Origin of the sequence: Stieleria marina, from assembly GCA_007741555.1 — a bacterium.
In the GTDB taxonomy this organism is placed as follows: domain Bacteria; phylum Planctomycetota; class Planctomycetia; order Pirellulales; family Pirellulaceae; genus K23-9.
The window spans coordinates 3229603-3344945 of record CP036526.1; the positions used below are offsets into that span (position 1 = coordinate 3229603).

76 protein-coding genes and 1 tRNA gene (2 of these 77 only partly in view) are annotated in these 115343 nt (G+C 55.2%); 31 read left to right on the forward strand and 46 right to left on the reverse strand.

All coding sequences use genetic code 11. The features are described 5' to 3' along the window. Positions 1-104, forward strand: partial view of a dihydrodipicolinate synthase family protein gene (locus K239x_RS11235; protein ID WP_145417963.1) — the final stretch only. 808 nt of this gene lie to the left of the window's left edge; only the last 104 of its 912 coding nucleotides appear in the window; the start codon falls outside the window, past its left edge; it ends in the stop codon at positions 102-104. Between the two features lie 66 nt (positions 105-170). Here K239x_RS11235 and K239x_RS11240 read toward each other — a convergent pair whose 3' ends face one another. Beyond that, positions 171-677, reverse strand: a complete 507-nt coding sequence (locus tag K239x_RS11240; RefSeq protein WP_145417964.1) for a hypothetical protein — start codon at positions 675-677, stop codon at positions 171-173. A 379-nt stretch (positions 678-1056) separates the two neighbouring features. Here K239x_RS11240 and K239x_RS11245 point away from each other — a divergent pair, with 379 nt between their 5' ends. Together K239x_RS11245 and aroA are read left to right on the forward strand one after the other, a co-directional pair. After that, positions 1057-1302: a hypothetical protein gene (locus K239x_RS11245; protein ID WP_419189938.1), complete on the forward strand. Its 246-nt coding sequence runs from the start codon at positions 1057-1059 to the stop codon at positions 1300-1302. Between the two features lie 27 nt (positions 1303-1329). Further along, positions 1330-2724, forward strand: a complete 1395-nt coding sequence (gene aroA / locus K239x_RS11250; RefSeq protein WP_419189939.1) for a 3-phosphoshikimate 1-carboxyvinyltransferase — start codon at positions 1330-1332, stop codon at positions 2722-2724. 32 nt (positions 2725-2756) lie between these two features. Here aroA and K239x_RS11255 read toward each other — a convergent pair whose 3' ends face one another. The 3 genes from K239x_RS11255 to K239x_RS11265 all read right to left on the reverse strand — a co-directional run bounded on the left by K239x_RS11255 (position 2757) and on the right by K239x_RS11265 (position 10023). After that, complete coding sequence (locus K239x_RS11255) at positions 2757-4043, reverse strand: hypothetical protein (protein WP_145417967.1); 1287 nt, start codon at positions 4041-4043, stop codon at positions 2757-2759. 468 nt (positions 4044-4511) lie between these two features. Then, positions 4512-5258, reverse strand: a complete 747-nt coding sequence (locus K239x_RS11260) for a hypothetical protein (protein ID WP_145417969.1) — start codon at positions 5256-5258, stop codon at positions 4512-4514. A gap of 217 nt (positions 5259-5475) precedes the next feature. Then, on the reverse strand, positions 5476-10023 hold the full coding sequence (locus tag K239x_RS11265; protein ID WP_145417971.1) for a VWA domain-containing protein: 4548 nt from the start codon (positions 10021-10023) through the stop codon (positions 5476-5478). 1003 nt (positions 10024-11026) lie between these two features. Here K239x_RS11265 and K239x_RS11270 point away from each other — a divergent pair. Continuing rightward, positions 11027-11863, forward strand: a complete 837-nt coding sequence (locus tag K239x_RS11270) for a PIG-L family deacetylase (protein WP_473163582.1) — start codon at positions 11027-11029, stop codon at positions 11861-11863. Positions 11864-11956: 93 nt separating this feature from the next. Here K239x_RS11270 and der read toward each other — a convergent pair whose 3' ends face one another. Continuing rightward, positions 11957-13312: a ribosome biogenesis GTPase Der gene (gene der, locus K239x_RS11275; RefSeq protein ID WP_145417973.1), complete on the reverse strand. Its 1356-nt coding sequence runs from the start codon at positions 13310-13312 to the stop codon at positions 11957-11959. Positions 13313-13557: 245 nt separating this feature from the next. On the opposite strand from der, the gene K239x_RS11280 reads away from it, so the two are divergent. Both K239x_RS11280 and K239x_RS11285 read left to right on the forward strand, forming a co-directional pair. Then, on the forward strand, positions 13558-14529 hold the full coding sequence (locus K239x_RS11280; protein ID WP_145417975.1) for a uracil-DNA glycosylase: 972 nt from the start codon (positions 13558-13560) through the stop codon (positions 14527-14529). A gap of 412 nt (positions 14530-14941) precedes the next feature. Further along, the gene (locus K239x_RS11285; RefSeq protein WP_145417977.1) at positions 14942-16591 is read left to right on the forward strand and encodes a Mur ligase family protein; all 1650 of its coding nucleotides are present in this window, start codon (positions 14942-14944) and stop codon (positions 16589-16591) included. A gap of 223 nt (positions 16592-16814) precedes the next feature. Here K239x_RS11285 and K239x_RS11290 read toward each other — a convergent pair whose 3' ends face one another. Then, positions 16815-19034, reverse strand: a complete 2220-nt coding sequence (locus K239x_RS11290) for a serine/threonine protein kinase (protein WP_145417979.1) — start codon at positions 19032-19034, stop codon at positions 16815-16817. A gap of 286 nt (positions 19035-19320) precedes the next feature. Between K239x_RS11290 and K239x_RS11295 the strand changes: the two genes are divergently transcribed. Together K239x_RS11295 and K239x_RS11300 are read left to right on the forward strand one after the other, a co-directional pair. Then, the gene (locus K239x_RS11295; RefSeq protein WP_419190079.1) at positions 19321-20478 is read left to right on the forward strand and encodes an amidohydrolase family protein; all 1158 of its coding nucleotides are present in this window, start codon (positions 19321-19323) and stop codon (positions 20476-20478) included. Further along, positions 20471-21511, forward strand: a complete 1041-nt coding sequence (locus K239x_RS11300) for an SAM-dependent methyltransferase (RefSeq protein WP_145417981.1) — start codon at positions 20471-20473, stop codon at positions 21509-21511. Before K239x_RS11295 ends, K239x_RS11300 begins: the two co-directional genes overlap by 8 nt. Positions 21512-21560: 49 nt before the next feature. Here K239x_RS11300 and ypfJ read toward each other — a convergent pair whose 3' ends face one another. Continuing rightward, the gene (gene ypfJ / locus K239x_RS11305) at positions 21561-22424 is read right to left on the reverse strand and encodes a KPN_02809 family neutral zinc metallopeptidase (protein WP_145417983.1); all 864 of its coding nucleotides are present in this window, start codon (positions 22422-22424) and stop codon (positions 21561-21563) included. A 309-nt stretch (positions 22425-22733) separates the two neighbouring features. Here ypfJ and K239x_RS11310 point away from each other — a divergent pair, with 309 nt between their 5' ends. Further along, entirely contained in the window at positions 22734-23603 is an 870-nt protein-coding gene (locus K239x_RS11310) for a YdcF family protein (protein ID WP_145417985.1), read from the forward strand. Here the strand turns inward: K239x_RS11310 and K239x_RS11315 are convergent. Then, positions 23592-23837, reverse strand: coding sequence for a hypothetical protein (locus K239x_RS11315; RefSeq protein ID WP_145417987.1), 246 nt, complete (start codon positions 23835-23837; stop codon positions 23592-23594). The genes K239x_RS11310 and K239x_RS11315 overlap by 12 nt on opposite strands. Before the next feature lie 13 nt (positions 23838-23850). Between K239x_RS11315 and K239x_RS11320 the strand changes: the two genes are divergently transcribed. From K239x_RS11320 to K239x_RS11335, 4 genes are all read left to right on the forward strand, one after another. Beyond that, the gene (locus K239x_RS11320; RefSeq protein ID WP_145417989.1) at positions 23851-27750 is read left to right on the forward strand and encodes a PQQ-dependent sugar dehydrogenase; all 3900 of its coding nucleotides are present in this window, start codon (positions 23851-23853) and stop codon (positions 27748-27750) included. A gap of 433 nt (positions 27751-28183) precedes the next feature. Further along, positions 28184-30691, forward strand: coding sequence for a membrane protein insertase YidC (gene yidC, locus K239x_RS11325; protein WP_145417991.1), 2508 nt, complete (start codon positions 28184-28186; stop codon positions 30689-30691). A gap of 201 nt (positions 30692-30892) precedes the next feature. Further along, positions 30893-31942 (forward strand): nucleoside monophosphate kinase, encoded by a 1050-nt coding sequence (locus K239x_RS11330; protein WP_145417993.1) that lies wholly within the window; start codon positions 30893-30895, stop codon positions 31940-31942. Between the two features lie 297 nt (positions 31943-32239). Then, on the forward strand, positions 32240-34282 hold the full coding sequence (locus K239x_RS11335; protein ID WP_419189940.1) for an agmatine deiminase family protein: 2043 nt from the start codon (positions 32240-32242) through the stop codon (positions 34280-34282). 85 nt (positions 34283-34367) lie between these two features. Here the strand turns inward: K239x_RS11335 and K239x_RS11340 are convergent, their stop codons facing one another. Continuing rightward, positions 34368-35717 (reverse strand): sigma-54-dependent transcriptional regulator, encoded by a 1350-nt coding sequence (locus K239x_RS11340; protein ID WP_145422317.1) that lies wholly within the window; start codon positions 35715-35717, stop codon positions 34368-34370. A 10-nt stretch (positions 35718-35727) separates the two neighbouring features. Next, a complete protein-coding gene (locus tag K239x_RS11345; RefSeq protein WP_145417997.1) occupies positions 35728-37395 on the reverse strand; it encodes a sensor histidine kinase in 1668 nt (555 codons plus the stop codon). Between the two features lie 168 nt (positions 37396-37563). On the opposite strand from K239x_RS11345, the gene K239x_RS11350 reads away from it, so the two are divergent. Continuing rightward, positions 37564-38031: a hypothetical protein gene (locus K239x_RS11350; RefSeq protein ID WP_145417999.1), complete on the forward strand. Its 468-nt coding sequence runs from the start codon at positions 37564-37566 to the stop codon at positions 38029-38031. On the opposite strand, the gene K239x_RS11355 is transcribed toward K239x_RS11350, so the two are convergent. From K239x_RS11355 to uvrA, 6 genes are all read right to left on the reverse strand, one after another. Further along, entirely contained in the window at positions 37943-41566 is a 3624-nt protein-coding gene (locus tag K239x_RS11355; RefSeq protein ID WP_145418000.1) for an amidohydrolase family protein, read from the reverse strand. The two genes, K239x_RS11350 and K239x_RS11355, sit on opposite strands and share 89 nt — an antisense overlap. 429 nt (positions 41567-41995) lie before the next feature. Then, a complete protein-coding gene (locus K239x_RS11360; protein ID WP_145418001.1) occupies positions 41996-43849 on the reverse strand; it encodes a hypothetical protein in 1854 nt (617 codons plus the stop codon). 126 nt (positions 43850-43975) lie between these two features. Continuing rightward, a complete protein-coding gene (locus K239x_RS11365) occupies positions 43976-44830 on the reverse strand; it encodes a hypothetical protein (RefSeq protein ID WP_145418003.1) in 855 nt (284 codons plus the stop codon). Positions 44831-44984: 154 nt separating this feature from the next. After that, the gene (locus K239x_RS28470; RefSeq protein ID WP_419190080.1) at positions 44985-45050 is read right to left on the reverse strand and encodes a hypothetical protein; all 66 of its coding nucleotides are present in this window, start codon (positions 45048-45050) and stop codon (positions 44985-44987) included. 189 nt (positions 45051-45239) lie between these two features. Then, complete coding sequence (gene ylqF, locus K239x_RS11375) at positions 45240-46199, reverse strand: ribosome biogenesis GTPase YlqF (protein ID WP_145418005.1); 960 nt, start codon at positions 46197-46199, stop codon at positions 45240-45242. 247 nt (positions 46200-46446) lie between these two features. Continuing rightward, positions 46447-49272 (reverse strand): excinuclease ABC subunit UvrA, encoded by a 2826-nt coding sequence (gene uvrA, locus K239x_RS11380; protein WP_145418007.1) that lies wholly within the window; start codon positions 49270-49272, stop codon positions 46447-46449. A gap of 221 nt (positions 49273-49493) precedes the next feature. Between uvrA and ligA the strand changes: the two genes are divergently transcribed. Then, positions 49494-51554, forward strand: coding sequence for an NAD-dependent DNA ligase LigA (ligA, locus tag K239x_RS11385; RefSeq protein WP_145418009.1), 2061 nt, complete (start codon positions 49494-49496; stop codon positions 51552-51554). Positions 51555-51807: 253 nt separating this feature from the next. Beyond that, on the forward strand, positions 51808-52965 hold the full coding sequence (dprA, locus tag K239x_RS11390; RefSeq protein WP_419189941.1) for a DNA-processing protein DprA: 1158 nt from the start codon (positions 51808-51810) through the stop codon (positions 52963-52965). A 9-nt stretch (positions 52966-52974) separates the two neighbouring features. Here dprA and lptB read toward each other — a convergent pair whose 3' ends face one another. Then, positions 52975-53904, reverse strand: a complete 930-nt coding sequence (lptB, locus tag K239x_RS11395; RefSeq protein WP_419189942.1) for an LPS export ABC transporter ATP-binding protein — start codon at positions 53902-53904, stop codon at positions 52975-52977. A 43-nt stretch (positions 53905-53947) separates the two neighbouring features. Continuing rightward, positions 53948-56020: a signal peptidase I gene (lepB, locus tag K239x_RS11400; protein ID WP_419189943.1), complete on the reverse strand. Its 2073-nt coding sequence runs from the start codon at positions 56018-56020 to the stop codon at positions 53948-53950. Positions 56021-56388: 368 nt separating this feature from the next. Between lepB and K239x_RS11405 the strand changes: the two genes are divergently transcribed. Together K239x_RS11405 and K239x_RS11410 are read left to right on the forward strand one after the other, a co-directional pair. Further along, on the forward strand, positions 56389-58317 hold the full coding sequence (locus tag K239x_RS11405; protein WP_145418013.1) for a tetratricopeptide repeat protein: 1929 nt from the start codon (positions 56389-56391) through the stop codon (positions 58315-58317). A gap of 61 nt (positions 58318-58378) precedes the next feature. Then, on the forward strand, positions 58379-59656 hold the full coding sequence (locus K239x_RS11410; RefSeq protein ID WP_145418015.1) for an outer membrane protein assembly factor BamB family protein: 1278 nt from the start codon (positions 58379-58381) through the stop codon (positions 59654-59656). Between the two features lie 56 nt (positions 59657-59712). On the opposite strand, the gene K239x_RS11415 is transcribed toward K239x_RS11410, so the two are convergent. The 6 genes from K239x_RS11415 to K239x_RS11440 all read right to left on the reverse strand — a co-directional run bounded on the left by K239x_RS11415 (position 59713) and on the right by K239x_RS11440 (position 68262). Then, positions 59713-60384: a class I SAM-dependent methyltransferase gene (locus tag K239x_RS11415; RefSeq protein ID WP_145418017.1), complete on the reverse strand. Its 672-nt coding sequence runs from the start codon at positions 60382-60384 to the stop codon at positions 59713-59715. A gap of 149 nt (positions 60385-60533) precedes the next feature. Next, positions 60534-61910 (reverse strand): sulfatase, encoded by a 1377-nt coding sequence (locus K239x_RS11420; RefSeq protein ID WP_145418019.1) that lies wholly within the window; start codon positions 61908-61910, stop codon positions 60534-60536. Between the two features lie 75 nt (positions 61911-61985). After that, positions 61986-63455, reverse strand: coding sequence for a sulfatase family protein (locus tag K239x_RS11425; protein ID WP_145418021.1), 1470 nt, complete (start codon positions 63453-63455; stop codon positions 61986-61988). A gap of 189 nt (positions 63456-63644) precedes the next feature. Next, positions 63645-65027, reverse strand: a complete 1383-nt coding sequence (locus K239x_RS11430) for a sulfatase family protein (protein WP_419190081.1) — start codon at positions 65025-65027, stop codon at positions 63645-63647. A 292-nt stretch (positions 65028-65319) separates the two neighbouring features. Continuing rightward, a complete protein-coding gene (locus K239x_RS11435) occupies positions 65320-66732 on the reverse strand; it encodes a sulfatase (RefSeq protein WP_145418025.1) in 1413 nt (470 codons plus the stop codon). 186 nt (positions 66733-66918) lie between these two features. After that, the gene (locus tag K239x_RS11440; protein WP_145418027.1) at positions 66919-68262 is read right to left on the reverse strand and encodes a CCA tRNA nucleotidyltransferase; all 1344 of its coding nucleotides are present in this window, start codon (positions 68260-68262) and stop codon (positions 66919-66921) included. A gap of 98 nt (positions 68263-68360) precedes the next feature. Here K239x_RS11440 and K239x_RS11445 point away from each other — a divergent pair, with 98 nt between their 5' ends. Next, positions 68361-68861 carry an NUDIX hydrolase gene (locus tag K239x_RS11445; RefSeq protein WP_145418029.1) on the forward strand — a complete coding sequence of 167 codons (501 nt, stop codon included), beginning with the start codon at positions 68361-68363 and terminating at the stop codon, positions 68859-68861. Positions 68862-68960: 99 nt separating this feature from the next. Here the strand turns inward: K239x_RS11445 and K239x_RS11450 are convergent, their stop codons facing one another. Then, complete coding sequence (locus tag K239x_RS11450; protein WP_145418031.1) at positions 68961-69515, reverse strand: hypothetical protein; 555 nt, start codon at positions 69513-69515, stop codon at positions 68961-68963. A gap of 357 nt (positions 69516-69872) precedes the next feature. On the opposite strand from K239x_RS11450, the gene K239x_RS11455 reads away from it, so the two are divergent. The 3 genes from K239x_RS11455 to K239x_RS11465 all read left to right on the forward strand — a co-directional run bounded on the left by K239x_RS11455 (position 69873) and on the right by K239x_RS11465 (position 76384). Continuing rightward, positions 69873-73244 (forward strand): PVC-type heme-binding CxxCH protein, encoded by a 3372-nt coding sequence (locus tag K239x_RS11455; protein WP_145418033.1) that lies wholly within the window; start codon positions 69873-69875, stop codon positions 73242-73244. 362 nt (positions 73245-73606) lie between these two features. Further along, positions 73607-73942 carry a hypothetical protein gene (locus K239x_RS11460; protein ID WP_145418035.1) on the forward strand — a complete coding sequence of 112 codons (336 nt, stop codon included), beginning with the start codon at positions 73607-73609 and terminating at the stop codon, positions 73940-73942. A 462-nt stretch (positions 73943-74404) separates the two neighbouring features. Beyond that, complete coding sequence (locus tag K239x_RS11465) at positions 74405-76384, forward strand: M13 family metallopeptidase (protein ID WP_419190082.1); 1980 nt, start codon at positions 74405-74407, stop codon at positions 76382-76384. Between the two features lie 66 nt (positions 76385-76450). On the opposite strand, the gene acpS is transcribed toward K239x_RS11465, so the two are convergent. Continuing rightward, entirely contained in the window at positions 76451-76837 is a 387-nt protein-coding gene (gene acpS, locus K239x_RS11470) for a holo-ACP synthase (RefSeq protein WP_145418039.1), read from the reverse strand. On the opposite strand from acpS, the gene K239x_RS28475 reads away from it, so the two are divergent. Then, positions 76836-76994 (forward strand): hypothetical protein, encoded by a 159-nt coding sequence (locus K239x_RS28475; RefSeq protein WP_419189944.1) that lies wholly within the window; start codon positions 76836-76838, stop codon positions 76992-76994. The two genes, acpS and K239x_RS28475, sit on opposite strands and share 2 nt — an antisense overlap. Here K239x_RS28475 and trpS read toward each other — a convergent pair. Both trpS and purM read right to left on the reverse strand, forming a co-directional pair. Further along, positions 76991-77953: a tryptophan--tRNA ligase gene (gene trpS, locus K239x_RS11475; protein WP_145418041.1), complete on the reverse strand. Its 963-nt coding sequence runs from the start codon at positions 77951-77953 to the stop codon at positions 76991-76993. The genes K239x_RS28475 and trpS overlap by 4 nt on opposite strands. A 177-nt stretch (positions 77954-78130) precedes the next feature. Continuing rightward, positions 78131-79189, reverse strand: a complete 1059-nt coding sequence (gene purM / locus K239x_RS11480) for a phosphoribosylformylglycinamidine cyclo-ligase (protein WP_145418043.1) — start codon at positions 79187-79189, stop codon at positions 78131-78133. 566 nt (positions 79190-79755) lie between these two features. On the opposite strand from purM, the gene glgX reads away from it, so the two are divergent. The 4 genes from glgX to K239x_RS28480 all read left to right on the forward strand — a co-directional run bounded on the left by glgX (position 79756) and on the right by K239x_RS28480 (position 84046). Continuing rightward, positions 79756-81867 (forward strand): glycogen debranching protein GlgX, encoded by a 2112-nt coding sequence (gene glgX, locus K239x_RS11485; protein WP_145418045.1) that lies wholly within the window; start codon positions 79756-79758, stop codon positions 81865-81867. A gap of 496 nt (positions 81868-82363) precedes the next feature. Continuing rightward, positions 82364-83020: a ClpP family protease gene (locus tag K239x_RS11490; protein WP_145422319.1), complete on the forward strand. Its 657-nt coding sequence runs from the start codon at positions 82364-82366 to the stop codon at positions 83018-83020. Between the two features lie 64 nt (positions 83021-83084). Beyond that, positions 83085-83678 carry an ATP-dependent Clp endopeptidase proteolytic subunit ClpP gene (gene clpP / locus K239x_RS11495; RefSeq protein ID WP_145418046.1) on the forward strand — a complete coding sequence of 198 codons (594 nt, stop codon included), beginning with the start codon at positions 83085-83087 and terminating at the stop codon, positions 83676-83678. 293 nt (positions 83679-83971) lie between these two features. Beyond that, positions 83972-84046 (forward strand) — tRNA-OTHER (locus tag K239x_RS28480). A 1257-nt stretch (positions 84047-85303) separates the two neighbouring features. Here K239x_RS28480 and K239x_RS11505 read toward each other — a convergent pair. From K239x_RS11505 to K239x_RS11520, 4 genes are all read right to left on the reverse strand, one after another. Then, complete coding sequence (locus K239x_RS11505) at positions 85304-86935, reverse strand: outer membrane protein assembly factor BamB family protein (RefSeq protein ID WP_145418050.1); 1632 nt, start codon at positions 86933-86935, stop codon at positions 85304-85306. A gap of 2 nt (positions 86936-86937) precedes the next feature. Then, positions 86938-88017, reverse strand: coding sequence for a DUF1559 family PulG-like putative transporter (locus tag K239x_RS11510; protein ID WP_145418052.1), 1080 nt, complete (start codon positions 88015-88017; stop codon positions 86938-86940). 507 nt (positions 88018-88524) lie between these two features. Further along, positions 88525-89061: a hypothetical protein gene (locus tag K239x_RS11515; RefSeq protein WP_419189945.1), complete on the reverse strand. Its 537-nt coding sequence runs from the start codon at positions 89059-89061 to the stop codon at positions 88525-88527. Positions 89062-89441: 380 nt separating this feature from the next. Next, positions 89442-90476: a TIGR03009 domain-containing protein gene (locus K239x_RS11520; RefSeq protein WP_145418054.1), complete on the reverse strand. Its 1035-nt coding sequence runs from the start codon at positions 90474-90476 to the stop codon at positions 89442-89444. A gap of 346 nt (positions 90477-90822) precedes the next feature. Here K239x_RS11520 and K239x_RS11525 point away from each other — a divergent pair, with 346 nt between their 5' ends. Continuing rightward, the gene (locus tag K239x_RS11525) at positions 90823-91959 is read left to right on the forward strand and encodes a WD40 repeat domain-containing protein (RefSeq protein WP_145418056.1); all 1137 of its coding nucleotides are present in this window, start codon (positions 90823-90825) and stop codon (positions 91957-91959) included. A 163-nt stretch (positions 91960-92122) separates the two neighbouring features. Beyond that, complete coding sequence (locus K239x_RS11530; RefSeq protein WP_145418058.1) at positions 92123-97210, forward strand: SdrD B-like domain-containing protein; 5088 nt, start codon at positions 92123-92125, stop codon at positions 97208-97210. Positions 97211-97283: 73 nt separating this feature from the next. Here K239x_RS11530 and K239x_RS11535 read toward each other — a convergent pair whose 3' ends face one another. From K239x_RS11535 to K239x_RS11580, 10 genes are all read right to left on the reverse strand, one after another. Then, positions 97284-98303, reverse strand: coding sequence for a hypothetical protein (locus K239x_RS11535; RefSeq protein WP_145418060.1), 1020 nt, complete (start codon positions 98301-98303; stop codon positions 97284-97286). 160 nt (positions 98304-98463) lie between these two features. Continuing rightward, positions 98464-98895, reverse strand: a complete 432-nt coding sequence (locus K239x_RS11540; RefSeq protein ID WP_145418062.1) for an HD domain-containing protein — start codon at positions 98893-98895, stop codon at positions 98464-98466. Between the two features lie 74 nt (positions 98896-98969). Continuing rightward, positions 98970-101207, reverse strand: coding sequence for a hypothetical protein (locus K239x_RS11545; RefSeq protein ID WP_145418064.1), 2238 nt, complete (start codon positions 101205-101207; stop codon positions 98970-98972). Between the two features lie 162 nt (positions 101208-101369). Continuing rightward, positions 101370-102899, reverse strand: coding sequence for a carboxypeptidase M32 (locus tag K239x_RS11550; RefSeq protein ID WP_145418066.1), 1530 nt, complete (start codon positions 102897-102899; stop codon positions 101370-101372). Between the two features lie 152 nt (positions 102900-103051). Further along, a complete protein-coding gene (locus tag K239x_RS11555) occupies positions 103052-104212 on the reverse strand; it encodes an aldose epimerase family protein (RefSeq protein ID WP_145418068.1) in 1161 nt (386 codons plus the stop codon). A gap of 221 nt (positions 104213-104433) precedes the next feature. Further along, the gene (locus K239x_RS11560; RefSeq protein ID WP_419189946.1) at positions 104434-105537 is read right to left on the reverse strand and encodes an ABC transporter permease; all 1104 of its coding nucleotides are present in this window, start codon (positions 105535-105537) and stop codon (positions 104434-104436) included. After that, positions 105515-107083: a sugar ABC transporter ATP-binding protein gene (locus K239x_RS11565; protein ID WP_419189947.1), complete on the reverse strand. Its 1569-nt coding sequence runs from the start codon at positions 107081-107083 to the stop codon at positions 105515-105517. The genes K239x_RS11560 and K239x_RS11565 overlap by 23 nt, the downstream gene beginning before the upstream one ends. Positions 107084-107089: 6 nt before the next feature. Beyond that, positions 107090-108088 (reverse strand): ABC transporter substrate-binding protein, encoded by a 999-nt coding sequence (locus K239x_RS11570; protein ID WP_419189948.1) that lies wholly within the window; start codon positions 108086-108088, stop codon positions 107090-107092. 194 nt (positions 108089-108282) lie between these two features. Beyond that, positions 108283-109158, reverse strand: a complete 876-nt coding sequence (locus K239x_RS11575; RefSeq protein WP_419189949.1) for an aminotransferase class IV — start codon at positions 109156-109158, stop codon at positions 108283-108285. After that, on the reverse strand, positions 109148-110431 hold the full coding sequence (locus tag K239x_RS11580; RefSeq protein ID WP_145418074.1) for an alpha/beta hydrolase: 1284 nt from the start codon (positions 110429-110431) through the stop codon (positions 109148-109150). Before K239x_RS11580 ends, K239x_RS11575 begins: the two co-directional genes overlap by 11 nt. 166 nt (positions 110432-110597) lie before the next feature. Here K239x_RS11580 and K239x_RS11585 point away from each other — a divergent pair, with 166 nt between their 5' ends. Both K239x_RS11585 and K239x_RS11590 read left to right on the forward strand, forming a co-directional pair. Further along, complete coding sequence (locus K239x_RS11585; protein ID WP_145418076.1) at positions 110598-111266, forward strand: hypothetical protein; 669 nt, start codon at positions 110598-110600, stop codon at positions 111264-111266. A 403-nt stretch (positions 111267-111669) separates the two neighbouring features. Next, complete coding sequence (locus K239x_RS11590; protein ID WP_145418078.1) at positions 111670-112677, forward strand: transglutaminase-like domain-containing protein; 1008 nt, start codon at positions 111670-111672, stop codon at positions 112675-112677. A 3-nt stretch (positions 112678-112680) separates the two neighbouring features. Here the strand turns inward: K239x_RS11590 and K239x_RS11595 are convergent, their stop codons facing one another. The 4 genes from K239x_RS11595 to K239x_RS11610 form a co-directional block, all read right to left on the reverse strand. Next, positions 112681-112992, reverse strand: coding sequence for a hypothetical protein (locus tag K239x_RS11595; protein WP_419189950.1), 312 nt, complete (start codon positions 112990-112992; stop codon positions 112681-112683). Between the two features lie 37 nt (positions 112993-113029). Continuing rightward, complete coding sequence (locus K239x_RS11600) at positions 113030-114466, reverse strand: ABC transporter permease (protein WP_145418080.1); 1437 nt, start codon at positions 114464-114466, stop codon at positions 113030-113032. Then, on the reverse strand, positions 114463-115185 hold the full coding sequence (locus K239x_RS11605; RefSeq protein ID WP_419189951.1) for an ABC transporter ATP-binding protein: 723 nt from the start codon (positions 115183-115185) through the stop codon (positions 114463-114465). Before K239x_RS11605 ends, K239x_RS11600 begins: the two co-directional genes overlap by 4 nt. A 148-nt stretch (positions 115186-115333) precedes the next feature. Continuing rightward, positions 115334-115343 carry the 3' end of a PIG-L family deacetylase gene (locus K239x_RS11610; RefSeq protein WP_419190083.1) on the reverse strand. Its footprint extends 629 nt past the window's final position, so only the last 10 of its 639 coding nucleotides appear in the window; its start codon lies off the right edge, out of view; its stop codon occupies positions 115334-115336.

Here is a 115343-nt window from a genome sequence, read left to right on the forward strand (position 1 = left end):
GAATCAGCAAAACGGGCCCACTCCTGCCTTTCTTGAGCGACTTAACGTCCGAACACGTGGCTCAGATCGCTTCGGCGGTTAACAAGCTCGGCTACCCGGCCTAGTGCTGGTTTTGCCTGGGCTGCAAATTCGCGGCCCAAACTCGACTGGCCAATGATTGGGCCGTTTCGCTATCTCAGCAGAGGCGGCAGTGCGTCACCGGGAACGATTTTGACGTCGTCCAGATCTTGCTCTCTCAGTTCGTCCATGCGACGTTTTTCTTCCGGATTCGGCTCGTCGTCTGTATCCAGTTCGGGATCGTCGTCGTCAGCACGTGGCCGATCCGCTTCGCCGTCAAAGTCGTCCCGTTCCATCGGTGATTCGTCGTCCTGGTCGAATTCAGAATCATCTAATTCGGCTTGTTCGGTTCGACGGTCGCGCTCAAGTTCATCCTGAGTGATGGCGGTATCGCGAGCCATCAAATCGGCTGCTCGCGCTCCTGCGGGATCAAAAAGACTTCCCACACGTCCGCTGTCACGAATAGTTCGTTGCCAAGCTCCGCCGTACGACGGATAGGCTAGGTCTTCATCGCTCGCACAGATTCGGCATCCCGCCAGCGGAATCATCAACATCACCAGGATGGAAGCGACCATCCATCGCGAATTGTCAGACGGAGCGGCGGTAGCAGAGTGGTGCATTTGAACTGCGACGATAGAGAATCAGGGTGACTGAATACGCATCAACGAAACGGGTGGAGGCCCATCGTGAAGTATCGGTTAGGAAGCCTGGTTGCTTGAGGAAAGATTTGACGATTACGCCGGCCTCAAGGATTGGCGGCGGATCGGTGGCGAATGCGTCTGTTTCACGAGTTGGTTTCGCGCTCGTGAAGTGGCTTCCCCGATCCGGCGGAACCGTGAAGGGCCGTTCTCGCGCTGAAATCGGCAAAATTTGGATGAATTCGCTCAAGTCAGACTTTCATCAAACCGGGGCAAGATGCGACATAATGTCTGCGGTCTCTAGTCTTATCTATCTCATGCGCGGTTCAAGTTTATGACGGATCTTCCCCAGTTGGTCGGAATGTTAGATGCTATTGCTCTTCCCGCTTTGGGAATCTGGGCTCTGGTGTGGAGCAAGATTTGCCAGGGGGAAGACGCACGTCGCGCAGAACGCCAGTTCCTACTTGTGCTGGTGGTGATTACCATCGTGACACTGCGCACCGTTATTAACTGCGACGACGTTTGGCTGGTCCACACGATGACTCTAGCGATGATGATCGTCGGAGCATTGGCGATTCCGAATCAGGATGCGTCCGTCGCACTCTAGCCGACTCGTTTCTTACGCCTCTCTCTTATGTCGCCCAAGCAATCCACTCCCGCAGACTCTCAGGGGATGACGGTCGTGGAAGTCCTCCCAGGTGGTCCGGTCTGCGGATCCATTCAACCTCCTGGAAGCAAGAGTTTGACCAATCGGGCGCTGTTGTGTGCCGCGTTTGCCGATGGGGTTTCCACGCTCAGCGGTGCACTTCGCAGCGAAGACACGGAAGTCATGATCGAAGCGATTGAATCGATCGGTGTGTCGGTGGTAGCCACCGATGGCGGTCGCAGCCTGGTCGTCGATGCAGTGAACCGTTCGCAATTGAAGGCGGCCGACCATCGGCTTGATCTTTTTATCGCTAACAGTGGGACCACCATCCGATTCTTGACGGCGGCTTTGTCCGCAGCCGGTGGTCATTTTTTGCTGCATGGTGTCGAACGAATGCATGAGCGGCCGATCGCCGATCTGATCGACGCGCTAGTCCCCGTGCAAGAAGGTTCCATTGCCACACAGTCGCCCAATGGATGCCCGCCAGTATTGATTCAATCGGACGGTTGGTCCGGCGAGACATTGTCGGTCGCCGGTGCGGTCAGCAGCCAATATCTAAGCGGCCTGATGATGGCAGCCCCCATCGCAGCGGGGCGATCTGGCGGCACGTCGCGGTCCACCTCCCTACGCGTTGAAGGCGAACTTGTCTCCGTCCCCTACGTTCAAATGACTGCGGAAGTCATGCGGTGCTTTAGTGCGGAAGTATCCCTCGACAAAACCGGCGATGAAGACAGCAGTCCGCTGCAAATCAATATCAAGGCAGGCGGTTATCACTCGCAAGACTATGCGATTGAGCCCGATGCTTCAGCCGCAAGCTACTTCTGGGCAGCAGCGGCGATCACAGGCGGCGATGTGACAGTCAACGGCTTAAGCCGCGACGCTTTGCAGGGCGATGTCGGTTTTTGCGACGTGCTGGAACAAATGGGCTGCGAAATCATTCATGGTGAGGACTCGATCCGCGTCATTGGTGCAACGCTGCATGGTGTCGATGTCGACATGAATGAGATCAGCGATACAGTTCAAACGCTATCGATTGTCGCTCTTTTTGCTGATGCTCCCACGCGTGTTCGCGGAGTGGCGCACAATCGTTTTAAAGAAACCGATCGCATCGGCGACTTGGCAATTGAACTACGCAAGCTGGGCGCTGTTGTTGACGAACACGACGACGGACTGACCATTCATCCTCTGACCGAAACCGATTCGTTTTCGGGAGCCACTTTGAAGACGTATCATGATCACCGTATGGCGATGAGTTTATCGCTGGCCGGACTGCGTTTGCCGGGGGTGAAGATTTTGGACCCTGCCTGTACCTCGAAAACCTATCCCGAGTATTTCGCCGACCTGGAACAGCTGATTGGTCGCGCCCACCATTGGTCTAATTAGAAGCATAGACAACCTTGACCGCCACGCTGACTCTACTCAGCCCGCAACGGATTGTATGGCGCGTTGGAATTTCGGTTGGTCAGTCGGAGCGGATTGACGGGAACTTTCTTTTGCCGATGGCTCAGTTTGTCAGGCGCGGCGGCAACTGGTGGAGCTAGGGGTTGCATGACCTGAGCAGGTGCTTCCTTGATCGGCGTTTTGGCTTCGACGTTGTTGGTTGCCATTGAATTGCGAAGGGACTCAAGTGTCGCGAGATCTTTCTGGCTGGGACCATTGTCCTGAGCCAGCATTTGCTGCGTGTTCTCCTGGAGCTCGGTCTGTGCGTCGTAGATTGTTTCGACCGAAGTTTGGATCGCTGCCATCATTGGCGGTGGCAGGAGTGCGACAGGCAAGACTTCTCCGTCGTTCATCAATTGTGAATAAGCAAAGCTCCGGCTGCCGTCGGAGCGAGCCAGCAAGTTTTTGCCTTCGACGGCGTTAAAACCAAACGCAGCGTAGCCGCCGCGTCCGGCAACCACCAATCCGTGAGTTCCCGGCTTGAGCGAATTGATTTGAAATTGTCCCAGCGCGTTTGCGGTCGTCTTACCGATGGGGATGCCGTCTTTGAAAATGACGATCAATGTTCCCGCAACGCCGCTGTACCTTGAGGTGGGGTTGATGACGGAGATGAGCCGGCCTCGAAGGGCACCGTCTTCGCCTAGTTGTATGGTCGATTCAAACGCGGCACTCGAAAGGCTGTTGCGGACCAACGCTTGATCCACGATTCTTAAACTGAGCTCTTGTTCGAGCAAAAAGTTGTTGGCAATGATCGGTCGCAGCGAGTCTTGGCCGACTCGCATCATCATTAAATTGATGGGTTCGATCTGTGGTTCGCGTTCGAAGTCCAAGTCAAAAGGATCCGCGTCGCCTTTGCCATCCGGATCCGCGACTTCTACTTTGCGGCATGCCACCATCATAGCGCCATGAGCGACGCCATTAGTCGCCACGACGGCGTAGACACCTTCTTGGACGTCGTGGATTTCAACGACACCGGATTCGTCTGCCGTTAGGGTTTGAATTGATTTTTCGGGGTCAATGACAGTAACCGACGTTCCCGCCAGCGTATCGTCCATTGAATCGGAAATCGATTTTAGCTGAACCGATACGACTGCATGATTGGCATCGAATAGGGCCACGTTGTCAGCTGGAATTCGCCGCGTTGCTGATTCGTTGTCGACGATGCCCAGCTCTTGGGCGATTGCAGTGGGCGATAAGAGTGATGAACTGCCCAGGGTGAATGCGACCAGACAAACAGCGCGTTGGATTCGGCGAAGGGTCATGTTGCAGATGCTCCGGTAGGATGACATTTCAACTGAAACCGGCGGTCAGGAGGTTTTCCTGAGGGAGCCAGTTGGCAGTGACTGATTCAACGAACCAGTGATTGCCGTGGGGCGGCCCGGTTGTCGATAAGACCGGTGCAGGCTGGAACGAATGAGGCCGCACCTAGTAAAAAGAACGGTCCCACAGAAGCGTAGGACGCAAGCAGCGCCAGCGCAAAAGAAACTACTCTGGGAAAACAAAGATTGTCTCAGAGCGACGCGATCCCAGGCTTTCTGAGGGTGGGGATAGCGCAGCGATTTTTTCTAAAGGCGGCGTGCAACGCTTACTGCGGATGGTGCTGGCAGCTAATCCGAGATGGCTTTTGGAAATCGCACAAACAGGCGAGCCGTCAATTACGCGTCAGCCAACTCTGCATTGGTGTTTGCGAAAAAGCGTTGCTTTAAGTAGCGATTGTCAGACGAAGTGAGTCAAGCCGCGATGCGAGGTCGAACGTCGTCGCGGGGCTCTTCGGTTTCGTCGTTGTCGCGTGCGATTGCTCTCGAATCGGATTCGACATCCGAATCCAAACGATGAGCCATTGCTAAGGCCTCGATACCAGCAAATGCCAAGATCGCGTATGCAAACAGTTCGGCGAATTCTTCGACCATCGCTTTGGTTTGAGTGCGTTCTTCCAGCGAACTGATCGAGGTCCACATGTCGGGACGATCAAGCACCTGGCAAAATGTACACAGGTAGATGCCGCCAAGTGCGAACAAAGTGATGGCAGGTTGTCGTACCAGCCACATTGCTTCACGGACCACTCGGCGCCGATCAATCAACAGCGCAGTGACGGCCACCAAGAACAAGGGGAGCCCGACTAGATACTTATAAGCGTCGTCAAATAGCAACGTTTCAAAGATCGAATCGGATTCACGAGCGGCGGCATAGCCGACCATGGCTGCACAAGTGATCAGACCGGCTCGACCGCGTCGGCAGCGATACGCTGCGTAGAACAAACACGCTGATGCGAAGAGTGCCAAATAGACTTGAGCCATTTCGACCGGGCCATTTTCGGCTCCGATAAAACTGGTGCCACGTGCCAACAACCCGATGAAAAGTACTTGCACCAATGCAAAAGCGATGACGGCGTAGCAGGCCAAACGAGCTGGAAACGAGACCAGAACGTCGGCAATGCTGGGTTGAACGCTTAATTCGAGTGCGCGTGATTCCGTCATGAAACTTCCCCTACATCCGTGTAGCAAGCTGCCAGCATCCGGCCAGCTTCGCAGCAATTTAACTCTATGACTATCGAATCATTACTCTGCCTGATAGACCGATCGGCTGAGTTTTTGTCGCTTCTGCATCTTTGCAGTATGAATAACGGAAAAAACTCATAAATCTCAAGCCGAAGCGATCGGGCGTCTCGTGTCAGTCAGGATCCCAGTGAACTCGCTAGTTGCCAATGCCTGCTCCACCTGCAGCGCCGCCCGCAGCACCGCCACCTGCAGCAGCTGCGCCACCGCCAGCTGCGCCACCCGTACCGTCGACGAAGTTAAATGTCGTCACATCGCCGACTTGGGAGAAGAACGGAGCGGGCGAGATCCGTACGTAACGACGGTCGGCCGAAATGATCGCCAAACCTGTCACGGACGCACCTTCTGGAAGCTGCGTGATTTGAGGTTGGAAACCTACCGCACCGCGGCGTTGGAACCCACCTACACCGAGTAGTCCGCCAGGAACAGCGCCGGTTCCGCCAGTCAAGTTTTGGACGTCTCGGTAAAGTTCTTGCAACACTTCGGCTTGGTTGGGCCGATCAAAACCACCAAAGTTGCCGCCGATCCCGCCAGCGACTTGACCCAGCAGGTCTTCGCGAACATTGGCTTGCACGTCTCGCAAGTGATCCAGTTGAGCGTGTGCGATCTCTTGTTTTCGCTGACCATCTTTCACTTCGAAAACCAGCAGTGCGTCGCGTTCGGTCAACGGAACTTGTTTTTGAATGAAACGCTCAGTTGGACGCCCCAGGTCAGTCAGGATTTCGACGGTCGCTTTACCGGTCGAGACATTGCCCCAGACGCGGCGTAGCAAAAGCCGGTAAGTCCCGGTGAAGCCTTTAGGGCAGATGTACGTTTCCGAAACGGCACCGGTTTCATCTTCGCCGCTTCCCGGGAAAGAGTCACCCAGCAGAGTTCCGCCGCTTTCGGTCAATGCATTTTCGAGCGAACAAACTGTACCCGAAGGTTCTTCGACTGCAACATCAATGTCGGCATCTCCTGCCCAACGAACTCGGATGATCACGTCGTGAGACGCGGCCAATTTCAATTCGCGATTGAATTTGTCGGCATCTTCTTTGCGACCGTCTTCGATCAGTTGTTGATACGTGGCTCGTGCGACCAGTTTTGCTTGGTCGACAATGACCTGGTACTTTTTTGGCCAAGCTTGTGATAGGACGCCTTTGCAGGCCCAGGTCAATCCATCAACGTCGTCGATTTCTTGTGCGATGCGAAGCCCCATCACGTACGGCTCGCGACGATAAGGTTCCATGTCGGCAACGTTGCGACACAAACGCAGGGCAGCGGCATAGGATTTTAAGTCTTCCAGGCGTGCCGCAACGTGCAGCACTTCTTCGGGCGTTTCGGCAAAGTCGACTGCCGACAGCAAAGCTCGTTCGACGTCCACTTTAGGAGCGTCGGTGGCGGACAATGCGATCGCGTAGGCTTGATACATCCAAGGCTGAACGTGGCCAGCTCGAATCGCGGCTGCGACAACATCGCGTGCGTCAGCAAAGTGCGCGACGGATTCTCCCGTGTTGCCAGCTTCTTGAGCATTAGCGGCTTTGATCGAAAATTCGCGAACCGTCGTTCGGACTCGCTGATCCAAAATCGTCAGCTCTTCGGCGGACGTGATTTTTTCATTCGCAAAGAACTCATTCCAAGCTTCTGATTTGCTTTGTCCAGCAGTTGGCTTGATGCGAATCGCTGCCACGTTGACGGCGGCTCGCATTGTCTTTGCCTTCTTGGGGCTTGCTGCACTAGTGGCAGTTGCGGAGTTTTGCTTTGCACGGGGCTTGTTGCGTAGCGAAATGTCGTCTGGCACAGCAAACGCTCCGCCGCCGCCCATGCCGCCGCCACCCATGCCGCCACCGCCCATGCCGCCGCCACCCATGCCGCCGCCGCCTCCACCCATGCCGCCGCCGCCCATGCCGCCGCCACCTCCGCCGCCGCCAAGCTGCAGGATGGGAACAACGAGGTCACCAACGGGATAGACTTTGTTAATCAAGTTGGCTTCGGCCGCTTCGGCAGTCGTGATCTGCATGACTTCGTCTTTGATCATGTAAGTCAAATCCAACTCACGCAGCATCAATCGCATGAACGATCGTAGCGAAACGTTCTTCAAGTCGACGTTGACGGGGGTGTCCGGGGTCAAGCCGATTTCTTCCAACGCCTTGCGGTCCACAACGATGGGGATGTCATGCATCCGGCTGATGGACGCGACAGCTTCTTCGAGTGGAGTTTCGACAAATGTCTGTGACGTTTCGTCACCCAGCGAAGCTTGAATGCGTCGTTCGGTTGCATTGTCACCGACCAGTTCGATCGAACCATATTCACGCAAACGACGACGGCTCAAACGTTGCCAAACATCAGCGTCGGGATAGTGGACAGGTGGCTCGTCGACAAACGGAATGTTCGCCTTCATCACCAACGAGAACGCGTCAACAAAGTTTCGTTCACGCATTTCGCGGTAGCGTCGATCGCGTGCATAGGTCTGCAATGACAGCGGGAAGTCCGTGAAGTGACGGCCTGCTACCGAGTCATTTGTGATCGTGTCACCGGCGATGCGTGCCAATTCCAAGGAAACTTGACCATCAGCTTCCGTGTAGCGACCTTCAGCGATCAAGGCATTCATCTGTTGCGACAAAGTCTTTAGCGTTGCTTCGCGACGGAATGTATCTGCCAGCAGACGGCTCGCAGCTTGCGATCCCGAGATTTGCTGTTGAAGATTGAATTGTTCTTCTTGGTATTCCGCTTCGCGACGGCCAGCAATCTGAATTGCGGTTCTCAACTGTGACTGCATCTCTTCGCGAAGTTGTGGATCGATATCGGGAGTCGTTTCGATCCGTGACAAAAGGGCTTTTAGTTTCTGGCCGACTCCGACTGGATTGGAGCCAAGCATTCGTTGTGCCCAGCGAATCTGCTGACGAACTTCACCGCGAAGTCGGCCTTCGACCAACGATCGCTGCTGAACGACGCGGTCCAATAGATCGCCTCCGCGTTCCAGGATTTCGTCGTCTCCAACAAGTGGTGTGACGGGCATCATGGATGGGGCAGGTGCAACTGGAGGGGCGGTGTTGAGTGGTGCCGCCGGAAAGTCCGCTTGAGGAGCAGCTGGCGGAGCACTGTCAAACACGTCCGGTGTGACAGGGGCTGTTGCGGGTGGAAAACCAGTCGCAGCAGCGTCGTCCATGCCAGCAGCATCATTTGCTGGGGCGCCAAAGACATCGTCGTTGGCAGCCGGAGCCGAAGGAGCCATCGCGTCGCCACCACCGCCGAATACATCATCAGCAGCGGGAGCAGGTGTTGCGTCGCCGGGGCCGCCGAAAGGACCGCCGCCCGCAGCTGGAGCGGGATCGGCTGCGGCACCACCGAATGGATCGGCACCGCCAGCGTCCATTGCCCCGCCAGCGTCGGCCGCAGGAGCGGATGCGCCGCCAAAGATATCGTCGAATGGCGAATCAGCAGGGTTCTGCATTACCAGACGATTGCCGCTGATCTTTTCCAGCGACTGAGCTTCGGGGTTGTTCGGATCGGCTTCCAAGGCCAATTGAGCAACGGCTCGGGCGCCTCGTTTGTTTCCTTCTTGCAGAGCCAATCGTCCGGCGCGGACCAAGTCTTCCGAAGCGACAGCACGCAGTCGGGCTGTTTCGCGAAGCAAGGTTGAGTTGGCAGTTGCCAAAGTCAAGCCGCGATTCTTGCTGGCGTCTTTGATCAGACCTGGCAGGAACGCAAAGTCCATGTGGCTAGGTTCAATGTTGGCATCGGCGACGATGCGAATTTTTGAAGAAGTCGTCTCGCCTGACAGGATGAACTGCCCGCTACGTTGTTTGGCATCGGCTGTTCCCAGCACGATCGAATCGCGATCCAAACGCAACGGTGGCATTTGTGATCCGTGAACCGTCGTCATTCCTGGCAGCAGTTTTGCACCGGTTAGCCAGATTGGTGACATCGTCGATGAAGTACCGACGCTTCGCGCGACCGCAGCGGCCGAACTATCGTCATCGTTTCCGACAACACCCAAAACGCCGCCAGTTTGGTTGGCCAAGATTGCCATCAGTTCGATGTTCGTCGATGGCCCAACCGCGATGCTGTGAACTGCAATGCGGTCGGATCGCAACGCTTCGACCAATCCACCAAAGCGGTCTTCGTTGCTAGTCGAATCGATCGACGAACCGTCGCCGATGTAGATGATCGAACGAGTGTGGTCTTCGCTCTGCGACACCAGAGCGGCTCGAACCGAATCGATCACCGTGACCATGTTTGTATTGCCCAGTGGCAACCGTTGTTTCAGCTGATTGATGGCCGCGTTGGTCAAATCACTCTTCGCTGAATCAAACGAATTGCCCAGAGGTGTGGCTTGAACATCCGCCGCAAAAACGCGAACACGATCTGTCGAACGCAGTCGATCCAGCACGCCTCGAATGGCGGCGACCGATTCGCGGCGATAATCACCGACTTGGCTGGCAGACGTATCCACCACGATCACGACATCTGCTGGCGCTTTGCGAGCCGCGTTCAGCAACGAATCATCCGCCGAAGGCTGAATCGATGACGCAAAGAACACGTCGCCCGAAGGCGTCTGGTAGCTGGCAATGCGAACATTGGCACCATCGCTTTGTCCGCTGTCAGCCGCAGGGGCAAACGAGCTGGAGAAAACCGCAATAGCACAGCAGGCAACAAGTTGCTTGCCGCGGCGCTGGATGAGAGAGAAAGTTGCGACTGGTCGCATTGGTGGATCTCCGCGTAGTTTGAAAACAAGATGTCGCTTGTTTTCGTGGATGTGCCTGAATCGACCAAGGCGAGAAGTTCGCTTTGACCAATCAAACTGCCAAACGGGTTTCCTGGGCAAACCATCGGTTCGCGGGGTTATTCAATAACGCCACGTTCTTGTCAGTTGCTCAAGAAGTTCGCTCGACAGCCATCAGGTGTGGTGGATGGGTGTCAGAAAAGCTCTTCGAAAAGAATCTCTACTCTACCGAGTCTATTTCCGCTCGAATCGCCTCGCTACGAAAAAAACCGTCTTTTGCGGCTCAAAACGACCTGGGCTTCAGATCGTGACTGATTTGATGTGTTGCAAAATGCGTCAGGTGGTGCATTCCACAACAACTGGCCACCGCAATAGGCCCGTTCCCCTCGTAGATCGACTTCTAATCGCTAGTTTCGTGCCAAAGCGGTGTCGAACGTGAGGACAATTCCGGGGGTGCGGATTGGGCAAAGTTAGGCATCGTGGTTGGAATCGTCAGCTCGATTGTCAACGGTCTGCAGCTGCCACCAGCCAAAAGCATCGCTTCGGGCTGTCAATCCGAAGCCGAAGCGTCCAAATCGAGCCAGAGCCGACGCTTCGAATCAGAGGGGCGTCGGTTCAGAGAAGAGCCGGTCCCGGAAAATCGAAATCGCAGCGTCGAAACTTTTTCGCTCTGCTCGTGTCAGCCTCGGACCCGTCGCGAGTGCCAGCGAACACGACTGCATGCCACGCAATGGTAGCAATTGCTGGTGCTGGTTAGGATTTCGGCGTAGGAAAATCGGCGCACGAAAAAAGGCGAAGCCGATCCCGAAAGACCGACTCCGCCTCGCACGGGGGGACGCTTAATATCTGGTGGTGAACCCGTGCTTGGCTCAGCGTTCCCCTCACACAACTAAAGCTAGTTCGACTATCGCCCCGCGCCCCAAATCCCCTGGCTTTTGAACGCAATTCGTGAACATCGATTCATAAAACGTACGGGTTATGCCGATTGTCCGAATTGATCACGCTTTGTGAGCCTGTTTGGCATCTCCTGGTGTTCACGCAGACGTCCAAACCACTCTCTCTTTACGACAACCAAACGTCTTCTCCCATGCAAAGTGAACGACTTGACGTCATCGCCGTTGGTGCTCATCCCGACGATGTCGAAATCGCTTGCGGCGGCACGCTGGCGAAACTGGTTCGCCAAGGTCACCGTGTCGGAATCGTTGACATGACCGACGGCGAACCCACCCCCAACTCACCCGGACCCGAAACTCGACTTGCCGAAGCAGATGCGGCCAGCGAGGCTCTTGGGGTTCACAAACGTATCCAGCTGAACCTTCCCAATCGCCGATTGTTTGACGGGTTCGATCACCGCGTTGCGTTGGCCAAAGTTTTCCGGCGTTACCGACCGCAATTGGTAATCGGGTTTGGCGACAAGACTCCGACCGCATCGCCTGATCACTACCAAGCGATGCTGATCACGGACGCGGCCGTTTTTTACAGTCGGTTGTCCAAATGGGATGAACAGTTCGACCACTTGCCCGTCTACACGGTTCCGCGGCAGCTGTATTTTCGACTGGCGGTCGAACCCAATCTGATTCCCGCCAACGCTTACCACACCATCGTCGACATCAGCGACACGCTAGAAACCAAGTTGCAATCGATCGCGTGTTACAAAACGCAGTTCGAACATAAACCGGCGATCATGGAGCGAGTCCGCGCGTCGGCAGTGGTTACCGGAGCGCTGGCAGCAGTCGCAGCGGGAGAATCCTTCGCTGCGGCACGCCCCTTTGCTGTCGATGACCTGCTCAAAACGGTCCTGTCGGAAAGGCCGTCGACTTGAAGAATCCAGGCGAAAGATCGCCCTGAAAAATCGGCTGCGTGAAAGATCAGTCGGGATCGATCCACCACAGATGCGGCTCGGTAGCAGAGAGTGCTACCGTTTGGCTTCGCTGGCACCCTCTACTGTCTCTGCATCGTTCTTGGACTTCTTTTGCAGATATAGCTTGATGGGAACTTCGCCAAAGCTCAGGTGATCGCGCATCACGCCCAGCAAGTAACGCTGGTAGTCGTTGGCAAACGATTTTGGCTCGCGGCACATCACGACGATCGTTGGCGGTTCGGTGGCGACTTGGGTGGCATAGAAAATCTTGGGCCGACGGTTTTGATACATCGGTGGCTGATGCGCTTGAACCGCCGCAGAGATCAATTTGTTGAGCGGTGCAGTTTGCACACGGTCACGAGCTTGTTTGAACAGCATCGATGCGTGATTCAACAGTGCTTTGACATTCTTGCCTGTCTCGCCAGTGGTAAACGCGATGGGGGCATACGCCAGCGTCGGAAAATTGCTTCGCAGATACTTGACCCAGCGATCCGTCGGCACCGTCCCGTGCAGCTTGTCCCATTTGTTGACGACAAAGATGACGGGTTTGTAGTTTTCCATCACGTAGCCCAGCAGTTGTTTGTCAACTTTGCTGATCGTTTCGGACGCATCAAAGAACATCAGCACAACATCGGCGCGGCGGATGCTGCGCTGAGCCCTGTGCAAGCCGTAGAACTCGATGTCCGTCCGTTGGCTTTTGCGTTTACGAAGCCCTGGCGTGTCCATCGCGATAAAAGTCTGGCCGTCCATTTCAAAACGAACGTCGACGCTATCACGCGTCGTTCCCGGCACTTCGCTGACGATCATTCGGTCCGCTTCGGACAGCGTATTGACGAACGTGCTCTTGCCGACATTGCGCCGACCCACGATCGCCAATTTCATTTCGGGCTCTGAGACGTCTTCTTCGCTTTTGTCTGGTAGTCGTTCGACAATCAATCGCAGCAGATCTTCGCGGTTGCGATTCTGAGTTGTGCTGACGGTCTGCAGGTGACCGCGACCCATCCGATGAAATTCGTCGGCGTGAATGTCTTGGTGATCTTGGTCCGCCTTGTTGGCAACCAGAATCACGGGCCGTTCGACTCCACGCAAACGTTCGGCAACCAATTCGTCCAGTGGCATCAGCCCGGTTTGGACATCGACGACCAACAAAATCACGTCGGCGCAGTTAATGGCCATTTCGATTTGTCGCTGCACGTCGGCTGTCAAATCGTCAGGGTCTTCGATTCCCATGCCGCCGGTGTCGATTAATTCAAAGAACCGTTCTTCAAATTCGATCATCGTCGTCATGCGATCGCGGGTCACGCCTTCAAAGTTGTCGACGATGGCAAGCCGTCGCCGTGCAATCCAATTGAACAGGCTACTTTTGCCAACATTAGGACGGCCAACAATGGCGACTTGGGGAACAGACATCAGACAGGACTCATTAAAGCTGAGCGATTCACGGCCGGCAAATTTGACTGCCGACACGGATCAAACCCGACGCATCGTAGAATGCGAATCGGAAAAGAAGGTAATCGCACAATCCTAAGCTCTCTTACCAAGGCAAAATAGGGACCACTTCGCAGTTTCCCCCCGAAAACGTCAACTTCCGCTGGATCCGCTCTGGCTCCAGCAGCACTACCCAGCCCAATATCCCAGCGGATATCATCTGGGCTATGAACCCGAATGACTCCGATCCGATCAAGCTCCATCCCGACGTGATCCTTGCGCAGTCGGCTGCCCTGGCTCGCCACCTGCAAGCAAGCGGGGTGGCTTTCTTGCCCCAAGCCGACGTTAACGTTGCGAAAGAGATGCAGCAGCACTTCGCTACGCCTGCAGCCGCGTCCGTCGAAGCCGACGCGATAGCACCGGTTCGGCCCTCAGCGCCGTCGCAATTGCCTGCCCAGCCAGCAAACCAACAAACCACGCAGCAACCCGCCCAGTCACCACCCACACAGTCACCACCCACACAGTCACCACCCGCCATCAAGACCGGGGCGTCCCCACCGAATCGTTCCGCATCGCCCCCCATCGTTGCGGACACCATCGAAGCCAATTATGACGGCCCGTCGCTTGGCGAAACCGACCGCATGGCCAAATTGAACGTACTGTCGGAGTCCGTTGCCGCGTGTACGAAGTGTGAGCAGTTGGCCCAGTGTCGTACGAAAACCGTTTTTGGCGAAGGCAGCGCGACGCCGCGATTTGCGTTTTTTGGCGAAGGGCCTGGCGCTGACGAGGATCGCACGGGGCGACCGTTTGTCGGCAAAGCGGGGCAGCTGCTGACCAAGATGATCGAAGCCTGCACGTTGCGCCGCGAGGACGTTTACATATTCAATACCGTCAAATGTCGCCCGCCGGGCAATCGAAATCCCGATCCCAGCGAGCTGACCAATTGTCGCGAGTACTTTGAAGCACAGTTGGCAATCTTGCGGCCCGAGTACATCGTTTGCATGGGCGCGATCAGTAGTCAGACGCTCTTGAACAGCAAACTTTCAGTGGGACGTCTGCGAGGCAAGTTCCATCGTTACTTTGACAGCAAAGTCCTGGTGACCTATCACCCGGCTTACTTGCTGCGAAATCCCGATGCGAAAAAAGCCGCTTGGCAGGATCTGCAGCTAATGCTTCGCGACTCGGGGATCAAAACGTAACGAGGGATCGAAACGTAACGAGAAATTCAGGCGTAACGAGGGCTCAAGACCCAAAGTGCCCAGCAACTCGGTTCGCCATTCTTCGCGGGCTTTTGAATCGGGTAATGACGGTTCGCCATCGGACACTCTTTTAACTGTTTGCTGACTACTTGCACAAATCGGTCGACAAAAGGCAAACTATTTCGATCCCGTTGCGATGACGCTTCTCCCGTCAATCGCCGCGTCAAATCAGCTCGGCGAAATGCCATCATTTAGCCCTGTGCTGCGAGCCAATCGCGGTGGTAACTTTTTCCTCTTGACCATTTCTTTTCGATGGGAACAATCTCCGCACGGTCGAGCGAGGAAGCACGACCAGCAGTGAATGAATCACTGTAAATCAATTCAATGAGTGTTAGGCAGGGAGGCCCAACCAATGCGTCACGCAATCGCCGCGTCAAAATTTGTTGCTTCAAAAACAGCCGCTTCGAAGCAAGCACCGTCGCTTCCAAACGCTTTGGATGCAGACTCACTGGCAGCCGACGCTCAATGGCTGAAATGTGCTCCGCCTCAGCTAGATCTTGCCACCGCTCAATCGTTGCAAGAAATCCTACCGAGCGCCGAATTCTTCTCTGGCAGCGATGTCAAATTTTCATCGATCGCCAGTGACGTCAATTCCGCTGAAGCCGGCCAACTGGTGGTGTACCGCATCGGCCAAGACGACCCAATGAAGTTGTTGTCCACCGCGATGGCTCGTGGAGCTGCTGGAATTTTGACCGAGCAAGTCCTGCCCTGTCCGTTACCGCAGTGCATCGTCAGTGACACCGAGCAAGCGATTGATCAAATCACGTCTGGTCTGCTTGGCAATCCGGATCAAAAACTACTGACAATCGGCGTCATCGGATCAGCTGGCAAAACAACCACGTCTCTGTTGATCTCCAGTCTGTTGCGATCAAACGGATCACGAACCGCCTACCAAACCGACTTGGGCGACTGTGACGGAATCGTTCAGTCGACTCCCGCGGCGAGCAACGTCGGCGGTTCGCACCTTATTCAGTGGTTGGCCGATGCCGTTGACGGTCAATGCCAGACAGCCGTGGTCGAATTGAATGATGATGCAGCGCGACTGGGCAAATACGACGCAACGCAGTTTGATGTGCTAGTGATTACTGGCACCGCATCGGTCGCTAGCGATTTTGGCCCCTCAGCGCTGCAGTGCATGCTTGAGCGTCTTAAGCCCGCTGGTGTTGTCATCGCACCAGCCGACGACACGAAAGCTTTGCAAGTTCTTCGTGATTCCAACTGCCGCGTCACTACGTACGCAATGCAGAAGCCGGCTGATTTGACAGCCAGCATTTTTGAACAGTCAGGTGGCATGACCACATTGATGATCACTCAAGGTGACACCAGCGCACTGTTGGAAACCGCCCTGTGTGGTGCGGCGAATGCAAAGAATCATTTGGCCGCCGCAGCTGTCGGGATTTTGCTTGACCAACCTCTCCAGCAAATCGTTCAGTCACTCTCCGCGTTGCGAGCCGTTCCTGGTCGAGGTCAGCGGTTCTGCGACATTCAGCACGCCACCGCAATCGTCGATGTGGCTGGAACACCCCAGCGTGCTTCGACGTCATTGCAAACCGCTCGCAGCATGCGAGCCGGTGGACAACTGTGGTGCGTTTTGGCGATCGACGAAAACGACACGCCAGAAACTCTCGCCCACTACGGACAGTTGCTGGAGCGATACGCAGGCAAGTGCATTGTCACGTCGAATCAATCATCCAAAAGCAGCTTTTTGGCAGCGAGCCATCATCTGCTAGATGGTGTCGAGCACTGTGCAGCAATGCGATTGGTCGCTGCTCCCAAGCGGGCGATCCAGTGGGCGATCAACGAAGCGGCTCCACGCGACACGATTCTTGTCCTGGGAGGTGTGGATACATCAACCGCTCACCAACAACGCACCGAGATTCAGCAGATCAAAAACTGGATCGAACAAGAGCGTCAGTCAAAGGAAGAGCGTTGGACAGCGGATGGCACGGATGCATCGGAAAACAATCCGAACATCATTCCGATCAACAGTTTCAAAAAGTAAGCCGGCTTCGGCTTGGCTTGGCTTGGCTTGTCGCCTGCGGGCAGGCGAGCCGAATGTTGCCGAACGTTTGCACCGGTTGGGTGACGTAGGCCTGCTCGAATGGGCAGGGAGCATTCTCGCGGCTGACCGTTCAACGACTAAGTCGCAAGCAAGTCACCAAGCCGCTCTCGCAAAACGGGTGATTCTAAAATCGCAACCCTGCGAAACGCACGGTTCGCGCGAGCTATTCAGCGACGGCGGTTTCAGTGACATCCCTTCGGACGGTGTCGACGTTCGGTTTGGGCTGGTTGGTCGGGCGATCGCTGATGCGTCGGACAAAATACCAAAGCGTCAGCATCACAAGCAGAACCAACGCGACCGTTTCGGCTCCTTTCCAAAGCAGCTGCGAACGCATTTCACCCACCGGCGCAAAGACCTTCGCCAGTCGGAATTGGACCAGCACTAGCAAATCGGCTTGGCCGGCGTCTTCGTCTACAGCGTCATCGGAATCGTCCACTGGCAGGCTGACCGGCTGCATCGCGGCGATCCAGTTTTCGTCTTCATCATCCGGTGCGTCTTCAGTCAGCGGATCGATGTAGTCGACGCCTTCGCCTTTCTCCAGTTCGTCCATCAGCCACGACGGCACCATGTAGTTTTCGCCCCGCTTCTTGTGCTTGGCGTTTTCCATCATGGGATGCTGCAGCACTGTGCCTCGCGCTGGTCCATCACGGGCTTCCACCAACACGGCCAAGTGATTGTCGCCGACATCGCCTTGCAGCAATTGGAAATCACCCAGGTTGATCGTCACCACAAACACGGCGTCCGGTTTGGAATGGTCTTCGGTGAAATAAATCGGCGTGCTGATCGCCACTTTCCAAAGGTCCGTCGCCGAACTTGGGAACGCCGATGATAAGTGCGTTTTGGTTAGTGGTTGAACTTCTTTGATCGGCGTCGATCGATCCAAGTCGTCGCGGCCGGCGTGATAGTACGTCCGGTACGCATAGTTGCGACCTGCACTGTTTCGATCACGCGCGACGGGTGGGTCGTAGACAATGCTGATGATTGTTCCGTGAGCATCGGTGACGAACATCGTTGCCAAGCGAGGTTTGCGCGATCCGATGGGAGCGGATCGGTATTTTTTAAGCCTTGCTTGGAGGACGTTGTCTAACGCGATGCGCTCGGGGTGATCGAGCAGTCGTTCGCGCACGTCCTTGCGTTTGGCTTCGACATTGAGCGACGTGCCCGCCGAAATCAGGTCGCTGCGCAGCTTTGTCAGCGACCGATCTTCCAGCACTTTGTTGAGTTGTTCGCGAAAGTCCGTTCGGTTGGCTTCTTCACGCGTCAGTTGAAAGTACCGTGCGATTTCGTTTTCAAGGTTTCGTGCCGCGAACTTGGCTGCCAGCAGGTTACTGTCAAACGCATCATCGCGGAGAGCTTGTTTCATGCTGTCACTTGCGCCGTCGATGGTGCGAGCGGCGAACAGGCCCGACGCAGCCAATAGCAGGGCCGGGCCCAGGATGCCCAGCAGGATCAACGGACGCCGCGACCGCGCATGGTCACGGTTTTCCAGGTCCTGAAGAATCTCTTGGACGTTGGCGTACCGCTGCTTGGGATCGACCGCCAAGCAACGGCTAATGATCCTTGCCAGTGGTCGATCGACCCCGGTGCCTTTCAGGTGTCCTGATGGCGGAGGACTTTCGGCAATCGCTTCACGGTAGCGTTCCAGACGTTTGGGGAGGGAGCCGGCGGTGTCGATTTGGTCGACAACCGATTCTTTCTTGTAAGGAGGAAGTCCGGTGAGCATTCGGTACATGATCGCACCGACTGCGTAGACGTCCCAACTGGAATCAGGTGTCGATTTTAAGTCGGCTTGCTCCGGCGCCATGTAAAACAAGGTGCCCAGCGTCGGTGTTTGGTCGTGCGTCATCCGGCTCTGACCAAAGTCGGCCAGACGCGGCACATCGTCATCGCCCAGCAAAACGTTGGCTGGTTTCAGATCGCAATGCAGCACGCCTTTGCTGTGGCAGTGATTCAGGCCGACACAGATGGTGCGAAACATCTCGACGGCTTCGGCAACCGGAATTGCACCGCGGTCTTGCAGGAATTCTTCCAGCGAACCACCAGGAACAAGCTCCATCACGTAGTAGGGTGGGTCCGATTCCCAGCCGACTTCCAGGACTTGCACCACGTGGCGGTCGGCCGACATCTGAACCAAGTTCTTCACTTCGCGGCTCAGCAACGACCAATTGACGCCGCTACGGTGCAGGAAGAATTTGACAGCGACGCTGCGACCCGTATTCAGGTCTTGGCCCGTCCACACCTGCCCAAACGCCCCGGCACCCAGAAATTTCTGGAGCCGGTATCCTGGGACATCCGCAGGCGGAGTGGTAGCCTGGATCGATAGCTTCTTGCTGGTCGATTGCCCGTCGGCTGTTTGGTACTGCGTTAGATCCTCGTCGTTCACTAAAGCCGTGACCCGATTATTCTTAGTTGAAATGAGACTCTCAGAGAGTATGACAGCTTACCGCTGCGTACGGATGATTGTAACGGACTGCTTGGCATTGTCAGACCGGCGTTTTGTACACGGCCGAGTCACGGTCTTATTGTGCAGCTTATTTTTGTCTGTCGTTGCTGCTCCCCACCTATCGTTGGCTCAATCACCCGCCGCGCAGCCTAAGAAAGCCGCGCAGCCTAAGAAAGACGCCGCGACGGCCAAGAAGGAAACTGGTGGCGAGGCTGCGACACTCCAGTTGCCTGCTGATGGCAAAGACGGTCGCGAATTGCTGCTACGGAACTTTCGGCCTCAGAGCAAACTGAAAGTGGCCGAGACGCTTTTGCAGCACGCGAAGTATTCGGTCGTGGATGTTCACACGCATTTTCACTACCGATTGCGAGGAAACGAACAGGCGTTGGCTGATTTTGTCGCTGTCATGGATCGCAATCAGATCGCTGTGTGCGCCTCGCTGGACGGCAAACTGGGGACGCAGTTGACCGATCATTGCAAGTTTCTGCGGGCTAAGTACCAAGATCGATTCGTCATTTTTGCCAACGTCGATTGGGTGGGCGATGGTGATACTGACGATCCGTCCACTTGGGCATGTCATCGATCCGGCTTTGGTCAGCGAACTGCGGATCAGTTAAGTGAGGCAGTGAAGACGGATGGCATCAGCGGTCTAAAGGTATTTAAACGCTTTGGGCTGAAGTATCGCAATCCTGATGGCAGTTTGATCGAGATCGACGACGTCCGCTGGGACCCGATTTGGAAGCGTTGCGGCGAACTGGGGATTCCTGTGATCATTCACACGGCCGATCCGGCGGCGTTCTTTGATCCGATCGATGCCACTAACGAGCGATGGGAAGAACTGAGCCGGCATCCGGATTGGAGTTTCTACGGCGATGATTTTCCGAGCCGACAAGAGTTGCTGGCGGCGCGCAATCGCGTCATCGCAAAGCACTCGGGGACTCAATTCATTGGTGCGCATATTGCCAATAGTTCAGAAGACTTGTCATCGGTCAGCAAGTGGCTGGACACTTATCCCAATCTTTGGATCGAGCCTGCATCGCGCATCGCCGAACTGGGCCGCCAGCCGTTTACGTCGCGAGAGTTTTTGATCAAGTACGCCGACCGACTTTTGTTTGGCACGGACGGACCGCAACCCGAAACGCGGTTGCGATTGTATTGGCGGTTCTTTGAAACTCATGACCAAAGCTTCCCCTACAGCGAAAAGGTTCCTCCGCCGCAGGGGTTCTGGCAAATTCACGGTGTGAAATTGCCCGACGCGGTGCTGAAGAAACTGTACTACGAGAACGCAGCCCGACTCATTCCTGGCGTCGCCCAGCGTGTTGCGATCTTTGAAAAACAACGCAGACTAACATCACCCACCCAGCAGAGCGCCAACAATGAGTGAACCAACCTTTGCGATGCTCTGTTGTGCCCATGGCGCAGAGACGTCCGTCAAATCAGAAATGGCAGCCGCGGGTTGGCGCTTGGCGTTTTCGCGCCCGGGTTTTGTGACCGCCAAGCATGATGATCAAGTCGAATTGCCTAGCGGCATCTTTGTGCGGACCGCGGCAAGATCGATTGGACAAGTACGCAGCACCGATGGAGCCGAGCAGGTCAAGTCGTTGGTCCAATCGCTAAAGGAGAAAACGCCAAACCAGCCATACGATCAATTGCACGTCTGGCCCAAGGATCGGGCTCCGATTGGTCGATTTGGGTTCGAGCCCGGCGCGGATGAAGTCTCGACGGCAGTCGCCGGTGCGATCTATCAGGGGCTGGGCAAAGATTGGCTTCGCTGTGATGCTCCGAATCGTATCGCGCAGCCGGAAGAGCGAGTGTTAGATGTGGTGTTGGTCGAACCGTCGCACTGGTTCTTTGGCACTCACGTTGCCAACACTTGGCCGACTCGTTGGCCGGGAGCAGTCCAGCCAATCCAGACCAAAGAAGAGCCCGTTTCGCGTGCGTATTACAAAGCCGCCGAAGCCATTGCGTGGAGCGGTTTTGATATTCAGTCCGGCGATTTGGCGGTCGAAGTCGGCAGCGCCCCGGGCGGCGCTTGCGGGCGGTTGCTGGAAATGGGTTGCCGCGTCATAGGAATCGATCCAGCCGAAATGGATCCGCGAATCGATGAGCATCCCAATTTCCGCCACATTCGTGCCCGGGCGGGAGATCTGCCGCGGAAAGAGTACCGCGGGGCGAAGTGGTTGCTGGTTGATTCCAACGTCAAGCCAAATCAAACGTTGACCACGGTGTCGAACATCGTGACGCATTCACACAGCAGCATCCAGGGATTACTGCTGACGCTAAAGCTGGGCAGCTACGAAGCGGTCGAGCGAATGGATGCGTGGATTGCCCGAATCCAAAAGTGGAATCCTAAATCAATCCAGGTCCGACAGCTCGCAAGAAACAAATGCGAAGTGTGTTGCGCAGTTGAGTTCTAAGCGAGCGGTTTTCTGATGCCCAATGAACTGAGCTAATTCGCTGTGCTTATTACAGTTCGCTGTATCGCATCTTAAACGTGTCGCTCTGACTCAGGTCGCCGGTCTTCAGGCCTTTCATGAACCAATCCAGTCGCTGTTCGCTAGAACCGTGAGTAAACGATTCGGGGACAACGTAACCTTGGCTGCGTTTTTGTAGTCGGTCATCGCCGATCGCGGTTGCGGCCCGTAGTGCTTCTTCGACATCGCCGGGTTCGATGATGTTTTTGGTCCGCTGCGCGTGATGCAGCATGCAGCCAGCAAAGAAATCGGCCTGCAGTTCAAGACGCACCGACGCTTCGTTGGCGGCCTCTTTGCTCTGCGTCCGCCGCACTTTTTCGACTTGGTCGGTGTATCCCAATTGGTTCTGAACGTGATGCCCGACTTCATGAGCAATCACGTAGGCCTGAGCGAAATCGCCGGGGGCCCCCAGTTGGCCGGACAGTTGGCGAAAGAAGCTGGTGTCCAGATAAACTTTTTCGTCAGCGGGGCAGTAAAACGGACCGGACGCTGCGCTCGCAAAACCGCACGCCGATTGCACTTTTCCCGAAAACAGAACCATCGTCGGATTTTTGTATCGCTTGCCAGCTTTTGCAAACAGATCCGTCCAAACGTCTTCTGTGTCCGCGAACACGACTTTGGCAAAGTCTCCTCGTTCTTTTTCTTCGGGCGATAGTTCTGCTGCTGGCCCGCCTGCCTGAGCCGGTGCGGCCTGTTTTTGCTTGGCTTGCTGGAGGAATTTCTGTGGGTTCCCTCCCAGCAACGCGATCACCAATGCGATGATCATCAATCCCATTCCGCCACCAACGACGGCCGGACCACTGACCCCACGTCGATCTTCTACATTTTCGCTTTGTCGTCGTCCGCGCCAGCGCATTTCACAAACTCCCAATTGAATCGAATTTCGGCAACAACCGCCGAAGTTATTATTATGCTCACTACCGCGAAAGTGCCAGCGGGTGTCAGCTTGCGGGAGCAAAAAAGCAAGACGTTTATCCTGCCCGCGCTTCTCTTCAGCTGCCGCAGAAGCGACCGCTATTCCACATTTCAACTCGTCCGCCAACTCACATCACCTCAGCAGTCACCCCAACGCGACCGTCCACAAAAGCCCTCAGACACGCTTTTTGTTTTCGTTGTCCGTCGTTTCTAAGCTGGAAACGGCTGCTCAGGAGCCCAGGCTAGACCCATGCAGAATCTGACGGTTCCCATTATTCAGCGGCGAAGCATTGCGATCGGAATCTTTGCGACGGGCCTGGTCATGGTGGCGCTTTTGGCGGCAACCCTGTTTTTCGATGGGCCCGACCAAGCAGGTCGCGCCGCGGTAGAGTTGGTGATGCCGGTCGGAATGCTGTGGCTATTGCTGATCTGTTTAGCAACGACCTATTGGTTTGCCGGACGTCGCATCGGTGCCGCGGTGTTTGGCCTGACTTGGTTGTTCGTATCGCTGACTTTCAATGGCCAAGTAGCACAGAAAATCTTTGGCAGTGTCGAGCGTCCTCCGTCGGCCGAGCTTGCTGCCGATCAATATCCACTTCGCGCGGTCGTTACTTTGGGTGGTGCTGCGGGCACAAATACTTACGGAGTCGACGAAGTTTATCGCGACGGGGAGCGAGTGGTTTCTGCGGCGCAAATGTGGCACGCAGGTCAGACGAAGATCATCATTTGCACCGGAAGTTCTAGCGATCCCAAGCGAATTCAGCCGGGTAAAGTCGGCCGGCGACTGTTGTTGTCGCTGGGAGTGCCTGATTCGGCGATCGTGTTGGTGGATGGCGAAGATACTCGCAGCGAGATGCGGGAGGTGCGCAAATTATTGGACGCTGCACCTGCGGCATTGCAGCATTCCGGAAAGATGGGGCTGATCACCAGCGCCTTTCACATGGACCGCGCCCTCCGAATGGCCGACCTTGAATCTCTGGAGTTTGTTCCTTTGCCGGTCGCGTATCGCCAAGGGATGAGCGAAGGGTTTTCGCCCAAGAGTTTAGTTCCGACCGCGGAAGCGGGATTGGATTTTCGCCAGGCTGCCAAGGAGCATCTGGCAAGGTTGCTAGGAAAGTGACTGTCGTCGCGGAGCCCGCGGGTACTCTGCAATGCTAGCGGAAGTCGCTTGGTGATTTCGGATCGAATCGTCGGCTAACCGCCCTGTGCGAGCGGTTAAATGCTCGCCAAAGCTTTGCATTGCCCGCACCCTTTGCAACTTATCAAACCGGACTTGCCAGCGAACCGGAAGGCTCGTACTCTCGCCGCGATCTAGATACAAATCGACTGATTCCAGACCCAGTAACGAAGCCATGGAAGGCCTAGCTATGGACGGACCCGCCCGCAATTTATCCGCACCTGCGGTAAAACTCGCTCAGCAAACTTTGCAACCTAAACCGTATGCAGCAAAAGTCATTGCTGCGACTTGGTTCATTGCGTCAGCGAGCCTGCTATTAGGCTTCGGCACACCGGTTCACGCGGACGAAGCGAACTGGATTTGGGCCGCAGGCAGTTCACTCGAACGCCCCGTCGCGCCAGGACAGACTTGCTGGTTTCGCAAGCCGGTCAATATCCGAGTCGCGTCCGAAGGCCGCATCGAGATCGCTGCCGACGACAACTATGAATTGTATTTGAACGGGAATCTGATCGGACGCGGCGGATCGCCCGAAGTCGTCGATGAATACGACGTTACAAAACACCTGCAAGTCGGGCGCAACGTGGTGGCTGTCAAAGTCGTCAATACGCACGGCAAAACGGCCGCATTGGCTGCCCGAGTTGCGGTTCGGCCTAACACAGGCGACAAGTGGTACACCTTTAGTTCTGACCCATCATGGCGAACCAGCACCGAAGAAAACTCGCAGTGGCAAACCGTGGTTTTCAATGATCGGCTTTGGGGTTCAGCAGCATCGTTCGGCAAGTTCGGCGAAACGGCTCCTTGGGATCATGATGCCGAAGAAGCGACCAGCGATGCGGTCGCCGCGACCCCGACTGACAATCAGCCAGCTGATAGCCAACGCGAACGATTCCAGATCCAACGAGGGTTCGGAGTTCAACGAGTGCTTAACGACGACAAAATTGGCTCGGCGATCGCGATGACATTCAACGAGTTTGGTCACATTCTTGTTTCGCAAGAAGATGGACCGCTGCTTTTGGTGTTTGATGCGGACAACGATGGTGTCCCGGAAAAAGTGCGCACCTATTGCGATAAAGTCAAAAACTGCCAAGGCATCTTGCCGCTCAACGGCGAAGTCTTTGTGACTGCCGACGGACCCGATGGTTCCGCTCTGTATCGCTTGTCCGATGAAGACCGCAACGGGTCGCTAGAGAAAATCAAAACGATCGTCAAATTCGATGGCAAATCGGGCGAACACGGTCCCCACGGACTGCGACTCGGTCCTGACGGCATGATCTACATTGCCGTTGGCAGCCATACACAAGCGGTCGGCAAACGCGGCAAGGGAGACACCTACCGTGACCCATACGAAGGCGACTTGCTGCCGCGATACGAAGATCCGACCGGACACGCTTTGGGCATCAAGGCTCCGGGCGGAACGATTGTTCGCACCAACGCCGACGGATCGATCGTCGAACGCGTTGCCGGCGGCGTTCGCAATGCTTACGACGTCATCTTCAATTCAGATGGTGGCATGTTCGTGCATGACGCTGACATGGAAGGCGATCTGAACACCGCATGGTATCGACCGACGGGTCTGTTCGACGTCACCGAAGGCGCCGAATTGGGTTGGCGAACCGGTTGGGCAAAATGGCCCGAGCACTACTTTGACCGAATCCCCACGTTGCTTAACACCGGCCGCGGTAGTCCGACTGGTGGCGTCGCGTATCAACACTACATGTTCCCAGTGCGTTACCAAAACACGATGTTTTTGGCTGACTGGTCCGAAGGACGTATTCTGAATGTTCGCCTGCGTCCGCGCGGAGCCGGCTACGTTGCCGACAGCGAAGTCTTTCTTCAAGGTCAGCCGCTCAATGTGACGGATGTCGAAGTTGGTCCCGATGGTGCGTTGTATTTCTGCACCGGCGGTCGCGGCACCGCCGGCGGTGTCTATCGTGTGGTCTACAAAGGCGACGTGCCTGATCGCATCAAAAAACTCGGCAGCGGAGTCGCTGCTGCGATCCGACAGCCGCAAATCGAATCTGCTTGGGCGCGTCAAGAGATTGCCAAAATCAAACGTGAGCTCGGCGACGAATGGGCTCAGTTGGTCGCTGGAGTCGCGTACAGCAAGGACAATCCGCCGGAATACCGTGTCCGAGCGATGGAGTTGATGCAGCTTTTCGGCCCTGTACCTAGCGAAGAGCTAATCCTTGAATTGGCACAATCTAGCAACGAAATCGTGCGTGCTCGTGCTGCCACAATGATGGGGCTGCATCCCGGCAAACTGACAAGCGAGCGGCTGGTCGAAATGCTGGGTGATAGCGACGCAAGAGTTCGCCGTGAAGTGTGCGAATCGATGTTGCGTAGCGAAACGTTCCCGAAATCAACCGAACAACTGATGCCGCTGCTGGCCAGCGATGATCGCACGTTGTCCTTTGTGGCTCGTCGTGTTTTGGAAAGAATGCCCCCCGATGTTTGGCGTGACGAAGTCGTCAACACTGCGGATGTTCGCATCGGGCTGAGCGGAATGTTGGCTTTGGTCAATGCCGATCCAACCGAAGCAACCGCGATGACGGTGTTGCAACGCGCCAGCGAGATGATGACAGGTTTCTTGAGCGATTCGGATTTCACCGACGCACTGCGTCTTTGTCAGGTTGCGATGCACCGCGGCAAAGTCGATCCTTCCAAAGTGGTTGCGCTGCGTGATCAAATTGCCGAAGAATTTCCTGCTAGCGACGGTCGAATGAATCACGAACTGATTCGTCTGGCTGCTTACTTGAAAGCCAATGACGTCGCTGACCGAGCATTGACGTACATTGAATCCGACGCACCCAAAGAAGATCGCGTATTAGTTGGAATGCACCTGCATTTCTTGGCTCCTAAATGGAATGCCAAGCAACGATTCCGCGTGCTGAAATTCTACGAAGAACTAGCCAGCGAAGATTCCGAAGGCGGTTTGCCGATGTACATCGCCGCAGTCACTCGTGACTTTGCAAAATCGCTTTCCATCGACGACGCACATGCATTGCTGGAGCAAGGCGACGTTTGGCGTAACGCAGCCTTGGCAGCGATCTACAAACTGGAACGCCCCGTCGATAGCGACACCGCTGAAAAACTTCGTGACTTGGATCGTCGTCTGATCGGTGATCCCCAGATTGGCGAAACCGAACGTCGTTTGCGGACCGGCATCATCGCGATGTTGGCAACCGCCGAAGACGACGAATCCGCAAATTACCTGCGCAAACTGTGGCGCAGCGAACCCGAACGCCGTAGCGTCATTGCGATGGCTTTGTCGGTCAAACCAGACGGTGAAAACTGGGACTACTTGGTTCGCAGCCTGAACGTCCTGGAGGACCAATCGGCAACCGAGGTGCTCAAGGCGCTCGCCGGTGTTCCAATTGCAACGGACGATCCCATGGCAATCCGCCAGCTGATTTTGCTAGGGGCTCGTGCCGAGACACAAAGCAACAGTTACGAATCGGTCGAACGACTGCTGGAGCATTGGACCGGTATGAAACGTCCCAAGGGCGCCGACAACACGATGCGACCTTGGCAAAAATGGTATGCCAAAATGTATCCCGATCGCGCCCCGGCTGAATTGCCCAAAGAAGAAGAGTCGCGTTGGGATTTCGATCAGCTTGTTGCGTATCTTGGCAGCGACAAAGGACGCTTTGGCGATCCGATGCACGGTCGCGAAGTTTATTCCAAAGCCAAGTGTGCTGATTGCCACCAGTTCGGCTCCAATGGAGAGTCGGTTGGGCCAAGTCTTTCGGGCATCGCGCGTCGGTTCTCCAAACGTGAGATCGTCGAATCAATTCTTTTCCCAGCTCATGTCGTCAGTAGCCAATACGCCAGTAAGAAGGTGTTGACGCTGGACGGCCGCATGTTGATTGGCATCGTCAGTCAAGAAACGGGCGGAGAGTTGGCGATCCGAGACTCCCAAAACAACATCACGCGGGTTCCTGAGAAAGAAATCGATCAGATTCTGCCCAGTACCAGCAGCAACATGCCCTCGGGCTTGGTGGACGGTTTGTCGCAGCAGGAAATCTCGGACTTGATGGCTTATTTGGGCGTGCTGCAGCCTTTGGAAATCGCCACACTTCCCGGAAAGTAGGCCGGGAGATCGCTTTTGACGATTCTCCGCTTTGCGGCGAACAGTGCGTCTTGAGCGGTTTGGGTCAGGACGGACTGCCGCAAGAGAGTCCGTCTGGATCGTGTTTTCGGGGCCACAAGCGACATTTCTTCTTTCCGCCGCTCGGTTCACCTTCCCAAGAAATGGCTCTGGGGGCAGAATACCGACTTGGCGTGCAAATCTGCGCGCGATCGATAGTTGGGTAACGGCTTTTCGTTTCTCTTACTTGGCTTCATTCCCTTCGTATTGCAGCGACGGGGCGGACGCATGGGCGGCCGGGGAGATCTTTTTGGGCACGAGCTCAAACTCTTCCGTAAAGCGTAAGTGAAACCGAGTTCGGTACCCACAGGTTCTCAGGCGGCCACCATGATGCGGTCCGCCGATATGCACATACCTCTAATCGCTTGGATCTACCGTGGAACGTCGTCTGCTCTCTTTTATCATCGCGTCGACGGCGTTTTTCTTCTTCTATATCAGCATGCGTGTCATGTTTGCGCCGCCGCCTGTTCCGGCCGGCGGTGATGGAGCGGGCCAGCAAGTCGCTGAGCTGGACGATCCGAATGTTCAAGACGCGGTGGGCGATCTCGACTTGGCAGCTGACGTCGGCAGTGACGCCGATGGAGACGTTGCTGACAAAGACGACGCAGCCAGCGAATCAAACGACGAAGACCAGCCAGCGATCCGAGCCGATCGGCCAAAGTGGTTAACACTCGGGTCGATGAATCCAAACTCGGGTTACCGAATGTTGGTCACGCTTAATAGTCGTGGCGGTGGGCTCGAACGCATCGAACTGACGACTCGCGATGACGAACAAAAATTAAAGTACCACCGCGTCGACGTGCGCTCGGGGTACCTCGGCTACTTTGCTGGCGAACCTGCTAGCCAAGCAACCGGTGTGCTGGTCAATGTAGTTGGCCCCGGAACTCCGGCAGCCTTAGCAAAGTCGGCCAGTGGCAGCATAGGAATCCAGCCTGGCGACGTCATACTCTCGGTGGGAAAATCACCGGTCTCGAATTCCGACGACATCGATGATGCACTCAGTAAAACGAAGCCCGGCGAAGATATCGTCGTCGAAGTGCTACGAGGCCAAGCGGCGGATTCCGACGAGATCGATGACAATGCAGCGGGCATCGTCACGACGCTGGAGTTTACCGCCCGGCTTACCGAACACCCCTTGGATTTGGTTCGATTGGCCAAATACGGCGGCGAAGATCAGGTGGCGGGAAACTTGTCCAAGCTTTCGTGTCTGCTGACGCTGGGGCAAGTCAATCGAAAGAGTATTGCGACTAACGGTACGTCGATTCGCGGTTTGGCGGATCCAGCCAAGTTGGTTTGGAATTCGCGAATGGACGAAGCTTCCAAAGAAGCAGTGTTTGACATTCAGCTTTCGGCAGCCGAAATGAAAGCGATCGGTGGAGAATCCGTTCGTCTGCGTCGCACCTATTCGCTCGCGCCCGAAAGCTACGCGTTGGACATGTCAGTCCAAGTCGAAAACTTGGGCAAGGAACCACAGAAGCTGGCGTACCGATTGGATGGCGTCAACGGTGTCACGATGGAAGGCTGGTGGTATAGCAATAAGATCAATCCTAACTGGAGCCGTGCTGCTGCTCGTGACGTCACTTACAAAACTGCCGCTGACGGCGACCAGTTGATGACGGGCTGCAACGTGCTGAAGCACGCTCGCAAGAATCCAAAAGATGTAGACGAAGTGATCTACGCCGAAGACGGCGATGAATCACAACGAGAATTGTCGTACATCGGCGTCGACGCGCAGTACTTTAACTGTGCGTATCTGCCTCCCAAAGACGAAACGTCGATGTCGTATTTTCGTCGCGCGACGGCAACGTTGGTCGCAAACGAATCCAAGATCGAAAAGTATCAAGAGCACGCGGTCAACACCTCGTTCTACTTGGACAGTGTCGTCCGTGAAGTTCCGCCCGGTGCGGCATTGGGGCACAGTTTTCGCCTGTTCGCAGGCCCCAAGCAGCCTGAGGTTGCTGAGGCTTATGGATTGAGTGACACGATCTATTACGGTTGGTTCTGGCCGTTCGCGATGATCCTGGTCAAAGTGCTGCACTTTTTGTACGGCATTGTTGGCAACTACGCGGTCGCCATCATTCTGCTGACGGTTTGCGTTCGCGGCATGATGTTTCCACTTAGCCGCAAAGCTGCGGTCAACGCACAACGCATGCAGGAGCTGGCGCCCGAACTGAAGAAAATTGCTGACAAGTACAAAGACGACATGGAAGGTCGTTTGAAAGCCCAGCGAGAATTGCAGCAGAAAGTCGGCTTCAATCCGTTGGCGGGTTGCGCTCCGATGTTCCTGCAGCTGCCAATCTTCATCGGTCTTTACCGTGCCCTCTCCGTCGACATCGAACTTCGCCAAGCCGCTCTGTCATCAGCCACATCGTGGGCGTCCAACCTTTCGGGGCCAGACATGATGACACGCTGGGACAGCTGGTTGATGGAGTATTTTTCGGGACGTGGAACAGGATGGTTGGGACCGTACTTCAACATTCTGCCGGTGTTCGTGGTGATTTTGTTTCTGACGCAGCAAAAACTGTTCATGCCGCCGGCGACGGATGAGCAAACCGCGATGACTCAGAAAGTAATGGGATTCATGACGTTGTTCATGGGACTGTTCTTTTTTCGGGTCCCAGCTGGCCTGTGCTTGTATTTCATTGCCAGCAGTCTGTGGGGTATCTGCGAACGCATCATGGTCAAAAAGACGCTCCCCAAAGGCAAGCACTTCGATCTGGACGCGATCGGCGCGGCTGAATCCGGAGGCGGAGTAATCGACGTCAAAGCGACCAGGAAAAAGTCGCTGGCCGATAAGATCCGCGATCAGATCACGCCGCCCGAATCGCCGGCTCCTCCGCCGAACAAACGGAAGCGTCCGCCAAGCGGCAATAAGAAGAAGTAGTTCGACGCAGCTGCCTTCGTCGTATCGCAGTCGTGTGTCGCATCGTGCGTCGCGTCGTTGTTTTGGACGTGCGCTGAATCTTCCGTCTCGTTCTGCCGCGAATTGGTGGTCAGATTAAGCCGCCCTCTCGCTGTGGCGGCGCAGGGCTTATGATTTTGACACATGTGTTCTCCGTCGATATTAAATTTGGTCATCGAAGCTATGAACAAAACGCCCGAAATCAAACCGAACACCTATTTCATCGAAGTGTCAGGAGCGGGAATTCCTGAAGTCGATGGGCTCTTTGTCCCATCGACCGCTCCTCCCGCCGAATCGGAATCGGGGACCGTGTCGAGCGTCGGTTATTGGAATGGCAAGATGGCGTGGGACCGTGCCGATGGCAATTGCGAGCGCAGTCCATCACTGTCGTATTCCAACAGCTACAGCTCGTGGCGAATCGCCAGGCCGGACGGCCACTTGGCCTACGACATCACGTGCGATGACGATCTTCCTCCCACGGACCGTCCCTGGCACGTCTACAAGAAGGGCGTCGCGCCAGCACCCAAGATCGTTCTTCATCACTTTGATCCTCGCTTGCCCTGCCCCAATCCCAATGTGGTGTTCGTGCTGGGAGGCCCCGGCGCTGGCAAAGGAACCATGTGCGAATTGGCCGAACTGCAGCTTGGCTGGACGCATCTTTCAACAGGCGAATTGCTTCGTGCCGAACGTGAGGCTGGTGGTCCATCCGCCGAAAAGATTGATGAAATCTTGAAAGCGGGCCAGTTGGTGCCCAACGATATCACGCTTGCACTGATCCAAAACGCGATGGAGACGGTGACGCGTACGACCGGAAAGAACAACTTTCTGTTGGACGGATTTCCTCGCTCGCTTTCCAATTTGGAAGGCTGGTACGAATTGTTCGGTCGCGAAGCGGAACTGCCGTCACTGCTGTACTTTGAGTGCCCGTACCGCGTATTGGAACAACGCATCCTGGGGCGTGCAAAGTATTCCGGCCGCAGCGATGATAATATCGAAAGCATCAAGCTGCGATTCGATACGTTCAAAGCAGAAACGTTGCCGATCGTCGAGCTCTTCAGGAGCAAAGGCATATGCGTCGAAATCGATACAAGCCTGGATCGCCAAGCTGTCTATGCAACAGTGGTCGACAGCTTGGCCAAATTTACGGACAAGCAAATCGCCGCAAGACCTCTATGCGAACGAGCGGAAATGCTGCTTGGCCTTAGGCCGTATCCCAAAGAAGTGGCGAAGTAAGATCTGCACCCCAGCAGCCACTGGGCTCGCTTCGCGGGAACCACCATCGCTCCTGATGGGTGTCGCCTGATACCCCGCAAGTCCGTGGGAGATTCGTCGCATTGTTTCTGCCGTCTGCGTCTGTCCACATCGCATCGTTTCTCATTTGCGAAAATATTTGCGTTCGCGAATAGGGAGAATGTAAGAAACTGCATCGGCCAGCGTGTGTTTACTTAACAGATCGAATTCGGTGCGTGCTTGAGTGCGATGGTTTCCGCCGACCATCATAAGCACGCGTTTCTAGGTGGGAGTTGTTAAGTGCGTACGCGTGGAATGCAACGAAAGAAACTCTTTCTTGCGACTTTGGTTTTTGCTTTCGGGACTTGGGCGGCAGTAAGTTTTGCGCTGCGCCCGTCGTCGCCTCCGGACACCGCCGACCGAGACGGGCCGTCGGAGGGAGAGTTCGGCCACCTGCACGAATTTTCGACAACATTGATGTCGCAGATGCGATCGGATCATCGAGATTTTGTGCTCCGAATGGCGCGTAAGGCTGACCCTTCAATTGACGATTCGATCTTCGTGCAGAACTTCTTGCGGAGCTTCACGCACTTCACCCAGGACAAAAACCTGAGCAGTCTGGTGCCCGAGGAAGTCGGTGCGGTGCATCATCACCTTGGGATGCTGCACGCTTACAACGGAGACTATCGGTCAGCCGAACAGAATTTAAACAAGTCGATCAATATCGCAGTTCGTGACGGTGATGTTTTGGCCGCTGCCCATACCAAGAACACGCTGGCGTGTGTTCTGGCATCGATCGGCAAACCTCAGCGGGCTCTCGAGCTGCTTCAAGAAGCGTTGCCGATTCTGCGTAAATCTCAGAGCGATTCGATCGCTGTTGCAATTGTTTTGCGGAACATCGGAGTGTTGCAGCATGCGACTGGCATCGATGGCACCGCGTCACTTAAGTCTTCGATCAGTCAGTTAGGCGATGAAGCGGGGATGGGGCACGTTGGTCTGGTCAGCGACCTTTCGATCGACTTCAAAATGATTCTGTGCAAGCAGCTTTGGAGCCAAGGTGACCTCGCGGGAGCGAGGTCGGTCTGCGGCGAAGTTCGCGACGATTTGACGGCGATGGCGCCGGAAATTCGTGGGACGACTTTGCGCAAGGATGTCGTTTCGCCAAATCAGTATGCCAACGCAAGACGCTTCGTCAAATATAACTTGACGACGCTGATCAATCAGATTCGCGCCCAGCAAACTGAGATAAAAAGTGATGACGGTTCGTTGCAGTCGTCCGACGCTTGGGTCTGGCGTCCGTTGTTAAAGCTCCGCACCGAACTGGTACCCAATGATTCAGCTCTAACGGCAACAATGAAAGCGGAATTCGAACCGCAGTCATCGCTGACCTTGGCTTGGGGGATGCGTCAATGGACCCATCAAGCAACGTTGGACATCGCAAAAGCGATCCACGGCAAGGTTGGTCTGATCGTGTTGGCTGACAATGACGAATCGTTGGCCGAGGCGCGAAGTGAATTCACCGCCGCGAATATTCCTGCCGCGGACGTCCAGTTTCGAGTCTACCAATTTGAATCGCCTTGGTTTCGCGACGCGGGTCCCATCGTTGGGGAGACGGCCAGTGGAAATACGATCTGGTTTGACTCGCAGCTAGCCAGAGAAGGGGCATTGGAGCGTTGTGCGTTCGACGCGATTCCTCAGTTTCTATCACGCTCCGAAGCGGTGGGGTTGGTCGATACGGCGTTGTATGTCGAAGGAGGAGCAGTCCTTTCCGATGGCCAGGGATTGACTGCTTGTTCGTCTTGGATCTTTGATCGCAACCGAGAGTTGGGCATCGAAGACGCTCAGATTGTTAGCGAGTTGCGTCGGATCGCCGGCACGAAAATACTCGCTCCGTTGGAACCGCTCGATGGCGAATCGACTGGCCACATCGATCTCTTTATGACGATTCCAGCTCCGCGCACAATTGTCATTGGGCAATACAAAGATGCCGATTCGACAAACGGCAAGTTGCTGGACGAACATGCCAATCGCTTGGCCAAAGCTCAAGTCGATGGCGACAAGATCAATGTCGTTCGCGTCCCGATGCCCGAAAATTCTGACGGCGTGATGCGAACATACACGAATGTCATTTACGCCAACGGAATCTTGCTTGTCCCATCGTATCCCGATGTAGACCAATCAATCGAACAAGAGGTAGAACGGGTTTACCGAAGTGTGCTGCCGAACTGGAAAATCAAGTTCATCGACTGTTCGCAAATCGTGCGAAAGGGAGGCGCATTGCATTGCTTGGTGTCGAATCTGGGCTACATCGACGAAAAGCTACCGTCTAAAGCAACTTTCTAAAGCAGTGTTTATGTGTGTTAACCCACGACACATGCAATACGCTCGCTGGCGTGTCGACGATGAAGCCCGTTTCCAACGGTAAACGCTAAGCTGACTGCTTCTTCTCTTCCGCGGCGTTCAGTTTGTTGTAGAGCGTCTTTAGGCTTACGCCCAGTTCTTCGGCAGCGGCCTTTTTGTTGCCTTCGTGACGTTCAATCGCTCGATCAATGGCGATCAGTTCCATTTCACGTAGGCTCATCGGTGCCGTGTCACGAATCTCTTTACGTAATTGTCGTGAACTGAAATGACGTGGCAGGTGGGTGACGTCGATCGGCATCGCGTCACAAAGGATAGCGGCGTGTTCGACCACGTTGGCTAATTCACGAACGTTGCCAGGCCAGCGATGCGCGACGAGTTCATCGATTGCGGCAGGCGTAAAGACTTGGTCGTCGCTGCCGTCGGTGCGATGCCGCCGCAGTAAGTGAACGGCGAGTGGCAAGATATCTTGGGGACGCTCGCGCAGAGCCGGCACCATGATTTCGAAGGTGTTGATCCGGAACATCAAATCTTCGCGGAATGTTCCTTCGCTGACCATTGCATCAAGGTCTCGGTGCGTCGCGCAGACGACTCGAACGTTGACGTTGACCGTTTGGTTGTCGCCCAACCGGCGAATGTCTCCTGTTTCCAGGACACGCAGTAGTTTGGCCTGCATCGCGAGTGGCAGTTCGCCGATTTCGTCTAGAAAGATCGTTCCGCCGTCAGCGACTTCGAACAGTCCCACGCGGGCGACGTCGGCGCCCGTGAAGGCGCCTTTGCAGTGCCCAAACAGTTCACTTTCGATCAGATTTTCGGGAAGTGCACCGCAGTTGACGGCGACCAGCGGTTCTTCGCCGCGAAGACTTTGTTGATGAACGGCGCGGGCAACCAATTCTTTTCCGCATCCGGTCTCGCCGCGAATCAGCACGGTGCTTTCCGTTGGCGCGACGCGGCTGATTAGTTTTTTCATTGCATCCATTGATGGTGCGGTGCCAACCAATTGCGAATCGCCTTCGGCTTGCCGAACACGATGCTGCAAAGCGGCCAGCTGCCGACGCGTGCTGCGACGCTGTGCGATCTGGCCAAGCAATTCAGCGATATGCGCCAGCGGGCACGGTTTGGTCAAGTATTCGTATGCCTGATGACGCAGTGCCGCGATCGCCGTTTCTTGGCTTGGGTTGCCCGTCATCACCACGGCTTCGACATCGGGGCGCAGTTCGCGTGCGTGCTGGATTACTTCGATTCCGCTCATCCCTGGCATGTCGATGTCGACGATCAGGCAGTCGAACGGTTCTTTCTGCAGCGCAGCAACTGCGGTGGCACCATCGGGACATACGACGACGCTATGACCGATTTTTTCCAAGTTCTTTTTCATCAACTCCTGCAAATTCCGTTCGTCATCGGCGAACAGAATGTGCATGGCGTTTTTCTTAGGCGACGGCTTTTGCGTCATGTTCCCATCCAAGGTTGGTTTGGTTGCTGAGAGTTTCTTTTGTCACTGCATTGACGGGCAACGTGAGTTCCAATTTGGAACCCTTGCCGTCCCCATCGCTGCTGGCAGTGAGCGATCCGTGGTGTTGAGAGACGATTCGGTAAGTGATGCTGAGTCCCAAACCGGTTCCAGTCCCATCGCGTCGGCGGGTGAAGAACGGTTCAAAGAGGTGATCCAGCACTTGTTGCGACATGCCGCATCCATCGTCGTAAACACCCACGTAGGCACTTTGGCCACGGGTACGTACATGGACATCGACGGCGCCGTCGGTGCTGACGCTTTCCAAGGCATTGGTGACCAGATTCAGGATCACTTGCTGGATCTCGTGCGAATTGACATGCGCGTGTACTTGGTCGTCACTGTGGATGCGAATCGTTTTACATTTGTATTTGCCGAGCTTGCTGACGATCGAAACGACACTGTGTACCAGTTTGCAAAGATCGGTCGACGAACGACTGACGTCACCCAGGCGACTGAAATCTAGCAAGCCATCCGTGATTCCTTTGCATCGATACGCCTCGTCTTGGATGCGCTGTAGATTTGATTGCAGGGCTTCGGTGAATTCGGGATTTGACTGAATGCCCGTGCCCGCCATCAGCACGTCATCCAAATCGGATTGAAGCGATTCGGCGCTCCAGGCAATGCTGGCCAGTGGATTATTGATTTCATGGGCCACACCCGCCGCCAGAAATCCAACGCTTGCGAGCTGTTCGTTTTGGATGACTTCGCGTGTTCGCTGGCGAACTTGTTCATCCAATTCGGCGTTCAGTTCGTTTTGCCGATCGTAGACGTCACGAAACTTGGTCGACATGCTGTTCATCGCATCGGCCAGTTCACTCAATTCGTCACTGGTTCCTAAATCGATGCGGTGCCCGTACTGTCCGGCAGCTACCAACCGCGAACCTTCAAGAAGAGTTTGGAAAGGTTGGGCGACCATTGATTTAAACGAAAACCAAAGCAACAGCAGCAGCACGATTGCGGTCACGGTGCAGACAAGGTTGAACCAGATCCAGCGGTCGTATTGGCCGTTAACTTGTTCACTGAATTTTGCCATCTCCGAGTGAATCAATTCCAAATGCGACTCTGCTTGAGCGACTAACTCATTGGTCCGGTCCACGAACCTGTCATGGCCGTCGTTTGTATCAAGATTCACTTGCCCCCACTTATCGCGAATCGCATCCAGGGCTTCTTGAATTTCCCAAAGCGATTGTTGCTGCAGCGATTTGTCGACCAGCATTTGGACGTCGTCTTTGCCGGTGCTGACCTGAGTGGCGTAGGCATCAAGTGTGATTTGGATGTGCCGCAAGTCGCCGTCGATCGCAGCGTTGGCGGTTTTGATTTCGTGACGGGCTAAGAATGATGGCCCGAGAATACCGCGTTGGTCGCGAATTTCTGCAAGTTGCCCGTAGCCTCGGCGAATCGAGTTGGCGGTGCGGACCAGATCGTTGGCAAAGGGGATTTGCACGGCCTGCTGGCTGACTGAATCTGCCAATTCACGGTAGCGTTGGACACCCCAAACTCCGCTAAAAGCCAGGAAACAAAAAATCATCGTCAGCACGGTCAATGCGTAGACAAGTTTGGTGCGAATGGATCTGCGACGAAGCACGCTTTGCCCTCCCTAGCACGTGGCGTGAAACTCTCTTTGCGGTGAATCGAGGGTACGGATGCTTCGGGGCGGGGGCAAGAGGAATCGACTGTGCGATGTCAAAACGAGAGCAGACAAAGTGCGTAGAATGGCGGCTTGATATCATTCCAGTGAAAGCATTTTTCGCCGATGACCGAAGTCAATCCTTATCAACCGCCCGAACCCATTGAGAACGCCGCCAGACGCAACTGGTGGCAGCGACTCTGGCAGAAAAGTGACCCAGATCAACGCTCCGTTCGCACATTGATTGGCGAAGCGGAATCGGTTGCGGATGTCTTGTCCGGTACGGCATTTATGGAGTACGGCGTCGTATTCACGATCGACGCAAATGTACAGGATCGAATCTTTGCCGCGATTCCCGTTTCGACTAGCGATGCTGGGACGCGGCAACGCTGTGCTCGCGAAGCATCATTTGTGCTCCAAGAATTGATCGAGCGCATCGCTGGACTAAGCGAACAGCTCAATCATCGCGATCTGGTTGTTTCGATTATCGACCACTATCAGGTGCTTAACGGCGCGAAGTATCAAGTTGTGTGTCGGCCAGATCAGTGGCAAGCTTGTCATCGAGAGAAACCGTCGAAGAATCCGGTGCCGTAGAGTCCGGGAACAATCCAGCGTCGCGCGAGTCCGCAGCGACTTGCCCCAAATCGCTTTGCAAAACAAGATGTGCATCTCTTGGGCTGGCTAAAGACTGATGCACCGTTGTCCGTGAAATCCGCTGCTGTCTGTCAGCGGCTTTGCGAACGGGGATCCAGTCCGAAGGCCCAACGCTCAAATCAGCATCATCGATCCATTCGCCTGATGGCGTGTTGGCCCGTTGTTCAGCTAGAAAATTGATGACTTCCAGGATGTCGCCCGGCGTGAATTGATTGTCGCCGGACGTATCGTAAAAACGATTGGGCCAAGGATTTAGTTGGCCGGGCGGCAAACCGTTCTGAGTGTCGGGTTCGATGTAGTCGCGATCGACCAATTGATTGATGACTTCCAAAATATCGTTCGGCGTCACCTGGCCACTGTTGTCCACGTCTTGGGGAATGATGCTGTTATGCCAAGGTAATTGCGTTTGTACGTGGATCTGTTCAGTCGCGTTCCCGACGGTGCTCTGGGCCACATGGAAGAACTGATCGCCTTGGACGATCGGATCACCAAAGGTCCAATTGGTAGGGTCGGCAAACTGCAGTCGGTCGCCTGGGCCCGTCAGAATCTGCACGGAACTGTCCGGCGTCAGCATTTGAACTGACGCAGCACTGACGATTAATGTTGTCGCCCCGGGATCGCGAAGGTCGATAATCTTTAAGTTCGCCAGACGAAACGAATCCTCCACCAAGTTGACTTCGCCGTCGCCGCTAACGTGAAGCTGGTTTTCGCCGGTTCCGCCATTCAGTGTCAATCCGCGAGCGGGAAGGGCGAATGTAGCGATGTCCAGCACGAATGTTTCATCCTGCGGGTCGCCAAACACCGAAAGGCCGCCAAAGCTGCTATTTGGAGCGTCGAAGAACTCGGTGAATTGGTGCCGGACCGAAGTGCGTCCCTCGCTAGTCGCTACGATGATGGGACCGGTCGGGGCACTGTTAAAACTGGTCGTTACACGGGCGTTCAGGTTTTGCGAGCCCGCACGAAGATTGATCCATTCATCTTCGACTTCTCCATCCGCCGCGAAACCCAAAGGTGTTAATCCGCCGGCACTACTAAGCCGCAATCGTGCAGCGGTTTCGCCAACGGAGGTGCCCTGAGGCAATTGAATGCTGATCGTGTTTACTCCTGCGACGACATCGACCATTTCAGCCACTCGTTCGGTCTGATGGTTCCACAGTCCGTCGCGATCGAAATCAAACCAGGCATCCAGTTTTCCACTGGCCGAAGACACGACCGAAAAATTGGCGACCGTATCGGTAGTAGTATCGATAATGAATGTGGTCGCGAAAGTCGCGCCGTCATCGTCGTCTTGGCTGGCGACGTCATCTCCGGTGGCCTGGAAGGCTGGCTGACCATTCGCTTCAGAATCAATCGCTTCGCCCAGGAACAACGACGTCACATTATGTACCGCGCCATCTTGGGCGATCGTGACGGGGTAGTCGTTTGCAAATCCGGATTGCTCGGCCGTCGGCGCGTCGCCAAAATCGGTTCCGATGGGATCCTCGTCCACGACTGTCGCGAACGCCACCGCTGCGATCATGTCGACGGCTTGAGCGAGCAAGGTGACGCGGCGATCACCGTCGTCCAGATCATCGTTGACGCTGTCGATTCGAAACGTGACCGAACTGGATCCGTCAGGAATTGTCACTGTTGTCGGCAAGGTCGCTTCGGAGAGGTCGCTGCTGGTCAGTTTGACGACTAAGTTTCCGCTCGTTCCGGGACGTGTGACCGTGCCGGTCGTGGATCCCCCGTTTTCCAGAATGCGACTGCTGCCAATCGCTAGCTGCAGTGCGTTGCCGTGAACCGTTTCGCCACCGAGCAGCGTTAGCAACACGCTCGTGTCGTCGATGTCTTCCGGAGCGATCGTCAATAAGTTCTGGTCCAGCACCACCAAATCAGCAAGTTTTCCAGCAGTCAGCGATCCGACACGATCTTCTTGCTGCATCGCATAGGCGGCGTTATAGGTGTAAGCCTCGATTGCGTCTTTGACATGCGCAAGCTCCTGCCCGTCGGTGCGCGTCATCGATTGTTCGATACCGACGAAGGGATTGGGGCTATTGACGTCGAAATCGCTGCTGAACACCACGGTCGCGCCCGCATCATGCAGACTCCGAACAGGCAAAAGTGTGTCGGCACGATCGCCGACCAGTGTCCGTAGAAACTCACGATTCTCGGGGGATAGAATTTCGCCGCCGACTTGAAAATCGGCGATCGTGCCCGTCGACGCAAAACGCGAGTAGTCATCGGGATGGATGATCTCCGCATGAGTGATGCGGTGTCGTAGATCAGTATGACCTTGATTGGTCGATTCGATCGCCGACAGCGCATCGCGAACGCCCGCATCACCGACGGCGTGGATGTTAAATGCGAATCCAACTTCTTGCAGGGCGGTCAAGTAGTTTTCCAACCGTTCGACTTCAAAGTACTTCAATCCATGGTCGCCGCCGTAGCCAGCGATGTCGTATGCATCCAGTAAAGCAGCGGTGCCGTTTTCGATAATACCGTCACTGTAGAGTTTGATCTCGTTGATTTTCAGCAAGCGATCTTCGTCGTTGCTGTACAGCGCGGTGAGATCTGCAATCTGCTGCACGTCGTCATGTTGTGGATAGGCCCACAATCCAAGATTTGCGCGGACGGTCAGATGTTCTTCCGTTTCGGCGCGGCTCCAGACGTCATCGTGTCCACGCGAAGGATACACTCGCGCGTCGGCAACGGATGTGACACCGAATTGATTGAAGGTTTGGATTCCCTGGACCAAGCCTTGATAGTTCAGTTCGTCCAGCTGATCATTCTGTGCCAGCGCGACTTCAAAGATCAGGTCGACCGCGTTGTCGATCAGCAATCCCGTTGCTTCGCCGGTCACGGAGTCACGCACGATGACGCCTCCGGTCGGATCCGGGGTCGAATCGGTGATACCGGCAGCAGTTAGCGCGGCCGTGTTGACCCACATCGAATGCGAAGTCGCTTCCAGCATCGCCGCCGGAACATCAGGAATCGCTTCGTCCAAAATATCTTTTGGCAGTTCGGTCAGGCCAACAAACTGATCAATGGTTTGTCCGCCGCCGAGAACCCAGCCGGTGGCAACGTGCGGAGTCTGTCCGGTGAGCAGTGGAACCAGGTCTTCCAGCGGAGTGGCTGCACTCAGTTGGACCGTGTTAACTGATGAAAACGCTTCCAAGATATGAGTGTGTACATCGTGAAAACCTGGCAGGACCATGCGGCCTTCCAAGTCTTGGATTCGCGTTTGATCGTTGGCTAAGGCCAGGATTTCTGCGTTGGTGCCGATCGCCAAAATTTGATCGTCGTCAATCGCAATGGCTTGGGCTGCTGAGCTCTCCCACGCCAGTTCCGGATCGACGCTGTAAATGGAACCGTTAATAAAGACAGTGTCGGCGATCCCGTCGGCGGCCAAAAGCATCCGCTGCTCAAGACGCTCCACACGTAAGGAACTTTTGCTACGGTGACTTGCTTTGCGAAGAGATCGTGTGCGAGACATCTATGGGAGCCAAAAACGGCGAGCGAATATCGAATGGGAGCATCACTATAGACGACCCATGGGTGGCTTTTGTTCCCCGCATTGGGCTCCGCCCCGAGATGATCACCCGGGCATCGACATCAGTAAACGCGGCAATTTGCGATGTTTTCGGCAGTGGGGGAACTTTGCCGCGTCAGGCGAATGTCGCTCATTTGCTTCGCTGGGTACGTGCGGGAACGCCTGCGATGTGCCTGACACGGACTCCGCTTTTTCGTCCCCTGTTGGTCTCAGATAAGAATGGGCAAAGGAGATGACGGGGAGGATTGAAAGAAAAAAGGCCGTCTGAAAATTTGACCTTCATGGTGCTGGTTCGCACCTGGGTGTACTCCGCGACTTCGTCTGTCGTGGCGATAAGACGATGGTAGGGTTCCGTTGGCCGAAGGCATCCGGCTACTTCGTTAGCGAAATCGTTTGCGATTTGCTGCCTACTTGGGCCTCTTTGACGACGACCGTTTCAGGAGAGTTCTTGCCAGCTTTGATGGTGAACGTTTTTCCTTTGGGAGCACCAGGCACGAACGACTTGCCGCTGGCGCGAACCGTGTAGAGAACTTCGCCGCTGCTGGAGTCGATCAGTTGTACGACGGGTGAATCAATGTCAAACGTCAACTCACCAAGTTTTCCCCATGACGGCGGGTTGTAGTTGTCGAACTGCGAAATCGTCAGCGGCCAGCCTGGGTACTGCTTCGCGGATGAATCGGTGACATCGACATTGCGAGGCCAGCATTCCATCGTGATCGAACGCTTTTGAGTGTTCAGTCGAACGATCCCAAATCCTGCAGCACGCGTGTTCAGCAGGTTGCCCGCTGGCATCTTTTCGGGGTTAGCGGCGGCGTAGTTGGTGACCTTGTTGTTGAATCCGTCCAATGAGTCCCCTGTGTATTCAGGACTGCCTTCTTTGCGGTTCTTTCCTGGCTCCAACGGATCCCACCAGCGAAGGTACAGATTCGCAATCGACGGAACACAGAACGACCAAATGGCGTCGCGGTGTTCATCGACACCTTGATGAAAAATCGTTGCCAGGTGTTGATCGCCTGCGTAGTGAAATGCGAATCCTTTGCGAAGCGATTTGAGTGCTCGATTGCGTCCGGCTTGCGGCCAACCGTTGGAATCCATGTCAGCATGCAAGCGACCGTTGGCAGCTCCGTGAATGTGTGCTCCGCCGCAGAAGATCGTTGCGGACAATGCCACTTTCATTTTGGCGTCATCCCAGTCCTGCGCCCAAGCGTCGATGAATTTTAGCTGGCGTTCGCCCAGCAAAATCGCGCCCTTCACATCGACACTCTCGGGGTCGTAGTCGGGGTTGCGAATGTGATCCGGGCGTGGACCCTGTTTGGGCACTCGGCCTGCCGGACCCGTTTTGAATTTTCGGTCTTCCAAGACAGCGAAGTCAACGTTGCCCCAGTTTAGATTAGTGAAGTAGACACCGATGCCTTGACCGATCTTGTGAGGATCGACGGGGTCGGGAAGGTGACTGGTTTGGGCTCGTTCGACTTCTTGGACGTAAACGCCAGGACGCGAGTAGCCGCCGTCAGCTGCTCCGCTGAGCGTCGAAATCTTACCGCTTTCGCCCCAAAGATTGGGTTGTCCAGCATCATGGTCATCGGGCAGGCAAATGGTCGGGCGGTCTTTGATGATGTCACCAAAGTCCCGGCCAAACTTTAGCCAAGCCGCGTAGTGTCGATTGTGGTCATACACTTGGTCGCCGGAGAAATAGAGCACGTCTGCGTCGACACGGTTGATGTTGTCGATTAGGTCTTGACGCGAAATGTCGCCGCCATGCATCGGATGAATCGAATTGCCCGTAAACCCAGCGACGACGATTTCCTCTTTGTCGACAGGGTTTTTGCGAATGGTGCCTTCGTAGGTGGCGTCGGTACCATGGAGGACGCGGTACTTTCGGGTTTGCGTGTCGTCCCAGTTTTCAACTCGCAGCGGCGCAGTCCAACCGGCCTCGATGACTTCGGTCCGTGCGACTTCCGTCCATTGCCCGTCTTTTTCAATCTCCAGGCGAACAACCGTTGGATCGCTGGACTTCAGCGGATAAAGCTGAGCTGTTAATTTCAGCGTCTTGTCGTGAACGGTATACAAGGCGAAGCAAATCACGTCACTGCGTTTGACGTCCGGGATCGTTAGATCGCCGCGACGTGGTCGCCGTTTGGCATTTTGCTGGGCAAGAACCGACGTGCTGGTCAGCATTAACGCCAAGCAGATCAGAACGCATCGTTGGAAGGATTGAAGATTCATGGTTTTGTTTATCGATCGAAATAAGTCGTTGGTGGTGCCAGAGCGAGATTGGTCGGGGTTTGAATCCCGTTTTCAATCAAGTGTGTTCAGGAACGGTTTATATTCGGCAACGCATGTTCGTGGGGCTCAAAGAGGTTCGTCTTTTGGCTCTCGCCATATTAGCAACAAATAGAGCGGAATGAGGAAGTGGGGCGCTCGAAGAACCGCTTCGTGCAAGTATTGATCCGCGCCCCAGTAATTTAGTTGCCAAGACATTCCGGCAACGGGGCGTGCGATCGCGGTCAGGAAACCCCATGCCGTCGCGTAGACGGCGCTGACTTTGCGAGTCAACGGAAAGCAGATTCCGAGACAGACTATGAAGTCAAGCGTTCCTGCGATTCGCAACAGTGTCTGCGTGGTGGGGTATTCCACGCCCAGTATCAACGTTGTCATCGCCGAAAAGCTTGCAGGCGTCGGCCATGCGCCAACCGCGTACAATCCGTGACCTGCGAACGTCATAATCAAAGCGATCATCGCCATGATGGTTGTGCATCGGTGGCGAACCCCAAATACGAGGGCCAAGACCAGCAGGATGGGGATCAGCATTTGGCCGCCGTGTTCGATGAACATGGGTGGCTGCCGAATTGCGGCAACGTATTTGGCATAGCTGAGCCAGATCAGCAGGCCGCTGCCGAGGACGAGTCCGCTGATTTGAAAACGGGAAGTTCGCCGAACGGTCAGGGACAACACGGCGCAGGCGAGGTACAGCCACCAGATTCGGGCCAACCACTTTTGGACGACTCCATCATTGGCGCCGGTACCAACAAATTCTTCCCAGCTCAGACCGAACCGACTCGCTAAATCGAATGTCGAATCTTGCCATAGAAGCACACCGTAGGGAGCTTCCCAGTAGTAATGCACCCAAGTCCAACCGGCGAAGCATAGGAACGCTCCCAGCCGAAGACAGAGGAGCGGTAGGTTGTCTCGATTCGGTTCGTTCACGTTTGGCCCGGAAGCTCCGCCGTCATTTGGTCGTCAGGGAGCATTCTACTGGGATCAGAATCGGAGGCCAGCCTCTTGTGTCAGTCGCCGACATTGGGAGATCGAAACCACAAGAGTCCGCCGGGTGTGGTTAGGTGTCGTGCGTCGGCCATTGCTAGAAAGCGGAATGGTCATGGTGGATTGCCATTCCGATGTTCTTAGGGTTGTTTCGACAACTCATCGGCTGTGCCGCTTCGCGCAGCCTAACTAGCCGGGCAGCCTGAGTAGCCGGAAGAAGATGCCCGGCCAAAACCCAATCATTGCAGTTACGACCAGCAGTTTGACGAACGCAAAGGATCGATGTCCGTCTTTTCGCCCATTTCTTTTATCGCTGCAAAGAGCTGCCTTGCTGCTGGGATGGTGTGGTCCGCTAGCCGCGCATTTCGCGAGACTTCTTTTGAGCTCGCTGTTTGTCGCGAAATCGTTTTTTGCGTTTTAGTTCTTTTTCTTTGTCGCGTTCTTCTTTTTCCGCGATGTCTTTTGCCGTTTGAATCTTTTCGCGTTGCATGATCTTGGGCGTTTCGTACGTCAAACGTCCGAGACCACCGGATCGTACTTCGGTGACAAAGATTCGCGACGCACGATCGATGTCGACCAAGTTGCCGCGTCCTAGGCAGCCACGTTTTCGTCCAATCGCTTCGATCAATTCCAGTTCGGTCGTTGGGACTTCATCCAAATCAAATCGTTTTGCGATCCGCTCGGGATAGGTCGCCGTCAAATATCTCGCCCCGAAGAAAGCAACATCGGCGTAGTCCATGGCGGTTTCTTTGATCGAACCGATCAACGCCAAGCGATAGCCGCTGTTGACGTTGTGGACATTGGGCCACATCACTCCGGGCGTATCCAGCAACGTGATGCCGTCGCCGATATTGACGCTCTGTTGTTGCTTGGTAATCGCCGGCGTGTTTCCTGTCTTGGCAATTTTGCGACCTGCCAAAATATTGATGATCGTGGACTTACCGACGTTGGGGATTCCCACGACCATGGTCTTGATCGTTTTGCCGTCCTTGTGCGGGACCATTCTAGCAGCGGCATACTTGAGCTTCAGGATGGTGGGGATGTCCTTGGTCGTGACTGCCCGAGCCCGAACACCTTCGGTCGAACTAAGATACTCTTGCCACTGAACCGTCAATTCTTCGTCGGCTAAATCGCTTTTCGCTAGCACTTTCAAGCAAGGTTTTTCGCCTCGCAATTCGGCAAGCATCGGGTTCTCACTCGAGTAAGGAATCCGCGCGTCGAGCACTTCGATCACCACATCAACTTTGGGCAGAGCGGCCTGGATCTCCAGCCGAGCCTTGTGCATGTGCCCGGGGAACCATTGAATTTGCATGACGTGGACCGATACTGTCGTTTCGCGATGGAGAGCCAATCGCGGATAAGCTGACTGAATTGTTTGAGCGGAGAATTCGCCCGCTTGGGATCTATTGAAACACGCACAGCTTCATTTCGATAGCCGTTCGCTGGAAATCGTCCCATCCATCTCCAGCAGGGCCATCGCCAACACGCTGCACGGCCAGCGCGCGTGGGGCGGGGGCCATCGCGAATAGTTGGCGGGGCCAGTTTAACCTACGACCTGCTCAGTATCGGGCAAAAGCAGCTTTTAGAACGTCGCCCGTCCTGCTGTTCTTCGCTTTCGCAATGTCCTTGGGAGGACCCTGGGCGACGATTTTCCCGCCATCTTCAGCGGCTCCGGGGCCCAAATCGATGATGTAGTCCGCTGCCTGCATGAGCAGCGAATTGTGTTCGACGACGATCAGAGCGTGGCCGTCCGCCAATAGAGCGTCAAAGCAATCGACGAGGCGGACGATGTCTGCGAAGTGCAGCCCGGTGGTCGGTTCGTCCAAAATGAAGAGTGTGCGACGTCGTTTACTGGACGCCAGAAAGGCCGCCAGTTTCAGCCGTTGGCCTTCACCGCTGGAGAGTGTTGTGGCAGGTTGACCCAATGCGATGTATTCCAGCCCGACGTCGATCAGCCGTTTCAAGCGTGCTTGAACTTTGACCTGTCCCCGAAAAAACGTAAAGGCTTCGCGAACCGTCATTTGCAAAACATCGGCAATGTTGCGATCACGAAAACGAACATCCAATATCTCGTCACGATAGCGCGTGCCGCGACAGCTGGGGCACGTCATCGAAACGTTGGCAAGGAATTGCATGTCGACTTCCAACGCACCAGCTCCTTCGCACTGTTCGCACTGGCCCTTGGCGCTGTTGAACGTGAAGTGACCGGCCGTGAAATTACGAGCGCGTGCTTCCACGCTGTCGGCGAACACTTTGCGAATCGGATCAAACGCTTTGACGTACGTAACCGGACAGCTTCGAGCGCTACGACTGATGGGTGACTGATCGATTAACAAACAGTCATCAAACTGGCTCAGTCCCCCAATCGATTGGTAGGGCAACGGCTTGGCTGCCTGCCGTAGTTTTTCCTGCTTAATGGCTTCAAAGAGCGTGTCCTGGACCAGACTGCTTTTACCGCTGCCCGAAACACCCGTGACCAAGCAAAGCACTCCCAGCGGAAAATCGATGTCGATGGATTGCAGATTGTGGCCTGACGCACCGCGCAGCTTCAGTGTTCCGCGCGGCGTGCGCGGCTCATGATCGCGAAGTGTCCAGCCTCGTTCGCCCGATAAAAATTGCCCGGTCAAACTGTCCTTGCTGCGCAGCATCTGCTTCGGCGTTCCCTCGAAAGAAACTTCGCCACCCGCCGTGCCTGCGCCAGGACCGATTTCGATCACGCGATCGGCCAGTTTGATCAGTGCTTCGTCGTGTTCGACCACAATCACGGTGTTGCCACGATCTCGCAATTCAATGATCGCTTCGGCCAACGGCTGCACATCCGACGCGTGCAGCCCCGCAGTTGGTTCGTCCAGTACATACAGCATGTTGACCAGGCTACTGCCAAGAGCTGATGTGAGCGCGACCCTTTGTGTTTCGCCGCCCGAGAGCGTTCGCAGGGTTCGGTCGAGCTGCAGATAGCCCAGCCCGACCGTTTGCAGAAAACCAATCCGGTCGCGTATCTGAGAGAGCGGCTCGGCGGCCACCTTTTTCTCTCGTGCTTTCAATTTCAATTTGGCAAAGAACGCGTCCGCTTCATCGGCCTGCATGTGCAGGCAATCGGCGATGTTGTGTTCGCCAATGCGATAGGCCAAAGCTTCCGGCTTGAAGCGTTTTCCGTTGCACTGCTGACAGGTCCGGTAGCTGCGGAAACGCGAAGCAAAGATGCGAACGTGCATTTTGTATTTCTTGCGGTCCAGCCAAGCAAAGAATCCGTCCAAGCCACCGAAGTTTCGTTCGGGCACACCATTTTGGATCAATTTCAGGTGCTTCTTTTTAAGCTTGGAATATGGCACGTCGACGGGCAGGTCGTAATCGCCGGCCAGTTCAAGCAATTCGTCCAATTCATGGCTATACGCCGGTGTGCTCCACGCCGCGATGGCTCCTTCAGCAAGCGAGAGCGATTTGTCAGGAACGACCAAGTCCATGTCGACGTCGACAATGTCGCCAAAGCCTTCGCACGCCGGACACGCACCCAGCGGATTGTTGAAATTGAATAATCGTGGGACAGGATCGGGAAAATCCAAATCGCAGTTGTCACAGCGACGATCGCGGCTGAGTCGGCGGTAATTCCAGACTCGCCCGTCAACCTCCATTGGTTTGGTTGGCGAATCACTGCTGCTTTCCGAAAGTACGACCGCTTTGCCATGGCCTTCGTGCATCGCGGTTTCCAGCGATTCGGTCAATCGCGTCAGTTCGACGTCCGGTCCGATTCGGTCGACTAAGATCATGCACTCGATGCCTTTACGACCGACCTTTTTCGCCAAAGAAGTTCGGTCCGAATCGGAAAGGTGAAATGTTTCGCCGCCGACAATCAGCCGAACGTAGCCGTCTTGTTGCAGTCCCAACAAGATTTCGCTGGCAGCTTTGCGGTCGGGCAACCAAACCGGAAAACCGATCATCGCCCGTCCGCTTTTCGCCTCGAACATTTCCTTGGCGACCACCGACGGGTCATCGCTGTGAACTTCCGCCCCACAGCTGTAGCACACCAGTCGGCTGGCTTTGGCGAACAAGAGACGTAAGTGATCCGCGATCTCGGTGCTGGTTCCCACCGTGCTGCGGTTGGTTTTGGACCCTCCCGCACGCGTCACGGCGATCGCTGGCGGAATGCCAATGATCTCGTCGCAGTCGGGTTTGTCTAACCGTTGCAGAAACTGCCGCGTGTACGCAGAGAAACTCTCGATGTAACAACGCTGGCCTTCGGCGTACAACGTGTCGAGCGCCAGTGAGGTCTTGCCGCTGCCCGACAATCCGCAGATCGCGACCAGTTGACCACGCGGAATGTCGACACTGATGCTCTGCAGATTGTGAACTCGACAGCCGCGGACGGAGATGACGTCTGGTTTCAACGGAGCTGGATGCTTAAGTGGAAGGACAAAATGGGCGGAGGCGTAGCGTGATGCTGAGGATTGTAGTGTGATGCTAAGGATTTTTACCGCACAGAGGAAGCATCATCTGATTTTGCCTGTTTTGCTGCATCAAAGATCGGTTGCCGATTCCGCATCAACACGAGACGATGAGGCACCTGAAAAACGCACCAATTTAGCCGTCACCAACACCCGCTGACGAAATGCCAACGACTCCAGCCAGCCAACGTGTCAACGAACTTCGCGACGAGATCCGTCGTTTGGATCATTTGTACTACGTCCAAGCGACTCCGGCGGTCAGCGATTTAGAATACGACAAACTGCTGGCCGAACTGAAACAGCTGGAAGACGATCACCCATCGCTTCGGTCATCGGATTCGCCGACTCAGCGAATCGGCGATGCGCCGGTGGAGCACTTAGTTCAAGTGCCGCACAACGCGCCGATGCTTTCGATCGACAACACGTACAGCCGCGAAGAACTGCAAGCGTATTTTGATCGGACCGAAAAAGCTCTCGAGGGCGAGCAAATTCAGTGGGTCATGGAGTACAAGATTGACGGAGTGGCAGCTTCGATCCGCTATGAAGACGGGGCCATGTCGCTGGCTCTGACGCGTGGCAACGGCTCAGTCGGTGACGACATCACGCACAACATTCGAACGATTCGCGATCTGCCGCTACGCATGTCCGGAGATACCGCGCCCAAGGTTTTGGAGGTCCGTGGGGAAGTCTACATGACCAACGCCGATTTGGCCGATTTGAACCTTCGCCAAGCGCAGGCCGGTGCAGAGCCCTACAAGAACACACGCAATGTTACGGCGGGAACGATTCGTTTGTTGGACCCCGCAATCGCAGCGGAACGCAACTTGCGATTCTTTTGCCACGGAAACGGCACCGTCGATGGCCTGAAAGCCAAAGATCACATGGCGTTTTTGAAAGAGGTCGGCCAGTTGGGCATTCCTCCCACGCCCGAAGTCCAGTTGTTCAAGGATTCGAAGTCCGCGATGAAGGCGATCGCGGAATTGGAAGACAGCGGGATGCCGGATCTTTCGTTTGAAGTGGACGGGATCGTGTTCAAGGTCAATGACTTCGATCAGCGTGAACGACTGGGAATTCGGAGCAAGAGTCCCCGCTGGCTAATCGCCTACAAGTTCGAACGCTACGAAGCCGTGACGACGTTGCAGTCGATCAGCGTGCAGGTCGGCAAAACGGGCACGATCACGCCGGTCGCCCATTTGACGCCGGTCGAAATCGCAGAAACAACCGTGTCGCGTGCTTCGCTGCACAACAAGGACGAGATCGAACGATTGGATGTCCGGGAAGGCGATACGGTGGTGGTCGAAAAGGCCGGCAAAATCATCCCCAAGGTCGTTCGCGTCGAAAAACACAAACGAAAAGGCGATCTGCCTGCTTTTGAGTTTCCGACGCATTGCCCGGAATGTGATTCGATCCTGGAACGTGACGAAGGCGGTGTTTACATCCGCTGTGCCAATCCGAAATGCCCGGCGCAGCTGAAGCAACGGCTGATCTATTTTGGCTCACGCCCCGGAATGGACATCGACGGGTTGGGAGAAGAGTTCGTGGATCTTTTGGTCGGTCGCGGTTTGGTGAGTGGTTACCGTGACTTGTATCAATTGGAAATCAAACAGATCGCCGATCTGAACTGGATCAAACAACGCAAAGGCAAAGACGGCGCGTTGATTGATGTGCAGGTGGGGCTCCGCAACGCTAAAAAACTGATTGCCGGAATCGACGAAAGTCGCGGGCGCGGATTAGCTCGCGTGTTGTCATCGATTTCGATTCGCCACGTGGGGCCCCGAGTTGCCAAGTTGATCACAGCGAAATTCAATACGCTGGAAAAGCTACGCGGCGCATCGATTGAGGACTTGGCAGACATCCACGAAATCGGCGACGCGATTGGAAAGAGTCTTCATCATTTCCTTAACAGCGAATATGGAATTGCCACGATGGACGACTTGGCCGCCGCGGGCGTGGATTTGACGGACCCGGAACCGGTGGTTGACCCTGACGGTAGGTTGTTGGAGGGCAAAAAGCTGGTGGTCACGGGAACGTTGCAGTACTACAAACGTGAAGAAATCAAAAAACTGATCGAAGACCTTGGCGGCCGCGCATCCAGCAGTGTCAGTAAGAGCACGGACTTTTTGGTGGCTGGGGAAAAAGCTGGCAGCAAACTGGCGAAAGCTACCGAAATGGGCGTCCAGGTTCTTACCGAAAAAGAATTCCGGCAGATGGTTGCTGGCGATTGATGCAAAGCGTGCTGGGCGTTTACCGGCTTAGGGGGCGTGGTGTTTGTCGCCACAGATCGTCCTGATGAACGCAGGCAAGACGTAGGGAATGCCTAGCTTGGGCAAAGCATCAAACTGGCGTGTCGGTACAGCGTTTGACGGCAGCAATTTGACGAGCGTCCAGGCGCAACGACATACTCTTACCAGGGCGTCTTTGCTCTTTGCGAAAAAATATCGTCGCAGTCGTCGATTCAAACCACAGGAAGCTCTTTCGATGGATCACTCGCTCTCCGAGGCTTCTGGAGATTCGCCGCCGCTTTCTGCCGACGTCAGCCCGGACAGAACCGCGACGATCATGTTGGCGATGTTGCCAAAAATCGGACCGCGAACCTTGGTGGCACTGCTAGATCATTTCGGCAGCGCGCAAGCGGTATTGGCGGCACCCGGTCCCGCTTTGGCTCAGGTTCCCGGAGTCGGCCCCAAGTTGATTCATACGATTCGAACGGCCCACCATCATGTTGATCTGGAGGGGCTGTTGAAGTGGTGCGATGAAAACGATTCGGAGATTTTGGTGCAAGGAACATCGCAGTATCCTGCGCGGTTAAATGATCTGCCTGATGCGCCGCCCATGCTTTTTGTGCGTGGCGACATCACGACCGATGATCAACTGGCGGTGGCGATTGTCGGCACGCGGCACGCAACGCATTACGGGCTGAAACAGGCGGAGCGTTTTGGATACGCGTTGGCGAAAGCCGGGGTGACCGTTGTTAGTGGTTTGGCGCGTGGAATTGATGCGGCAGCACACAATGGTGCTCTCAATGCAGGCGGCAGGACGTTGGCGGTGCTGGGCAGCGGGCTCGGCCAAATCTATCCCAGCGAACACGAAGGGCTGGCAAAGGCGGTCGCCGCCGACGGTGCGGTGGTTAGTGAGTACGCGCCAGATGCAAAACCGCGCGGCGGGATGTTTCCGCAACGCAATCGTTTGATCGCTGGTTTGTCGTTGGCCACCCTGGTTGTCGAAGCACCCGATCGCAGCGGAGCTTTGATTACAGCGCGAATGGCTGGCGAGCAGGGCCGTGAGGTTTTGGCTTTGCCCGGCAATGTGACAAGTCGCGCCTCACGCGGTTGCAATCAGTTGATTCGCGACGGAGCGACCTTAGTGCAAACGGTCGACGATATCCTGGAGTCGCTTGGTCCGATGCGAGAATCGGTGACGACATCGGACGGCCATCAAGTGCGCAACGCTTCGGAGCTGAAGCTGAACGAGATCGAGCGCACTGTCTTAGAAGCGATCGATGCCGAAAGTACTCCGATCGATCAAGTCATCGCTCGGAGCGGACAAGCGACCCATCGTGTAATCGCGACCATCAGCGTGCTAGAAATGCGTCGGCTTGTTCGACGATTAAGCGGTCAGTACGTCTCGCGAATCTAGCCAAGCCGCTTAAACATCCGTGACGCGTGTCGGTCGTTTCAGCTTGGGTTGTTCCAAAGCAATTTTCTGTCCTCGACCACCTGCTTGCAGCGCCGCGCGACGCTCTTCGTCGTTTCGGAAGTGCGGTCGCGGTACAACGGGATGCGGTGCAGCTGGCTGCGGTGCGGTTAGATGAGTAGGTCGCATTGTTGCGCCCTCCAAATCCCCCAAGTATTCCTCGCGAACCGTCGGGTGCTGCTTCACCTCTTCGGGCGGCCCCTGCACCAACACTTGGCCTTTGAAAATCACATAGCAACGATCGACCGTGCCAAGGATTTCTCGGGCGGCGTGGTCGGTGATCAAAACACTGATCTTGTTATCGCGCAGCTGTTGGATCACCCCTTGGATCGATTGCACGGTGACCGGGTCGATCCCCGCAAACGGTTCGTCCAGCATCACGATCTTTGGATCGGACACCAAGCAGCGTGCGATTTCCAGGCGGCGTCGTTCTCCGCCGCTCAAGCCGGCCGCTTTGCTTTTGCGGATGTGAGTGATGTTGAATTCTTCTAGCAGTTCTTCGGTGCGACGCTTGCGTGTTTTGCGATCGGCACCCAGAAGTTCCAGCAGTGACGAAATGTTCTGCTCGACTGTCAGCTTTTTAAAGACACTGGGCTCCTGAGGCAGGTAACCCATGTGGCCGTCGCGTGCGCGGCGAAACATCGGCCAGTCCGTCACATCTCTGCCATCCAAGAACACGCTGCCGCGGTCCGGTTCCACCATGCCACACATCATCCGAAAACTGGTTGATTTGCCGGCACCATTGGGACCCAGCAAACCAACGATTTCGGATTGGCCGACGTGTAGATTCACGCCGTCGACAACGCGGCGGCGACCGTACGTTTTCTGAAGACCGACGGCTTCCAAAATCGGCAGTGTATCGTCGTGGTTCGATTCAATCATTCTATTGAGATCCTTCTCGTTTACTGAGTGGCCAACGGCGCGATCAGCGAATCAATTTGAAGCGTTTAAGGTTAGGCGTCATCGGAACAGGCGCATCCCACGGGTGTGGCCAAAAGACCAGCAGAGCCTTGCCGACCAACAAATCGCGCGGGACATAGTCGGCTTCGGACCACGTGTAGGCATGTTCGCTGATGCGTGGCGGTAACCCGTGACCCAATTTCGTATTGGCCCAACAGCGAGCATCCAGACTGGCAGGGCTGTTGTCACCCATCGGAAAGAACTGGTCTTCTTCCATCGTAAACGACACACTGCGGCGTGCTTGCCAGATGGCTAGGTCGCCCCACACGTCGGGTTGAGTAAACAGGGTTTGGATTTCACGTTCGGACAATCCCCCACCACCTAGTCGACGGTTGACTTCCATGTTGTAGTCCAGCATTTCGCCGCTGCCAGTCTTTGTCGCGATGTAGTACTTATCGCGATCGACTCGTAAACGATGAATCGTTCCTTTGCCGCCTTGCAGTGCAATGCCGACAGGAGCCGCGTCCAGTGGGTGCTTGCCAGCTGCGTAATGCGGGAAATCCGTTTCCGGTGTCAGGAACGACTCGGAATTGTAGGTCGTGGGCGTATCAAAACTGATCAAATCATCGTCGACCCACAGCAGCAGTTGGTCGTCGCAATTGCTGAAACGTATTTGATGTTTGGAACCCGCTAGCAGCGACGTGCTGGCTGTCGCCGAGACGTTGGACGTGCCATCGGCATCGCTGAACGAGAGCGACTCGCCGTCCCGGTTGATGGTCAGCGTGGCCACTCCGGTGCTGAGATCGACGTGACACTGAAACTGAATTCCGGCTTCGACCAGTTCCAGAATTAGGGATTTACAATCGGCCGCAGGTTCGACTTCTGTTTCGCATATCAGGTCTCCGACCCAGTGCATGCCGTCGAGGCCCAAGTTGTACTGGCTTGCTCCGTAAGTCGCTTCGCGTCCAAACTGGTCAGGCGATTCCCCCGATTGGTAGTCCGGATTGAATTCTACTGCGTCGCCTACGAACACTCGTTTGACGGTGCCGGCCATCCCTGACACCAGCCCGGCGATGCCGCCTCGTCCAGGACGGCGCTGCCCCGGTGCCAGGTCATAGACATACGGCGTAGGGACTTGGACAAAGCTATTGTAGGCGTAGAAGTCCGTGATCAAACGGCTGGAATACGGATCCACCACAGCAAGGCTTTCGCCTCGATCAGCCGCTTGCCACTGATCGGGCGAGGGCCAGCGATGAAAATAACGCAGCCACTCGGGTTGATCGGTTGCAGCAACGGTCGCCTGAAAACCGTCCGCATCGCGTTTGATTTGCCACGAATCAGTCGTTGGCTGGCTAGCGTTCTGACGCCACGGTTGCCATCTGCTGGGGTAGTCGGATTTGATCAGTGTTGCGGATTGAAAATCGGTGTCGTAAACGTGATGACGCATTGCCAGTAGTTTTTCGGCCGGCTTGCGAATGATCGCGTCACTTTGTTCGTCCGCATCCAGATCGCGTCGGTACACGTCGCCGTGGTGAACCGTCAGCGTTTCTTCGGGGAGCCCAACCAACCGTTTGATGTAGTTTTGTTTTGGATTGCCCGGGAATTTAAAAACGATCACATCGAAGCGTTCCGGATCCGCCAGCGCGTACGCAAACTTGCTGACCAAGATTCGATCGCCGTTAAACGTCTGGTGCGCTGCATTGTTGGCCAGATCCATTGCGTTGACGTGACGACAGTTTGGACAAACGCCACCGATGACGGTATTGCTCATCCGGTTTTCGTAACGCTCTAAGCTGGCACCCACTGGGAAATTCTGTTCGCAGCGATCGCAGAACAGATCTTTGTGGGCACCCATCAGCGTCGGTGCCATCGAACCGGTCGGAATCACGAACGCTTCGGCAATGAAGGCGCGAAACAGCAGCGCCAAGATAAACGCCACCACCAACGCTTCGGCGGTCTCTCGCATGCCTTCGGTGCGAATCTTTTCTGCTCGAATCACGCCGGGGCCACGCAAGTCCGGCTCCGCCGCGGCTTCGATATTGGAAGACGCGTCCGTCGTGCTGGTCGAAGCTTTCTTCTTTGATTTGTCGCGGTTCATGGAGGCTTGGTCGCTCTGGAAGCCTGGCGGCGATCCGAAGCAGGTAGGGGAAACGAGAGAAAATGGGAAAACAGCCGGTCGCATCGTAGCTGTTTTGCCCTACTTGCGAAACTTCGATCTAAACACGCCGATCTTGGCAAACTAGGCGGTATTTGGGGCGAATGAGCCCGAAGCCCAGTTCTGCTTGGCGGGCAAATGCAAAGTCTTGGCGGCGGCATCGATCGCAGCAGAGCAACAATTTCGTGAAACTGCCATCGCTCGGGCATTCGCTGCCGCGGATCGGTTTTGACACCGGGCTAGGATTTGGGAAGATACTGATGTGAAAGACCACGTCCGCCTCTCGATTTTTCTTTGGCTGAACACTCCGAATGTGCCCCCATCTGCTCCCAAACGCACCCGTTTCCAAACAGAACGGCTCGATCATTCCTTTCACCAATCAGATTTTTGACCGCAGCCATCGATCGCGTGTCTGGATTTTCTTGTTGCTGGCGTTTTGCTGGACGGTTTCGATTGATGCGCCATGTCTTGCGCAGGACGTCGTCGACAGCGGCGAAGTTTCGGCGCTGATCGATCAGCTGGGGGATGACAGTTACGTCATTCGAACGCAGGCAAAAGAAAAATTGCAGCAGTTGGGGCTGGAGGCCTTTGAAGAACTGCAAGCGGCTCAGTTTCATCCCGACAGCGAAATCGTTTCGGCCGCTCGATTCCTGATCAACAGCTTTTTAGTCAGTTGGTCCAAGGAAACGGATCCCGCCGAAGTACGCGCCGCATTGTTTGAATACAGCGCTCAAGATATTGACGAACGAGGGAGTCGAATTCAGCGGATTGCCGCGTTGCCGGATCGCCAAGGCGTTGACGCTCTGGTTCGCGTGGCTCGCTACGATCCGGAGCCCTCGCTCAACCGCCAAGCCGCTCTGGCGCTGATGCAGCAACCGATGAGCCCTAACGTGACGGAATGCCGGCGGCAGGCTGAAATGATCAGACAGGTGCTCGGCAAATCAGATCGACAGTCTTCGCAATGGTTGCGCGTGTATGCCCAAGATCTTCAGGATCAATCCTATTCAGTGGATCCCTGGCGAAAGCTGATCAAACAACAGCGCCGCGAAATCGATGCCAATACTTCGCAGCAGACCACTCGAGCGTCGGTGTTGTCACTGGTGCGAACCTGCGCGGGACGCGCCGCCGAAATGGGCGAGCGGGATGAAGCGATTTCGATTTCGAATCAGAACATCGATCTTATTCCACCGACGACACGCGATTTGGTCGAAGCCTGCAATTGGGCCAGCGACACACGGTTGCACGAATTTGTACTGGAATTGCAACAAGCAAACTCGCGACTGTTTTCTGGGCATCCTCGTTTGCTTTACGGAGCCGCCGAGGCAAAGTTGGTTGGTGGGAACGATGCGGAGGCGGACAAACTGGCGACGCAGGCGTTGGCGATTCGGGCTTTCCCAAAAACAGAGAAGGACAAAGAAAAACTGTCCGATGATGATATCGACGGCATCGCGCAGGCACACCTGTTACTCGCCCAGGAGCTGCTTGAACGCGGACTGTTTGACTGGGCCGAGGGAGAGTATCAATCGATCCTGGACGGTGTTGAAGTGACGTCCGTTACCGGTGCTCGAACACGGCGTTACATGTCCGAAATGATCGGCGAACTTCTGCGTCACAAAGATGCCATTGCGATCTTGGAACCTTTGGTGGATCGGGTGCGCAAAGACGACCTGCTTCGCAAGCGACTCAATGCAAGTTACGTCCGACTGGCATTTATGGAAGGTAAGCTGGAGTTTCATCGTGCAATGGTCGCCAAAGGGGACGGCCAGATGGAACAGGCGCGGCTGCTGTTGAAGCAATCCTTTGATACCTACCCCGATAACGTGGATGTTCTGATCGAAATGTATCGGACCGAAGGAGACGAGGATTGGAAGGGGATGGTCGAGCGATTGGTCCGCTTCCGAACCCAACAAGTTGATGCGAGCGTCAGAGAGAAAGAAAATCTTCACAGACGATTTGGGAAACAACTGGGGTCGACGGAGCTTCTCTCGCAGTACCTAAACGAATACGCTTGGTTGGTTTCCAACACGACGGGCGATTACGAAAAAGCACTTGCAGCCAGCAAACGATCGCTGGAGCTGATGCCCGATGATGCTGCCATGTTGGATACCCTTGCACGATGCTATCTGGCGCTGGGGCGGTATGAGGAAGCGGCCGAAGCTCAGCAGCGTGCGTTGGATTTGATGCCTCATTCGCCTCCCATGGTGCGTCAGATGAAAGAAATTCAATCCCTTCTGGAATAGCTCGCTCTGCGTCGGTCGCTTTGCTGTCAGCCATTTCTCTTGTGACGAAACACTCTCCTCCATGCCACCGATCTTGTCTCATTTAAATCGACGCTGCTGTTCCGCCATTTTTGTTGCCTGCGTTGTGTCGGGCACTTTGATTGCCGAAGACTGGCGTCGCTGGCGTGGTCCTACACTGGATAATCATGCGCCGAATTCCGCGGTCGATGCGGTTCCGCTTACCTGGAGTGAATCCGAAAACCTGCTTTGGCGACAGCCCGTTCCCGGCCAAGGTCATGCGACGCCGATTGTGGTCGACGATGCCATCTTTGTACTGACCCACGAACCGGCCGCAGGAACGATCTCGCTGCTGAAATATCGTCTGGGTGATGGCAGTCCGATTGGAAAGGTCGCGCTGCACCAGGGCGTGGTGCCGCCGAGATACTTGCACAAAAAGAACACCTGCGCATCAAGCACTCCGTCCAGCGATGGAAACACTGTTTTCGTGGTCGCTGAAGTAAATCAAGCAATCGTCGCCACGGCGATTTCCACGGCGGGCAAGATTCTTTGGCAAACTCCCGTCGCTCCGTATCGAGCCGGCAAAGGGTGGTTTGGATTTGGATCGTCACTGCTATTGCTTGACGATTCGATCGTCATTGCGGTGGATGTCGACAATGACGATCGAGGTTTGTTTTGCTTGTCCAAGAAAACGGGGAAGCAAATTTGGAAGGCGCCGCGTCCGGTCACGGCAAGTTACGGCACTCCCATCCTGGCGAAGCTCAACGGCACGCCGCAGATTTTGATGAGTGGAGGCTACCAAGTCACGTCATACCAACCCAAAACGGGCCGGCCTCTTTGGAGCGTCGATGCGACCAGCCGAACAACTTGTGCGACGATGGTCTGGAGTAACGACATGGTTTTTGTAAGCGGTAGCTACCCCGATCCAGGGACGTATGGAATCAGCCTGGCGGGAAAGTCGGCCAAGGTTGCTTGGGACAACAAAGTCAAATGCTACGAACAATCGATGCTGATGGTCGGTGACTATTTGTATGGCATCGCGGACAACGGTGTCGCGTATTGCTGGCGCTCAGCTGATGGACAGGAAATGTGGAAACAGCGTTTGCAGGGACCATTTAGCGCTTCGCCCTTGTTGATAGGTGACCGGATTTACGCGTCCAACGAGCGCGGCAAAACCTACGTCTACCGAGCGTCGCCGGACGCCTTTGACCTGCTCTCTGAAAACAAGCTTGGCGACAGTTCCTTTGCTTCACCAATCTACGCCGGCGGCAAATTGATTTTGCGTCACGCGACTACCGGCGGCAATCAGCGCACCGAGTTCTTGGTTGGCATTGGCAAATAGAGTGGGAGGCGAGTGAGTCGTTTCCGCCAAGCCATTGATTCGCTGTGAAGCGGTGTCTAGCCAGCAGGTCGGACCGCTCGCGTTGCGATGAACGTCGCGATCTTTTCTGACAAGGGATCATCGCCGCCCCAGCGGTCTTCCATCAGATCGGTCAGCTGAAATCCTGCTTCGAGCTGCCCACCGAGCAGGTCGGCTAACGTATGTCCAAAATCGATCGGCCTTTCGGGGCCAAGTGTTACGTCGCGTTCTTCGGCTGGCAAATCCAGGTCGCTGTACGGAATCTTGTGCTTGACGACGAATTCCCCGCGATCCATGGCCGGGGCGTCAAACAGGTAGTTGATCGGATTGATCACTCCGGCAACCAAGCGGCCGCCGTTCTTGAGCACACGAAATGCTTCTCGCCAGACAGGCAGTACGTCCGGGCAAAAGTTGGTCGAGCAAGGGTTGATGATTAGATCGAATGTTTGATCTGCAAAACAACTCAGGTCACGCATGTCGCCGATAACCGTGTCGATGGCAAGATTGTTTTCGTCAGCGACACGGGTGTCGATGGCCAGTTGTTGTTCGCTCAAGTCAAACACGGTCACGTTCGCTCCCGCCGCCGCCAATATGGGGCCCTGGTGTCCGCCGCCGCCGGCCAAGCAAAGCACGTTTTGGTTTGCGACGTCGCCGATCCATTCTCTAGGAATTGGCTGCGTGCCCGTCAATCGAATCGACCAATCGCCCATGCGGGCCGCCTGAATCGTCGCAGCATCAACAGGTCCAAACCACCGTGCTTTGGAAGTGGCGATGTTGTTCCAGGCGACACGGTTAAATTCTGTTTCGTCGATCGTACTGACCTTAAGGGGAAAGTCGTTGTGCTAAACACCAAATTCAATCACTGCACGCCCGAGTATTGATCAACACCCATTTCGATCTCCCACTGCGCAAGCTTGGATCGCAACGCGTCAACTCGCTCTGTCTCTAAGTCCGAAAGATCGTTTGCTTCGCTACTGTCGACAGCGATATTGAACAGATCGAGCCTGCCGCTTCGATAGGCCAGTAGTTTCCAGTCGCCGTCGCGAACGGACGCGTAGAGGTCTTGGTACGCCCGATAGCCAAAGATTGGTTTGCCGCGATCCAGCGTGCTGTTATTGTGAATGGTCGGAACCAACGAAACTCCATCCAAGTTTTCATGCCGAGTTGGATTCCCACCCGCCATCTGAACGAATGTGGGGAACAGGTCGGTTGATTGCACAATGCTGTGGTTCTTTGAATTCGGCTTTGTCACGCCTGGCCAATGCACGATCAGCGGCACTCTGGCACCGCCTTCGCAAAGCGTGTCGATTCGCTTGGTGCCGCGGAACGGTGGGTTCGCGTACCAGCTACCTTGATCCGACAGAAAGATCACGATCGTGTCTTTTGCGATTCCTTTCTCGTCAATGGCGGTGCGGATGCGGCCCACTGATTCGTCAACCGCTTTGATCTGGGCTGCGTAGATCGCGTCGGTTTTGGAGTACCCTAAAGACAAAAAGTGCTGGAGCAAATCGTCACGCCCGACCGGTGGTCGATGGACATTGTAGTACCACATCGAAATCATAAACGGTTGGTCGCCATCGTACTTGCGTATAAAGTCGACCGTTTCGTCGGTCAATCTGTCCGTTAAATAGCCTCCTTTTTCATCCCCCAGCACATCGGAGTTTTTGAAAAACGGTGGCAGGTAACTCTTGGGGTGTCCGGCATTGGTCGTCCCGATTTGTCGATCAAACCCTTGCTCGATCGGGTGATACGCTTCGTGTCCCAGATGCCATTTGCCGACAAACAAACTGTAGTAATCGTATGCACTTAAGGCTTCGGCGTACGTTGTGTATTCCAGCTTCAGCCAATTCGGGCAGGGGAACTTTGCCGGGTCGGTGTCCCAAAGATTGAACTCCTTGTTGGTACGTCCGAATTTGTCAAAGCCGTTTTGGGCGTCGTTCGGAATGTGCCTGACAAATTTCATTCGCGCGGGATGCAGGCCCGTCACCAGCGTGGCACGACTCGGGCTGCAAGTCGGCGATGCGATGTAGCACTGTTCAAAACTTAGTGATTCAGCGGCCAGCTGATCGATGTGGGGTGTTTCAAATTTGTCGTTCCGAAACCCGACATCGGTCCATCCCAAATCATCGACAAACAGCAAAACGATATTGGGTTGTTCGGCCGCAAACACGTCGCCACACCAGCCTGCGCAAAGCAACGCGAGAACGGCAAGAAGTTCTTTGGAGAATCGATTCATCGCAGCGTCTACTTGATCGGGAGTTTGCTCGGTAACTGTGCGGCCACCTAGCTTTGAACGGGCCTATGTCGCAATTCAGTTTTTGTCGTGAATGCCAAGTTCAGTCTCCCACCATTTCAAATAGTCGGCATCCGAAATGTCGGGATCGAGTCCTCGGCTCTTCATTTTGTTGACATACCATTTTCGTTTGCTGGCCATCAGCTTTTTCATGTCCACGAACGTGCTCTCATCAATTCGTCCATGGTCGTCTGACGAGACGATCCACTTATCGACCGTCGACCGAAGTTTTGCGAGTGCGGAGGCGTGCTGAGGATCGCTTGCCAAGTTGTTCATCTCGAACGGGTCCGCCTTCAAGTCGTACAGTTCTTCTTCTGGCCGGGTCTGCGCCATGAACGGTGAATCCCATTTGCCTTCGGCGTGCAAAACTTTCATTACGGTTTCGACTGGGTACGACAACTTCTTGTAGCTACTCCGTTGCATGTACGGCAGTTCGGGGTGAAAGTTGCGAATGTATTTCAGGTCCTTTGTCCGTGCACTTCGGATTCGGTCCGGAGCGTCACCGCAACGGTCCCGGGCTGCAAAAAGAATCTCATGCCCAGTCCAATCAGCGGCGAGCAAATCGACCCCGGGTAGCTTGGGGATTTCTGCGCCAGCGACCGCCAGGGTTGTCGGCATCAGGTCCAGTAGCGATGTCAGCTGGTCCTTTACCGCTCCTGCCCCGACTCTGCCGGGCCAGCGAATAATCAAAGGCACGTGCAAACCACCTTCGTAAAGCCATTGTTTGCCGCGTACGTGCGGGCGGCCGTGGTCCCCGAAGAACATCACGATCGTGTTGTCGGACAGGCCTTCCGCATCCAGTCGGTCCAAGATTGCACCGACCTTACGATCCAGGGCTTCGATGCTGGCCATGTAGTTGGACCAGTCCGCTCGCGTGACCGGATGGTCGGGGTAGTACGGTGGAATCGGAGCGTCGTTGTATTCTTTGTCACGCGAAATGAACTGTCGATGCGGTTCTTTGATCTGGATTTGAGCAAAAAACGGCTGGTCCTTGGGGCGCTGGGACCAATCGATGCCGTCGAAAAATTCGCTTGATTTGTAGACGAAATTGAGATGCGATTTGGCCGTCTTGCGGTCGTCAGCGATGCCGCGGCCATTGCAAACAAAGTAGCCCGCCTTTTGCATCAGCCCGGTCACGGTCGGTGTGCTATCGGGCAACTCGGGTTTGACGCGCGTGTCGTGGTGGTGCCCACCGACGGTCGTCTGGTACTGGCCCGTCTGAAACGCGGTTCGCGACGCCGAGCATACCGGCGCGGTGGAAAACGCGCGGGTGTATCGAGTTCCCGCAGTAGCAAGCCGGTCAATGTTGGGTGTATGGACTCCGGGATAACCGTAGCAGCTCAGCTCGGGGCTAAGATCGTCGGAGATGATCCAGACTACGTTCGGCTGTGCGGCGACCGCTGAGGAATGAAAGCCGGCGAGAACCATCATGACGCTGCTGGCGAACACGAAAAAGGCTAGGCGATAGGGAGCGAGGAAATGATTCATCGGAGTGCAGAGACGTGCTTGTGATCTTGAATGAAGGAAATGTTCGAGCGGTCGCTGGTTTGTTCGATTTGTAACCGACGGTCAGATCCAGCTGCGGCCATACGGATGCTTTTCTGGGTTTAGCACCGTTGGAAATCGACCGGCCAAAACCGGTTGCTTAGTTGGTTGCCGGATTGGGCACGATTGGGATTAGTACTTTCCGTTGGTTCCAAACATCGTCTTCTTTGACGGTCGGGGACGAATTCGCACACTGTGATCGGGTTCTCCGGTGACGCGGTCAAATTCGTCAGGCGTCCGGCGACTGGGTAAATAATCGCCTGTGCGAGTGGTCCAGTCTTCGAGAGCTTTGGTGAGGAGTTTTCGAGTAGAAGCGTAAGCTGGGTCATCGATACGGTTTCGCAGTTCTCCCGGGTCGCGGGCCAAGTCGAATAGTTCCCACTTGGGGCGTGGTGACCTGAAACAAGCTTTCTGTTGCTCGCTAAGCTTTCCGTCGCGATTAAGCCGGAGCATGTCCTGCCAGCTGAGTCCTCGGCCTGCATCGGCCGACGGGGTGGATGCCAAATCCGGATAGTCATTGCGGATCAGTTTGAATTGGGACGTCATCACGCAACGCCCGTGGTCTTCGTAGTCGTGCCAATGATCTTCGGCAAACGCATAGTCACGGTGAGTCCGGCCAGGGTGTGTCAGGATGTCGGCAAAGCTGCTGCCTTCATTGGCGATCGAATCGACATCGACGCCGGCGAGTTCCAAAAAGGTCGCACCAATATCGACGGCGCTGACAAGTGCTTCTGTGTTTTCACCCGCCTTGACCTTGGCTGGCCAACGCACAATCCAGGGCGTGCGAATTCCTCCGTCATACAACGTCGTTTTGTCACGAGGAAATGGGCGGCCGTTGTCGCTGATGAAAAGAATCATCGTATTGTCGTCGGCATTCTGTTCTTTCAGTTTAGCAACGACTTTACCGACGTTGGTATCGAGTCGACCGATCTCGTCGTAGTACAGACGCAGGTCTTCGCGGACGTCAGCGGTGTCGGGTAGGTGCGGCGGAACAATGACATCGTCGACTGTGTGTGGAGGGTCCAGCGCTCCTTCGGTGTACTCGCGATGCGGATCCAACGCGGCCAACCAAAGCATGAATGGCTTGTCCCGCGGACGTTGGTCGATGGCGTTCTCCCAGTCTTCGCATCCGCTGGGTTGAGCGGCGACCATTTTTGCGGGCTCGCCATTTTTTCCCGAAGGCAACACAAATCCGGCGGTGGAAGCTTCGTAGATCCGATCAAAATGTCCCTTCACTGCATCGCCAAGATGCCACTTGCCTGCCGCAGCGGTGTAGTAACCGGATCGTTTCAATTCGCCTGCAAACGTTTTTGAATTCTCCGGCAACGGCCAATGCAATTGTTCTGCGCCGGTGTTGTGCGGATATTTGCCCGTCAAGATGCTCGACCGAGATGGGCTGCAGGAATTGGTGGTCAGATACGCGTGTTCGAAACACAGTCCTTCCTTGGCCAAGCGATCAATGTTGGGCGTTCGAATTGCGGGATGTCCGTAAGCCCCACAGTCATCCCAGTTCATATCGTCCGCGATGATCAGCACCAAGTTCGGCCGTGCCTGCCTGTTCGCTTGGTTGGGAGCGGGGTTCTGTGCGTGGGAAATATTTGCGAATGCCACGCAAACAAAAAGCAGTAGCAAGCTGAAATAGCGGGTTGGCATGATGGCTCTTAAGTCGTTTGGTAAAGCAAAGGTGACATGAATCTTAATAGAAACGCCAACGCCATGCTGTTGTCGGTGGCCGATATCACGCGTGGCCGGTTTACTTCTGGATGCTCCGGCTAAAGGTTCAATCTGCTGGCTACTCGCTGATGCATCAACGTTTCTTACTGCGAACGACCAGGGTTTCGCGGGCCGGATCATAGCGGGAGTTTTCAGTTGGCACCTGCGCACCGGTAGACTGCAGCCATGCTTCCAATTTGCCCTGCAACTTGCTGCAAAGTTTGGGACGTTTGCCGGATAGATCGACCTGTTCAGCGATGTCTTGATCCAAATCATAGAGCCGGCAGCTTTGGTCTTCGTAGAATTTGATCAAGCGGTAGTTGCCCGATCGGATCGCGCTGTACGGGCCGTCACCGCCCGCGTGGTAATGCGGATAGTGCCAAAATAAATCGCGGTCGTATGTCTCGGCAACATTTTTCAGGAGTGGCACCAATGTCTGGCCGTCGCGTAATTTGGTGTCATCAACGTCGACGCCAGCGATATCGCATAGAGTCCAGAAGAGATCCGTTGTGATCACGGGTTCGTCGCAGACGGTTTGAGGCGTCGTCACGTTGGGCCAGTATGCTATCGCGGGCACTCGGACACCGCCTTCGTAGGCTGATCCCTTGCCGCGGCGCAGCGGCAGATTTTCGGTGAATCGATCATGTTTGCCGTTGCGTTGTGTTAGTCCACCGTTGTCGCTGAAGAAGAGGACGACGGTGTTGTCACTGATTGCATTGGACTCCAAGCAGGCGAGGACTCGGCCAACGCTTTGGTCCAAACTGGCGACCATCGCGGCATAGTGGGCATTGTCGTGCAGAAGTTTTTGATCGGTTGATTTCGAATCGATCTTCTTTTGAAACGAATTCACCAAGTCCTTGCGTCCTTGGATCGGTGTGTGCGGGACGTTGTAGGCAAAGTACAAGAAAAACGGATCTTCCTTTGACGCGTCAATAAATTCACAAGCGCGGTCGGTCAATACATCGGTCAGGTAGGCCGGCTTAGACTCGCCGTCGGACTGTTCCTTCAGAAGGTACCCTTTGGAGTCTTGGGGGCGTTCGTACGAATAGTCAAAACCTTGGTCGATGGGCCGCGTTCCGTTGATTTCAGTCCCTTGCCCGCTCAGATGCCATTTCCCGACGTGCCCCGTGCGATAGCCTTTCTGCTTTAGCAGTTCCGCGATCGTTACTTCGTGTCCCGACAGTCGTTTGGTCCAGTCTGGAATTTTCAGCTTTGCGAACGGCCGGTTTTGGCCAGCGATGAAATCTGTCAGGTGCAATCTCGCGGGTGATTTTCCCGTCATGATCGATGCACGCGTAGGCGAGCAAACTGTGCAAGCCGAATACGCATTGGTGAATTTGACGCCGCGCTGTGCCATTGCGTCTAGGTTCGGTGTCTCGTACAAGTCGCTTCCAAAGCAACCGAGTCCAGTCCAGCCCAGGTCGTCAGCTAGGAGCAGAATGATGTTGGCAGGTCGCTGGGGGGCTGACTCAGAGGCGATTGATAGCGACGGCAAAACGGTAAACACGCCGGCGATGACAAGCAGCGTGCTAACAACGTTGCGGCGAAGCGGAGCCGTGTAGCGCTGATTGTCGATGTTCAGAATATTGATGGCTGGACTCGCTTGCGTATGACACAGAGATGACGGCTTTGGGGATCACGACCAAACAGTCACGACTCAGAAACAACATCATACAACGCGAGCGACGTCCGGTTAGCCAACCCCTTCGGCAATTCGCTTGGCGATTTCCAAAGCCTGTTCGTGCGAATCAATTTCACCGTCCAGTTGTGCTCGACGAGTCTCCGTCAAGATTTCGCGGAACAGGGGACCGGCCTGGAATTGATACCGGTGGAGATCGTTTCCAGTCAGCAAAGGCGTTGGATCGCGTTTCTCCTTGGGCCATTGCAGGGCGGCGTGTGCAATTTTGACGGCTTCGTTTGGTAGTTCTTCGGCAGCGATGATTGCGTCAGCGACGTTCAGAATTTCGCCAATGTCACGGTCGATCAAGATCGGCTGAATCTTGCTCCAAGGCCAGGAAAGGGACTGCACGATGCCGCGTGCATGCGTTAGTGCCGAAGCCGTTTGGCGTTTTTCTTCGTTGGAGAGTTTCCAACGCGATGCAATCTGTCCAATGGCTTTGTCCGGTGCGGTGTGTCTTTTTGATTGTTGCGCATCCGCCTGCGGTGTCGCTGCCTGCTGGGCGATCATCAGGCACGCCAGCGATGAAGGAAAGTCGCGGATTGCAAGAGCGTCCAAGTAACGTTCGATGCGATCCATGTCCACGTCAGAGATCCCGGGCAAAATTTCGTTTAACAGTCCGCAGTCATTCAGCCACTGGATTCCTTTGGCAGCGTGCGGCGAGCAAAGCACCTTTCGCATCTCCGCTCCGATCCGTTCTCCACTGACAACTGAGATTTCGCTGCCGAACTGTTGAATCGCCGCTTGTGTTGCTTCCTCGATTCGGAAATTCAGGGTCGTCGCGAACCGCACCGCTCGCAGCATCCGCAATTTATCTTCTTTGAAACGATCCAGCGGGTCCCCGATGGTCCGCAGGGTTCCTGATTGCAGGTCGCTTGCGCCGTCGACGAAATCGATCACTTTGCGACTGGCCAGGTCGTAGAACATGCCGTTGATGGTGAAGTCACGGCGCAGGGCGTCTTCTTCGGCAGTTCCGTAGCGAACCGAATCGGGGCGGCGACCATCGGAGTATTCGCCGTCACTGCGAAACGTCGCGACTTCCGTGGGCGGAATCGCGTCGGACAACTTGTTTCGGTCTGCTTTGGGCGGCAAAACTGCAATGACGCCAAACGAGGCACCGAACGCTAGTGTTCGGCGTTTTCCAAAAATCTCGCGAACGGATTCTGGCGTCGCGTTGGTCGCCACATCAAAGTCCTTAGGGACTCGGCCCAGCATCGCATCTCGAACGCACCCACCAGCAAGGTAGGCCACAAACCCAGCGTTGGTCAGCGTCGAAATCACTCGAACCGACTCCGCTGCCGCATCGCTCGAAAACAGCTTCGCTTCGTTCGGAAGTTTGTGTTGGTGATCGTTACTCACTGGAGGTGGATTCCGAAGCGAAAAATTGAAAAGATAGCAGCCGTGCGATTCGAAACCGCGATTGTGGTAACGCTTCTTGTAGGTTACAAGGCACCATTATGAACCTTGGCAATTCATCCTCCGACGACTCTTCTCTGAAACGCGACCAATCGCACGTCGATTCGCCGTCGCTGGGGCAATCCCGGCCTTCGACTCGCCGCAAACGCGGTGTGGTTGGCGTCATCATACGCGAGCAACGTTTGTGCATCATCCGCCGCTCCCTCACGGTGACAGCTCCCGGCTGCTTGTGCTTGCCGGGAGGCGGCATCGAAAAGGGAGAGACAGAAGCCGAGGCGTTAGTTCGCGAGATGCAAGAAGAACTGGCCATCGATGTGACTCCGGTTCGACGCTGTTGGCGAAGTGTGACTTCCTGGGGCACGAACCTGGCTTGGTGGTTGGCGGATCTAGATCCTTCGGTCCAGCCCGTTGCCAACCCTGCCGAAGTGGCAGAGATCCACTGGATGACTCGCGATCAAATCCGTTCTGCCGACGGAATGCTGGCAAGTTTGCCTGCGTTTATGAATGCCCTGGATGGCGGCGACGTTGATTTGACGCTGTAGACGGCGGGGCTGAGTCGACGCTCTAAGAACTTGACGCTCTAAGAACTTGACGCTCTAAGAATTTGACGCTCTGAGATTGACGCTCAACGAAAACGTCACTTAGATCATGATCGCGCGGCTGTAGCTGAACAGGAACAGCCCCAGATGCAGCAGCAGGCAGACGGCAGCCAAAGTCTTTCGTGGTGAATACATACCAAAGATCGATAACGCGCACCCAAGTGCTGCGATCAGGGTTCCGCCACCGGGGAACCACCAGCTGGCCGCGATCGCAAAGGCCAGGACCATCACAGCTGCGGCGACGGCGCCAATTGCGGTGTATTTCAGCGGACCCACGTCGTACATGAGTTCCGGTTGCGAATCGTTTGAATCGGGGAGGAAATCGTCCCAGAGATCGCTCGGTTCCGAGGCAAACGGTGAACCGACGCGAACTTCTTTTCCCGTACTGGCAAACGGATTGCCACTTTGCTGCGTATGCTGCGAAGCGTCTTGGTCGTCCGGGAGAACGGCGTCCGCGGTAGCTTGCGGCGGGACTTTGGGATCTCTGTCGGACCGGCTTGCGGAATCATCAACCGGATTTGCCGCAGCCGTATCATCTACCACTTTGGCAAGGATCGGAATTTCGTCGTCGGGCGGTTGATTTGCGGTATGACTCATCGTTGTCTCGTGGTGTCATCCAATTGAGAATCGCACGTGATGGGGGTTACGCAAAACTTTAGCAGAAAGGTCTCTGCGATAATTGATTCTGGCGAGCACAAATGTTGCCAAGTGTGGCCACTGACAGCTAATATAAAGGAGTCGCTTGTCGTCCGGCTCAATATAGACGGCTTTCCGATCCCTCGAGCAGCTCTCAAGCTCGCTTCACGGAAAAATGCGACTTGCACGGCATCGAAAAAGTGCGGGTCGCCGGAGGTTGGTTGCTGGCGCCCTCAGTGACTTGGGAGACGAATGATGAACCAGTGATGACATTGCGCGACCATCTGATCAAAAGTGTAGAGATAGAAAGCTAACGGCATGACAAAACGATTTGTGGGTTTCGGTTCTTTTTGCAGTGGATTGTTTTCGTTGGGATTCGCCTTAGCGATTGGATTCATTGCGGTCAGCCAGTCGGCGTTGGCCATCGATTTGGATTCTGCCAAGCCGCTTGAGCCGGAGATCAGCGAAGCGTCCGACGAAGCCGCGCAATCTGCGGCAGGCATCAAAGTTCCCGAGGGTTGGGACATCTCGGTGTTTGCTGCCGAACCGGATGTTGCCAACGTGGTGGCGTTTGATATCGATCTCCGCGGTCGTATCTTTGCCTGCGAATCGTTTCGGCAGAACCGGGGCGTCACTGACAACCGTGGCCACGACGAGAAGTGGTTGCTAGCTGACTTGTCGGCCAAAACCGTTCAGGATCGAATCGATTACCACAAACGATTGCTCGGTGAAGCCGCGATTACGTATGCACAACACGACGATCGCATTCGCCGTTTGACGGATTCCAATGGCGACGGTGTGGTGGACGAAAGCCATGTCGTGGCGGACGGTTTTAACCACATCGAAGAAGGCACCGGCGCAGGCGTGTTGGTGCGTGGCAATGACATCTACTACACGTGCATTCCAAGACTGTGGAAACTGGTCGACAAAGACGACGACGGCAAAGCTGACGAACGAGTGGTGCTGTCAAATGGCTACGGTGTTCGCGTTGCTTTTCGTGGGCACGACATGCACGGACTGATCATTGGTCATGATGGGCGACTTTACTTTAGCATTGGCGATCGCGGCTACCACGTGATCACCAAAGACGGCAAGCTGTTTGCCGACCCGGCGGTGGGCGCGGTGTTTCGCTGCGAATTGGATGGCACCAATTTGGAAGTGTTCGCCAATGGTTTGCGCAATCCGCAAGAGTTGGCATTCAATGATGTCGGCGACCTGTTTTCCGTTGACAACAACAGTGACAGTGGCGACCAGGCACGCATCGTGCACATTCTGCAGGGCGGTGATACTGGATGGCGAATGTACTACCAGTATCTGCCGGACCGTGGCCCATTCAATCAAGAGAAAATCTGGGAACCGTTTCACAACGAACAGCCCGCGTACATCGTTCCGCCGATCGCAAACTTTACGGACGGCCCAAGCGGATTTGCGTTTTATCCCGGAACAGGTTTTGGCGATCAGCTGAAAGACAAGTTTCTGATTTGCGATTTCCGCGGTGGACCTAGCAACAGCGGTATCCGATCGTTTGATTTGCAGCCCGATGGCGCGTTTTACCAACTTGGTGAAGACGACCAGCCCATTTGGACGTGTCTGGCAACCGACCTCGCGTTTGGACCCGATGGAGCGTTGTATGTCAGCGATTGGGTCGATGGATGGGAGGGGCTCGGCAAAGGACGGATTTATCGTCTGACGGATCCTGAGCATATCAACAGTGATATAGTCCGCGATGTTCAAGAACGACTGCAGTGCGACTGGGACGCACGAAGCAATGAATCGCTCTTGGGGGATTTGCAACACGCAGATCGACGCGTGCGATTGGAAGCCCAATGGCAATTGGCAAAGCGAGACGAGATCGATGCTTTGGCACTCGTGTTGACGCAGAAAGATCTGCCCCGAGTAGCCCGCCTGCATGCGATTTGGGGACTGGACCAAATTCAACGACGTCTGGAGCAAGACAACACGCTGAAGTTTGTTCGCCCTTTGTTGAAGGACAAAGATGCTTACATTCGATCTGCAGCAGCCAAATTTGCTGGCGAGCGTGGAGACAAAGCGGCAGTGGCGGATTTGCGTTTGCTGTTGAAAGATGCTTCGGCGCGAGCCAACTATTTTGCCACCATCGCACTGGGGCAATTGAAAGATTCTGAATCGACGCCCAGTGTCGTGAAAATTCTGGCTGACAATAAGAACGAAGACCCGGCACTGCGGCACGCGGGCGTGATGTTTTTGACATCGTCGGCCAAGCCCACCGAGATCACTGCCTTAAAGACGCATCCAAGTTCCGCTGTTCGCCGTGCCGCTGTGGTGGCACTGCGACGGACCAAGAGCGAATTGGTGGCGGAGTTTCTTAGTGACGGCAATTCTTTGGTCAAAGCCGAAGCCGCACGAGCGATTCACGATGTGCCGATCTTGGTCGCAATGCCAAAACTGGCTCAGGGCCTACAGAGCGAAGCGACAGACCTGGCGTTCATTCGTCGAGCACTTAACGCCAACTACCGAATCGGTGACGCCGACTCCGCCGACCGGATCGCCCAGTACGCGGCCAATGCGGGCGCGCCGATCGACATGCGAGTCGAAGCATTGGACATGTTGGCCGATTGGGTAAAACCAGATCCTCGCGACCGTGTCATCAATGACTTTCGTCCGCTTGATCCGCGCGATGTCAATTTGGCCGTGACTGCGTTGTCCAAACGCATCGATTCGCTGATGATCACCGATTCAAATGTCCGCGAAAAAATGATCGATGTTGCGTCTCGTTTGGGGATCAAGCGGATTGCACCCGAGCTGGCCAAGCGATTTATAGATGAAGCGCAAGAAGCTTCGGATCGAGCCAATTCCCTGGCGGCGCTGGCACGGCTTGATGCTGTGCGAGCAGTTACGTTGGCTCGCGGCGTCAAACTGACTGATGATGCACTTCTGGTGACCACAGCGATACAAACGCTGTCCAATTTGGACAAAGCCAAATCGCTTCCGACAGTGATCCAGGCAACCAAAAGCCGCGATATGCGAGTTCGGCAGTTGGCTTGGGATTTGTTGGCCAAGTCAAAAGACGATTCGGCCGTCAAGGAGATTCGGAAAGCGGTCCAAGATTACTTGGACGGATCGCTGCCCAGCGACGTGCATTTGAATGTACTGGAGGCTGCGGACGGCAAGTTGACGGAAGAGTTGAATCAAGCCGTTGGCGATCACCAAACGATGTTGGCATCCGCCAACCCCTTGGCCAAATGGTGGACGTCGTTGGAGGGTGGCAATGTCGAAAAAGGCGGAAAGCTCTTTTTCGGAAAAACCGAATTGTCATGTGTTCGGTGCCACAAAGTCGATCGCGCTGGCGGTGAAGTCGGACCGAAGCTGACCATCATCGGCAAAGAGAAAGATCGGCGTTATTTGTTGGAAGCGATTTGTTTGCCGAATGCGCAGATCGCCAAAGGGTTTGAAACCGCGGTGATTGCCGATGCCGATGGTGCAGTGGTGACGGGTATCGTTCGCAGTGAGACCGATGACTTTGTCGAACTGCTGCTCGCTGATGGTTCGCAAGTTCGGATTGAACAAGACGATATCGAAGCAAGGCGGAAAGGCAATTCATCGATGCCAGACGATCTGACCAAGCACATGACCGCTCGCGAGCTTCGTGATTTGGTCGCGTACTTGGCCAGTCTGAAAGTCGACCCGCGCGGAGCCGAAGATGTCGAATAATCCGCTGGTAGCGGTTGTCGCCGTTGCGTTTGCGTAAGAATGCCGCGCTGCTTTCTGTTTGGGGGGCAATGTCGAGTAGCAACATTCCCTATCAATAGCGTCTTTGGCGTCCGCTAATGCCGGGGAATCTCCGGATTGGGGGGGAACCCGCCCGAAAAATCTCGTTCAGCACCTCTCGTCAGGTAGCGTGACCTAGAGTTGGTTGATCGGTATCAGTTCGCACGGGTATCGATTCGCAGCAGTGCCGTGTTCGCTTGGCGATCCGGCTGTCTTTGATGACAGGAACGGCCCACTGTTCAGCGTCGATCTGTACCCAAACGACTTCTTCGGCCGGTTTTCTGAGCCGCAAGAATTTCATTGTGATGAATTGCCAAACGCTAGCTCAACGCATTTCGGAACTGCAACCAGAACTGTCACCCGCCGACGTGGCGCGACTTTGTTTGTTGATCCTGACCCAAACACCCGACGTCGATTCGCTTGCCGCCGATGACGTGCTGATGAAGGCTTGGAGAAACGCAAGCTTTCGCTTGGAAGCGGCCACGGATCAGCACTCAGCTGTTAGCATCGAACTAGACGAGATGTGTGGTGACGGACCGATTCAGTTCACGCCCGATCAACTCTGGATCCTGCTAAGAGCCGTCAAGGTTCAAAGCCAAATTTTGGAACTGTACACCGACGAAGCCGTCTTGGTGAAATAGTTCTGGCCCCATCGCTCTAGCAGTCATGATGTAGGTGGAGCTGGCGATTACGATCGTCCAACAATTCTTTTGCGCTGCCGGTCTGCCCATCGCCTTTTTGCAATTGTTCTTTGCAATCGGGCTCATTTTTGGACACCATCCGCGGCGTTTCTCTTTTGCTCGTTTCTTGAGCTTGTTGCAACCTGCCGTTGTCATTTGCCGTTTTGTGTCTTTCGACTACTTGGACGGACCTCGTGATCAGCGGTAGGATCTAGAATGCAATCTGGTCCCATGACAGCCAAATTTTGCTTGTCGACTCGGGGAAGTTTTCAGCTGAGTCAGGCCAGGTCTTTTGTGTCAAAGCGTTCGTTGTTGTTGCGAAATACTAGAAACCAATCCCAATCGCCCCGTTTCAAATTAATGGTCACCATGAAGCGAAGTAACGTCTTGTTTCCGCTCGCGATCTTGTTGTTCCCCGTCACGATGATCTTTGCGCAAGATAGTGGCGGAGAGAAAGTCTCCGGCATTGATCGATCGTTGTTTAGCGAAAAGGTCTCGCCGGGTGCGAATTTCTATCTGTATGCCAACGAAAAGTGGCTGAACGATACAGAGATTCCTGGCGACAAATCGAACTACGGCATTTTTACATTGCTCAATGACAAAACGCAGGAGCAAGTCAAATCGCTGATCGAAACCGCAGCAAAGACCAAAGCGGAATCGGACACTCCGGCTCAAAAAGTCGGCTCTCTCTACGGCAGTGTGTTGGATGTGTCGCAGCGTAACCAAGCCAAGACAGATCCCATCAATTCCATTTTGGCGATTGCCAGCAGTGTGACCAGCACGGACGAATTGGCTCCGGCGATGGGAAAACTGATTCGCAACGGCATCTACGGTCCGTTTGCATCCTATGTCTCGGTCGATGCACGTGCCAGTGATGAATACACGGTTTACGTCACGCAATCGGGGCTGACATTGCCCGACCGCGACTACTACTTGGAAGACGATGAGCGTTACGTCGAACTTCGCAAGCAATTGAAGGTTTACGTCGCGGACATGCTCAATGCTGCGGGCCATGATCATGCCGCGGAAGCAGCGGAGAAGGTCGTCGAAATCGAAACCAGAATCGCGAAATCCCAATGGTCAAAAACGCAGAATCGCGATCCCGAGGCGACTTACAACAAGAAGTCGTTTGCCGAAATGAGCGAACTGCTGGGGAGTTTTTCTTGGCAAACCTACGCTGACGCCGCCGGCTTGGCCAAACAAGATGCTTTCGTCGTTCGCCAACCTAGCTATTTCCGCGAACTGAGTGAAATGTTCGCCGACATCCCAGCGGAGCAATGGAGCGACTACCTGACGTTTAAAGTGATTGATTCGTACGCCAGTTCCCTTTCGGACACACTGGAGCGTCGACACTTTGATTTCCACAAGACAGCCGTAAGCGGTATTTCCGAGCAAGAGCCGATGTGGAAACGCGGTGTGAATACGACCGGCAGTGTGTTGGGCGAACTGGTGGGACAGTTGTACGTAAAAGAACACTTTAAACCGGCCGCGAAAGAACGAATGAACGAGCTGGTCGAGAATCTGAAGCGAGCTTTTGCACTACGCATCGAATCTCGTGATTGGATGGGAAAAGGAACTCAAAAGCAGGCACTCGAAAAACTGTCTAAGTTTACCACCAAGATTGCTTATCCCGACGAGTGGAAAGACTACAGCAAACTGAAGATCAAACAGGTGCCATTGGCGGTCAATGTCATTGCGTCATCCGAGTTTGAATACAATCGCGATCTGGACAAATTGGGCGGCCCGATTGATCGCAGCGAGTGGCACATGACGCCGCAGACCATCAACGCTTACTACAACCCCACGATGAACGAAATCGTATTTCCGGCCGCCATCCTGCAGCCTCCGTTTTTCAACATGGCTGCCGACGACGCGGCTAATTACGGTGCGATTGGTGCCGTGATCGGGCACGAGCTAAGCCACGGATTTGACGACAAAGGCAGCAAGTACGACGGCGATGGAAATTTGCGAAAGTGGTGGACCGAAGAGGACCGCAGCGAGTTTGAAAAACGTGCCGCTGGTTTGGTGCAGCAATACAACGCGTATGAACCCATCGCAGGGAACTTCGTCAACGGCGAATTGACGTTAGGCGAAAACATCGGCGACTTGGGCGGACTGAGTGTCGCCTACGCAGCGTACCGACTTTCGCTGGACGGCAACAAAGCTCCCGTGATTGATGGACTAACCGGCGACCAACGTTTCTTTTTGGGTTGGGCTCAAATTTGGCGCCGACTGTATCGTGAACGCGAATTACTGAAACGACTGGTCACCGATCCTCACAGTCCCAGCGAATATCGCGTCAACGGAATCGTTCGCAATATGGACGCCTGGTACAAAGCGTTCGGCATCGATTCCGATTCGGAGCTGTATTTGGAGCCCGCGCAGCGAGTGCGGATTTGGTAGCCGGTACAGCCAACGCCTGCTGATGCGGACGTTCATCCGCGTGGGCGTTACTTAGTCCAACTGCACTTAGTCCAACTGATCTGTCGCGATCACGTACGCCGTTGCATGAGTGCGACAGGCTCCCAGGCTAAGCAGCAGTTTTTCGACGCCGCTGTATTGGGAATACGCCAGGGCCGCACCGCCCAGCACGATTCGGGGGCCTTGCTCCAGCGATGTCACGATTTCGATATCGGTCCAGTGGACGCCTTGTTGTCGGCACTGCAGCGCTTTCATGGTGGCTTCCTTCGCCGCCCAGCGTGTCGCGAAATGTCTTGCTGCGTTCGCTTTCAGAATGCAGAATTCGATTTCGTGGGCCGTGTAGACTCGTTCCAGAAACTGTTCGCCATGCGTTTCGATCATCTTGGAAATGCGGACGCATTCGACGATTTCGGTTCCGATTCCGAGCACAGCCATGTTGATCAACCTGTTCGACGAAAAACTGAAGCGACTTGCCGCTGCAATGGACATGCCCACCGTCGAGGCATCCGGCACACCGCGAGCACAATCGGTGCGTTTCCAAATGCGGTGGTTCAGCAAAGAAAGCTTCCGATCGAAGCCGACTGTATTCTAACGCAATCCGCAGGCCGTCTGGGCTCGGCTCAATACGGTCGCAGCGACTTCTCTGGCTCGGTCGGCGCCGTCGCGCAACGTTTGGTGGACGTAATCTAAGTTGGATTCCAGTTCTGCACGTTTTTCTCGAGCGTCGGCAAAGTACTGCTCGCTGACTTCGGCAACCGCCTTTTTCACTTCGCCGTATCCAAAGCCACCTTGGCGATACTTGTCCGCCATCGCTTGCACATCCGATCCGCCTGCGAAGAGTCGATACAGCAGGAACAGGTGGTCCGTTTCGGGATCCTTGGGGTCTTCCATGGCACGCGAATCGGTCGTGATTCGCATGATCTGCTTGCGGATTTTTTTGACTTCGCCAAACAACGGTAGCGTGTTGTCGTAGCTCTTGCTCATCTTTTCGCCGTCCGTGCCGGGGACCTTGGCGCTATGATCAAGCGTCTGAGCTTTGGGCAAGACAAACGTTTCGCCAAACTGATGATTGAACTTCGTCGCGATGTCGCGGCAGACTTCGATATGTTGAACTTGGTCAGCACCGACGGGAACAATTTCGCTGTCGTAAGCCAAAATGTCGGCCGCTTGCAGCACCGGGTAAGTGAACAGTCCAGCGTCCGCAGAGAGCCCCTTGTCGACCTTTTCTTTGTAGGCAACGCAGCGTTGGAGCAACCCCATCGGAGTACCGCTCAGTAGCAGCCAGCACAGCTCGCTGACTTCGGGCACATGCGACTGCACGAACAGCGTTGCTTTGGCTGGATCCAGTCCCAGTGCCAACAGATCAATTGCGGCGTTCAAAGTGTTTTGACGCATCGCTTCGGCATCGCGCACGGTGGTCAGCGCATGCAAATCAGCGATGAAGTAAAACCCGTCGTTGGCTTCTTGCAGGTCGATGTACTGGCGGATCGCGCCAAAGAAGTTGCCCCAGTGAGGCCGGCCGGTGGGCTGAATGCCAGAGAGAACACGCATAGGTCAAAGTCTGTTGAGGGAAAAGAATTTGTGTTAGCGGCTGACGCTAGCCACGGGCATTAATTGGAGATGCCCAGTGCGTGCAGGGTTCAGGTCGCTTATTTTCAACGGCTTGAAAGGGCCCGTGCCTAATGCGAGCAGCTGACAAGTTTGCTGATCAAAGACTGCGTTCACGAACTAAGCGAAACGCACTTTGCCTTCGCCCGCAACGATCTTGCCGATCGGAAAACAGTCGACGCCTAGTTCTTGGATTTGATCTTTTACGCTGGCTGCGTAAAAATCGCTGACCACAATGGCCAGGCCCAGTCCCATGTTAAAGACGCGTCGCATTTCGCTGGTCTGAACGTCACCGGTTTTCTGAAGCCACTGGAAAATGTCCGGCAGTTGCCACGAATCAGGTTCGATCAACGCATCGACGTTTTTTGGCAAAATGCGATCCAGGTTTTCTTGGACGCCGCCGCCCGTGATGTGCGCGATGCCATGCAGCACTTGTTTGACGCGGTAGTGATTCTGGACTCCGCGAATGACCTTGGTGTAGATACGTGTGGGTTCCAAACACACATCGGCTAGCGTGCGGCCGCCGAATGGTTCGGGGGTCGCATCCCACGTCAGGCCAGCATCGTCGATGATCTTGCGAACCAAGCTGAACCCGTTGCTGTGCAGTCCATTGGACGCCAGCCCAAGCACAACGTCGCCTTGGCCGATCATCTTGCCGTCGATCAATTTTCGTTTCTCGACCACGCCGACTGCAAAGCCAGCCAAGTCGTAGTCGTCTTTACCGTACATGTCTGGCATGATGGCCGTTTCGCCACCGAGCAACGCCATGTCGCCGGCAACACAGCCGTCACTGATGCCTTGCACGATTTTTTCCAGTCTTGCTGGATCGTCTTTGCCCATGGCGACGTAGTCCAGAAAGAACAGGGGTTCACCGCCGGTGCAGAGCAGGTCATTGACACACATGCCGACCAAGTCGATTCCGACTGTTTCGTGGCGTCCGGTCAATTGCGCGATCTTGAGCTTGGTGCCGACGCCGTCCGTGCCGCTGATCAACACAGGTTCTTGGTAATTTCGCGAAAACAGTTTGCCGGCAAAATCCAGCTGAAAAAGTCCGGCAAAGCCACCGTCGCTGGGGATCACACGCGGACTGAACGTGCGATGCATCAACCGCGGCAGTCGGCTCATCGACTCGGCGTAAACGTCTAGATCGACGCCGGCATCTTTGTAGGTGGCAGCCATATTTGCAGGGAAAACAGTGCGGGTGGAAAAATTAACGCTGCGGTGGGTCCGCCAAAGTCGCCATTCTGGCCCGCAAACGCTATTGAGGGTAGGCGTCGTATTTTCTACGCGGGCTCTGCGGTGGTCGCTGTACGTCGGACCGTGGTCTTTCGGTATGCTTGGCCATCGGTTGGCGGCGGAATCCGCATTTAAACAGCTTAGCCGCTGGGTGAACATTGCGGGAATACCGCGAGGCTTGCCGAAAAAGTCACCGTTAATCATTAACCCTTCGCTTACTTGACTAGGAGGTTTCTCCGTTACCAATTCGCCAACTGTTGTGTTGCTTGGTGACCTAGTGTGTTTTCGCACAGGCGAGCGACGCCAGAAAGTCAATTGCTAAGGCAGGTGGTAGTGTTTTTCGTCAGGCGAACAGTGAACTGTTTTTCTGACAATGGAAAACCCAGCACCATTGCCAGCTAAAGACCCACTGTCGCGACGAATTGTCTCACGCACGCTCCTGAAGCGTTCGATGGAGACCATTCAGGACGGCCAGATGGCGAAATACTAACGATAGAGAGACCGACACGATGCTCATGCGACAGCCCTTTCCCAATCTGCAGTTTACTTACACGCCTCCATTTGGCCCTATCGTCCAGGAAAGCGGCGTCCAGTTTTCGGTTTTCAGCCGCAGCGCGACGGCGATGCGACTGCTGCTGTACAACAAAGTTGCTGACCGCGAGCCGGCCGAGATCATCGAATTTGATCGCGACTCGGATCGCTGGGGTGACGTTTGGAGTCTGCATGTTGCCGGCCTAAAACACGGTCAGCTGTATCACTTGCAAGCCAGCGGACCTTGGGATCCTGACAATGGGCACCGATTCGATTCGACAGCTCGTTTGATCGATCCGTACACGCAGGCCCTGGCCGGCGAATTCATGAAGAGCGATGACGGTGTAATTCGTCCACCCAAATGTGTCGTGATCAAAGACACGTTTGACTGGGACGGTGACCGACACATTCGTCGCGACATCAGCGAATCCGTCATCTACGAAATGCACGTTCGCGGTTTTACAAAAAGTAAAACGGCAAAGATCGATTCGGGCGGATCGTACTTGGGCGTGATCGAAAAAATCCCCTACCTGCAATCGCTGGGGATAACCGCAGTCGAATTGATGCCGGTCAACGAATTTCCGATCCGTGACATCTACGGCAAGAAACTCGATCGCCCTAACTACTGGGGCTACGACCCGATGGCGTTTTTCTCGCCTCACCGTGGCTACGCTCATGACAAAACGCCCGGCGCGCAGATCACTGAATTCAAACAGATGGTCAAAGCACTGCACGCCGCCGGGATCGAAGTGATCTTGGACGTGGTGTTTAACCACACCTGCGAAGGCAACGAGCAAGGTCCGACGCTTTCGTTCAAAGGCTTAGAAAACCAGGTCTACTACATTCTGAGCGAAGGCAAGCACTTCTCGAATTACTCAGGCTGTGGAAACACAATCAACGGCAACCACCCAGTCGTCCGCGAAATGATTTTTCACTGCTTGCGACACTGGGTCCACAATTTCCACATCGACGGTTTCCGATTCGATTTGGCCAGCATTTTAAGCCGCGACCGGAAAGGCAACTTGGTGCCCAATCCGCCCATGGTCGAATTGATTGCCGAAGACCCGTTGTTGGCAGACACGAAGATCATCGCCGAAGCTTGGGATGCCGCTGGTGCTTACCAGGTCGGTTCGTTCGGGAGCGCCCGTTGGGCCGAATGGAACGGACGGTATCGCGATGATGTTCGCGGATTCTGGCGCGGCGACGGCGGAACGTTGGGGGCACTTGCAACACGTTTGGCTGGTAGCAGTGACTTGTACGAACATTCCGGACGCCCTCCGTTTTGCAGCATCAATTTCATCACAAGCCACGATGGTTTTACGATGAATGACTTGATGGCTTACAAGCACAAGCACAACGACGCCAACGGCGAAGAAAATCGCGACGGTGACAATCACAACATCAGCGACAACTACGGCGTCGAAGGCCCGACGCGTAAGAAATCGATCAGCATGATTCGAGATCGCCAAGTGCGAAACATGCTGACCACGTTGATGCTCAGCCAAGGTGTCCCGATGCTGGTCAGCGGTGACGAAGTTCGTCGCACGCAGAAAGGCAACAACAACGCCTATTGCCAAGACAATGACGTCAGTTGGTTTGATTGGCGTCTGGTCGAAAAGAACGCGGATCTGCTGCGATTCGTTAAGTCGCTGATCGCGTTTCGGCGAAACCAACCGACCGTCCGTCGCCGCGAATATCTGACGGGGCGCCCGGTCGATGGCCGCAAGATTCCCGATGTGTCCTGGTACGCACCCGATGGGATCGTCTTGGATTGGAGTCAACAGGAACTGGCGATGATGGCGTACATCGCCGCTCCCAGCCGTGTCGAAGATCCCGAAGAACTTGGTCGTGACATGGTGTTGATGTTCAACAGCACCGGCCAGACGATGGATTTCACGATGCCGGCGATGGGCCGCAACATGAAATGGAATCTGTTTTTGGACACAGCTGCCGTATCTCCGGCTGACATCTACCCCGACGTCGACGGGCCAATGCCGCCCGATTCGATGGTGGTTGATATGCCTCATCACTCGATGAAAGTCTACGTCAGCGGAAAAATCCCTGGCGAAGGCAAGAAGTCACGGGGATAGGGCAGTCTAGGTAGGAAAAAGTGCGGCCGTGTCTTCCCCACCAGGAAGACGCGGATGCGGTGAGCAACAGGGGCCGCTATGGCTCGAATCGAACCGACGCCCTTCGTCCAACCTGGCCATCTTCCGACATGATTCCACTGCCAGCTTAGTCATCGCTGAGGATGACTGGGCGAGCAAGATTTGGGCAGAGTTGGCCGCATTCCTGCGTGATACGTGGCGACAAACGAATAGGGCGTTCGATAAATGCCCTCGGCCAACGTCATCGGATCACCCTGATTAGCGACTTGTTTCGCTAACGGCGTCAGCAATTTTCGCTATCGGCAACACCATTCTCTTTGTCGCACGGCATCTCTGACGCCCTTACCGGCCTTGTCAACTTTTCCCTAATCGCGAACACTTACGTAACGTCGCTGCACTACCAAGTTGCGATGGTTGATTGATTGAGACATTCCTCGTCTGAAAGACCCTTTTAATGACCTTCCCCCTGCATTCCAACATGCTGCCTCACAACACGCTGCCAGGCGATGTCAGTCGCGAAATTCAAAACAGCAGTGCCTACCAAGGTGTTCAGCGTCAGCGTCAACTGACGCTGGGCGATCTGCTGCTGGAAAACCGCATCGTGTTCTTGCAAGGCGAGATTCATTACGGCAACGCAAACGACGTCGTGATGAAGCTTTTGTATCTTCAAAGCGAAAATCGCCGCAAGGACATTCACTTCTACATCAACAGTCCCGGCGGAAGTGTCACAGCCACGCTGGCTGTTTACGACACGATGCAAATGCTGTCCTGCAAAGTCGCGACCTACTGTGTGGGTGAAGCTTGTAGCGGAGCAGCGGTATTGTTGGTCGGTGGTACCAAGGGAAAACGATACTGTTTGCCCAACAGTCGCGTCATGATGCACCAGCCGATGGGCGGCGTTGGTGGTCAAGTTAGCGACATCGAAATTCAAGCGGCAGAAATGTTTCGCTACCGCGACGTGCTGAACAAAATCATCAGCAACCACAGTGGGCAGACGGTCGAAAAAATCGCCGAAGACACCGATCGCGATTTCTTTTTGGGTGCCGAAGAAGCCAAGGCGTACGGTTTGGTCGACGACATTTTGACCAAGCCACCGTCCAGCGGCGATGACGACGATGATGACGACGACAAATAGGCCTTAGCCATCGTCGAAATCGAATCAACAAACAACACAGAACCACCAATTCAGCAGTTTTCCTATGCCACTTATTCCATACGTTGTCGAAAAGAGCGGTCGCGAAGAACGCACCTACGACATTTACAGTCGCTTGTTGAAGGACCGGATCATTTTTCTCGGTCAACAAGTCGATGACCAGATTTCGAATTCGCTGGTCGCGCAAATGTTGTTCCTGCAATCGGACGACCCCAAAGCCGACATTCACTTGTACATCAACAGTCCTGGCGGCAGCATCACGGCTGGCATGGCGATTTATGACACGATGCAATTCGTGTCGTGTGACGTCGCGACGTATTGCATCGGGCAAGCCGCATCGATGGGCGCTGCATTGCTAACCGCCGGTGCCAAGGGCAAGCGATTTTCATTGCCAAATGCACGGATCATGATCCACCAGCCGCTCGCTGGAATGCAGGGCACTACACGCGAAGTCGAAATTCATATCGAAGAACTTCGTCGTGTGAAGCAGAAGATGAACGAGTTGATGGTGACCCACACCGGTCACACTCTCGAGGAAATTGAGAACGACACCGACCGAGACAACTTTATGTCGGCCGACGAAGCATGTGCTTATGGCTTGATCGACAAAGTCGTGTCCAAATCGGGCGAAGACGCTTAATCGCGTTGGCGAAGTCGCCGAGTGACTGCTGCCGCGATGATTTTGGGGCAGCATTTAGCAATAGAATCGACGATTCAAATCGGTTTTAATCTCACGACGGATGGCAGGTCGTAACCCCGGACGCTGGTCCGGGGGGAGCGGATTTGCATCGTGGCCTAAGTCGCGATGCGGTGACATGAATGGCTTGATCCAGCCAGCAATCTCAATGCGATGGCCGTGTCATGCCGTCGCCGGGCGATTAGACTTTGGCTCAATGCGCTAGCGTCGCCAGCCGACAGATTCACAAATAGCCTGCCCCCTTCGTCTAGCGGCCCAGGACATCGGACTTATTCAGTCCGGAAACGCTCGTTCGAATCGGGCAGGGGGTATTGGAAACACGTCGTCAGCTTGACGTTGCTTGACCAACCAAGGCGGGCCAGCGGTAGCAATCGCGGCCGCCAGATCGGGATCGTCGGCAACGGAATCCCAAATCTCTCTAGCAATAACTTCTTGCAGGACTGCAGGGACGTTTGCAAACGTTTCTGAATTGACCAGATAGCTTAGTTGGTTTTTGAACAGTCGGGTTTCCAAATCAAACTGTCTCAGCAACCGCTGCTTTGGCGAACACGCCGCGTCTGTAAACGTGCAGGTAAAATCACCTGCGCCCTTCACGGGAGACGTCAACGGCGTTTCGTCCGCAAATCGCAAGTAGGTCACCAGCGGTTGCACTGCTTCGACGATCTTTTCTCGCTGCGCAGCATTCAGGTCTTGGCCGCCAGCCAGCCACTGCAGATGTTGACTCACGAAGTTTGCGTGTGTCAGCAAGTTGTAAGCCTCGACTTGGTGCTCCATGACCATCAACGCGGTAATATCACTGGTGGGGGCCAAGTACGCAGACGCGTCGACGCAGGATGGAAGGGCGGTCTGGTTTTCGCGTTGCCGATTGTCGATCACGGCAGGGCGTCGCTTGCCGTCTAGCAGGTAGCCGCCCAAGTGATGTTGCTCTCCATGCTGCCCTGTGACATACCAACCACCCCAGCGTTTTTGCAGCGGGCTGCGATGCGTGGTCAACGAACTGCCCGCGCGGATTACGGGTTTGCCATCAGGCGATGGGAAAACCGATCGGACTTGAAAGCCAGGTTTGCCGCCCGTTCGTGCGGCGCCATGGCAGCCCAGGCAACGATTTGCCTGGCGCTCAAGCCGAATCGGTTCGGCGCTTTTCACGTCAGGTTCCACGGCCAGTTCCACGTCCAGTGTGTAAAACACCACACCAAGATCAGGGTCAGCGGCCGCAATCTCAACGACGCCTGCTTGGACATATCCCACGAATACTTCGTCGTTGAAGTAGATTGCGCGCGGGGTTTGCGGCGACACCTGCGTCTTCTGCAGACTCGTTTTAGAAAATACCAACACCTGCGATGAAGTGTGAATGTCCAGTTGGTTTAGCAGCGACTGCACTCGCTCAAGCGGTGTGTCACCATCGATCTGTGTGTGACCTGCATCGATCGCCGCTTGGAGTCGCGCAACCGGATTGCGTTTGGCAACGCGTTTGCTGTAGCGGATCGGATCGTTTTCCCAGTTGACGACTTGAGCATCGGCTAGATGCGCAAGGCAAGACAAAAGCAGGCAGCATCCGAAGTATCGAATCATTTCGTGCCGCCTTTGCTTATGCAGTGCAGTTGGCTGCCGGTACGAATCAAGATCGCATCAGCGGTCAAAGCCACTCCGTATTGAACGGGATCCGCAAAGCGATTTTCACCGCGTGTGCGAGCGGCTTCGATTTCTTTTCCGTCCATGGGTTTGGCTTTCGCAACATCCGCCGGATTGCCTTCTGTCACACTCGGCTTGCCGGCTGTCGCACTGGCCGGTCTGCCGGGGCGTTGCGATGGTTCGGCGTCCGAATCGGCCACATCGGGACGAGCATTCTCTGATTCAGCATCATCCGGGCCAGCAGCCTCTGGCTGAGCATCCGGAGAAGCAGCTGTCAGTGACGCACCCCTATTCTTCGCAGCCGCATCGCTGGCGGGTGGCCGTCCGCCGCGACCGGAGAACTGTCCTGGATCGGTGGCCGGGATGGAGTCCAGATCCCAGAGTTCATTTTCCGCCAACACGCGAAAATCGGGACCCGCTGCCAGAACCGTCGTCTGACCGCCTTTGCCGAACAAGTAGACGCGATCGCCGACGCCAATGGGCGTCACCCAGCACTGCTCGCCAGCCCGTTTGCGATACATCAGTTCGCCCGATTCGACTTCGTAGCAAAACACCACGCCTGCGTTGGTTACCCAGTACGCGTATCCGATGTGGGCCATCGGTGATGCAAACGTCGTCACCGCCTTTTCGCTTTTCCATTGAACTTGCGGTTTAAAGCCATCGTCTTGGGCGACGATTCGCAAACAAAGATTCGATTCGCGGGCGTCCGCCATATTCACATCACGCATTCCTGGTGAAGCTCCGATGAGCACCGAGTCCTTGCTCGCCAACAAAGGCGTGTTGGATGAATTGGCACCGAGTTCCTCGAACGTCCAGAGTTGCTTTCCCGTTTTGGGATCGTATCCGTCGACCGAACCGTCGCTACTGCAAACGATTTGCGGCGAACCGTTGATGTCGATAATCGACGGCGATGCATAACTCTTGCGGCTGAACCGCTCGGTACGCCAGATCGTTTCGCCTGAAAGTTTGTCGACCGCCAATAAGTAAGATTCGCCTTCGTGGTCGATCATCAAAAACACACGGTCGTGCAGTTGCACTGGTGAAGTCGCCAAGCCAATCGTGGATTCAAACGCGCCGTAGTCGGTCGTAAGCGAACGCTGCCAAGCGGTGTTGCCGGTTTTGCGATTGATGCCTACCAAGCTTCCGGTTTCAAAAAACGCGACGACGTGGTTGTCGTCGACCACAGGCGTCGGCGCCGATCGGCTTTGAAAATAGTTCGATCGCGTAGGCATGGCCGATTCAAATTCACGGCTCCACTCCTGTTGGCCGGTCGTGATCGAGATGGCCGTGACGATACAGGTCTCTTTCATGTTGCCTGCAATGCTGGTCACGTACGCTGTATCACCCCACACGACCGGGCTTGACTGTCCTTTGCCAGGGATCGTCGTTTTCCAGCGAACATTTTTGCTGGGACTCCATGTCAACGGCAGCGCATCGACGTGGGTTTCTTGCGTTTTACCTTGGCCCAAAAAAGCTGGCCAAACGGCTTGCCCCATCGCTGGCAGCGCAGACAGCTGAACAACAGCTGCGATCACTAAAGACAAGAGAATTCGATTGTGTATCGTCATGATTAGAGATCTCCCAGTGATTCAGTTTCGCTACCGTTGCGGGTACCCAGCGCGCGCCAGATTTTTAAATCCACGCTTTGATTGATAAAACCAACGCTGCCATCGCAGCGCGCGACATGAACGCCGCCCTCGTGATTGCTTCTCGCGCCAAAGACGCCCCAGCCGCAGCTGCTCATGTCCGGCACTCCGCTTTGGGGTGGGTGATAGTGGTTGTAGCCCGTCCAGTATTCGCGACCATTGATCCAGCCCGCGCCGCGTTGTCCCGACCAGCCGCGATGCAGTCCGCTTCCGCGCGTATACGCTTCCATTTCGCCGGGATCATCGGGCAGCGAAAAACCCGTGAAGCCGGGGGTTAAGGGCGGCATGCGTCGATCCGCAAAGGCGCAGCTGACGTTCATCATGGTGCGCCGCTTTATGGAGTCGACGGTTGGTTCGCTGGGGGATTGCTCCAGCACGCCAAGCAAGTGTTCGGAGAATGCAGCGGTATTGCTCAATCCATCCATGACGGCTTCAAAACCAATCTTGGAATTGATCCAAATCACGCCGTCGGTTGGGACACGGGTGTCATACAGCGTGCCAACCCCGGTGCCGGTGTTCATGGCATAGTTCGTTCCGGAATAGCTCTGCGTCGGTCCGCGACCCGACAAGCTAGTGACAAAGAACGTGCGATTGTAGTCTTCGCTTGGACAAGACAGTGTCGGAATCGCTGTCGCGGCGGCAGCGTCATGGGGAGCGACCAGTTGGCCGGGGCAGCAACCTACGTGCAGTGGTTTGTCAAAACGAATCAAGTCAACCACGTTGGCCTGTTCATAGAACGGCGCCATCTGGGCGAAGATGGAAAAGTTCCCCGCTGTGCTGGTGCCGTTTGTGTAGTTGGCAGGCAGTTTGCGATGAGCACTTTCGTAGTTGTGCATCGCCAGAGTGATTTGTTTCATGTTGTTGCTGCACTGCATGCGACGGGCGGCAGCGCGTGCGGATTGGACGGCTGGTAGCAGTAGTCCAACAAGGATGCCAATGATGGCGATCACGACCAGCAGCTCCACTAAGGTGAAGGCCTGTCGGTTGGTTTGGGAAGTATTCATGTTGAGTGGTAGAGGTGTGTTGGTGGTCTTGAAGTGGCAGGGCAAAGGAAGGAAGGCGCGTTGATTGGTGAGAATGGATGAATCGGACGGCATGCTGCCTGCCATCGCATTTTCCGTCGGCGCATATTCCCAGCCCGCCATGGTTTCGAGTGTTTCAAAACGCAGGTGTAGGGGATCGCTTGGACAAACCGGTTCGCAGGTCGCTCCCGCGCCGATGGCGAAGACCACGCTGGTGTGAGGAGCGAAAACCCTCGGACACCCACGCGGCAGCGTTATGGGTTCTGCACGCACAGAATGCGTGCAGCAACGAATCAGTTTGCAGCAATGATCGAAGATGCGAATACAGACGCGATGACTGGCCCGCGACGACTGGCATGCGATGCAGGCAGGGCTACGGATCTCTAGCGGCTAGGCGCAGACCAATCCGGTCAGAGCCATTGCAGCCTGAATCCAGCACACCGAACAGGACCGTCCGTCAGCACGTGCAGTTTGCGACGGAATCGTTCGCTAAGGAATCGGTGGGTCGGGACAGACCGCGCGAGAAAAGACGCGGTCATTCCAAATCGCTAAGCAGAAAAGAAGGTGTTCGTCGGCGCTGCCAGCGGTAGGCCGCAGGGGGTCGACGACAACTTGAGAGAACAGTGACCACAGCAATTCGATGCCATGGCACCTTGCAGCATCTTCCAGCCGAATCAACCGGCTGCGGCTTTCAGTAACCGCAGACTTTGCTGGTCCAGGAACTTCGCAAGACGACGTTTCTGATTCCGGCGACTTGGAACAACAGCAGCAAGCTGATGAAGACGCTGTTTGCGTGGGGATTGTTTTGACGAGCACGAGGTTGCCAGCCGCAGCACGGACGCGTGCGACAAGGAACTCGGGTGGCTGGACGTTGTTTTGGGCCGCCCATTGCAGCTTTTCGGCATCCGAATGGCAGCAACACTTGTCCCAGCAAAAGTCCGCAGTCGAACATCCGCAGGGGCAATCTTCGCAGGGGAAACGCCCGGTTTTTTCCGGCCCAGGTGCCGAAATGGGCAATCCAATCATACCAAGCGCCAACAGGATCAAAAGCCCGAAGCTGATGAAACGTCGAAGCGGACGAGACCGTGATCGATGAATGAACTGGAATGAAATCAACTTGGCCTCAAGGCCTTAAACGCGCCACAGCGGGCTCGCTCCTCACTCACGAAGTTTACTCATTTGGTCTTTAGGCGTAAAGCGACTGCGACCTGGAAAACCGGCTCGAGTTGCTTCGGCACTCAGCGGTTCAGCAATGTTCCCATCGTGCTGCGACACTGGGGCGCGGTGCGAGGCATTTCGTGCAGTCAGGTCGATCTGATTCACGCTTGGAAGACTTGCTCCCAAGGTGCGCGCGGACTCACAGGGACAGAAGGTGAGTCCATTGGTCGCTTCGTGCGGTTGTCAGATCAACGCGTCGCAGGTCGTTCGTCAGCAGCGGCTGCTTGGCGTGCAGGTGCGCCGTTGGGCTGTCCCGCGACGGGCAGTTTTTCGCGTACGACCTGCCAGTCAGATGGTGGGCGCTGAGGGATGAAGTTGTTGAAGAACTGTTTCATTCCAGCCGTGATCGCGTTTCGGCCGACGTTCTCGAACTCGTAGTGATCCCACATGGGCGCGTTCTGTGCGTTGAAATTCGGCGCGTACATGATCAAGGCAGTGGGCAAAAACTTTTTGTCGTCCAATGCGATCTGCACCATTTTGTACTGGGAGCGATCAGCCTGAAACTTAGGCCACGCTTCGATCAGATAGATTCCCGGTTTGGGAGCTTTGACTTCACGAACCCAGTAACGTGATTGAATTTTTTGGGCGTCTAAGTTGAAGACAAACGGTAAAGGACTGTTGAAAATATCTTGTCCCTTCATGCCCGGTGGTAGCGTGCTGATGGTGCACTTCTTTTCGTTTCCATCAAACTCGATGACCTCGGCTCCGTTACACACCCAGTAGTCGCCTACTTTGCCGGGTTGAGCGGCGAATTGTGGTGCGCCTTGTTTCATGCCTTCGTAAAAGACGATCGTTTCTTCTTTGAACATGCCTTTGTCGGGAGCGGCGTACTTGATGACGCCGGTCGATTTGGTCGCATGGATGCCAGCGGGTGCTGCCAGCAGGTCAAAGTGCCACTTTTGAAACTTGCAAGACATCGTTTTGGTGCCTTTGCTTTGCTGTTCCCAGGCTTTCAGCATCGCGTCCAGCCGAGTCTGTTCTGCGGCGGTCAAAGCCTTAAAGGGACGCGCGTTCGGATCGGCCACTGTGGCGTCGGCATTGGGTGCCTGCGGATTGCCGGCTTGGGCGTTGGCACCGGGTTGGGGCTGAGCTACTTGGCGGGCTGCGACGGTCGCGGCGGGCTGGACCGCTATACTCCGGCCGGCCGTTGGTTGGTTTGCAGTCCGTTGGTTCGCAGTTTGTGCATTGGACAACGATGCATTGCTACCAATGCAAAAAGCCATTGCAGAAACGAGGAGGCTGATTCGTCGCATTATCCGTGTCGCCTGTTTTGTACGCAAAGTTTCAAGCTTGGCAGTTCCCTGTCTCGACCGGGGCCAAGCGAACGGATGGTAGGAAAGCCTGGGGGTTAGTCGAAAGACCGATTCGGTTGATTCGATGCCTTTGCTATCGCGCGATTTTTGGCGGTAACTGCTCGCCTATTGCCCCTGTTTTGCCAGCTACGCCTGAGCTTTGCTGTTTTCGGGTTGTTCCGGTCATGCGTCGTGTTGGGGTTGCCGATTTATTCGATGAGAGACCTTCTGCGCGATCGCAGGATGTGTATGCGCTCAACTCGAGGGGAACGAACGGATGCCAAACCAAGCTGCCCATGATCGCTGGCCTAGCCTCGCTTATTCGCGCAGGTCGTGTTCGCGAAGAACGGCATTGTCCTGGGTTATGACCGGCGGCATTCTTGGCAGCTTGTCGCTCTTCGGCACCTCATCGGCTCAGGAATCGTCGCTCACGATTGCAGCCAAACGCAGACAGATGTCCGACGTGCTGCCGATCGCATCACGAACGGTTCGGCTGAAACCGGTCGAAGCCAACTTGCCGCGCGCCGTCGTCACGGCGATCACGGCAGACCCTCGTGGCGAAGTTTTGGCAGTGTCGGGTGATGACCATGCGATTCGCATTGTCGACATGGAAAGTCTAAACGTCTTGGAAACGCTCCAAGGGCATCGTGATTTGATTCGCACGATGGCGTTTTCCCCCGATGGCCGCAAGCTAGTGTCCGCTGGCAACGATGGCCAATTGATCGTCTGGTCGCGCGATCGAGATTACCGCATTCAACAGCGAATGCAGGGAACACCGGCCCTGGCGTGTGTGACGTTTTCGCCCGATGGACGACAGATGGCTGCGGTCGGTTTCGACAACACGGTGTTTATGATTGGCTCCAAAGCGGGCGAGCAACCGGTTTTCAAATGTGACTGCAAAGACCTGCGAACGGTTGCTTACCGCGGCGATGCGAAAGTCCTTGCGGTTGCTGGGCGCTCGGGCGATTTGCACTTGTTCGACCCGCAATCGGGAAGTGTTGCCTTTGAAGGCCCGACTCACAAAGGACGAATCCAGGACATTGAATTCTGGCCAGGTTCAGGCCAGTTAGCCAGCGTTGGGGATGACGGAACGGCCGTTGTGTTTGATTCCAAGAGCATGAAGCAGGTGAATCGAATTCAAGTAAGCACCTGCAAACTCTACGCGGTATCCATTTTGGATCGAGATCATATTGCGGTGGCTGGTTCTGACAATGCGATCCGCATCGTCGACATCAACGAAGGAGCCACGGTGCGAAAGTTAGAGGGGCACCAAGGGTCGATTTCGGCATTGGCATTTTACAATGGCAGGCTGTTTTCGGGTGGCTTTGACGCCACGCTCCGTCGGTGGTCGGTCGATCAGGTGACAGGCAAACCCGAGCGGATTGCCGAAGGAGAACACGGTATCGAACGCTGATTCGATTTAGCGGAAGACTGTTGTCCGCCCGTTGCTAACAAAGTTTGTTGCATTCCACCACGGCACACGGAGGTGCCGAAGCGTGATCCGAAAAGAAAACCGAACACGTCGACCGAATCGTTCCCGCAAACGCGTGGGCTCGCAAGCTGCTATGCGCCGACGGATGACGCCCGAAAAATTGGAAGCTCGCCAGCTGCTGGCAGCGGATCCGATTCATGTCGGCGTGGTCTATCTGGAAACCGATTATCTGGAAACCGACCAAGACGTCGGGGGCGATTCGCAGGGCGACCGGTTCATCGTTTCCTTTACGGGCGGTGCACCCGAAACCGAACTGACCGAGCTGCGGATTACGACGGACAAAGATGGCGACGGCATTTCGGTTGGTGATCCGATCTACGACACGGCTCCCGGCGGCCGCGGAAAAGACTTGTCGCACGGATTTCAGATTGTCCGAATCGCCGGCGGCGATGGACGTGCCGTCGATGCGACGGCCGAGGTCGAAGACGGAGGCCAAGAACTGGTGCTGCGTCTGTCAAACTTTCGAGCCGGAGACAGGTTGGAGTTTACCCTCGATGTTGACGAAGTGCTGCGAAACGCGATCGATCTGGCAGTCTTCAACAATCGGCTGGACGTCATCACGTCGGGACAGGAATTCCAGGATTCGATCTTGGATGCCAGCTTCGTCGCGCCACACTACGAAGCGACCACCGCCGATGCGATTTTCGAAAACGACTATGGTTCACCGAGTGTATCGCACGGATTGAATTTGCCGCCCGACGAAGGCGACGACATCGACAGCCGCGCCAATCGTTCTGCGGCAGCCATCGGCACTGTGCAGCAGGTGCCCAAGCCGATTTCGATCTCCGGTCACGTCTGGCTGGACAACGATTTGGATTTGGTTCGCGAGTTTGGCGAGCCGCTCTTAAGTAATATCGAAGTGTCGTTGTGGCAGTTGCAGGAATCGACGGGGAGTTTTGTCGATACCGGCCATCGGGCAACCACCAACGCACAAGGCAAGTACGAATTTTCCAAACTGCTAGCGCTGGCTCCGGGCCAGTATCAGGTTTCGCAAACGCAACCAGCTGGCCTGTTCAGCGTGGGTGCCGTGCCAGGCGAAGTCGATGGGACACCGGTTGGCCAAGCCGAAACGGTCGATCTCCTGACCAACATTATCATTCCGCTGGGTGATCAATCCGCAGTCAACTATGACTTTGCCGAAGCCCAGCCGGCTTCGATTCGCGGTTTTGTCTACCAAGACGACAATGACGATGGACGCCGCGACGCCGGTGAAACAGGCATCGGTGGCGTCACCGTGCAGTTGGTGCCTATTGATACGATCGCGCCTCAGTCGACTTTGACGGTAACGACATCCGCAGATGGTTCGTACTCTTTCACGGGCTTAGCACCGGGACAATACGAAGTCATCGAAGTCAATCAACCAGCTAACTTGACGGACGGTAAAGACACAGCAGGAACCGTCGGCGGCTCCATCGTGGGAGTCGCGGACAACCCCGGCGATCGGTTGCACGGAATCGATTTGCATGGCGGCGACGACGGAATCGAATACAATTTCGGCGAATTGGCTCTCGGATCGATTGCCGGTTTTGTCTACTTGGCCGCGCCGGGCGAAGATTGCACAGGCGATCACGATAGTGACGGCAGTACGCCGCTGTCTGGCGTCCGCGTCGAGTTGCAAACTTCCGATGGGATCACGATCAGCCAAGCAACCACCGCGGCAGACGGCGGCTACTTGTTCGATGACGTACCGCGTGGCAACTACCGCGTGGTCGAATTTACGCCCGATGGACTGCTGGACGGAAGTTCGCATGTGGGCCGAATCAATAACATTCGCGTGGGCGATTCGGTCGATGGCGGGCTGATCCAGAGCATCGGACTTGTGCCGGGTGGCATCGGAACGGAGTACAATTTCTGCGAAGCGGCACCTGCAACGATTAGCGGAAACGTCTATCAGGATGATTCCGACGATGGGGTGCGTGACGCCGGAGAAGTCGGCATTGCCGGAGTGACGGTGACGCTTGTCGATAACAACAATAATGTGGTCGCAACGGCCACGACCAACAGCCAAGGGCAATACGAATTTGCCGACATCGTACCGGGGCAGTATTCGATCATCGAAACGCACCCAGCCGGGTACTACGATGGAATGGATACGCCGGGGACGATCAGCGGACAAAGAGTAGGCCAGAGTGGCACCGATGGCGATTCGCTTCGCCAGATCGATATTCGCCAGGGGCAAACGGGCATCGAATACAACTTTGGCGAACTATTGGGCGCGACGCTCTCTGGCCAAGTCCACGTCGATCTGGATGACGACTGTGAACTGGATCCCGACGAAGAAGTTTTGTCGGACGTCGTGATTCGATTGATCGATGCGGCAGGTATCGAAGTCGCTCAGACGACCACTGACGCATCCGGACGATATACGTTTGAGAACATCGCACCGGGCGAGTACACCGTCATTGAAGAACAACCGCAAGGTTACTTTGATGGAGGAGCCGTTACAGGTTCCGTGGGCGGTGTCGTTGAAAACGCCAATCGCATCGGCCAAGTGACGCTGACTTCGGGTGAAGTCGCGGTGGACTACAATTTCTGCGAAAATCCACCCGCCGAAATCATTGGGAGCGTGTTTGCCGATACCGATGGCGACTGTCTTTTTGAAGCTCATGAGGTTGGTATTTCCGGCGTCACGGTCGAACTTTTTGACGACGCGGGAACACTGGTCGCGTCGACGACCACGGATGCAACCGGCGGCTATCGGTTTACCAGTTTGAGAGCGGGCAGCTACACCGTTCGCGAAACTCAGCCCGCCGGCTGGTTGCAAGGCGGTCAAGTCGCTGGCAGCAAAGGTGGCGATACCTCGGTTCAAGACGTGATCTCGAAGATCCCGATTGGTTGGGGCGAACGCCTAACGCAATACAACTTCTGCGAAGTCGAACCGGCCAGCATTGGTGGCTACGTTTACGTTGATTCCGACGGCGACTGCGTCCGTGACGCTGATGAACCACCTTTGGCGGGCGTCACGATCGAACTACGCGACGCATCGGGCAACTTGGTTGCAACGCAAGTGACCGACGCGGATGGTCAGTACCAGTTTGACAATCTTGCGCCAGGGGATTATTCAGTCTTCGAGCAACAGCCGAACGGATACTTCCAAGGTGGGCAAATGCTGGGCAGCGGCGGCGGAGAAGTCTTGGGGGATGATCATCTTGGGTTTGAATTGACCGCAGGCAGCGATCTGGTCAATTACGATTTCTGTGAATTGCCGCCCGCAAGCATTTCGGGTTCGGTGTGGCAGGAGACCGATCTGAATCAAGAGTTTAGCCCTGGCGAGATCCCGATCCCCGGTGTGCTGATCGAACTGATAGGCAATTCCGGTGAAGTCATTCAAACCACTCGTACCGATGCGTCTGGCGATTACAATTTTGTTGCAATTGCCCCGGGGGGCTATTCGATTCGCGAAACGCAACCGAGCGGACTTTTCCACGGCGGCGAAATTGTCGGTTCCGTCGGCGGAGAAGTGGGCGATGATGACTTGCTAGTTGGCATCGTTTTGGAAGGCGGCGTTCAAGCTACTGACTATGACTTTCCCGAAGTTCCGCCGGCGTCGATCTCTGGCTACGTCTTTCAGGATGGTAGACCGCTGCAACTAAATGAGGCACCCAGTCCCGAAACGCTACGGGAGTTTCGCGATGGTGAACGCACACCGGACGATGTTCCCATCGAAGGTGTTCAGTTGGAACTGCGGACCATTATCGGGCTGCCGTTTGATGCGTCCAATGCGTTGCCGGGCGAGTATCCAGATGGCCCGATACGAGTGACGACCGACGCGGATGGATTCTATGAATTCACTGGACTGCGACCGGGTGCGTATCACGTCTACGAAGTTCAGCCGGAAGAGTACATTGATAGTCTGGACACGCCAGGCACGCGGGGTGGATTGGCAGTGAACCCGGCTGATTCGCTGGGCGATAGCGACAAAATTGTGATTCAAACCTTGGCACTGAACGAGGCGACGAATCCGCGTGATGATGCGATTCTTAGCATCAATGTTCTCGCAGGTGGTAGCAGCCAGCTGAATAATTTCAGCGAGATCATTGTCGTACCAGTTGATCCGCCGACCGATTTCTTGCCCCAGGACAAAGAGACGCCCGATCGCCCGCTGGCTCCCATCGAAACGTTCGATCCGCGGATTCGCGTGGTTGCGTTTGCCAATCCAGAAAAGGCCAGTAGTCCGCTGACGGCTTACGACGAATGGGCAGTCAGTTGGCACCTCAGTGTGATCAACGGCGGGTTCCCGCGAGGAACCGAAGGTGTGGACGGACTGATCAACGGCGTCAGTGCTAATCGGATGCAACAGAACTGGGACGAAGGCGAACATGTCACGGGGCGATGGACGTTGATGACGGTCGATGGCGAGCGCATCGATGCCAGCGAATTGATGACGTTGGGCGAAGAGGACTCGACCGCTTTGACAGGTGACTTCGATGGTGACGGCACCGATGAAGCCGCGGTCTATGCCGGTGGACAATGGTTCGTCGATCTCAATGGAAACGGCGTTTGGGACGCCGGTGACCTTTGGATTCAGCTGGGCACGCGATTGGACCGCCCGGTCGTAGGCGACTGGGACGGCGACGGTAAAGACGACATCGCGATCTTTGGACGGCAATGGCAACGCGACGCGCAGCGGATCAAGCGAGACCCGGGGCTACCGGATCCCGACAACACTCGTCGCCGCGATATCGACAATCGAACGCTCGCCAATCGAGGCGAAGACCGGGGGGAAGATCGAGAGCGTCTATTGCGTCGCGGAACCGAAGGTAACCTGCGGGCGGACGCGGTTGACCACGTATTTCAGTACGGAGAACAAGTCGACACGCCAATGGCGGGTGACTGGAACGGCGACGGCATTGACCAGATCGCCGTCTTCCGCGGGGGTGTCTGGCTACTTGATACGGACGGCGATGGTCGATGGACCGACAAAGACGATAAATCGACCTATGGTAAATCCGGTGATGAACCGATCGTCGGTGATTTTAATGGCGACGGCATCGATGAAATCGGTGTGATCCGCGGCGACACCTGGATCGTTGATACCGATGGCGATCGGAAAATCACTGGCAACGATTTGCAATTCCAAGTTCCACGCCAAGACGCGGACAGCCAGCCGATCGTGGGCGACTGGGACGGTGACGGCAAAGACGATCCGGGCTACTACGACGAAGCGGCGTAGTGGTTCGAGCGTCTGGTGCGAACATGTGGCCCAAATGCTCAGCTTGAGCAGTCAGTAAAGCGACGTCCGAGCGCTACGCGGATGGTTCGTCGTCACTGCCAAACCAGCCTCGGACTCCTTGCCATGCTTTGCCGATCAAACGACCTGTGATCAATTCCTCAGTCCAGGTCTCGCGATTCTCGTCAAAGTTGTGCCAGACTGCTTCTAAGTATGGAGTCGATGCGGTCGAAAGCGTCGCATAAAGGCCGTCGTCCGAGATCTTGTCCAACGCATCGCGGTAGTGCGCGATAATGTGTTCGTCGAACAAACCGCTAGCAACCGTGACAGTCGACAGGGCACCGCGTGTGGTCAGCGTAACGCGGTTCATGGCGTACATGGTCATGGTCGTGCTGACATCCCACAGTCCCACGTTGGCGTCCGATGCAGCGGATTCCATCTCGGTCCACAGTCGTTCGACTTCGCTCTGCGGCAACAGGTTGCGTGGGTCGACTTGACTGGCTTCCAGAGACAATTGGCTGATCGTTTTGCGCAGCCCTTCGATACTCACCGGCGGCGTGTCCATGGCATCGGCAGCGCGCTGGCTGGTCTTTTGCAATGCGTCGACGAGGTCCGAAACCCGGTCGATGCTTGAATCGGAATCAATAATGCCTTCGCGTTTCAGTTCGTCGCTTAGCTTTTTTAGATAGTGGCTTGAACCGTACGCCACGTCGCTGAAAACCGCCAGCACTGTCATCGGAGACAAGTGCAATGTCGCCGCACCAGCGACATCCAATAGCCCGCCGACTGCTTTCTGAGCAAGTTGCGATTCCTGTTCCGTAGGAGCCTGGGCGTCGGCCGTCGATTTTACACCGCCAACGTCGTGCACCATCATGTCCAGCGCCTGCTGAACAAAAACACTGTAGCTTCGTGAAGATCGAAACGCAGTGGGAATCAAACGCGCGGCGGTTTCGTTGACCAGCCCGCCAATGACGGCAGAAACGCTGCGAGCCGTTCGCTCTGGCAGTGTCAATCCATAAGCCAACGTGTCGATCAATGACGAACCGTCGCCGTCACTGGATTCCGAATCAAGGTCGCGTTTGGTCAAGTCAGACATCACAGCACCACATAGTTAGCGTCGCAAATAGGCTAGGCAAGCAAGATACAGGCATCGCCAAAAACATCTTGGGGCGCCGGGCTGGAAGGGAATCGAAACATTCCATCGCACACGCAGGCCCGGCGACGCGTGCGTTGTAAGATTGTCTCACACTTTCGTATCACGAAAACGATGCTTCGGTCAAAAGCTTGTGGGCTGCGTGGTACTTTTGCATTCGTTCCAGATCTTTGGGCCGCAAGTCTGGTATCTCGAACAAGTTGCTGTTGTCCCGAAGGTCAGCCATTTTGACGGCCCGAGCGATTGGGTTCTTAGCGATCGCTGAGATGTAATCGGTATACGATTGCTCTAAATCGTGCGTGACTAAATGCAGTGCATCAAGCACATCGTCCGCGAATCCTTCTGAACGTAGCTGATCAAATGTAAAAGGCGTGTCTTCCACGACGTCGTGGAGAACGGCCACGATTTTTTCGGCATCCGAGCCGACCGCCATCATCAGACGCAGCGGGTGCAAGACGTAGGGAGAACCATCTTTGCGGGTTTGGCCTTTGTGGGCTGTGACCGCAATTTCTATCGCTCGTTCCAGATCAGACATACTTCGTCATGTTAGGGGCTAACAAAATACTTGGTGTAAGAATGAGGCTGGAAAAAGATGGTTCGATGGCGCGCCTATTTGATCGAAAAAATGGCGTTCAACGCGACGGTGTCTTGTGAAACGATTTTTCCGATGCCAATCACTTTCATGCCCGTTGCAGGAATTCGGTTGGCGTCCGCGATCGTAATGGAAACGGCTGAGCCATCGGATAAAGTTACCTGAGGGGCAGTCTTGGTGCCGCTCATGGTTCCGATCAACAGGATTCCGTCGGTGGGGCGTTTGGATAATCCCAGCCAGACGACGGGAGGGTCGCCAGCGAATTCATCCAGAAGCGTTGAATCGCCGATCTCGGCCAGCAGGTTTCGCAGCGAAACACTATTCGAATTGGCTTCGATCGCGCCGACGGGACAAATTCGGGCGTAGGCGGTGCCCAAGTCACGTCGCTGATCGGTGCCCGCAGCCCGCTTTTTAAGTAAGGTCAGCATCGCCTGGGAAGCCTTCTTTGTCGCATCGATTAGCTCCGGCGAATCCGTTTCCGCCGGGCCATCCAGGGTCACGCCCTCGCCGAACGGCGAATCGTCGGATCCCCCCAGTGCAGGCAGTCCACTGGGCATGGACGGCAGATCGGAACGGTTGGTTTTCGATGACGCAGTAGAGTCGCCGTCGCCGAAAGGATCGTCGATCGCAGCTTTGTTACTGGATGCTTTGGGGCTGTCTGTCATGCCAAACACGCTGTCCAGATCGTCGCGGCTGGCTGCTTGCTTGCTGAAGTCAGTAAAGTCCGGATCTTTTGGCTTGGGTGTTGCGATCTCTGTTGGTTCTGGCACGGCCGGATCTGGGGTCACGGCCTCTGGCATCTTGTTTGCCTGGGGAGCTGCAACATCTTCCGTGGTCGGGGAGGGGCGCCCAAACGGATCCGAGAAACCGGCAGACGAATCGGGTGTGGTCGAATCCGTGGTGGCAGCATTGGTTGCGGCCGGCAAATCGTCTGTTACGTCGGATGCGGTTGAGGGATTGTTCGCAGGCATCGAAAACGACGACGCATCGCTTGTCGAATTTTCACCAGTGGAGTCATCCGCAGGGACTTGCTCGTTACCAGCGGTTGCCGCGGAGCTGTCGTTGCCATCAGTCGCTGCATTGTCGGCAACAAACTGTCCCAGCGGACTGTCCGCGGGAACCAAGTCGGTTGATTCGCCAAAGGAATCGCTACGCTGCGTCGTCGCCGCTGGGCCACTGGTACCAACGGGAGCGGCGGCCATCGTACCGGAGTTTGTATTTGAATTTCCCAGAAACGGCCAAAAGCCTAGGTCCGGGGCTTTGCCAATTGCAAGCAGGACGCCGCCCGCGAGCGGTAGAGCCAGAAGCGGTCCCAAAGCGATACTGGCGAGCGTTTTAAGCGGTGACGCTTTTTTGCGTTTTATAGGCGGACGCGAACGAACTTTCATCGGCATTGCCGGAGCCGCTGCGCCCGCGCCATCGCTTGTTACGATCTCGCTTGGGTTGAACTCATGTTCCTCCAAGTCGACATCTTCGACTACCAAGCCGCTCTCTTGGGAAGCAGGTTCGTCAGAGAATTGTTCTTCAGGGGCATGCGATTCAAATTCGATCGTCTCGTCGTCTGCCAGGAACTGTTGGACTTCTTCTTCGACATCGACTTCCTCGCCCGAGGACGCGGCAGCATACGCCCCGTCTTCTTCGGTCATCGTATCCATCAGCGTGGTCGATTCGGTAGACGTTTCTTCGGCAGAGTCTTCGTCCACCGCGGCGACTTCATCCAAGTACTGCTCGACGTCGTCGTCATCAAGCGTCTCATTAAGAGAGTGTGCGTCGAGTGTTTTTTCGTTAACGGAATCATTGTCCGTGCCATCCTCTTCCGTGACGTCGTCGTCGTTCTCGAGATACTCTTCGATCTCATTGAGCTCTTCGACATCGTCCTCCGCGTCGACTTGCGACAGTCCCAATGCGGCGGCCCCGGCAGCAAGTGTGCCAGCGGCGAGTGCGCCACCGGCCGCGGCGACGGATCCGGCCGCGTCGGTAAATAGACCGCCTTGGTCGACGTCTTGGATCTCTCCAATCTCGTCATCCGATGCGATGGACGCTTCGCCGTGCAGTGCCGCGACTGCGTGTTCCTGAATTTGCATGGGTTCGCCATCGGCGCCGATAAACTGCACCATCGGTGGCAGCCGGTCCAGCAATTCTGCTGCAGCAAAGGTTTCGCGGCACAGTGGGCACTGTGCGTAGGCGTCGTCTGGCAACTGGGCGGACGGGACGCGAATCGCTTCGGCGCACCGCGGACAATGAGCAACAATCATGGATCTACACCTAACGGACGGAACGGCATCACACCGTTTTCGACTTAAACAGGGCACTTGATTGTAACCACTGAAATGAAAAATATTAGGCCAAAGCGACCCGTCAAACGCCTTCGGATACCGTCAAATACCTCGTTTTGCCGTTACAGCCCAACCAGTCGATCATCCCGTCAGGCCGTACAGTGGCCGAAGCTTGGATCGCAAGTACTCGATCAGTGATGTCGCTGACAACGACGCCCCGGTCGTTTGCTTGACCAAATCTGTCTGGCTCAGGCATTGACCGTGGGTGTGGACGTTTTCGCGGAGCCATTGCAGCAGGGGCTGGAAATTCCCTTGGGCGAACATCGCGTCCAAATCGCCAAGTTGTTCAGCGGCGGCATCATGCAACTGGGCGCTGATGACATTTCCCAAAGTGTACGTGGGGAAATAACCAAACAGTCCCGCGCTCCAATGAACATCCTGCAGCACTCCGTCGGCGTCCGATGGTGGAGTGATCCCGAGATCACTTCGATATCGTTCGTTCCAGGCCTCGGGAAGGTCGGCCACCGAAAGCGTTCCATTGATCAGAGCTTGCTCCAGATCAAAGCGAATCAGGATGTGAAGGTTGTACGTCGCTTCGTCCGCTTCGACCCGAATCAAGCTGGGACGAATCGTGTTGATCGCAAAGAAGAAATCCTCCGGATCAACACCCGACAGCGAGCTGGAAAAGTAATTCTGAGCATGAGGGTAGAGCCACCGCCAAAACGACCTACTGCGACCAATCTGATTTTCCCACAGCCGTGATTGCGATTCGTGGATTCCCAATGACCCGTAGCTGCCTGGCGGCAAGCCGAACCAGTCGTCGGTGCGCAAACCTTGTTCGTACATGCCATGGCCGGCTTCGTGCATCGTGCCGAACAATCCACCAGGCAACCAATTGGACTCGTAACGCGAAAGAATTCGGCAGTCATGAGGTCCCAGCGTCGTGCAGAAAGGATGCGATGTTTCATCCAGTCGGCCACGTTGAAAATCAAAACCAATTTGCTCCGCGACCCAGCGACTAAACCGCTTCTGTGCATCGACCGGAAAATCACGTTCCAGGATCTCTATTTTCGGTTGCCGCGGAGCATCGCGGATCTCCGCAATCAACTGCACAAGCGGTGTTCGTAATTCATCAAACACTTGCTGCAGTTCAGCTGTTTTGGCATCGGGTTCGTACGTGTCCAGCAAAGCACCGTAAGCATCTCGATCGGTTCCTTCTGCCATCCGATCGCCTGATTCACGTTGCAGTGAAACCATTTCTTTCAGCACGGGAGCAAAAATTGCAAAATCGTCAGCGCGCCGCGATTCGTCCCACACCTGTTGGCCGCGCACCCGCGCGGTCGAAATTCGTTTGACCAAATCGGTCGGCAGTTTTCGATTGCGTCGCCAGTCACGAGTCAGTCCACGAACAGTCGCTGCGATGTCGTTTGGCTGGGACGTATCGATCTGCTGCGAAAGAGATTCCAGATTCTCTCCATACGTCTCGTCGGTCCTCAGTTCGTGAACCATGGCATTGAGCGTCGAAATCTGCTGGGCACGGTACTCGCTTGCCTTGGGTGGCATGCCGGTTCGTTCGTCCCACTCCAATGTCTCGGCCGCCGATTGCAAAAGTGCGGCCCGTCGTGCCTGCTTGCAGACGGAGTCAAAAAAATTCGATTGATCAGTGTTCATGAAAACAAGCATCAAGGAGAGGGATAGCAAAAGTGTGTTTTGCAGGCCAGCGAATTTAGAGGCCTGTCGAACTAGCAGGCCGCAGATTCACAAAGCCACGGAAAACATGGCTGGTCGAGCGTGTCGTGCCTAAGTCTGAGCCAACTATCCGGCTACTTTGCTTCGCTTGCCGGTTTTGCTTCACCGACCGGAACAGCGGTCGGAAACATCAAGTGCGTGGTGGACTGGTAAGTTTCGCCCGGCTTCAAAATTGTGGACGGAAACTGCTCGTGATTCACGCTGTCGGGGAAATGCTGTGTCTCCAAGCAAACGGCACTGCGATGTGGATACGCTTTGCCGCCTTTTCCCTTTTGTCCCTTCAGAAAATTACCGCTGTAAAACTGAATCCCAATCTCGCTGGTCGAAATGCGCACCGCGCGACCTGATTTGGGATCCTTTAGCACGGCCGCGAATCGTGGCTTGCCTGTTTCCTTTGGCTCGTTGAGCACAAAGTTGTGATCGTATCCAATCGCTGCCGTGTCGGTTAGTGAATCGATCCGGGCACCGATCTTTTTGTGCTTGCGGAAATCCAGTTCCGTACCCTCGACCGGTTTGATCTCGCCAGTCGGAATCAAGGTGTCATCCACGGGAGTGAAGCGATCTGCATTGATCATCAAGACATGATCCAAAACGGTTTCGCTGCCTTCGCCACTCAAATTAAAGTACGCGTGATTCGTCAAGTTCACAGGTGTCGCTTTGTCCGTGGTCGCTGAATAGGAAATCGAAAGTCGATGGCCTTTCGCAGCGACGAAGTAACGCACGGTCGCTTTCAGATTGCCAGGGTAACCTTCTTCGCCATCGGGACTGGTGTACGAAAACGTCACGCCACTGCCCTTGTCGTTGGAGAAAGGTTTGGCATCCCAAACCACTTTGTCTAGGCTTCGCTCAACACCCCCGTGCAGATGGTTGGGTTCATTGTTAATGGCCAGCGAATATTCTTTGCCGTCGAGCGTGAATTTACCTTTTGCGATGCGATTGCAAACTCGCCCGGCGGTGCAGCCAAAGTACTGGTTGTCGTCACTTTCGTAGCCGGATACATCATCGAACCCAAGCAGCACGTCCGCCATGTCGCCCTCTTTGTCTGGCACGTCCAGTCCGACCAGTGTGGCACCACGCGTCATGACCTTGGCGACGATGCCCGATTCGGCCTGAATCGTGTACAGTTCGACGGAGGTGCCGTCTTTGGTCTTTCCAAAACTTTCAGCCGTTGGAGTTTTCGCATTTGCGACTGCCGAAACCAGCAAGCAAGTGAACAGAGCAAGAGTGGTTTTCATGATGAATCGCTATGGGGCGCAGAGGAAAGGGTTCAGAGTGGTTCGACGAATGGGGCGAATGGGGCCGCCATTGTAGGATGCGTGGTGGTACGTCGCCAGCGCCGCAGGTTGCTTCACCGCCCAGGTTTTGTCACCGCTCTGGTTCTTCACCGCTCTGGTTCTTCACCGCTCTGGTTCTTCACCGCTCTGGGCAACAAGTCCGCGTCAGGGGCAATGTGACGTCAACGACCCTCACGCGCTGGCAGCAAACGAAAGAACCACTCGGGTGAACCATGTCGCAACTGATCGACAATGACCGCGGCGATGATGATGCAGCCGATGATGATGTGCGTGTAAGTATTCGGTATCGAAAGCAGCGTGCACCCGTTGCGGATGACGGTGATGATTAACGCTCCGACAATCGTTCCCAGAATCGAACCGCGTCCGCCGGTCAGGCTACCGCCGCCAAGCACAACAGCAGCGATGATTTCGAGTTCTTTTCCGGTTCCATCCGTCGGATTGCCGTTTTTGACATCGGCAAAATACAGAAGTCCCCCAATCGCGACAAAGAACCCGGCCAGCGTGTAAACCGCGACGGTCATCACGGGCACATTGATCCCGCAAAGCCTAGCCGTCGACTCGCTCGATCCAATGGCAAAAACGTTGCGACCAAACACCGTGTATCGCAACAGCAGACCAACCGCGATCGCCAATACGACCGCGATGATCACACTGGTAGGAATCAATACACCCGGGATCAAATACTTGTCAGGTTGAGAGCCGGTGAAACAGAGGCTCAGCCACTGGGGAATATTCTCCTTGGGCGCGTAGACAGTCGACTCGCCCGCGATGATTTGCCCGATCCCCAGAAAAATCGTCATCGTGCCAAGCGTGACGATGAAGGGGACCACTCGCGTCGCGCTTATCAACAGGCCGTTCAAAAATCCACACGCGCATCCAGTCAACACTGTCAGCAGCAACGCCCACAGCATTGTGCCGACAAAGGCGGGATCGCTCGCTGGAACAGGTGAGTTTTGCAATTGTAGGGCGAAGACCGTGCCGCACAGAGTCAACGTTGTGCCTGCAGACAAATCGATGCCAGCCGCAATGATGATAATGGTCATGCCCAAGGCAGGAACTGCGATCAGCGCGGCGGAGCTCATGATGACGCGCAGGTTGCGTGTTGAAGTAAACACTCCGCTGGCCAAGATCGACTCTGCAATCGAAAAGAACACGACGATCACCACCAAGGCAAAAACCGGGCCTAGTTGAGATGTAAAAAGTCGTTTGATCCAGTTGGGATTTGCGTCCGCCATCGGGCAGCTACTCTTCGTTAGTTGTGTCATCAATAGCGATTGCGGTCGCCATCACGGTTTCTTCCGTCCAGTCGGCGACATCACGCACTTCACGCAACTCGCCCCGATTCATCACGCCAATGCGGTCACAGACCGACAATAGTTCCGGCAAATAGGAACTCACAAAGACGATCGTTTTGCCTTCGGCTGCCAATGTTCCCATTATCCGATAGATCTCTGCCTTGGTGCCGACGTCAATCCCTTTGGTGGGTTCATCCATCAACAGAATCTCTGCTTGCTGATGCAAGATCCGGGCGATCGCGACCTTCTGTTGGTTGCCGCCCGATAATTCTGATACCAGCTGCGAACTCGAATGAGCTTTGACTTCCATCTTCGTCATCAGATCCGACGCAACTCGCTGGCGCTTAACCAAATTGATCAAACCCAGTTCGGTGTAATTTTCCAGCGAACCCATCGTGATGTTTTCGGTGAGAGACAAATCTTGAGCTAGTCCTTCTGTCTTTCGATTCTCCGACAGCAAACCGAAGCCGGCATTCATTCGAGCCCGGACTTTGTGGGGCACGATGGTTCCGTCGACCGTTACGATGCCGGCATCAAGGTGGTCCAGTGCAAACAAGCTGCGGACTAGTTCCGTCCGTCCGGCACCGACCAAACCGGCAATGCCAAAGATCTCGCCGCGTCTGAGAGACAACGAAACATTCTGCGGGTACGGCGTTCCCATTATTCCTTCGGCTTGCACCCAAGCCAAACCGGGGGTGTGCGGGACGTGAGGGTAGAGGTCGTTTACGTCCCGGCCGACCATGAGCGAAACGATCTGGTCGTCACTGATTTCGTCAATGCGTCCGCAACCGACGTTGTGTCCGTCTCGCAGCACGCTGTACGTATCAGCGACTTCGCGTACTTCTTCCAGAAAGTGGCTGATGTAGATGATGCCGATGCCACTGGCCTGAAGACCACGGACGATTTCAAACAGTCGCGCGACATCCTTTTGTGGCAGAGAACTGGTGGGTTCGTCAAACAGAATGATCTTTGCGTTGGCCGCCAGTGCACGCGCGATCTCAATCAACTGCTGCGTGGCGACAGACTGATCACCGACGACGGACTGTGGATCCAAGTGCTCCAGCCCAACCGAATCCAGTGCCTGCCGGACGACATCGCGCTGACGTGACCGCATCAACAACCCGCCGCCTGTTCCCTTTTGACCAAGCAGAATGTTGTCTTCGACGCTTAGGTCGGGAGCAAGATTCAGTTCTTGGTAGATCATCGCGACACCGCGCTGCCGCGCATCGCTGGGACCTTTGGGGCGATAACTTTGCCCGCCGATAAACATTTCGCCAGCGTCGGCAAAGTGCGCGCCACTAAGTGTTTTCAGCAACGTGCTTTTGCCCGCACCATTTTCACCAATTAACGCCAGCACCTCGCCTACTTGAACCGACAATGACACGTCCACCAAAGCACGCGTCGGACCGAAACGTTTGCTGATACCGCGGACTTGAAAAAGCGCAAGCGAATCTTCATCGCCTGATGCGGTTTCAATGTTTGACGCTGGAGAGCGATTCGTACTTGCAGGTTCCACGGACGCCTACTCAGCGATCTCAGGATTCAGGAGCTCTTGGAACCGGTCTTCGGTCATGTTCTCCGGTGTCGCGACATACTCACCCGTGGACTTGAATTTGTCAGCCGACTCCCCGCCAATCGCCGCGACTAATGTTTTGACACTTTGGTATCCCATCTGCACGGGATCCTGCAGAACAATACCGCTGCAGGACCCGTCCGTCAGAGCTTCGACCAAGGCATCGCTGGGGTCAAACGCAATGAACTTGACCTTCTTGTTCAAGCCTGCGTTGCGAAGTGATTCCAAGGTCCCGTTCGCGTTGGGTTCGCAAACAGCAAAGATGCCTGCCAAGTCGTCGCCATGAATCTGCAACAGCTGATCGACTTTCTCTTTTGACGACGTTGTGTTGTCACCGCCGCGTTGATCAGAAGACACGACTTTGATGTCGGGATATTGTTTCAGCTGGTCCAAAAATCCTTCTTCACGTTGCTCGGTGCTTTCACTGCCTGCCATGTAGCGAAGAAGAATGACGTTGCCCTTTTCGCCGATCGCTTTCGCCATTTCATCCGCCGCCATTTGGCCACCTTTGAAATTGTCGGTTGCGACATAACTCACAATCTCAGGACCCTCATCCAATCCACTGTCAAAAATGACGACCGGAATGCCCTCGGCGATCGCTTCATCAACAGCTTCGACCAGCCCGCCTTTCTGATTAGGGGCTAACACGATCCCGTCGACTTGCATCGTGATCATGTTCTTGACCACTTCGATCTGGCTGCCGGTGTCGCTTTCAACCACCGGCCCACGCCAAATGACTTCGACGTTGCCCAATTCATCCGCTGCCTTGAGCGCGCCAAAATGAACGGATTTCCAAAACTCGTGGCTGGTGCCTTTGGGGACGACTGCGATCCGTAATCGCGGTGTTCCATTGGGGGCAGACGAACTCGTTGTTTTGTCATTGCAACCAACCGCTATGGCGACAGAAAAAGCCAAGCACAGGGAGACGCAGCGAGAAATTTGGTTCACGAATGAGGTGCCTCTAATCATTAGAAGATGATGGAATAGAGGCACATTGTAGGCTGCGGCGCAGCCACGCACCACTAATACGAACGTTCCATCATCCGCATCGGCATGAAAACACCTTTCGTACCTAGTGTTCGTGAGGGGGCCGTTTGCAAAACCGCACTCGTCGTAAACGTAACGTAGACGTCTGACGCGCGCTACTTTGTCACGAACTGGTCAAGTTGTTGACGTAGGCGAACGAATATTGGGCCGGGATCAGAAGGAACGCTGCCGGTTCGCTGGACATCCCAGCCCCACCAGATTCCACCATCCGTGCCCATTAACAAAAGTTCGTCGCATTGACGAACTTGATCAGGTGAGATCGTTTCGTATTGCCAATCGATTGCAAGTTCTTTTGCGATGGATTCGATCACCGTCTGCGTGACGCCGTTGAGTACGCGGTCTTTGGCGGGCGAATAGATCTTGCTGGAGCGGACGATCGCGACATTGGCGATGCTGGTTTCTGTCACGCTCCCATCTTGATCGACTAACAACGCGACGGCGTTTTCGTTCTGTTCACGTGCCGCTTGGTCGGCCAAGTAATAGTGGACTCGGCTCCGCACTTTGATCTGACGCGACCAACTAGTGGGGGGCGGCTGGACTGTGTCACTGATCCACACGGGTTGGCCGCCGAGTTGACGCGAGCGCAGCTTACGGTGGTCAATCTGATTGGGATGAATCAAAAGCGTGGCGGTCGAATTGCCGCGGGAGATCGAACCGGGAGTCGCAAGCACTGTGATTCCGATGTCGCCATCTTGATCCAGCAAAGCCTGGTTACGAATCAACAGTTGCGAAAGCAACTCCGCCACCTCTTTGACACCAAGTTCAACCTTGATGCTCAGCGTTTCGATGGTGGCAAAGAAACGTTGGAGATGCGTTGGTGACTGGAAAAGTCTGCCGTGGTACGTCCGCAGTCGCTCGACCGCGATCACGCCTTGCCGCAGCCCTGCGTCATCGATCGGTAACGACAACTTGGACGATTCGATCCACTGGCCGTTGATCCAGCCCAGGGACTGAATGGGTTTAGGGGACAAGGGAGGTTTCGCAGATGGCGTCATGCGAGGGAGTCTTTAGCTGAAGTTGGCAGGGGGGGCGACTGTTGTTGATCAAGTTGGCCATCTGACGACCGGCGCTACAGGCACGATCATAGTAGAACCGTTCCGCATGGCGTGCACGCACTGAAGCGGTGCAATTGAGTGCTTTGACCGGCAATCGCGTCCCGTCCACCCGCAGTCCGAAGCGTCGCGGGCCGCTGAAACCAAGTGCCTCGCTGGATCGTTCACGCGACAATCGCCAGTGATTGCGAAGTGCGACGTCGCGGTGATTGTAGAGCAACGTCAGTGTTCGCAGATTCTTAGTGGTGTAGCCGTGATAGCGATTAGGTTGCATCCAGTCCGCGTCAAAAGCAGCAGCGACTAGTCCAGCTGAAATATCTGCGCCATGGAAATACGGCTCATTTAAACTGCGATTGCCCAGCGATCCACCGCCCAGAGCATGCAGCGAACCTGAAACGACTCGAGCACCGAAGCTGTAGCCGACCATCGCGATGGACGACGATTGCTGAACGTGATTTCGTACCAGCCACGCCAAGTACAGTCCCTGAGCGTCGGTGCGGAATGCTTTTTCGCGAGCGTCTTTCAGAAGATAGCCCGCCTGTGCACTCGGCCAGCTAAAAATCACCCAATCGGTTGGGCGGTCATCTAACTGGCTATGGACTCGTTGGAAAAAGTTCAGTCCGTAACGTGTTGCATTGGGAGCCGATGTGCGATTGCCGTGGACATAAAACACGACGCGGCGATTCGGCTGAATCGATTGCAAGTATTCGTTGATCGATGAAGGTTGCGTCATGCCATTGCAGGCCAGTCGCGATACCGACAACGCCGGTTTCTCAAGATCAGCTTGGCATGTATTCCATGTTAGTCGTCGGGAACTGACGACCCAGAATCGATGCTTGGAACAGGCCTGATCGGACATCGTATTGCAGGTTGGCATCACCGCGTGCGGCAGCTGGCACAGGTTGCACGTTGGATGAGCCGCATGATTTTCTTCGACGGAGGTGCAAACAATCGGAAATGAGGTCTCGCAACTCGTGCCCACTGAGTTGTCTGCTGCGATGGTGTAGGTCAGCGGCTGTTTGCGACCAGTACCGACCACCGTCGCCATTGGCGAAGCAAGTTGGGATTCGTCAACCAGCTGATGACTGCCAGTTGCCTCTGTCGGTTCAACTTCGTTGTAGATCGACGGTCCCGTGACGTTTGAGAGCATACAAACGATTGCACCGATCGTTCTGGTCAAGGTCGTCAACATAGTTGATCTGTAAAGATATGCGGGAAGGGGTGTTTCTTTGGGACAACGAATTGTTGCAGAAAAAAAGCGACGTTGCGTTTGCACATCATTGTTTACGGCCTAATTTTGTATGGCCTGGTACTCTGGGCCACCGAATAATCTCACTATGCACGTCAAGGTAACTTCGATGAACAAACGCATTTTAACGGTGGTAGCAACCGTAACGCTTCTGTGTACCACCAGCGGCTGCAGTGGCATGCGGAACTTTCTTTTTGGCCGCGGCGCACGCTGTGGGTTGTGCAGCAACCTTCGACGCCCGTTACAACGAATCAACCCGCTCAATCGCCAAACACAAGTTCCTGTGGCACCGATGATGCAAGCGGCTCCATTGGCCGGTACAACCTGCGCACCCGGACTGATGGCAACACCTAACAGCTACGGTCCACAGCTAGGCTGTGGCATGGAAGCTGGTTGCGGTCGCGAAATGGGCTGTGGATTGGAAGCAGGCTGCGGCATCGAAACGCTGCCCAATTCTTGCAACTGCGGCAATGCTTCGTCCTATGGACCTGTCATCAGAAATTACGGTTCGGCATCGATCGATCCTTATCTCGCTGGCGGACAAGTGATCGATGGCGGCGTCATTAACGGCATGCCGATTGATGGTCAAATCATCGGTAACCCCATCATGGGCGAGCAAGTGATCGGCAGCTCAATCTACGGTGGACAAGCCTTCGACGGCGGATCTTGGGTGCCTCGCGGCGATTCGGGAATCTATTCGGCGAACAAGTACGATACCGATGGAAACAAAATCATCAGCGAAGAACCGTTGCCACCCGGCGCGGTACCAGCCAACTAGTGCAGTGCCAGCCAACTAGTGCGGTACCAGCCAACTAGTGCAGTGCCGTTCAGCTAGTGCAGTGCCGTTCAACTAGTGCAGTGCCGTTCAACTAGTGCAGTGCCGTTCAGCTAGTGCAGTGCCCGGCCGATGAGTTTGGTGCCTGCCAGAAAACGTTTGCGTGTTCAACGACAAACAAGTTCGTTTTCCTTTTCGGAAAAACATCAAGTAAGATAGATCGACGACGAAGCATTTTTCTACAGTGAGCTACGGTCGGAGTGGCTAGCGCGATGCAAATCGGGTTAGCGGCTTCGGCCGTTTCGGTGTTTCGTCCGACGGTCGCCCAGTCAAAAGCACTCATTGACAAAATCACGTTGCTGGCACGGCATCAGCAACTACATCGACCCCAACGATAGGCCAAGGTATGACACGCAACACCATTACGCGACGCTCTCTGCTCGGACGGACGCTGGGTACTGCCGCCGTCGCATGCTTGGCCAACCATTCACGTTCGCCGACCTTGCATGCTCAAGAGTCATCGTCCAAGAATCCTGATGAATCGGTCTCGCGACTTGCTTATGACGCGCCCAAATCACAGACCTGGCGCATCGGTTTGGTGTTGGACACACCAGTGACTTGTACCAACGTATTCGCCACGTTTCCGGTGCCGATGGATTGGCCCGAACAAACGGTCACATTGCAGAGCAAGGAGATCGATCGCCGTGTCACCGCTTGGAAAGTTCGCGACGTCGCCAAAGGTGCCAAACAGGTGATGCTGCAAATTCCGAAAGTCGCGGCCAACACGACCGCCGAAGTCACGTTTACGATGTCGATCGAACGTTCACGAATTTTGCCGCCTACAAAAACTGATGACCTGCGAATCCCCAAAAAAATCGGTCGAGAGCTAAGAGTCTTTACCAGTAACAGCCCCTATATCGACGCCAGTAACGCACGAATCAAAATGGTGTCCAAAGAGCTCGCAGCCAAAGACGCGGCGAACGATTGGGAACGCGTTGAACAGATTTACGACTACGTTCGTGACAATGTTCGCAGTGTCGACGGCGATCTGAAAAACGCCTCCGTTGCACTGCGCGAAGGAAAGGGCGATTGCGAGGAGATGACCAGCCTGATTGTTGCTCTGTGTCGCAATGCCAAAGTACCCGCCCGAATGGTTTGGATTCCCGATCACTGTTACCCCGAGTTCTACTTGGAAGACGCCGATGGCAATGGGCACTGGTTTCCTTGCCAGGCGCGCGGGACGCGTCAGTTTGGACGGATGGACGAATACCGTCCGATCTTGCAGAAAGGCGACCGTTTCAAGGTTCCCGAATCGCGTACGCCAGTTCGCTATGTGGCGGAACATTTCAAATGCGATCGGAAAGGATCCGCCAAGCCTCGGCCCGTTTTCGTCCGCGAATTGGTCGACGGTTGAGCGTCATTTTTGCTTGCTGACCCACGCGACAAAGGTCGCCATCTGGTCGTGAGCCATGATCTGGTCGACCGTGTGGTAGTCGCGGCCCAGAGTCTTTTCTTTGGGCACAAAACGGTGAATCGCCTGATGGCAATCGTGGCACACCGAAATCGTCTGCTGCATCTGTTCCCGCGAAAACTGCTTCTTAAACCATTTGTTCTTGTGGCACGTTCGTGGAATCAAGTGATGCTCCGTTGTGCCGCGTTTGGGACGGCGTCCGCACAGCGTGCAGCGCCCGCGATTCGGGTCGGTCGTTTGGTTGGCTACCACACCCATGTGGATCTCTTTCCGTCGTGGTTGTCAAATCGATGGACTAAAGCCCTCGCAGAGTTTGCGCAGGATCAATTTTCGCAGCGCGTTTGGCGGGGACGTAGCTGGCCAACATCGTGATCAGTGACGCGACGATCGGCGTGCCCATGATCAGCCAGACAGGGTACGCAAAGATGTCACCGTAAAGCGGTTCGTTCAAGCGTGTTTCCAATTCTTGGCGGATCCAGTCGCCACAGATTCGCGAAAAGATTAATCCCAGCACCAATCCGCTCAGCCCGCCGATCAGCCCCATCAAGAAGCCTTCGATTAGGAACATTCGCTTTAAGTCACGATCGCGCGCACCGATGGCTTTCATGACGGCGATGTCTTTGCGGCGCTCCAGAACATTCATCACCATCGTGTTGGTGATCCCAATCGCGGAAATCAGCAAAGCGGCTGTAGCGATGGACGTGATCAACAAAGTGACCAGTAAGACCGCGGTTCGTATCTGCGTCGCTAGTTCAGCCAGCGAATGAGTGCGAAAACCCGTGTCGGATATTTCCGCTTCAATGTTTTCCAGCAACTCTGGACTGGTCGCGCGAACGACCGCGGTCGTGCTCTTATCGGCTAGATCAAGGCCTCGCCAACAATCAGCCGCATCATCGTAAGGCATCATCACGGCGACACCCAACATCTGCGCCCACTCGGGTTCGTCGCGGATTTCAATCCGTTCGGGATAGCGAAACACGCCTCTGATCGGAAAAATGCGAGAACGAAATTTCAGTGATTCGATCGCCTTTTGGCGACGCGGATTGTCGCCGGATAACGACGTCCCTTCCAATGTCGCATGACGCGTCGTCACTTGAATCATGGTCCCGATTACGTCCTCAATTTCTGCTTCGGTGCGAATTCCCTGCTGGTACAAAAACAGTTCGCTGACCCAGACGCCACCACGTTCGGGCGGATTCGATGCGCTCGATTCTGCAGCGACCGTTTTTGTGCCCGTCGCAACAATCAGTTTGGAGTAGTCCAGCTTTTTGGGCGGCATCGCATAGACCACTCCCGGGCTGAACCGATCGACGGTTTGCAGGTAAATCGAACAGCGAAATCGCAGTCGCGACCATACCGATTCGACGCCGGCAATGCGTTTCAGACTTTCGCTGACCCCCAGGTTCATGGGCACCGGCCGGACGCCACCAACACCCGATGCCTGAGCCAATCGCACGCGGCGTTCATCAGACATGTCTTCGGTAAAACCTGCTGCCCGGGCTTTCTCCGGCGTAACTTCGTCCGTCTGAACACCCGTGTTGACGATGATCTCTAGCAGGCGATCTCCGACGGCAAGCCGCCGATTGACAGCGTCGATGACGCCCAGCCCACCCGAGATGCTACAGAACAGCAACAGTGCTCCGAGCGTCACGCCCAGCAGAGTCAGCACGCTGCGAAATTTGTGCGCCGTCATGGCCGATATGCCAGCACGCAGAAGGTCCGACAATCTCATTGGCCGGCTCCCATCGTGTCGTCGATTAGGTGCCCATCATGCAGTCGGATCGTGCGGGTCGCAAAATCGCTCGCAAGTTTCTCGTCGTGCGTCACCAGCACCACTGTCGCATTTCGTGTGTTGGAATAATCGACCAAGTGCTGAATGATGTCGCTTGCAGTGGTCGAATCCAAGTTGCCGGTGGGTTCGTCGGCCAAAAGTAGTTTGGGTTGATGCGATAGCGCGCGAGCCAAAGCGACACGTTGTTGTTCGCCGCCGGACAATTCCGACGGACGATGCGACGCTCGATTGGCCAGTCCCACCGCCTCCAACGCCGACATTGCCGATGCGAGTCGCTGTTTTCGGGGAGTTCCCGCAAACACAAACGGCAGCTCAACATTCTTGGTCGCCGTCAACGTCGGAATCAGATGAAATGCTTGAAAAACAACTCCCACGCTGCTCATCCGATACCTGGCCAATTGATCGCTGGAATGCGCGGCAATGTCGTCCCCGTCCACAATGATGGATCCCGAAGTCGGCCGGTCGATCCCTGACAGCAAATTCAGAAGCGTCGATTTTCCCGAGCCCGATCGTCCCAGCATCGCGACTCGTTGCCCACGCTGGATAGTCAACGAAATGTCTCGCAGCGCAATGACGCTGACTGATTTGCGCGGGTAAACACGTGACACGTGGTTCAACCGAATCAATGGATCGTCGCTCGTTGCATCAGACGAAATCATTGGAAACAAATACTTAAGTGGTAAAGATTTTCAGTCAAACGAACGATCGCTTTCGCGCGCTTTTGAATCCAGGCGACGTTACGCAGCGGCGAATCGGTTGCGCGTCGCCCTTCCAGCACGCTCTCAACACAATCCGTTACAGACTGGTCTAAAAAAGA

Coding starts and splice junctions, on each gene's coding strand:
- K239x_RS11240 (WP_145417964.1), bottom strand. CDS start 677: ATGCACCACTCTGCTACCGCCGCTCCGTCTGACAATTCGCGATGGATG.
- K239x_RS11245 (WP_419189938.1), top strand. CDS start 1,057: ATGTTAGATGCTATTGCTCTTCCCGCTTTGGGAATCTGGGCTCTGGTG.
- aroA (WP_419189939.1), top strand. CDS start 1,330: ATGTCGCCCAAGCAATCCACTCCCGCAGACTCTCAGGGGATGACGGTC.
- K239x_RS11255 (WP_145417967.1), bottom strand. CDS start 4,043: ATGACCCTTCGCCGAATCCAACGCGCTGTTTGTCTGGTCGCATTCACC.
- K239x_RS11260 (WP_145417969.1), bottom strand. CDS start 5,258: ATGACGGAATCACGCGCACTCGAATTAAGCGTTCAACCCAGCATTGCC.
- K239x_RS11265 (WP_145417971.1), bottom strand. CDS start 10,023: ATGCGACCAGTCGCAACTTTCTCTCTCATCCAGCGCCGCGGCAAGCAA.
- der (WP_145417973.1), bottom strand. CDS start 13,312: ATGTCTGTTCCCCAAGTCGCCATTGTTGGCCGTCCTAATGTTGGCAAA.
- K239x_RS11280 (WP_145417975.1), top strand. CDS start 13,558: ATGAACCCGAATGACTCCGATCCGATCAAGCTCCATCCCGACGTGATC.
- K239x_RS11285 (WP_145417977.1), top strand. CDS start 14,942: ATGCGTCACGCAATCGCCGCGTCAAAATTTGTTGCTTCAAAAACAGCC.
- K239x_RS11300 (WP_145417981.1), top strand. CDS start 20,471: ATGAGTGAACCAACCTTTGCGATGCTCTGTTGTGCCCATGGCGCAGAG.
- ypfJ (WP_145417983.1), bottom strand. CDS start 22,424: ATGCGCTGGCGCGGACGACGACAAAGCGAAAATGTAGAAGATCGACGT.
- K239x_RS11310 (WP_145417985.1), top strand. CDS start 22,734: ATGCAGAATCTGACGGTTCCCATTATTCAGCGGCGAAGCATTGCGATC.
- K239x_RS11315 (WP_145417987.1), bottom strand. CDS start 23,837: ATGGCTTCGTTACTGGGTCTGGAATCAGTCGATTTGTATCTAGATCGC.
- K239x_RS11320 (WP_145417989.1), top strand. CDS start 23,851: ATGGACGGACCCGCCCGCAATTTATCCGCACCTGCGGTAAAACTCGCT.
- K239x_RS11330 (WP_145417993.1), top strand. CDS start 30,893: ATGAACAAAACGCCCGAAATCAAACCGAACACCTATTTCATCGAAGTG.
- K239x_RS11340 (WP_145422317.1), bottom strand. CDS start 35,717: ATGCACATTCTGTTCGCCGATGACGAACGGAATTTGCAGGAGTTGATG.
- K239x_RS11350 (WP_145417999.1), top strand. CDS start 37,564: ATGACCGAAGTCAATCCTTATCAACCGCCCGAACCCATTGAGAACGCC.
- K239x_RS11355 (WP_145418000.1), bottom strand. CDS start 41,566: ATGTCTCGCACACGATCTCTTCGCAAAGCAAGTCACCGTAGCAAAAGT.
- K239x_RS11360 (WP_145418001.1), bottom strand. CDS start 43,849: ATGAATCTTCAATCCTTCCAACGATGCGTTCTGATCTGCTTGGCGTTA.
- ylqF (WP_145418005.1), bottom strand. CDS start 46,199: ATGCAAATTCAATGGTTCCCCGGGCACATGCACAAGGCTCGGCTGGAG.
- ligA (WP_145418009.1), top strand. CDS start 49,494: ATGCCAACGACTCCAGCCAGCCAACGTGTCAACGAACTTCGCGACGAG.
- dprA (WP_419189941.1), top strand. CDS start 51,808: ATGGATCACTCGCTCTCCGAGGCTTCTGGAGATTCGCCGCCGCTTTCT.
- lptB (WP_419189942.1), bottom strand. CDS start 53,904: ATGATTGAATCGAACCACGACGATACACTGCCGATTTTGGAAGCCGTC.
- lepB (WP_419189943.1), bottom strand. CDS start 56,020: ATGAACCGCGACAAATCAAAGAAGAAAGCTTCGACCAGCACGACGGAC.
- K239x_RS11405 (WP_145418013.1), top strand. CDS start 56,389: ATGTGCCCCCATCTGCTCCCAAACGCACCCGTTTCCAAACAGAACGGC.
- K239x_RS11410 (WP_145418015.1), top strand. CDS start 58,379: ATGCCACCGATCTTGTCTCATTTAAATCGACGCTGCTGTTCCGCCATT.
- K239x_RS11415 (WP_145418017.1), bottom strand. CDS start 60,384: ATGGGCGATTGGTCGATTCGATTGACGGGCACGCAGCCAATTCCTAGA.
- K239x_RS11420 (WP_145418019.1), bottom strand. CDS start 61,910: ATGAATCGATTCTCCAAAGAACTTCTTGCCGTTCTCGCGTTGCTTTGC.
- K239x_RS11425 (WP_145418021.1), bottom strand. CDS start 63,455: ATGAATCATTTCCTCGCTCCCTATCGCCTAGCCTTTTTCGTGTTCGCC.
- K239x_RS11430 (WP_419190081.1), bottom strand. CDS start 65,027: ATGAACTGGGATGACTGTGGGGCTTACGGACATCCCGCAATTCGAACG.
- K239x_RS11445 (WP_145418029.1), top strand. CDS start 68,361: ATGAACCTTGGCAATTCATCCTCCGACGACTCTTCTCTGAAACGCGAC.
- K239x_RS11450 (WP_145418031.1), bottom strand. CDS start 69,515: ATGAGTCATACCGCAAATCAACCGCCCGACGACGAAATTCCGATCCTT.
- K239x_RS11455 (WP_145418033.1), top strand. CDS start 69,873: ATGACAAAACGATTTGTGGGTTTCGGTTCTTTTTGCAGTGGATTGTTT.
- K239x_RS11460 (WP_145418035.1), top strand. CDS start 73,607: ATGAATTGCCAAACGCTAGCTCAACGCATTTCGGAACTGCAACCAGAA.
- K239x_RS11465 (WP_419190082.1), top strand. CDS start 74,405: ATGATCTTTGCGCAAGATAGTGGCGGAGAGAAAGTCTCCGGCATTGAT.
- K239x_RS28475 (WP_419189944.1), top strand. CDS start 76,836: ATGTTGATCAACCTGTTCGACGAAAAACTGAAGCGACTTGCCGCTGCA.
- acpS (WP_145418039.1), bottom strand. CDS start 76,837: ATGGCTGTGCTCGGAATCGGAACCGAAATCGTCGAATGCGTCCGCATT.
- trpS (WP_145418041.1), bottom strand. CDS start 77,953: ATGCGTGTTCTCTCTGGCATTCAGCCCACCGGCCGGCCTCACTGGGGC.
- purM (WP_145418043.1), bottom strand. CDS start 79,189: ATGGCTGCCACCTACAAAGATGCCGGCGTCGATCTAGACGTTTACGCC.
- glgX (WP_145418045.1), top strand. CDS start 79,756: ATGCTCATGCGACAGCCCTTTCCCAATCTGCAGTTTACTTACACGCCT.
- K239x_RS11490 (WP_145422319.1), top strand. CDS start 82,364: ATGCTGCCTCACAACACGCTGCCAGGCGATGTCAGTCGCGAAATTCAA.
- clpP (WP_145418046.1), top strand. CDS start 83,085: ATGCCACTTATTCCATACGTTGTCGAAAAGAGCGGTCGCGAAGAACGC.
- K239x_RS11505 (WP_145418050.1), bottom strand. CDS start 86,935: ATGACGATACACAATCGAATTCTCTTGTCTTTAGTGATCGCAGCTGTT.
- K239x_RS11510 (WP_145418052.1), bottom strand. CDS start 88,017: ATGAATACTTCCCAAACCAACCGACAGGCCTTCACCTTAGTGGAGCTG.
- K239x_RS11515 (WP_419189945.1), bottom strand. CDS start 89,061: ATGATTGGATTGCCCATTTCGGCACCTGGGCCGGAAAAAACCGGGCGT.
- K239x_RS11520 (WP_145418054.1), bottom strand. CDS start 90,476: ATGGCTTTTTGCATTGGTAGCAATGCATCGTTGTCCAATGCACAAACT.
- K239x_RS11525 (WP_145418056.1), top strand. CDS start 90,823: ATGCCAAACCAAGCTGCCCATGATCGCTGGCCTAGCCTCGCTTATTCG.
- K239x_RS11530 (WP_145418058.1), top strand. CDS start 92,123: ATGACGCCCGAAAAATTGGAAGCTCGCCAGCTGCTGGCAGCGGATCCG.
- K239x_RS11535 (WP_145418060.1), bottom strand. CDS start 98,303: ATGTCTGACTTGACCAAACGCGACCTTGATTCGGAATCCAGTGACGGC.
- K239x_RS11540 (WP_145418062.1), bottom strand. CDS start 98,895: ATGTCTGATCTGGAACGAGCGATAGAAATTGCGGTCACAGCCCACAAA.
- K239x_RS11545 (WP_145418064.1), bottom strand. CDS start 101,207: ATGATTGTTGCTCATTGTCCGCGGTGCGCCGAAGCGATTCGCGTCCCG.
- K239x_RS11550 (WP_145418066.1), bottom strand. CDS start 102,899: ATGAACACTGATCAATCGAATTTTTTTGACTCCGTCTGCAAGCAGGCA.
- K239x_RS11555 (WP_145418068.1), bottom strand. CDS start 104,212: ATGAAAACCACTCTTGCTCTGTTCACTTGCTTGCTGGTTTCGGCAGTC.
- K239x_RS11560 (WP_419189946.1), bottom strand. CDS start 105,537: ATGACACAACTAACGAAGAGTAGCTGCCCGATGGCGGACGCAAATCCC.
- K239x_RS11580 (WP_145418074.1), bottom strand. CDS start 110,431: ATGTTGACGACCTTGACCAGAACGATCGGTGCAATCGTTTGTATGCTC.
- K239x_RS11585 (WP_145418076.1), top strand. CDS start 110,598: ATGAACAAACGCATTTTAACGGTGGTAGCAACCGTAACGCTTCTGTGT.
- K239x_RS11590 (WP_145418078.1), top strand. CDS start 111,670: ATGACACGCAACACCATTACGCGACGCTCTCTGCTCGGACGGACGCTG.
- K239x_RS11595 (WP_419189950.1), bottom strand. CDS start 112,992: ATGGGTGTGGTAGCCAACCAAACGACCGACCCGAATCGCGGGCGCTGC.
- K239x_RS11600 (WP_145418080.1), bottom strand. CDS start 114,466: ATGAGATTGTCGGACCTTCTGCGTGCTGGCATATCGGCCATGACGGCG.
- K239x_RS11605 (WP_419189951.1), bottom strand. CDS start 115,185: ATGATTTCGTCTGATGCAACGAGCGACGATCCATTGATTCGGTTGAAC.